The organism is Mesorhizobium sp. B2-2-3 (assembly GCF_006442405.1).
In the GTDB taxonomy this organism is placed as follows: Bacteria; Pseudomonadota; Alphaproteobacteria; order Rhizobiales; family Rhizobiaceae; genus Mesorhizobium.
The window spans coordinates 114483-227205 of record NZ_VFWC01000009.1 but is presented as its reverse complement, the minus strand read 5'-3'; the positions used below and the strand labels follow the sequence as shown (position 1 = coordinate 227205).

Annotated in this window: 111 protein-coding genes, 1 tRNA gene, 1 other RNA gene and 2 pseudogenes (1 of these 115 running past the window's edge); 66 read left to right on the top strand and 49 right to left on the bottom strand. The window is 63.9% G+C overall.

Annotated features, from left to right (window positions below):
* Positions 1–43: 43 nt before the first annotated feature.
* The 6 genes from FJ951_RS18650 (at position 44) to FJ951_RS18625 (ending at position 6833) form a co-directional block, all read left to right on the top strand.
* Positions 44–913 carry an outer membrane protein assembly factor BamD gene (locus tag FJ951_RS18650; protein ID WP_140495233.1) on the top strand — a complete coding sequence of 290 codons (870 nt, stop codon included), beginning with the start codon at positions 44–46 and terminating at the stop codon, positions 911–913.
* A gap of 13 nt (positions 914–926) precedes the next feature.
* Positions 927–2600: a DNA repair protein RecN gene (gene recN / locus FJ951_RS18645; RefSeq protein WP_140516585.1), complete on the top strand. Its 1674-nt coding sequence runs from the start codon at positions 927–929 to the stop codon at positions 2598–2600.
* A gap of 210 nt (positions 2601–2810) precedes the next feature.
* Positions 2811–5015, top strand: a complete 2205-nt coding sequence (ligA, locus tag FJ951_RS18640; protein ID WP_140516583.1) for an NAD-dependent DNA ligase LigA — start codon at positions 2811–2813, stop codon at positions 5013–5015.
* Positions 5015–5707, top strand: a complete 693-nt coding sequence (locus FJ951_RS18635) for a TIGR02453 family protein (RefSeq protein ID WP_140516712.1) — start codon at positions 5015–5017, stop codon at positions 5705–5707. The genes ligA and FJ951_RS18635 overlap by 1 nt, the downstream gene beginning before the upstream one ends.
* A 104-nt stretch (positions 5708–5811) precedes the next feature.
* Positions 5812–6540, top strand: coding sequence for an AzlC family ABC transporter permease (locus tag FJ951_RS18630; protein ID WP_140516581.1), 729 nt, complete (start codon positions 5812–5814; stop codon positions 6538–6540).
* Complete coding sequence (locus FJ951_RS18625) at positions 6537–6833, top strand: AzlD family protein (RefSeq protein ID WP_140516579.1); 297 nt, start codon at positions 6537–6539, stop codon at positions 6831–6833. Before FJ951_RS18630 ends, FJ951_RS18625 begins: the two co-directional genes overlap by 4 nt.
* Before the next feature lie 46 nt (positions 6834–6879).
* Here FJ951_RS18625 and FJ951_RS18620 read toward each other — a convergent pair whose 3' ends face one another.
* From FJ951_RS18620 to FJ951_RS18610, 3 genes are all read right to left on the bottom strand, one after another.
* Positions 6880–8724 (bottom strand): aminopeptidase P family protein, encoded by a 1845-nt coding sequence (locus FJ951_RS18620; RefSeq protein ID WP_140516577.1) that lies wholly within the window; start codon positions 8722–8724, stop codon positions 6880–6882.
* Between the two features lie 86 nt (positions 8725–8810).
* Complete coding sequence (locus FJ951_RS18615) at positions 8811–9683, bottom strand: 50S ribosomal protein L11 methyltransferase (RefSeq protein WP_140516575.1); 873 nt, start codon at positions 9681–9683, stop codon at positions 8811–8813.
* Positions 9684–9693: 10 nt separating this feature from the next.
* A complete protein-coding gene (locus FJ951_RS18610) occupies positions 9694–10272 on the bottom strand; it encodes an SCO family protein (RefSeq protein WP_140495247.1) in 579 nt (192 codons plus the stop codon).
* A 220-nt stretch (positions 10273–10492) separates the two neighbouring features.
* Between FJ951_RS18610 and FJ951_RS18605 the strand changes: the two genes are divergently transcribed.
* From FJ951_RS18605 to FJ951_RS18595, 3 genes are all read left to right on the top strand, one after another.
* Positions 10493–10996: a CreA family protein gene (locus FJ951_RS18605; protein ID WP_181169921.1), complete on the top strand. Its 504-nt coding sequence runs from the start codon at positions 10493–10495 to the stop codon at positions 10994–10996.
* A gap of 79 nt (positions 10997–11075) precedes the next feature.
* Entirely contained in the window at positions 11076–11717 is a 642-nt protein-coding gene (locus FJ951_RS18600) for a DapH/DapD/GlmU-related protein (RefSeq protein ID WP_140516571.1), read from the top strand.
* A 332-nt stretch (positions 11718–12049) separates the two neighbouring features.
* Positions 12050–12490 carry a low affinity iron permease family protein gene (locus FJ951_RS18595; RefSeq protein ID WP_181165307.1) on the top strand — a complete coding sequence of 147 codons (441 nt, stop codon included), beginning with the start codon at positions 12050–12052 and terminating at the stop codon, positions 12488–12490.
* A gap of 79 nt (positions 12491–12569) precedes the next feature.
* Here FJ951_RS18595 and FJ951_RS18590 read toward each other — a convergent pair whose 3' ends face one another.
* Positions 12570–13436 (bottom strand): SDR family NAD(P)-dependent oxidoreductase, encoded by an 867-nt coding sequence (locus tag FJ951_RS18590; protein WP_140516569.1) that lies wholly within the window; start codon positions 13434–13436, stop codon positions 12570–12572.
* 158 nt (positions 13437–13594) lie between these two features.
* Here FJ951_RS18590 and FJ951_RS18585 point away from each other — a divergent pair, with 158 nt between their 5' ends.
* The gene (locus tag FJ951_RS18585) at positions 13595–13876 is read left to right on the top strand and encodes a hypothetical protein (RefSeq protein ID WP_140495255.1); all 282 of its coding nucleotides are present in this window, start codon (positions 13595–13597) and stop codon (positions 13874–13876) included.
* Between the two features lie 4 nt (positions 13877–13880).
* Here FJ951_RS18585 and FJ951_RS18580 read toward each other — a convergent pair whose 3' ends face one another.
* Complete coding sequence (locus tag FJ951_RS18580; RefSeq protein WP_140495258.1) at positions 13881–14456, bottom strand: TMEM175 family protein; 576 nt, start codon at positions 14454–14456, stop codon at positions 13881–13883.
* A 237-nt stretch (positions 14457–14693) separates the two neighbouring features.
* Here FJ951_RS18580 and FJ951_RS18575 point away from each other — a divergent pair, with 237 nt between their 5' ends.
* Positions 14694–15098, top strand: a complete 405-nt coding sequence (locus FJ951_RS18575) for an SH3 domain-containing protein (RefSeq protein ID WP_140495260.1) — start codon at positions 14694–14696, stop codon at positions 15096–15098.
* Positions 15099–15294: 196 nt separating this feature from the next.
* Complete coding sequence (locus FJ951_RS18570) at positions 15295–16503, top strand: MFS transporter (protein ID WP_140516567.1); 1209 nt, start codon at positions 15295–15297, stop codon at positions 16501–16503.
* 12 nt (positions 16504–16515) lie between these two features.
* Here the strand turns inward: FJ951_RS18570 and FJ951_RS18565 are convergent, their stop codons facing one another.
* Together FJ951_RS18565 and FJ951_RS18560 are read right to left on the bottom strand one after the other, a co-directional pair.
* Positions 16516–17988, bottom strand: coding sequence for an MATE family efflux transporter (locus FJ951_RS18565; protein ID WP_140495264.1), 1473 nt, complete (start codon positions 17986–17988; stop codon positions 16516–16518).
* Positions 17989–18156: 168 nt separating this feature from the next.
* Positions 18157–19647, bottom strand: coding sequence for an esterase-like activity of phytase family protein (locus FJ951_RS18560; protein WP_140516565.1), 1491 nt, complete (start codon positions 19645–19647; stop codon positions 18157–18159).
* A 309-nt stretch (positions 19648–19956) separates the two neighbouring features.
* Between FJ951_RS18560 and FJ951_RS18555 the strand changes: the two genes are divergently transcribed.
* The 3 genes from FJ951_RS18555 (at position 19957) to FJ951_RS18545 (ending at position 24372) form a co-directional block, all read left to right on the top strand.
* Positions 19957–22368 (top strand): FAD-dependent oxidoreductase, encoded by a 2412-nt coding sequence (locus FJ951_RS18555; RefSeq protein ID WP_140516563.1) that lies wholly within the window; start codon positions 19957–19959, stop codon positions 22366–22368.
* Between the two features lie 12 nt (positions 22369–22380).
* Positions 22381–23934 (top strand): trimethylamine methyltransferase family protein, encoded by a 1554-nt coding sequence (locus FJ951_RS18550; protein WP_140516561.1) that lies wholly within the window; start codon positions 22381–22383, stop codon positions 23932–23934.
* Positions 23935–24057: 123 nt separating this feature from the next.
* A complete protein-coding gene (locus FJ951_RS18545; RefSeq protein WP_140495272.1) occupies positions 24058–24372 on the top strand; it encodes a hypothetical protein in 315 nt (104 codons plus the stop codon).
* A 186-nt stretch (positions 24373–24558) separates the two neighbouring features.
* Here FJ951_RS18545 and FJ951_RS18540 read toward each other — a convergent pair whose 3' ends face one another.
* Positions 24559–27243 carry a UvrD-helicase domain-containing protein gene (locus FJ951_RS18540; protein WP_140516559.1) on the bottom strand — a complete coding sequence of 895 codons (2685 nt, stop codon included), beginning with the start codon at positions 27241–27243 and terminating at the stop codon, positions 24559–24561.
* A gap of 181 nt (positions 27244–27424) precedes the next feature.
* On the opposite strand from FJ951_RS18540, the gene FJ951_RS18535 reads away from it, so the two are divergent.
* Positions 27425–29740: a glucose/quinate/shikimate family membrane-bound PQQ-dependent dehydrogenase gene (locus FJ951_RS18535; protein ID WP_140516557.1), complete on the top strand. Its 2316-nt coding sequence runs from the start codon at positions 27425–27427 to the stop codon at positions 29738–29740.
* Positions 29741–29769: 29 nt separating this feature from the next.
* On the opposite strand, the gene FJ951_RS18530 is transcribed toward FJ951_RS18535, so the two are convergent.
* Together FJ951_RS18530 and FJ951_RS28500 are read right to left on the bottom strand one after the other, a co-directional pair.
* Positions 29770–30204, bottom strand: coding sequence for a hypothetical protein (locus tag FJ951_RS18530; protein ID WP_140516555.1), 435 nt, complete (start codon positions 30202–30204; stop codon positions 29770–29772).
* Between the two features lie 9 nt (positions 30205–30213).
* Complete coding sequence (locus tag FJ951_RS28500; RefSeq protein ID WP_181165306.1) at positions 30214–30363, bottom strand: hypothetical protein; 150 nt, start codon at positions 30361–30363, stop codon at positions 30214–30216.
* Between the two features lie 243 nt (positions 30364–30606).
* Here FJ951_RS28500 and FJ951_RS18525 point away from each other — a divergent pair, with 243 nt between their 5' ends.
* On the top strand, positions 30607–31503 hold the full coding sequence (locus FJ951_RS18525; RefSeq protein ID WP_140516553.1) for a dienelactone hydrolase family protein: 897 nt from the start codon (positions 30607–30609) through the stop codon (positions 31501–31503).
* Between the two features lie 8 nt (positions 31504–31511).
* Here FJ951_RS18525 and FJ951_RS18520 read toward each other — a convergent pair whose 3' ends face one another.
* Entirely contained in the window at positions 31512–32414 is a 903-nt protein-coding gene (locus FJ951_RS18520) for a DMT family transporter (RefSeq protein WP_140516551.1), read from the bottom strand.
* An 89-nt stretch (positions 32415–32503) separates the two neighbouring features.
* On the opposite strand from FJ951_RS18520, the gene FJ951_RS18515 reads away from it, so the two are divergent.
* Positions 32504–32983, top strand: coding sequence for an Lrp/AsnC family transcriptional regulator (locus tag FJ951_RS18515; protein WP_140516549.1), 480 nt, complete (start codon positions 32504–32506; stop codon positions 32981–32983).
* Positions 32984–33034: 51 nt separating this feature from the next.
* Here FJ951_RS18515 and FJ951_RS18510 read toward each other — a convergent pair whose 3' ends face one another.
* Together FJ951_RS18510 and FJ951_RS18505 are read right to left on the bottom strand one after the other, a co-directional pair.
* Complete coding sequence (locus tag FJ951_RS18510) at positions 33035–33232, bottom strand: hypothetical protein (protein ID WP_140495286.1); 198 nt, start codon at positions 33230–33232, stop codon at positions 33035–33037.
* A 147-nt stretch (positions 33233–33379) separates the two neighbouring features.
* Positions 33380–33865 (bottom strand): thioesterase family protein, encoded by a 486-nt coding sequence (locus FJ951_RS18505; RefSeq protein ID WP_140516547.1) that lies wholly within the window; start codon positions 33863–33865, stop codon positions 33380–33382.
* Positions 33866–34080: 215 nt separating this feature from the next.
* Between FJ951_RS18505 and FJ951_RS18500 the strand changes: the two genes are divergently transcribed.
* Positions 34081–35508, top strand: a complete 1428-nt coding sequence (locus FJ951_RS18500; RefSeq protein ID WP_140516545.1) for an FAD-linked oxidase C-terminal domain-containing protein — start codon at positions 34081–34083, stop codon at positions 35506–35508.
* An 87-nt stretch (positions 35509–35595) separates the two neighbouring features.
* Complete coding sequence (locus tag FJ951_RS18495) at positions 35596–36117, top strand: hypothetical protein (protein ID WP_140516543.1); 522 nt, start codon at positions 35596–35598, stop codon at positions 36115–36117.
* 112 nt (positions 36118–36229) lie between these two features.
* On the opposite strand, the gene FJ951_RS18490 is transcribed toward FJ951_RS18495, so the two are convergent.
* Complete coding sequence (locus FJ951_RS18490; RefSeq protein WP_140516541.1) at positions 36230–37213, bottom strand: Dyp-type peroxidase; 984 nt, start codon at positions 37211–37213, stop codon at positions 36230–36232.
* A 224-nt stretch (positions 37214–37437) separates the two neighbouring features.
* Here FJ951_RS18490 and FJ951_RS18485 point away from each other — a divergent pair, with 224 nt between their 5' ends.
* Complete coding sequence (locus FJ951_RS18485) at positions 37438–41310, top strand: AsmA family protein (RefSeq protein ID WP_140516539.1); 3873 nt, start codon at positions 37438–37440, stop codon at positions 41308–41310.
* 77 nt (positions 41311–41387) lie between these two features.
* On the opposite strand, the gene FJ951_RS18480 is transcribed toward FJ951_RS18485, so the two are convergent.
* The 4 genes from FJ951_RS18480 to FJ951_RS18465 all read right to left on the bottom strand — a co-directional run bounded on the left by FJ951_RS18480 (position 41388) and on the right by FJ951_RS18465 (position 43712).
* Positions 41388–42275: a sigma-70 family RNA polymerase sigma factor gene (locus FJ951_RS18480; protein ID WP_140516537.1), complete on the bottom strand. Its 888-nt coding sequence runs from the start codon at positions 42273–42275 to the stop codon at positions 41388–41390.
* 133 nt (positions 42276–42408) lie between these two features.
* A complete protein-coding gene (locus tag FJ951_RS18475; protein WP_140495300.1) occupies positions 42409–42714 on the bottom strand; it encodes a hypothetical protein in 306 nt (101 codons plus the stop codon).
* A 267-nt stretch (positions 42715–42981) separates the two neighbouring features.
* Positions 42982–43227: a DUF982 domain-containing protein gene (locus FJ951_RS18470; RefSeq protein ID WP_140495302.1), complete on the bottom strand. Its 246-nt coding sequence runs from the start codon at positions 43225–43227 to the stop codon at positions 42982–42984.
* A 14-nt stretch (positions 43228–43241) separates the two neighbouring features.
* Positions 43242–43712: a MarR family winged helix-turn-helix transcriptional regulator gene (locus FJ951_RS18465; RefSeq protein ID WP_140516535.1), complete on the bottom strand. Its 471-nt coding sequence runs from the start codon at positions 43710–43712 to the stop codon at positions 43242–43244.
* Between the two features lie 148 nt (positions 43713–43860).
* Between FJ951_RS18465 and FJ951_RS18460 the strand changes: the two genes are divergently transcribed.
* Positions 43861–45654, top strand: a complete 1794-nt coding sequence (locus FJ951_RS18460; RefSeq protein WP_140516533.1) for a chloride channel protein — start codon at positions 43861–43863, stop codon at positions 45652–45654.
* A gap of 12 nt (positions 45655–45666) precedes the next feature.
* On the opposite strand, the gene FJ951_RS18455 is transcribed toward FJ951_RS18460, so the two are convergent.
* From FJ951_RS18455 to FJ951_RS18440, 4 genes are all read right to left on the bottom strand, one after another.
* Positions 45667–45888, bottom strand: coding sequence for a ribbon-helix-helix domain-containing protein (locus tag FJ951_RS18455; protein ID WP_140516531.1), 222 nt, complete (start codon positions 45886–45888; stop codon positions 45667–45669).
* 7 nt (positions 45889–45895) lie between these two features.
* Positions 45896–46093, bottom strand: coding sequence for a DUF4169 family protein (locus FJ951_RS18450; protein ID WP_140495310.1), 198 nt, complete (start codon positions 46091–46093; stop codon positions 45896–45898).
* 18 nt (positions 46094–46111) lie between these two features.
* On the bottom strand, positions 46112–46645 hold the full coding sequence (locus tag FJ951_RS18445; protein WP_140495312.1) for an SspB family protein: 534 nt from the start codon (positions 46643–46645) through the stop codon (positions 46112–46114).
* Between the two features lie 145 nt (positions 46646–46790).
* Positions 46791–47480: a TetR/AcrR family transcriptional regulator gene (locus FJ951_RS18440; protein ID WP_140516529.1), complete on the bottom strand. Its 690-nt coding sequence runs from the start codon at positions 47478–47480 to the stop codon at positions 46791–46793.
* A 186-nt stretch (positions 47481–47666) separates the two neighbouring features.
* Here FJ951_RS18440 and FJ951_RS18435 point away from each other — a divergent pair, with 186 nt between their 5' ends.
* Entirely contained in the window at positions 47667–48872 is a 1206-nt protein-coding gene (locus FJ951_RS18435; RefSeq protein WP_140516527.1) for a multidrug effflux MFS transporter, read from the top strand.
* Between the two features lie 64 nt (positions 48873–48936).
* Here the strand turns inward: FJ951_RS18435 and FJ951_RS18430 are convergent, their stop codons facing one another.
* Both FJ951_RS18430 and ssrA read right to left on the bottom strand, forming a co-directional pair.
* The gene (locus tag FJ951_RS18430) at positions 48937–49488 is read right to left on the bottom strand and encodes an AAA family ATPase (protein WP_140516525.1); all 552 of its coding nucleotides are present in this window, start codon (positions 49486–49488) and stop codon (positions 48937–48939) included.
* A gap of 115 nt (positions 49489–49603) precedes the next feature.
* Positions 49604–49964, bottom strand: a transfer-messenger RNA (tmRNA) gene (ssrA, locus tag FJ951_RS18425).
* Positions 49965–50131: 167 nt separating this feature from the next.
* Here ssrA and FJ951_RS18420 point away from each other — a divergent pair.
* The 6 genes from FJ951_RS18420 to FJ951_RS18395 all read left to right on the top strand — a co-directional run bounded on the left by FJ951_RS18420 (position 50132) and on the right by FJ951_RS18395 (position 55339).
* Positions 50132–50443, top strand: a complete 312-nt coding sequence (locus FJ951_RS18420) for a DUF2853 family protein (protein ID WP_140495320.1) — start codon at positions 50132–50134, stop codon at positions 50441–50443.
* Between the two features lie 303 nt (positions 50444–50746).
* The gene (locus FJ951_RS18415; RefSeq protein ID WP_140516710.1) at positions 50747–51541 is read left to right on the top strand and encodes a thymidylate synthase; all 795 of its coding nucleotides are present in this window, start codon (positions 50747–50749) and stop codon (positions 51539–51541) included.
* A gap of 731 nt (positions 51542–52272) precedes the next feature.
* The gene (gene modA / locus FJ951_RS18410; RefSeq protein ID WP_140516523.1) at positions 52273–53067 is read left to right on the top strand and encodes a molybdate ABC transporter substrate-binding protein; all 795 of its coding nucleotides are present in this window, start codon (positions 52273–52275) and stop codon (positions 53065–53067) included.
* 15 nt (positions 53068–53082) lie between these two features.
* The gene (gene modB, locus FJ951_RS18405; protein WP_140495324.1) at positions 53083–53787 is read left to right on the top strand and encodes a molybdate ABC transporter permease subunit; all 705 of its coding nucleotides are present in this window, start codon (positions 53083–53085) and stop codon (positions 53785–53787) included.
* Positions 53784–54896 carry a molybdenum ABC transporter ATP-binding protein gene (modC, locus tag FJ951_RS18400; RefSeq protein ID WP_140516521.1) on the top strand — a complete coding sequence of 371 codons (1113 nt, stop codon included), beginning with the start codon at positions 53784–53786 and terminating at the stop codon, positions 54894–54896. The genes modB and modC overlap by 4 nt, the downstream gene beginning before the upstream one ends.
* A 92-nt stretch (positions 54897–54988) precedes the next feature.
* Positions 54989–55339, top strand: coding sequence for a winged helix-turn-helix domain-containing protein (locus FJ951_RS18395; protein ID WP_140516519.1), 351 nt, complete (start codon positions 54989–54991; stop codon positions 55337–55339).
* 102 nt (positions 55340–55441) lie between these two features.
* Here FJ951_RS18395 and cobF read toward each other — a convergent pair whose 3' ends face one another.
* Positions 55442–56206 (bottom strand): precorrin-6A synthase (deacetylating), encoded by a 765-nt coding sequence (cobF, locus tag FJ951_RS18390; RefSeq protein ID WP_140516517.1) that lies wholly within the window; start codon positions 56204–56206, stop codon positions 55442–55444.
* A 124-nt stretch (positions 56207–56330) separates the two neighbouring features.
* Between cobF and FJ951_RS18385 the strand changes: the two genes are divergently transcribed.
* The 8 genes from FJ951_RS18385 to FJ951_RS18350 all read left to right on the top strand — a co-directional run bounded on the left by FJ951_RS18385 (position 56331) and on the right by FJ951_RS18350 (position 62697).
* Positions 56331–57341, top strand: a complete 1011-nt coding sequence (locus FJ951_RS18385) for a DUF4424 domain-containing protein (protein WP_140516515.1) — start codon at positions 56331–56333, stop codon at positions 57339–57341.
* Entirely contained in the window at positions 57341–57859 is a 519-nt protein-coding gene (locus FJ951_RS18380) for a dihydrofolate reductase (protein ID WP_140516513.1), read from the top strand. The genes FJ951_RS18385 and FJ951_RS18380 overlap by 1 nt, the downstream gene beginning before the upstream one ends.
* A 166-nt stretch (positions 57860–58025) precedes the next feature.
* Positions 58026–59147 carry an FtsH protease activity modulator HflK gene (gene hflK, locus FJ951_RS18375; protein ID WP_140516511.1) on the top strand — a complete coding sequence of 374 codons (1122 nt, stop codon included), beginning with the start codon at positions 58026–58028 and terminating at the stop codon, positions 59145–59147.
* Positions 59147–60115 (top strand): protease modulator HflC, encoded by a 969-nt coding sequence (locus FJ951_RS18370; RefSeq protein ID WP_140516509.1) that lies wholly within the window; start codon positions 59147–59149, stop codon positions 60113–60115. The genes hflK and FJ951_RS18370 overlap by 1 nt, the downstream gene beginning before the upstream one ends.
* A 6-nt stretch (positions 60116–60121) precedes the next feature.
* Positions 60122–60310, top strand: a complete 189-nt coding sequence (locus tag FJ951_RS18365; RefSeq protein ID WP_140516507.1) for a DUF2065 domain-containing protein — start codon at positions 60122–60124, stop codon at positions 60308–60310.
* Between the two features lie 134 nt (positions 60311–60444).
* Entirely contained in the window at positions 60445–61959 is a 1515-nt protein-coding gene (locus tag FJ951_RS18360) for a DegQ family serine endoprotease (protein ID WP_140495341.1), read from the top strand.
* 55 nt (positions 61960–62014) lie between these two features.
* Complete coding sequence (locus FJ951_RS18355; RefSeq protein WP_140495343.1) at positions 62015–62440, top strand: putative toxin-antitoxin system toxin component, PIN family; 426 nt, start codon at positions 62015–62017, stop codon at positions 62438–62440.
* Positions 62437–62697, top strand: a complete 261-nt coding sequence (locus FJ951_RS18350) for a toxin-antitoxin system HicB family antitoxin (protein ID WP_140495345.1) — start codon at positions 62437–62439, stop codon at positions 62695–62697. Before FJ951_RS18355 ends, FJ951_RS18350 begins: the two co-directional genes overlap by 4 nt.
* Here the strand turns inward: FJ951_RS18350 and FJ951_RS18345 are convergent, their stop codons facing one another.
* Together FJ951_RS18345 and serB are read right to left on the bottom strand one after the other, a co-directional pair.
* A complete protein-coding gene (locus tag FJ951_RS18345) occupies positions 62698–63261 on the bottom strand; it encodes a GNAT family N-acetyltransferase (RefSeq protein WP_140516505.1) in 564 nt (187 codons plus the stop codon).
* Complete coding sequence (gene serB / locus FJ951_RS18340; protein ID WP_140516503.1) at positions 63258–64145, bottom strand: phosphoserine phosphatase SerB; 888 nt, start codon at positions 64143–64145, stop codon at positions 63258–63260. Before serB ends, FJ951_RS18345 begins: the two co-directional genes overlap by 4 nt.
* Here serB and miaA point away from each other — a divergent pair.
* Entirely contained in the window at positions 64135–65100 is a 966-nt protein-coding gene (miaA, locus tag FJ951_RS18335) for a tRNA (adenosine(37)-N6)-dimethylallyltransferase MiaA (protein ID WP_140516708.1), read from the top strand. The genes serB and miaA overlap by 11 nt on opposite strands.
* Before the next feature lie 106 nt (positions 65101–65206).
* A complete protein-coding gene (locus tag FJ951_RS18330) occupies positions 65207–65998 on the top strand; it encodes a GGDEF domain-containing protein (protein WP_140516501.1) in 792 nt (263 codons plus the stop codon).
* Positions 65999–66215: 217 nt separating this feature from the next.
* Here FJ951_RS18330 and FJ951_RS18325 read toward each other — a convergent pair whose 3' ends face one another.
* Entirely contained in the window at positions 66216–68048 is a 1833-nt protein-coding gene (locus tag FJ951_RS18325; RefSeq protein WP_140516706.1) for an ATP-binding protein, read from the bottom strand.
* A 154-nt stretch (positions 68049–68202) separates the two neighbouring features.
* On the opposite strand from FJ951_RS18325, the gene FJ951_RS18320 reads away from it, so the two are divergent.
* Genes FJ951_RS18320 through FJ951_RS18310 form a run of 3 tightly spaced genes read left to right on the top strand, consistent with a single transcriptional unit; the run spans position 68203 to position 69650 of the window.
* Positions 68203–68766, top strand: a complete 564-nt coding sequence (locus tag FJ951_RS18320) for an XRE family transcriptional regulator (RefSeq protein ID WP_140516498.1) — start codon at positions 68203–68205, stop codon at positions 68764–68766.
* 4 nt (positions 68767–68770) lie between these two features.
* Entirely contained in the window at positions 68771–69079 is a 309-nt protein-coding gene (locus tag FJ951_RS18315; RefSeq protein WP_140516495.1) for a hypothetical protein, read from the top strand.
* A gap of 49 nt (positions 69080–69128) precedes the next feature.
* The gene (locus tag FJ951_RS18310) at positions 69129–69650 is read left to right on the top strand and encodes a GNAT family N-acetyltransferase (RefSeq protein ID WP_140495357.1); all 522 of its coding nucleotides are present in this window, start codon (positions 69129–69131) and stop codon (positions 69648–69650) included.
* 3 nt (positions 69651–69653) lie between these two features.
* On the opposite strand, the gene FJ951_RS18305 is transcribed toward FJ951_RS18310, so the two are convergent.
* Positions 69654–70541, bottom strand: coding sequence for a LysR family transcriptional regulator (locus FJ951_RS18305; RefSeq protein ID WP_140516492.1), 888 nt, complete (start codon positions 70539–70541; stop codon positions 69654–69656).
* A gap of 118 nt (positions 70542–70659) precedes the next feature.
* On the opposite strand from FJ951_RS18305, the gene FJ951_RS18300 reads away from it, so the two are divergent.
* Together FJ951_RS18300 and FJ951_RS18295 are read left to right on the top strand one after the other, a co-directional pair.
* The gene (locus FJ951_RS18300) at positions 70660–71811 is read left to right on the top strand and encodes a gamma-butyrobetaine dioxygenase (protein WP_140516490.1); all 1152 of its coding nucleotides are present in this window, start codon (positions 70660–70662) and stop codon (positions 71809–71811) included.
* On the top strand, positions 71808–72398 hold the full coding sequence (locus FJ951_RS18295; protein ID WP_140516488.1) for an HD domain-containing protein: 591 nt from the start codon (positions 71808–71810) through the stop codon (positions 72396–72398). The genes FJ951_RS18300 and FJ951_RS18295 overlap by 4 nt, the downstream gene beginning before the upstream one ends.
* 73 nt (positions 72399–72471) lie before the next feature.
* Here the strand turns inward: FJ951_RS18295 and FJ951_RS18290 are convergent, their stop codons facing one another.
* Positions 72472–74274, bottom strand: a complete 1803-nt coding sequence (locus FJ951_RS18290) for an NAD(P)/FAD-dependent oxidoreductase (protein WP_140495364.1) — start codon at positions 74272–74274, stop codon at positions 72472–72474.
* A 445-nt stretch (positions 74275–74719) separates the two neighbouring features.
* On the opposite strand from FJ951_RS18290, the gene FJ951_RS18285 reads away from it, so the two are divergent.
* From FJ951_RS18285 to FJ951_RS18245, 9 genes are all read left to right on the top strand, one after another.
* Positions 74720–76501, top strand: a complete 1782-nt coding sequence (locus FJ951_RS18285) for an acetolactate synthase 3 large subunit (protein WP_140516486.1) — start codon at positions 74720–74722, stop codon at positions 76499–76501.
* Positions 76502–76583: 82 nt separating this feature from the next.
* Positions 76584–77156, top strand: coding sequence for an acetolactate synthase small subunit (gene ilvN / locus FJ951_RS18280; protein ID WP_023676680.1), 573 nt, complete (start codon positions 76584–76586; stop codon positions 77154–77156).
* Between the two features lie 121 nt (positions 77157–77277).
* Complete coding sequence (locus FJ951_RS18275; RefSeq protein ID WP_140516483.1) at positions 77278–77874, top strand: LysE family translocator; 597 nt, start codon at positions 77278–77280, stop codon at positions 77872–77874.
* A gap of 215 nt (positions 77875–78089) precedes the next feature.
* Entirely contained in the window at positions 78090–79376 is a 1287-nt protein-coding gene (locus FJ951_RS18270; RefSeq protein ID WP_140516481.1) for an efflux RND transporter periplasmic adaptor subunit, read from the top strand.
* Entirely contained in the window at positions 79373–82534 is a 3162-nt protein-coding gene (locus tag FJ951_RS18265; RefSeq protein ID WP_140516478.1) for an efflux RND transporter permease subunit, read from the top strand. Before FJ951_RS18270 ends, FJ951_RS18265 begins: the two co-directional genes overlap by 4 nt.
* Positions 82535–82607: 73 nt before the next feature.
* Positions 82608–83231, top strand: coding sequence for a nitrile hydratase subunit alpha (gene nthA / locus FJ951_RS18260; protein ID WP_140516704.1), 624 nt, complete (start codon positions 82608–82610; stop codon positions 83229–83231).
* The gene (gene nthB, locus FJ951_RS18255; protein ID WP_140516476.1) at positions 83228–83887 is read left to right on the top strand and encodes a nitrile hydratase subunit beta; all 660 of its coding nucleotides are present in this window, start codon (positions 83228–83230) and stop codon (positions 83885–83887) included. Before nthA ends, nthB begins: the two co-directional genes overlap by 4 nt.
* A complete protein-coding gene (locus FJ951_RS18250; protein WP_181172091.1) occupies positions 83874–84236 on the top strand; it encodes a nitrile hydratase accessory protein in 363 nt (120 codons plus the stop codon). Before nthB ends, FJ951_RS18250 begins: the two co-directional genes overlap by 14 nt.
* 139 nt (positions 84237–84375) lie before the next feature.
* Positions 84376–85503 carry an ATP-dependent RecD-like DNA helicase gene (locus tag FJ951_RS18245; protein WP_140516474.1) on the top strand — a complete coding sequence of 376 codons (1128 nt, stop codon included), beginning with the start codon at positions 84376–84378 and terminating at the stop codon, positions 85501–85503.
* Here FJ951_RS18245 and FJ951_RS18240 read toward each other — a convergent pair.
* On the bottom strand, positions 85496–85897 hold the full coding sequence (locus tag FJ951_RS18240) for an STAS/SEC14 domain-containing protein (protein ID WP_140516471.1): 402 nt from the start codon (positions 85895–85897) through the stop codon (positions 85496–85498). The genes FJ951_RS18245 and FJ951_RS18240 overlap by 8 nt on opposite strands.
* Positions 85898–86009: 112 nt before the next feature.
* On the opposite strand from FJ951_RS18240, the gene FJ951_RS18235 reads away from it, so the two are divergent.
* The 3 genes from FJ951_RS18235 to FJ951_RS18225 all read left to right on the top strand — a co-directional run bounded on the left by FJ951_RS18235 (position 86010) and on the right by FJ951_RS18225 (position 89854).
* Complete coding sequence (locus FJ951_RS18235) at positions 86010–86750, top strand: pyridoxine 5'-phosphate synthase (protein WP_140516468.1); 741 nt, start codon at positions 86010–86012, stop codon at positions 86748–86750.
* A 103-nt stretch (positions 86751–86853) separates the two neighbouring features.
* Positions 86854–88773 (top strand): potassium transporter Kup, encoded by a 1920-nt coding sequence (locus FJ951_RS18230; RefSeq protein ID WP_140516466.1) that lies wholly within the window; start codon positions 86854–86856, stop codon positions 88771–88773.
* Between the two features lie 40 nt (positions 88774–88813).
* A complete protein-coding gene (locus tag FJ951_RS18225) occupies positions 88814–89854 on the top strand; it encodes an aldehyde reductase (protein WP_140516463.1) in 1041 nt (346 codons plus the stop codon).
* Between the two features lie 39 nt (positions 89855–89893).
* Here the strand turns inward: FJ951_RS18225 and FJ951_RS18220 are convergent, their stop codons facing one another.
* Positions 89894–90787 (bottom strand): SDR family oxidoreductase, encoded by an 894-nt coding sequence (locus tag FJ951_RS18220; protein WP_140516461.1) that lies wholly within the window; start codon positions 90785–90787, stop codon positions 89894–89896.
* A 134-nt stretch (positions 90788–90921) separates the two neighbouring features.
* On the opposite strand from FJ951_RS18220, the gene FJ951_RS18215 reads away from it, so the two are divergent.
* Positions 90922–91332, top strand: a complete 411-nt coding sequence (locus FJ951_RS18215; RefSeq protein ID WP_140495388.1) for a helix-turn-helix domain-containing protein — start codon at positions 90922–90924, stop codon at positions 91330–91332.
* Positions 91333–91411: 79 nt separating this feature from the next.
* Here FJ951_RS18215 and FJ951_RS18210 read toward each other — a convergent pair whose 3' ends face one another.
* Positions 91412–92149 carry a glutathione S-transferase family protein gene (locus FJ951_RS18210; RefSeq protein ID WP_140516458.1) on the bottom strand — a complete coding sequence of 246 codons (738 nt, stop codon included), beginning with the start codon at positions 92147–92149 and terminating at the stop codon, positions 91412–91414.
* A 100-nt stretch (positions 92150–92249) separates the two neighbouring features.
* On the opposite strand from FJ951_RS18210, the gene FJ951_RS18205 reads away from it, so the two are divergent.
* The 3 genes from FJ951_RS18205 to ilvC all read left to right on the top strand — a co-directional run bounded on the left by FJ951_RS18205 (position 92250) and on the right by ilvC (position 94557).
* Entirely contained in the window at positions 92250–92708 is a 459-nt protein-coding gene (locus tag FJ951_RS18205) for a MarR family winged helix-turn-helix transcriptional regulator (RefSeq protein ID WP_140516702.1), read from the top strand.
* A gap of 150 nt (positions 92709–92858) precedes the next feature.
* Positions 92859–93512: a TetR/AcrR family transcriptional regulator gene (locus FJ951_RS18200; RefSeq protein ID WP_140516455.1), complete on the top strand. Its 654-nt coding sequence runs from the start codon at positions 92859–92861 to the stop codon at positions 93510–93512.
* A gap of 25 nt (positions 93513–93537) precedes the next feature.
* Positions 93538–94557 carry a ketol-acid reductoisomerase gene (ilvC, locus tag FJ951_RS18195; protein ID WP_140495398.1) on the top strand — a complete coding sequence of 340 codons (1020 nt, stop codon included), beginning with the start codon at positions 93538–93540 and terminating at the stop codon, positions 94555–94557.
* Between the two features lie 69 nt (positions 94558–94626).
* Here ilvC and FJ951_RS18190 read toward each other — a convergent pair whose 3' ends face one another.
* Positions 94627–95196: a BA14K family protein gene (locus tag FJ951_RS18190; RefSeq protein WP_140516453.1), complete on the bottom strand. Its 570-nt coding sequence runs from the start codon at positions 95194–95196 to the stop codon at positions 94627–94629.
* Between the two features lie 188 nt (positions 95197–95384).
* Here FJ951_RS18190 and FJ951_RS18185 point away from each other — a divergent pair, with 188 nt between their 5' ends.
* The 3 genes and pseudogenes from FJ951_RS18185 to FJ951_RS18175 all read left to right on the top strand — a co-directional run.
* Positions 95385–96497: an endonuclease/exonuclease/phosphatase family protein gene (locus tag FJ951_RS18185; RefSeq protein ID WP_140516451.1), complete on the top strand. Its 1113-nt coding sequence runs from the start codon at positions 95385–95387 to the stop codon at positions 96495–96497.
* Positions 96498–96500: 3 nt separating this feature from the next.
* Positions 96501–97217 (top strand): hypothetical protein, encoded by a 717-nt coding sequence (locus FJ951_RS18180; RefSeq protein ID WP_140516449.1) that lies wholly within the window; start codon positions 96501–96503, stop codon positions 97215–97217.
* 85 nt (positions 97218–97302) lie between these two features.
* Positions 97303–97551, top strand: a pseudogene (locus tag FJ951_RS18175) (PIN domain-containing protein); the annotation flags it as partial.
* Positions 97552–97575: 24 nt separating this feature from the next.
* On the opposite strand, the gene FJ951_RS18170 reads toward FJ951_RS18175, so the two are convergent.
* Genes FJ951_RS18170 through FJ951_RS18160 form a run of 3 tightly spaced genes read right to left on the bottom strand, consistent with a single transcriptional unit; the run spans position 97576 to position 100800 of the window.
* On the bottom strand, positions 97576–98793 hold the full coding sequence (locus FJ951_RS18170) for an ABC transporter permease (RefSeq protein ID WP_140516447.1): 1218 nt from the start codon (positions 98791–98793) through the stop codon (positions 97576–97578).
* 2 nt (positions 98794–98795) lie between these two features.
* A complete protein-coding gene (locus FJ951_RS18165) occupies positions 98796–99503 on the bottom strand; it encodes an ABC transporter ATP-binding protein (protein ID WP_140516445.1) in 708 nt (235 codons plus the stop codon).
* A 4-nt stretch (positions 99504–99507) separates the two neighbouring features.
* The gene (locus FJ951_RS18160; RefSeq protein WP_140516443.1) at positions 99508–100800 is read right to left on the bottom strand and encodes an efflux RND transporter periplasmic adaptor subunit; all 1293 of its coding nucleotides are present in this window, start codon (positions 100798–100800) and stop codon (positions 99508–99510) included.
* 130 nt (positions 100801–100930) lie between these two features.
* On the opposite strand from FJ951_RS18160, the gene FJ951_RS18155 reads away from it, so the two are divergent.
* Together FJ951_RS18155 and FJ951_RS18150 are read left to right on the top strand one after the other, a co-directional pair.
* A complete protein-coding gene (locus tag FJ951_RS18155) occupies positions 100931–101863 on the top strand; it encodes a PhzF family phenazine biosynthesis protein (RefSeq protein WP_140495414.1) in 933 nt (310 codons plus the stop codon).
* A gap of 107 nt (positions 101864–101970) precedes the next feature.
* Positions 101971–102046: transfer RNA gene (locus tag FJ951_RS18150), tRNA-Lys, on the top strand.
* Positions 102047–102183: 137 nt separating this feature from the next.
* Here FJ951_RS18150 and FJ951_RS18145 read toward each other — a convergent pair.
* From FJ951_RS18145 to cbiE, 8 genes are read right to left on the bottom strand one after another with little or no spacing between them, the layout of a single operon-like run.
* Positions 102184–102447, bottom strand: a complete 264-nt coding sequence (locus tag FJ951_RS18145; RefSeq protein WP_140516441.1) for a hypothetical protein — start codon at positions 102445–102447, stop codon at positions 102184–102186.
* A gap of 39 nt (positions 102448–102486) precedes the next feature.
* Positions 102487–103497, bottom strand: coding sequence for a nicotinate-nucleotide--dimethylbenzimidazole phosphoribosyltransferase (gene cobT, locus FJ951_RS18140; RefSeq protein ID WP_140516439.1), 1011 nt, complete (start codon positions 103495–103497; stop codon positions 102487–102489).
* A 24-nt stretch (positions 103498–103521) separates the two neighbouring features.
* Positions 103522–104298, bottom strand: a complete 777-nt coding sequence (gene cobS, locus FJ951_RS18135; RefSeq protein WP_140516437.1) for an adenosylcobinamide-GDP ribazoletransferase — start codon at positions 104296–104298, stop codon at positions 103522–103524.
* A 3-nt stretch (positions 104299–104301) separates the two neighbouring features.
* A complete protein-coding gene (locus tag FJ951_RS18130) occupies positions 104302–105615 on the bottom strand; it encodes a cobyrinate a,c-diamide synthase (RefSeq protein ID WP_140516435.1) in 1314 nt (437 codons plus the stop codon).
* Positions 105612–106430 (bottom strand): uroporphyrinogen-III C-methyltransferase, encoded by an 819-nt coding sequence (gene cobA / locus FJ951_RS18125; protein WP_140516433.1) that lies wholly within the window; start codon positions 106428–106430, stop codon positions 105612–105614. Before cobA ends, FJ951_RS18130 begins: the two co-directional genes overlap by 4 nt.
* Entirely contained in the window at positions 106427–107191 is a 765-nt protein-coding gene (gene cobM / locus FJ951_RS18120; RefSeq protein ID WP_140516431.1) for a precorrin-4 C(11)-methyltransferase, read from the bottom strand. Before cobM ends, cobA begins: the two co-directional genes overlap by 4 nt.
* A complete protein-coding gene (locus FJ951_RS18115) occupies positions 107188–107574 on the bottom strand; it encodes a cobalamin biosynthesis protein (protein ID WP_140516429.1) in 387 nt (128 codons plus the stop codon). The genes cobM and FJ951_RS18115 overlap by 4 nt, the downstream gene beginning before the upstream one ends.
* A complete protein-coding gene (gene cbiE / locus FJ951_RS18110; RefSeq protein WP_140516427.1) occupies positions 107571–108806 on the bottom strand; it encodes a precorrin-6y C5,15-methyltransferase (decarboxylating) subunit CbiE in 1236 nt (411 codons plus the stop codon). The genes FJ951_RS18115 and cbiE overlap by 4 nt, the downstream gene beginning before the upstream one ends.
* Before the next feature lies 1 nt (position 108807).
* On the opposite strand from cbiE, the gene FJ951_RS18105 reads away from it, so the two are divergent.
* Positions 108808–109569, top strand: a complete 762-nt coding sequence (locus FJ951_RS18105; RefSeq protein ID WP_140516425.1) for a cobalt-precorrin-6A reductase — start codon at positions 108808–108810, stop codon at positions 109567–109569.
* Here FJ951_RS18105 and FJ951_RS18100 read toward each other — a convergent pair.
* The 4 genes and pseudogenes from FJ951_RS18100 to cobG all read right to left on the bottom strand — a co-directional run.
* Entirely contained in the window at positions 109533–110297 is a 765-nt protein-coding gene (locus tag FJ951_RS18100; RefSeq protein ID WP_140495567.1) for a precorrin-3B C(17)-methyltransferase, read from the bottom strand. The genes FJ951_RS18105 and FJ951_RS18100 overlap by 37 nt on opposite strands.
* Positions 110294–111064 carry a precorrin-2 C(20)-methyltransferase gene (locus tag FJ951_RS18095; RefSeq protein WP_140516423.1) on the bottom strand — a complete coding sequence of 257 codons (771 nt, stop codon included), beginning with the start codon at positions 111062–111064 and terminating at the stop codon, positions 110294–110296. The genes FJ951_RS18100 and FJ951_RS18095 overlap by 4 nt, the downstream gene beginning before the upstream one ends.
* Complete coding sequence (locus FJ951_RS18090) at positions 111061–111693, bottom strand: precorrin-8X methylmutase (RefSeq protein ID WP_140516421.1); 633 nt, start codon at positions 111691–111693, stop codon at positions 111061–111063. The genes FJ951_RS18095 and FJ951_RS18090 overlap by 4 nt, the downstream gene beginning before the upstream one ends.
* Positions 111617–112723 (bottom strand): annotated as a pseudogene (gene cobG / locus FJ951_RS18085) (precorrin-3B synthase); it runs 454 nt beyond the window's last position. Before cobG ends, FJ951_RS18090 begins: the two are co-directional and overlap by 77 nt.

The window sequence follows — 112723 nt, the reverse complement described above, 5'->3', positions numbered from 1 at the left end:
TGCAACAGGCACTGAAATAACGCCGAAAGGGCGCAATCCAATCATGTTCTTCAAGCGAGTCGGTCAATTGAAAGCGCCGCAGCGGTCCGTTTTCCTGGCGCTTTCGGTGGTTGTTCCATCGCTCTTCCTGTCTGCTTGCATGTCGTCGGAAAAAGATATCGACCTGTCGACCTATGTCGATCAGACCGAGCCGGCCGACGTTCTCTACAACCAAGGGCTCGCCAATCTGAATGCCGGACGCCTCGACGAGGCGAGCAAGAAGTTCGACGCGGTCGACCGCCAGCATCCTTATTCGGAGTGGGCCCGCAAATCGATGGTGATGGGCGCGTTCGCCGACTATCGCAAGGGCAGCTACGACGAAGCGATCTCGTCGGCCAAGCGTTATCTGACGCTGTATCCGTCAACGGATGACGCGGCTTATGCGCAGTACATCATCGGCCTTAGCTACTACCGCCAGATCAAGGACGTGACGCAGGATCAGAAGGAAGCGCGCCAGACCGTGCAGACCATGCAGGATCTCGTGACGCGCTGGCCTAATTCAGAATATGTCGATGACGCCAAGGAAAAGATCCGCTTCGCCAACGACCAACTCGCCGGCAAGGAGATGCAGATCGGCCGCTATTATCTCGAACGCCGCGAATACATCGCCGCGGTCAAGCGCTTTCGCAATGTGGTCGAGAATTATTCCAACACCCGGCATGTCGAGGAGGCGCTGGCGCGCCTGACCGAGAGCTATTATGCGATGGGCCTGACTTCGGAGGCGCAGACCGCTGCCGCCGTTCTCGGCACCAATTATCCCGACAGCCCATGGTACAAGGATTCCTACAAGCTCCTGCAGAGCAACGGGCTTGCGCCGCGCGAGAATGCCGGCTCGTGGATATCCAAGGCCGGGAAACTGATCACCGGCGCCTGATGCAGGCGTAACGATGCTTTCCAGGCTGTCGATCCGCGATATCGTCCTGATCGAGAAGCTGGATATCGACTTCCAGCCCGGTCTCTCGGTGCTGACGGGCGAGACCGGCGCCGGAAAATCCATCCTGCTCGACGCTCTGTCCTTGGCGCTTGGGGCTCGCGGTGACGCTTCCCTGGTGCGCCACGGCGCGGCACAGGGCCAGGTGATTGCCGTGTTCGACGTGCCGCGCAACCATCCGGTGCGCGCGTTGCTTGCCGAGAATGCCATCGAGGACGACGGCGACATCATCCTGCGCCGCTTGCAGACTGTGGACGGCCGCACCCGCGTCTTCGTCAACGATCAGCCGTCCAGCGTGACGCTGATGCGCGACGTCGGCCGCGCGCTGGTCGAGATCCACGGCCAGCATGACGAACGCGCCCTTGTCGATCCCGGCGCGCATCGCGACGTGCTCGACGCCTTCGGCGGCCATCTCGGCGCCGTCCGGTCGACGGCCGAGGCCTGGCGGCACTGGCGCGCCTGCGAGCAGGAGCTCTCGCGCCATCGTGCCAAGGTGGCGGCGGCGGCGCGCGAAGCGGACTACCTGCGCGCAGCGGTCACGGAGCTGACCAAGCTCGATCCGCAGCCGGGTGAGGAGACTGAGCTTGCCGACTTGCGCGCCCACATGATGCGGGCCGAGAAGATCGCCTCCGAAATCCACGACGCGCAGGACGTGCTTTCGGGTCCATCCTCGCCCTTGCCGCAACTGGCCAGCCTGCTCAGGCGGTTGCAGCGCAAGGCCGGCGAGGCCCCCGGGCTGCTCGACGAAGTGGTCAAGTCGCTGGATGAGGCGATGCTGTCGCTCGACGCGGCGCAGTCGGGTGTCGAGGCGGCTTTGCGCGCCACCGAATATGATCCACAGCGGCTGGAAAAGGCGGAAGAGCGGTTGTTTTCGCTGCGCGCGGCATCGCGCAAGCACAGCGTTGCCGTCGATGATTTGGCGCAATTGCGCGACACGATGGTTGCCGATCTTGCCGATCTCGATGCCGGCGAGGAGCGCCTTCATGGGCTGGAAAAGCAGGCGGCCGCAGCGCGCGAAGCCTATGATATCGCCGCCGCGCAGTTGTCCTCGCTTCGCCATGCCGCGGCGGTCGGGCTGACCAAGGCGGTGATGGCCGAACTGCCGGCGCTGAAGCTCGAACGCGCCGCCTTCATCGTCGAGATGAAGAGCGAGGCCGAGAGCCGCATGGAAGAGGGCATCGACCAGATCGAGTTCTGGGTGCGCACCAATCCCGGCACCCGGCCCGGGCCGATGATGAAGGTTGCTTCCGGCGGCGAGCTTTCGCGCTTCCTGCTGGCGCTGAAGGTGGCGCTGGCCGACCGGGGCTCGGCGCCAACGCTGGTCTTCGATGAAATCGACACAGGGGTGGGCGGCGCCGTCGCGGATGCCATCGGCCAGCGGCTGGCAAGATTGTCCAGGCGCGTGCAGGTGCTCTCGGTCACCCATGCGCCGCAGGTGGCGGCCCGCGCGGCGACGCACTTCCTGATCTCCAAATCCGGCAGCACCGACAAGGTCGCGACCGGCATCGCCGAAATGGACCGGGCGGCGCGCCAGGAAGAGATCGCGCGCATGCTGGCCGGCGCCACCATCACCGACGAAGCGCGCGCGGCCGCCGAGAGATTGCTGCGGGAGAATACGGCGGCTGCCTGAAAGCTCGGTTCCCGTGAAGGCGAGTCAGGATATGGCTGCATCCTGCTGTTCAGGAATGATTTTTTCGCAGGCCGGCTCCCTCCTGCCAAATCCTGATTTATAGTGGCGCCCAACCAAAGTGCGCCGCGCCTTGGTTATTGTTTTGCGCATGTCGTTGCCCCAAAATCGCACCATATTTGGGCGGCGTGCATTGGTCAGGGAAGCCGTGCGATGTCTGAAAGACCAGTCGATTCACTCAGTGAGAGCGAAGCCGAAGCGGAGCTGAAGCGCCTGGCGCAGGAGATCGCGGAGCACGACCGCCGCTACCATACCGAGGACGCGCCTGTTATCACCGACGCCGCCTATGATGCGCTGACCCGGCGCAACTTCGCCATCGAGCAGCGCTTTCCCGCCCTGGTGCGCGAGGATTCGCCATCGCGCAGGGTCGGTGCCGCGCCGGCGGAAGGCTTTGCCAAGGTGCGCCATGCCATGCCCATGCTCAGCCTCGCCAAGGCCTATACCGACGAGGACGTCGCCGATTTCATCGAACGCGGCCGGCGCTTCTTCGACCGCGACAAGGATCTCGACATCGCCTTCACGGCCGAACCGAAGATCGACGGCCTGTCGGCCTCGCTACGTTACGAGAACGGCGTGTTCGTGCAGGGCGCAACGCGCGGCGATGGCGCTGTCGGCGAAGACATCACCGCCAATCTGAGGACCATCGCCGATATTCCCGGCAGGCTGAAAGGCTCGGGCTGGCCCGAAATCATCGAGATACGCGGCGAGGTCTACATGACCTATGCCGAATTCGAGGCGCTGAAGCAGCGCTCAGCGGCCGCCGGCGGCCAGGACTATGTCAATCCGCGCAATACGGCGGCTGGGTCGCTGCGCCAGAAGGATTCATCGGTCACCGCCAGCCGGAACCTCAAATTCTTTGCCTATGCCTGGGGCTACACGACAGCCGACCCCGCTCCGACACAATACGATTCGGTGCAGAAATTCGCGGAATGGGGCTTCAAAGTCAGCCCGCTGATGGTGCGGGCGAGGTCGGTCGGCGAACTGATCGCGCATTATCACCGCATCGAGGAACAGCGTTCTTCCTTGGGCTACGACATCGACGGCGTCGTCTACAAGGTCGACCAGCTGGAGTTGCAGCGCCGGTGGGGCTTTGTCACCGGCGAACCGCGCTGGGCCATCGCGCACAAATTTCCGGCCGAACAAGCGATGACGACCGTGCAGAAGATCGACATCCAGGTCGGGCGCACCGGCACGCTGGCGCCGGTGGCGAGGCTTGCGCCAGTGACAGTCGGGGGCGTCGTGGTCGAGAACGTCACGCTGCACAACGAAGACTATATCAAGGGTTTCGACAGCAACGGCCAGCCGATCCGCGACGGCATCGACGTGCGCATCGGCGACACCGTGGTGATCCAGCGGGCAGGGGATGTCATCCCGCAGATCGTCAGTGTCGTCGTCGACAAGCGTCCGCCGGATGCCGTGCCTTACGAATTCCCACATACTTGCCCGATCTGCGGCTCGCCGGCGACGCGCGAAATCAACGAGAAGACCGGCAAGGAGGATTCCCGCAGGCGTTGCACGGGCGAACTGATCTGCCCCGCGCAAGCCGTGGAAGGGCTGCGCCACTTCGTGTCGCGCGGGGCCATGGATATCGAGGGACTAGGCGCGGAAAACATCGACCTGTTCTTCAATGCGGGCCTGGTCAAGACGGCCGCCGACATCTTCACGCTCAGGGATCGGCGTCCCGCCGTCACCAAGGCGCTGGCCGAGCGGCGCGAGGAGCAGGCGAGGCAGCGCGAGGCGGCGTCGGGCAAGACGCGCAAGAATGTGCGCAGCGTCGAGGACCGCAACTATGAAGGGTTGGACAAGCTCTTTGCGGCGATCGATTCGCGCCGCGAACCCGAGCTCGACCGCTTCATCTTTGCGCTTGGGATCCGCCATATCGGCGAAACGACGGCGGCCGTGCTTGCCCGGACGTTTTCGACAATCGAGGAACTGATCCGCGTCGGCAAGGAGACCGCGGCGGCTGACGATCCGCATAGTGTCTTCCCGTCAATCAACGGCATCGGCGATACGGTGATCAACGCGCTGGCCGATTTCTTCGGCAATGAGCGCAATGACGACGTGCTTGAGGCGTTGCTTAAACAGGTCAGGCCGAAGCCGTATGTCGTCACCGTCTCGGCCGACAGCGTGGTCGCGGGCAAGACCGTCGTGTTCACGGGCTCGCTGGAAAAGATGACGCGTTCCGAAGCCAAGGCGATGGCCGAACGGCTGGGCGCCAAGGTGGCGGGCTCGGTTTCGGCCAAGACCGATCTGGTGGTGGCGGGGCCCGGCGCGGGCTCGAAACTCAAGCTTGCCAGTGAACTCGGCATCGAGGTCATAGACGAGGACGCGTGGCTGCAGCGGATCGGCAAGGCATGATGTCAGGCGAATTCAAGGGGTTCGGCCAGAAGGCTATTCCGTTCCTGAAGGCGCTTGATTTCCACCAGAGCCGCGAGTGGTTCGTAGAGAATCGTGACCTGTTCGAACAGGAATTGCGCGATCCGCTGGGCGATCTGGTGGAGACGCTCACACGCCGTTTCGGCGAGGCCGGGCTCGGCCTCAAGGGCGACCGCAAGAAATCACTGTTCCGGATCAACCGGGACGTGCGCTTCGCCAAGGACAAGCGGCCTTACAACCGGCATCTGTCGGCGATCCTGTCGCCCGACGGCACCAAGATGGAGCAGGGCGTGTTCTATGTCCATGTCGGGCTGGAACGCTGCTTCGCCGACATTGCCTGGTGGCAGCCCGCCCCGGAACTGTTGCTCGCCATGCGCAAGGCCATCGCGGCAAGGCCCGACAGGTTCCGCGCCCTGGTGGCCGCCTTGAAGAAGAATGGTCTTGAGTTCGAGACGGAGGGCCGCATGAAGCGCACGCCGCGGGGCTTCGAGCATGTCGGTGATTCCGATCTGGCCGAGACCATCCGCAACCGTCATTTCTACGTCCAGCATGTCATCGATCCGGCGGGGATCCACACGGCGGCGCTGGTCGACGAGCTGGTCGATTTCACCATGTGCGCCAAGCCGCTGCTCGACTGGGGCAGGGCCATAGAGGGCAAGGTGGCGCAGGGCTAGGATTGGTCCTGGCAATCATTTCCGCTGATTGTTGGGCTCAACCGAATTCGTGTGACAAGGCGGACCACGCTACCTAGATCAGGCCATTCTCCTGGGAGTTATCCATGGTGTCGGACGCAATCTCCGGGCACGGCGCAAAGAGCGATTTCTGGCAAGGCGTGCGGCTTTCCATGCCCGTCGTTGTGGCGTCGGCGCCGTTCGCGGTGCTGTTCGGGGCGCTGGCCGTCGACAATGGCTTCTCGGTGTTCGAAGCCTTCCTGATGAGTGCGCTGATCTTCGGCGGCGCCAGCCAGATGGTCGGCATCGAGCTGTTCGGCCAGCATGTCGCGCCGTGGCTGATCGTGCTGTCGATCTTCGCCGTCAATTTTCGCCATGTGCTCTATTCCGCCGGTATCGGCCGGCGCATAGCGCACTGGCCCGTGGTCAGCCAAGCGCTCGGCTTCTTCATCCTCACCGATCCGCAATTCGCCGTCGCCGAGGCGAGGGCGCAGTCCGGCGAGACGGTCGGCTTCGCCTGGTATCTCGGGCTCGGCCTGCCAGTCTATGTATTCTGGGTGATCGAAAGCGCGCTCGGCGCGGTGTTCGGCAAGCTTATCCCCGACACGCATGCGCTGGGCATCGATTTCCTGCTGCCGATCTATTTCCTTGGCCTGGTGATGGGCTTCCGCAAGCGGCCGTTGTGGCTGCCGGTGGTCGTCGCCAGTGCTTGCGCCTCGATCGTCGCCTACAAGACGGTAGGTTCACCCTGGCACGTCTCGATCGGCGCCATCGCTGGCGTGCTGCTGGCCGTCATCCTGCCGCCCCACCACTCAGGCGTGAAGGCACGGCCATGAGCACGACGTTCTGGATCATCATCGCCGGCTCAATCGCCACATATCTTACGCGGATCGGCGGGCATCTGGTCATCTCGCGCTTCGACAACATCCATCCGCGCGTCGAGGCCGGCCTGAACGCGGTGCCGGCGGCGGTGCTGACGACATTGGTGGCGCCGGAACTGTTGAATGCCGGACCGGCGGAATGGGCGGCATTGGTTGTCACCGCTGTGGTTTCGCTGCGCGGCGGGCTGATGGCTATGTTTTTGGCTGGTGCGGCGATGCTGATCCTCGCGCGGCAGTTCGTGGGATAGAGTTCCGGGCGCGATCGTTCGAACGCTGGCGCCACCTTAGACGCACTCAAATCTTAGCGTCATGCGGTAAGGGCGCCGTTGCCTTTTCCAGCCAGGCCAGCGTCTCGCCGTCGAGCATCGGGCCGATCTCGACCAGCACGCGGGCGTGGTAGGTGTCGAGCCAATGCAGCTCGTCGCGGGTCAACAAATCCGAGCGCACCAGCCTGACATCGATCGGCGCCAGGGTCAGCGTCTCGAAACCGTGCATGGCGATGTCGCCGCCGTCGATCTGCTCGGCCGGCGTCACCAGGATGAGGTTCTCGATGCGGATGCCGTAAGAACCTTCCTTGTAATAGCCCGGCTCGTTGGACAGCATCATGCCTTCGAGCAGCTTTTCGGTGCCCGTGCGGGCGATGCGTTGCGGGCCTTCGTGCACGGCCAGATAAGAGCCGACGCCATGGCCGGTGCCGTGGGCGAAGTCGCAGCCGTGCTTCCACAGCGCCATGCGGGCGACGGCGTCGATTTCCGAGCCGCGCGTGCCGGCGGGGAAACGCAGCGTGGAAATGCCGATCATGCCTTTCAGCACGAGCGTGAAGCGTTCGCGCATTTCCTCGGTCGGCTGGCCGATCGGCACGGTGCGGGTGATGTCGGTGGTGCCGTCCTGATATTGGGCGCCGGAATCGAGCAGGAACAGCTCGCCGGCCTGGAGCTTGCGGCTGGTGGCGCGTGAGACGCGGTAGTGCATGATGGCGCCATTCGGGCCGGCGCCCGAAATGGTGTCGAAGGAGACGTCGCGCAGCGGCATTTGCGTTTCCTCGCCGGTCTGCCGGCGCGTCTCTTCCAGCCGGGTGACGACCGCGATCTCGTCGAGAGAGCCGGGCTTCTGGCGGTCGAGCCAGCACAAAAGCTTCGCCACCGCCGCGCCATCGCGCCGATGCGCGGCGCGCGAGCCGTTGATCTCGGCCTGGTTCTTGGTGGCGCGCGGGATGCGGGCCGGGTCGGGAGCGGCAATCACCTCGCCGCCATTGTCCTCGACCAGCATGCGCAGCCTGTCGGCGGCCAAAACGGGGTCTAGCGCGATTTTCGCGCCGCTCTTGGCCAGCGCCACGACCGCGGCCTCGAATTCACCGGGCTCATGGGGCTCGGCAAGCTGGGTGAGATACGCCGCAACCTGGCGCGAGAATTTTCGGCTGTCCATGAATAGCCGGTGCCGTCCGTCGGCGGCGAGGACAGCGAAGCCGAGCGCCAGCGGCGTGTGCGGTACGTCGCCGCCACGGATGTTGAAGGCCCAGGCGATCGAGGAGGGATCCGTCAGCACCGCATGGGTGGCGCCCTCCTTGCCGATCGCCGCCGCCAGCCGCGCCAGCTTGTCCTTGGCGAGCTCGCCGGCAAAACCGATGGGATGGAGTTCGACGGGAGCGACCGGTGCATCCGGCTGATCCTTCCAGACGATGTCGATCGGGTTCGTCTCGAGCGGCACCAGCACGGCGCCGGTCTTTTCGGCCGAGGCCTGCAGCGCCTTGACCTCGCCGATCGTGTGCAGCCATGGATCGAAGCCGACCCGCGCGCCCTTGCCAAGGTTGTCCTTGAGCCAATTTGCAGGCGGATTGTCGACCAGGCTCTCGATCGAGAAGATACTGAGATCAACCTCGCCGCGCACCTGCAGCGTGTAGCGTCCGTCGACGAAGATGAAGGCGCGGTCGCGCAGGATGATGGCAACGCCGGCGGAGCCGCTGAAGCCGGTCAGCCATTTTAGCCGCGCCGAGCGGTCGGCGACATATTCGCCCTGATGCTCGTCGGCGCGGGGAACGACAAATCCATCCAGGCCGTTTTCCGCCAGCCATTGGCGCAGCAGCGCCACGCGCGGTCTGCCGACGGCCGGATTGCCAGCGGAATCAAAGGTCTGGAACATGGTGACGTCTCCCTCGGATAGTGCCCGACCGTAGCGCATGGAGCTGGAAACCGGAATCGATTTCAGCAGGGCCAGACGGGGCTACGTCACCGTTTGAGATGGATCGTCACCCAGCCTTCGCGGTGCAGCGTTCTGACATGGCGAAAGCTCTGGCCGACATAGGCGGAGATCACCGCATCGCGCTGCCGGTCGAGGATGCCTGACAGCACCAGCGAGCCGCCGAGGCTGATGTGTCGCGCCATTTCCGGAGCAAGCCGCATCAGCGGCCGCGCCAATATGTTGGCGATGATCAGGTCGAAAGGCGCACGCCTGGCAAAGATCGGATGGTGGAATCCGGGTGCGGTCTCTGTTTCCACCAGCGCCTTGACGTGGTTGAGCCGCGCATTGGCGGCGGCAACGCTTACCGCCACCGGATCGATGTCGGTCGCCAGCACGGGAATATGGAAGAGCTTGGCCACAGCGATGGCCAGCACCGCGCTGCCGGTGCCGAGATCGAGCGCGTTGCGCGGCCGCTCGCGCCGCGTCACCTTTTCCAGCATTTCCAGGCATCCGGCGGTGGTGCCGTGGTGGCCGGTGCCGAAGGCCAGCCCCGCTTCGATCTCGATGGCAAGCTCGCCACTGTGGCGTTTGCGGCGATCATGCGCGCCATGCACGAAGAAACGGCCGGCACGCACCGGTTTCAGCCCTTCCAGCGAGCGCGCCACCCAGTCGATATCGGGCAAGGTCTCGCGCTCGACCGGCCTGGACAGGGCTAGCCCTGCCAGAATGTCCTTCACCCGCGCCTCGACCGCATCCACATCGCCGTCGGCATAGAGAGAGACTTCATGAATGTCCGCGTCCTCATCGACCTCCAGCACGGCTATCGGCAAGCCTTCGTCCTCAAAGGCGGCATCGAGGGCGGCGAAAATTCTGGTGGATTCGATCTTGCCGGCGGTGAAATGGAGCCGCGTCTGGGTCATGGATTTCGCATCAGCCCTTGGCCGCGAGGCGTTTGAGCTTTTCCACCGCGGTGTCGGCGCTTTCGCCATAGGCGATCGTGCCGGCGAAATCGCCCTTGCCGTTGAGCAGCAGCACCGAGGCGGTATGGTCCATCGTGTAGTCGCCGTCGCCGGTGTCGACTTTCTTCCAGTAGATGCCGAAGGACTTCGCCATGGCGTGGACCTTGTCCGGGTCGCCCGATATGCCGGTGATGCGGTCAGAGAAATTGCTGACATAGGCGTTCATGACCGCGGGGGTGTCGCGCTCCGGATCGACCGAGACGAAGTAGGCATGCAGGTTCTTGCCATCGTCACCAAGCGTCTTCAGCCAGCCGGACAGTTCGAACAGCGTGGTCGGGCAGACCTCTGGGCAGTGGGTGAAGCCGAAGAAGACCACGCTGGGGTGGCCCCGGAAGGCGGCTTCGGTGATCGGCGCGCCTTTCTGGTCGACCAGCGTAAAGGCGGCACCGAAAGGCTCGCCGCCATAGTGGCCGCGATACCAGTCGAAGGTCAGCCAGCCTATGCCGGCCGCCATCAGGACGAGAATGCCGACCAGTATTGAGCGCATCATCAGTAGGATTCCGTCTTGTAATTTCATCGGCATGCCGGCCATGGCCAGGCAGCCCTTGGTTCGGCGAACAGTCTTAGCGGTTCGACCGGGTACACGCAAAGGTGCCGCGTTGACGCAACCGGCCGTGACCTATCCCGGCGTTTTCATCGGGACCGGCGGCTTGCAATGCAATGTCCTTCGCCCCACCTGAGACCGGCAAACTTGAACCTCGGAGGCTATCTTGCAACGACTGATTGGGCGAAATCTGATCGGCGGCGCTCTGACCGCGTGCCTTGTCCTTGGCGCCGGTGCTGCAGTCGCCGATGAAGTCGGCAAGGTCGGCGTCGACTGGCTCGGCAACGACATCATCGTCGAAGCGATCAAGGATCCGAAGGTGGACGGCGTCACCTGCCACGTGTCCTATTTCGACCGCGGCATCATCGACCGCCTGCACAAGGGCAACTGGTTCGAGGATCCTTCCGATTCCTCGATTTCGTGCCGCCAGACCGGTCCGATCACCATCGGCGACATCGACATGAGCGAAGGCGGCGAGGAGGTGTTCAAGCAAGGCATCAGCCTGATCTGGAAGAAGCAGGTGGTGAACCGCATCTACGACAAGGCCAACGAGACGCTGATCTACCTCTCGCATTCGCGCCAGGTGCAGAACGGCTCGGCCAAAATGTCGGTCACCACCGTGCCACTCTACGGCCAGAACGTGGTGTGGACCAAGGGCAAGCCGAAATAGATGTTCTTTCGTGCAATTGACCTGACCGACAATTGCTCCCGGCTTGCGGGAGCTATTGCTCTGACGTAAAGCCGCCCGCATGGACCGTTCCGAAAATCTCGTGCTGAAAGATCCTGAGCCGCGTATCCATCCGACGGCGGAGCTGAAAGCATGCAAGCTCGGTCGCTACGCCTCGATCGGCGAGCGGGTGGTGCTGCGCGAAGTGAGCGTCGGCGATTTTTCCTATTTCGAGCGGCACGCCGAGGCGATCTACACGAACATCGGCAAATTCTGCTCGATTGCCGCCAACAGCCGCATCAATGCGCTGGATCATCCGATCGAGCGACTGACCCAGCACAAGGTCAGCTACCGGCCTAACGAATATTTCCGCTGGCTGGGCGTCGATGCCGTCTTCCGCGAACGGCGCCAGGCGAAGGCGGTGAGCATCGGCCATGACGTGTGGATCGGCCACGGGGCCGTGATCATGCCCGGCCTCACCATCGGCAATGGCGCCGTCGTCGGCGCCAATGCCGTCGTCACGCATGACGTGCCGCCCTATACGATCGTCGCCGGGGTGCCGGCCAAGCCGCTTCGGCCGCGCTTCGCAGCCGATGTCGCGGCGCGAATCGAGGCTCTCGCCTGGTGGGACTGGCCGGTCGAAAAGCTCGCCAGCGCCGTTCCCGACATGCAGGCCATGACCATCGAGACCTTCCTGGACCGCTGGGAAAATCACGCCGCGTGAGTGACGCCGGCGCGGCTGAAGAGCACGCGCATTTGCGCCAAAGGCGCGCTTCAGGGAACCACTGTGCGAGCGCTCCGGACTGAACCCCTTCCGCCATGCGGGGGTGGCGCAACGGAAGGGGCTGGAGGTAAACCGCTGTGAAGCGGAAGGAACAGGCTGTTTTGCCTGCACCGTTACTGTGACACCAAACCGATAAAGTGTGTTGTCCTTCCGATTCCCTTGATGCGTGCATTCGATTGCGGCGGTTGTATTTCTTTCCGATGGGAACCCGATATGGCCGCCGGTTGTTCCTTCCGGCGTACCGCACGGCGCGGCGCTGTTTGAGGGACCCCATGATCGAGAAGCTCTTCACCAAAATCGCCAACCGGGTAGCCCACCTTGCGGGGCTGTCGCCGACATTCGCACTCTGCTGCCTGATCGTCATCATCTGGGCAGTAAGCGGCCCACTCTTCGCCTTCTCGGACACTTGGCAACTGGTGATCAACACCGGGACGACGATCATCACCTTCCTGATGGTGTTTCTCATCCAAAACACCCAGAATCGAGACGGCGCGGCAATCCAGGCCAAACTGGACGAGTTGATCCGGGTCAGCGAAGCCAAGAACACCTTCATCGGTATCGAGCATCTGACCGAAGCCGAGGTCCAGGAGATCCGTGCCAAATGCGAGCGGGCAGCGAAGCGGCATGACGAGAAAATCGCGGCCGTAGCTGCCAAGAAAGCCGTGGCGTCAAAGAGCAAACCGAAAAAGCAGGTGGCTCGAAGCACCGGCTGAAACCGGTTAACCCCCAAGGGTTCCGTCGTTGCTCGAATGCGACCCGATCCGAACACCGGCTCTCATTTTTCGGACATGCTCATTGCTTCATGAATGCCGCGAAGGCATCCTTGTGGTCGGGGTGCCAGCGCGACAGAGCAGGGCGGTTTTCGATGATGTCGCCGATCGCCCAGGCCATGCGTTTCTCATCCAGCGGACGCGTCACCTCGTTGTCAGGGCACAGGATGTAGAAGTCGCGCTTTGTCAGGGATTCCAGCATGAAATCAATGACCTGTTCGCCGGTCCAGGCGCCGGCCGGCTTCTCGGTCGCACCCTCGGTCAGGCCGGTATAGGTGAAGCCCGGGATCAGCAGATGCGCCGACAGATGGGCACCCGGTTCGTTGCGCAGGGCATGCGCCAGTCCCTCGGTAAAGGTCTTCACGCCGGCCTTGGAGACGTTGTAGGCAAGGTTTCCAGGCGGCGTGGTGATGCCTTGCTTGGAGCCGGTGTTGACGATCAGACCCGGCTGGCGGGCTCCCAGCATGCGGGGCACGAAGGCTTCGACGCCATGCACGACACCCCAGAAATTGATGTCCAGCAGCTGCTTCCAAGCGTCGCGGTTCTCCCACGGCTTGCCCGGGTTGTTGCCGACACCAGCATTGTTCATCAGCAGCGACACATTGCCGAAGGCGCCAAAGGCTCTTTCGGCGAGACGATCCACGTCTTGTGCCTTCGAAACGTCGGCGGCGACGGCCAGCACGGCATCGTCGCCGGCGATCGCGGAAACAACACGGGCCGCATCCTCAAGACGCGGGCCGGCGATATCGGCGAGCACGATCTTCATGCCCATGAGAGCCAGCCGCTTCGCGGCCGCAAGACCAATGCCGCTGGCAGCACCGGTAATGACGGCGGCATTGCCCGAACCAAGCGCGGGCAAAGCGGTCTGGAGTTCTGCGTCGGTCAGCATGGGCGGCGGATTCCTTCTTGCGATGGCGCCGAACTTAGCGCCGGAGCGGGCTGGCGCAAGCCTCCACGCGCCTGGCTGCGCTTCAGCAGCCTGCTGGGCCGGGTTGACCGGTCCAGCCGAGACTGCGCATGGTGCCTCGCAAAAAGGAGATTTCCCGATTGACGGACTGGATCGAAATCCTGAAGCAGCAGACCACCATTGGCGATCAGATGAGCCGCGAAGTGCCGCAGATGCTGGCAAACCCCGAGATCAACGAAGCACAGGTGAAGACGCTGTTTTCCGCCTTGGAAAAACAGGCGGATTTCGTCGAGAAGCTGCGCATGGCGCTGGAAAAGTTCGGCCATGACTTTGCGGTCATCAAGGCGGCGGAACGGCTGGAAGAGCGCTACGCCGATCTTGCCGCGTCGGTGGCCGAGAAGCTGAAAGCGATGCGCGAATAGATCCCTATTTTTCGATCACGCGTGCGAAACGCCGGTCCGGCACAAGCCAGACCAGGGCAACCAGTACATAGATCGCGACGCCGATCCACTGGCTGATGAAGGTCAGCGGGATGGCGCAGAGATAGGCGACAAGCGAGATCTTGCCCTTGCGGTCGTTGCCGATCGCCCTGGCAAAGGCCGTATCGTTGCCGTGCAATCGGTGAAGCGTCACGACGAGAATGAAGTAGGCGATGGCGCACAGCGCAAGATCGGCGCCGTAGACGGCGACCGGCACCGGCGCGAAATGGTTTTCGCCCATGAAGGCCGTCGTCACCGGCATCAGCGACAGCCAGAACAGGAGATTGAGGTTCGCCCACAACACGCGGCCGTCGACCCGCTGCACGGTGTGGAACATATTGTGCAAATTGTTCCAGTAAAGGCCGACGTTGATGAAGGACAGCACGTAGCTGAAAAAGATCGGCCATAGCGGCAGCAAGGCCGAGAGATCCTCGCCGTGCGGCACCTTCAGTTCAAGCACCATGATGGTAATGATGATGGCCACGACGCCGTCGGTGAATGCCTCGACCCTGCCTTTGCCCATGATTTGCGCCCTATGTCCGGTGTCGATCGTTGAAGATGCTAAATCGTTAGCTGATGTTGTCAGGCCGATAAACGCCATCCGGGAAATTTCTCAACTATATCAGGGGAAACTCTCCCGCCAGGCCGGCTCGCGGCAATGGTTTGCTGTGGCAAATTGTTGACTTTTCTTGCCACAATCCTCCATCGAAGACAGGCTCGGCTGAACCACATACGGCCGAGCGATCGAATGGAGTGACGGATGAGATTTCGATTTCTGCTCTGCCTCGCGACCATTCTGGCCGCCATCCTCGGCACGTCGGCCGCCGCGTTCGCCTACAGCGCCCACACCACCACCAACCTCAACGTGCGCTCCGGGCCCGGGTCGGGATATGCCAAGGTGGGGACGCTGCCAGCCGGCTACAGGGTGAACGTCACCGGCTGCCAACCGGGTTGGTGCAGAATCCATGGCGGCGGCTTCAGCGGCTGGGCCAGTTCCGGCTATCTCTCGCGGGCCCATGTCGTTCGCCCGCCGGTGATCATCGTGCGCCCGCCGCATGGTCCGCCGCACTGGCAGCATCGGCCGCACCGTCCTCCGCACCATCGCCCACCGCACAAACCGCGTCCCGGGAAGTGCAAGATCGCACCAGGTTTCTCCTGCAAATAACGGATTGCAGCGGGGTCACACGACAGGATGTCGTGACGGATCGGAACCATCGGCTCCGACACGAGCCTGTTCAGCCAACGGGTTTCCCGGTCCAGACAACGTCCGTCATGCTGTCAGGAGCCCGCCGGCCGGCCGGAACGTCGGGAGTAAGGGCGCGTTAAGGTCGCGATCCCTGAACCGATGAAGAGGTTTGGCCATGGCCATTCGTGACTTGGCGCATACGCGCAACGAAGCAGGCGGCGAGGCTCTCGCAATTCCGGTGGTTGCCACAATGATCGCCGTTCTGTTTGCCGGCAGCACGGTGCTGACGCCGCTGTACATCATCTACAAGCAGCAATTCGGCTTTTCACAGATCACGCTGACGCTGGTCTACGCGGTCTATGTCGTCGGCAATCTCGGCGCCCTGCTGATGTTGGGCGGCGCGTCGGATGTCGTTGGGCGCCGGCCTGCCGCTCTCGCGGCCATGATCGTCGCCGTCGCCAGCGCGCTTGTCTTTCTGTTCGCCAACAATGTCGTTCTGCTCGATGTGGCGCGCGTCCTGAGCGGGCTTGGCATCGGTGTCGGCGCGGGGACCGGAACGGCATGGATCGCCGAGCTTCTCCCCGGCGCTGACAAGGCGCGCGCCAGCGTCATTGCCACCAGCACCAATTTCCTGGGCCTCGGTTTCGGCGCACTCGTCTCGGGACTGTTGGCGCAGTATGAACCGTGGCCCTTGCGCCTGGTCTTCATCGTTTATCTGGCGGCGCTTGTGATCGTCTCCATCCTGGTCTGGCGTACACGCGAAACGGTGGCGGAGCCTGGCGGCCTCGGGCAGATTTCCATGCGGCCGCACTTTGCCGTGCCGGATGAAATCCGCGCGCGCTTCGTCGCGCCGGCGGTGACCGGTTTCGGCGCCATGGCGCTGGTCGGCTTCTATGCGGCGGTGGCGCCAAGCATCCTGGCGCAGCAACTGCATGAGACGAACCATGCTGTCGCCGGTGCGCTGTTCTTCGAATTGGCGATCATCACCGCGCTCAGCATAGTTGCGCTGAAGCAAATGCAGAGCGGCAAGGCCATGCTGACCGCGCTGGCGTTGATGATTCCCAGCATCCTCATGGTGGTGGCGGCGCAGATGCTGGCGTCGATGGCGCTGATGATCGCCGCCACCGCCTGCTGCGGCGTGACGGCCGCACTCGGCTATCGTGGCAGCCTGGAGGTGGTGAACGAGATCGCACCGGAGGATCGCCGCGCCGAAGTGGTATCCAGCTTCTTCATCTGCTGCTTTATCGGCAATGCCTTGCCCGTCATCGGTATTGGCATCATCTCGACCTATGCCAGCCCCATCGCGGCCAGCCTGGCGTTCGCCGGCATGATCATCGTGTTTGCGCTGGTCGCGCTGGGCTTTGGGTTGAAAAACAGGCCTTGAGAGCGGCCAGCTTCAGCCGTTCGGCGTCTCTGGGGAAAAATGCGCGCGCTGGCGCGGCACGCCGAGCCCGGTGTCGGGCGGCTCGCCGGCGGCCGGCCGGTTCTCGATCATGTGCAGGGTGCGCCAGCCGCCGAGACGGTAGTAGGCCGCGGCCAGCAGCAGGGAGGTGATCGAGCCGGCCGGGAAACTCCACCACAGCGCTTCCTCGCCGATCACATCCCGCATGAAATAGGCAAAGCCGGTGCGCACGACCAGCACCGAGATCACCAGGATGACCAGCGGCGGCATCACGGCGCCCGTGGCGCGCACGGTGGCGAACAGCACGATGGTGACGCCGAACAGGATGAACGACCAGGACGCGACGTTGTTGATGTGAGCGGCGATGTCTATCGCCGCGCTGTCGCGGCTCAGGAACAGACTGAGGATCGAGCGGTCGAAGACCCATAGAAGTGCCACGAGAGCACCGGTCAGCACCAGGTTGAAGCCGACGCCTGACGCTGCGATGCGGCTGATGCGGTCCCAGCGGCCGGCGCCGACGTTCTGCGCCGCCATCGAGGACACGGCCGCGCCGATGGCGAGCGCGGGCATCTGGATGTAGGTCCATAACTGCGCGGCGATGCCGTAGGCGGCGGCCACCTGCGAACCGTAGGAATTGACGATGCCCATCACCGTCAGGGCCGCGGCCGAAATCACGATCATCTGCAAACCCATCGGAACGCCCTTGAAGACGACGACGCGCAGCAAGGCGGGGTCCGGCCGCAGCAGCGCCAGATTGGCGCCGGCCAGACGCAGCGGATGCTTACGGACATAGAGCACGATCAGGATGGCAATGACGCTCACCGTCTGGCCCACAAGCGTCGAGGTCGCCGAGCCGGCGATGCCGAGCTCTGGAAACGGCCCGATGCCGCGGATGAGCAGTGGGTTCAAGATGATGTCGAGCACGACGGCGAGCGCCATAAAAAAGAACGGCGTGCGCGAATCGCCGGCGCCGCGCAGCACCGTCATGACAAAGGACAGAAGGTTCATCATCGGCACGGCGACGAAGATGATGCGCAAATAGGAGCGCGCCAGCGGCAAGGCGTCGGGCGGTGTGCCGAGCGCGCCCAGAATGGCGTCCACCCAAATCCAGCCGCAGACGGCGAACAGCACCGAGACGAAGAAGAAGAAGGTGGCGCTGGTGCCGACGATGCGGCGCGCCTCGGGCAGGTCGCGGGCGCCGACCGATTGCGCCACCAGTATGGTGGCCGCCATGCCAATGCCGAACACGGTGCCGAGGATGAGGAACAGCACCAGATTGGCATTGGAGGTGGCGGTGAGCGCGGATTCGCCGAGGAAGCGGCCGACCCAGACGGCGTTTACAGAGCCGTTGAGCGATTGCAGCACGTTGGAGCCGAGCACCGGCAGGGCGAACAGCAGGAGCGTGCGCGGAATGGGGCCGCTGGTCAGGTCACCGGTGCGCCGGCGCGCGGGCATCTTTTCATCCATGGCGGGCAATCCGGCAAAGCTGGTTCTTTTGAGTCCGGCACGCAGGATACCGCAGGCCCGACCGGGATGCACCCTTGCGAAAGGAGCGACGGCGGGCAAGGCACGCCGTCGTGCATCCGATCAAGCTTGTCGGGCAGGAGGCGCCAGGCGGCGCCTCCTGCAAGATGCTTACTTCCTGGCGAGGCCGGGAAGCGTGACCTGAAAGACAAGGAACATGGTGTCGACATCGGCGCCGTCCTCGGCCTTGTAGGGCGCGCCGACCTGGAAACCGTCCTGGGCGAGGAAATCGTTGTCGTTGGCGACGAACAGGAAATAGTCGTCGGGCAGCTTCGGATCGAGCACGCTTGCCAGCGACATCGCTTCCCACTTCTCCGAGAGGTTGTCCTTGTCATTGGGCGCGCCATTGTGCAGGCCGAAGCGGGCAAGCTCGGCCTTGTCGTTGATGTCGATGAACGGCGTCAGCCTTGCCGGCGTCACCGACGGATCGAGCACGCCCTTGGGCGCCACCGGCTTGTCGGCGGCATCGAAGGGACCGCCGGCGATGTCGGTCGCGCCGGAAAGGTCGACAATGTCGATCTTGCGATACAGCGACTCCTCGCCCTTCAGGCCCTGGCCGTTGCCGCTGTCGCGCGCCAGCATCAGGAAAGCGGTATCCGACAGCGCCACGATCTCGCTTTGCGCAGCCACCTTGGTCTTGCCCTTGGCGTCCTTGAACACCGGCAGCGGCACGACATATTCATGTGCCAGCTTGAGATGGGCAAGATCGGAGGCGTCATAGATCAGCGCCCTGGTGTTCTGGCGCGTCGAGGCCGAATCGCCGCCGTCCTGCCGGGTCGCCGACTGCAAGACCGCGATTACGAACTTGCCGTCCGGCGTCATTGCCATGCCTTCGAGGCCCTGATTGTTCTGGCGGCCGGTTTCGGGATCCTTTGGGTCGGGTTCGGCAGCACCTGGGCCCGGATTGTCGGAAGCAAAATTGGCCGTGCCGTGGCGCATCGGCACGAGCGCGGCCGGAGGCTGGGTCGCCGACATCAGACGGCCGTCGGCGGAGAAGCGGTAGATGTCGGGACCGTATTCGTCGGAGACGAGCATGGTGCCGTCGGGCAGCCGCACGATCGCCTCGTTGTCGAGCGCGAGCTTGCCATTGTCGGCCTGCGGCAGGACAGGCATGTCGCCGGCGGCGGGACGCACGCCGTTCAGCGGGTCGAGACCGCTGGCGTCGGCGCCCTTGTCGTCGGTCAGGAGCATGGTGTCGGCGAGCGTCGCCTTGACGCCGGTCTGCTCCTGGCCGGCCGCGGGCGCGGCACCTGGCGCCACCGGGGCGAACTCGATGTTGATCGTGTTGAGGCGCGGCCGGTAGTCGGTGGTACCGACGACGTTATAACCGCGGTCGGGCAGCAGCCACAGCGAGCCTCTGTAGGTGCCGGCATCATGCGTCCAGCCCGCGGTGTCGATCGACATGCCGGAGCCGGAGCCGAAGGTCTCGCCGAACCTGTCGCGCTGGCCGGCCGGGATGCGGCCAACCCCCACCAGCCCCTTGTTGACGAAACTGGCGCCGCCGACGCTGGCCGAGCTGTCGGCGAAGGCGGGCAGCGAAACGGCCGAGGCCGCCAGCGCGGCGACCAGCAGCCGCAACGAGAATGAGCGTAGATGCGTCATGGATATCCCCTTGATGACAAAGCGCCGGGACGGCGGAATTCTGAGGTTGCCTGGCGGCGGCGAGGCTGCCGCCCTGGAGGGCCGCTTGTGCTCTCGGCAAGCGGTCTAAGGCGCGAACATGATGCTTGCATGACAGTTGGTGACGCATTCGCGTCGGCCCGCCGCGACGCTGCTGGGGAAGTGCGGCCGCGCCGGAAAATCGATCGTTCCAACACAGGTTCGACAGCGTCCAGGAGCTGTTCGCAGTACTAGACACTTATGTACAGTACGTATATGGTGCCGGTTTCGGACAGTCCGGGGAGGGAAGCCTTGAAGTCTCACTACCGCGCAGTCGTCATCGGGGGAGGAGTGGTGGGCGCTTCGGTGCTCTATCACCTGGCGCGGTTCGGCTGGTCGGATGTGGCGCTGATCGAGCGCGCCGAACTGACGGCGGGGTCGACTTGGCATGCGGCGGCGGGGTTCCACGCGCTCAATGCCGACCCCAATGTCGCCGCGCTGCAGGATTACACCATCAACCTTTACCGCGAGATCGAGGCCGAATCCGGCCAGGACGTCGGCCTGCACATGACCGGCGGCGTCAACATCGCCAGCGATCCGGCGCGCTGGGAGTGGCTGAAATCGGCCTGGGCGGTATTCCAGTCGGTCGGCATCGAGACCGCCCGGCTGGTGACGCCTGACGAGATCAAGGCGATCTGCCCGATCGTCGACGTCACCGGCGTGCTTGGCGGCCTCTACGATTCCAACGAGGGCCATCTCGACCCTTACGGCACGACGCATGCGTATGTCGGTGCCGCCAAGAAGCGCGGCGCCGACGTGATCCTGCGCAACCGCGTGGTCGAGCTGAAGGCGCGCGCCGACGGCCATTGGGACGTGGTCACAGAGCAACGCACCATCACCGCCGAGCATGTCGTGAATGCCGGCGGGTTGTGGGCCAAGCAACTCGGCCGCATGGCTGGGGTTGAACTGCCGGTGACGCCGATGGAGCACCATTATTTCGTCACCGAGGACATTCCGGAAGTCGCTGCCCTCGACAAGGAGATCGGCCTGGCCGTCGATCTCGACGGCTTTTCCTATCTGCGGCAGGAGCGCAAGGGCGTGCTGCTCGGCGTCTACGAGCAGAACCCGAAGCACTGGAACATGGACGGCGCGCCGTGGGATTACGGCATCGAGCTCATCCCCGAAGACATCGACCGCATCGGCCCGGAACTTGCCAAGGCGCATGAGCGCTTCCCTTGCCTGGCGACGGCAGGCATCCGCAAATGGGTCAACGGCGCCTTCACCTTCACCCCGGACGGCAATCCGATCGTCGGGCCGGTCCGCGGCCTGAAGAATTACTGGGTCGCCTGCGGCGTCATGGCCGGCTTCAGCCAGGGCGGCGGCGTCGGCAAGTCGCTGGCCGAGTGGATGATTTACGGCGAGCCGCAGGCCGACATTTTCGGCATGGACATCGCCCGCTACGGCGCCTTCGCCGCAAACCGGGAATATCTCAGGCAGACGACGCGACAGTTTTATTCTCGTCGTTTCGTCATGACCTTTCCCAACGAACGGCTGCCTGCGGGCCGGCCGCTGAAACGCCCCGGCGCCTATGACGGCATGAGTGCGGCGGGCTGCGAATGGACGGCCTCCTGGGGGCTGGAAATCCCCGCCTATTTCGCGCCGATGGGATTCCGCGAGGAGACGACGCTCAGGCGTTCCAACGCCTTCGACATCGTCGGTGACGAGGCGCTGCAAGTCCGGCGCGCCGCCGGCCTCATCGATATCTCGGCCTATGCGCGCTACGCGATCACGGGACCGGGCGCGGAGGCCTGGCTCGACAGGCTGCTGGCCTGCAGGCTGCCGAAGGCGGGACAGGCGAGGCTGGCGCCGATGCTCGGGCCGGACGGGCGGCTGAAGGGCGATCTCACCGTCTTCAACTGGGGCAATGGCGACTACTGGCTGATGGGCTCCTACTATCTGCGCGAATTCCACATGCGCTGGTTCGAAGCGCATATGGCTGAAGGCGTTTGCGTCACCGATATTTCAGATGCGATGTCGGGCTTTCTGGTCACCGGCCCCAATGCCAGAAAGATCGTCGAGCGCACGACGCACCAGGACATCTCCCCCAAAGCATTGCCATTCATGGCATGCGGCGAATTCGACATTGGCATGGTGCGGGCAAGGATGGCTCGCCTCTCCATCGCCGGCGAACTCGGCTTCGAGATCAACTGCCCGGCCACCATGCATGCCACATTGCGCGAAACGCTGCTTGCCGCCGGCGAGGATCTCGGCCTCGCCGAGATTGGCTATTACGCACTCAACGCGCTTCGGCTGGAAAAGAGCTTCGGCATCTGGTCGCGTGAATTCACGCAAGGCTACACGCCCGGCCAGACAGGGCTCGACCGCTTCATTGCTTTCGACAAGGGCGATTTCATTGGCCGCGAGGCGGCGCTGAAGGAACGCAAGGCCGGTGTTGCACGACGGATCGTGACGCTGGAAGTCGATGCCATCGACGCGGACGCCAGCGGCTTCGAGCCGGTCTGGCACGGCGCTCGGCGCGTCGGCTTCGTCACCTCCGGCGGCTTTGGCTACACGATCGGCAAGAGCGTCGCGCTAGCGTTGGTGGATGGCGATTTTGCCGAGGAAGGAACGGCGCTTTGCGTGCACATTGTCGGCACTGAGCGGCCGGCGCGTGTCATTCCGGCTTCGCCCTACGATCCCTTGGGCAAGGCGATGCGGCAATGAGGAGGTTTCCGGATGATCGATGACGCGGCACGCGAAGGCAGGCGCGAGCGCCGGCGAGGACGCATCGGCGACGCCGGCAGCGAGAGCAGCCGCCGGCCCAATTACCGCTCTCTGAAGAACCCATTCCTGCCGCAGCCAATCTTTTCGGACGACCACGTCGCCTCGATCCACGACACGGCGCTGCGCGTGCTGGAAGAGCTGGGCATCAAGGTTCTGCTGCCGCAGGCGCGCGACCTGCTCGCTCGCGCCGGCGCCCTGATCGACCCCGAAACCGACATGGTGCGGATCGGCCGCGACATGGTGGCGGCTGCACTGGCCTCGGCGCCAAAATCGATCCAGACCCATGCCGGTGACCGCTCCCGCGATCTGACGCTGGAACTCGGGTCGATGACCTTCCTGGCAGGGTGCGGCGCGCCGAACGTCACTGACCTCGAACGCGGCCGCCGACCAGGCACACTGGCGGCCTTCGAGGAGTTCATCAAGCTGGTGCAGCATTTCGACGTGCTGCACATGCTGGGACCTTGCGTCGAGCCGCAGGACATCGACAACCGTTTTCGCCACTACGCCGTCAACCGGGCGCAACTGACCCTGTCGGACAAGCTTCCTTTCATCTTCGCGCGCGGCACCCCGCAGGTCGACGATAGTTTCGACATGATCAGGTTGGCGCGCGGGCTGTCCGAGGACGAGTTCCGCTCGGGCGCCCATTGCTACACCGTCATCAACACCAATTCGCCGCGCCAGCTCGACATCCCGATGGCGCAAGGCATCATCGACTTCGCCAGGGCGGGCCAGGTCCTGATCATCACGCCCTTCTGCCTGGCGGGTGCGATGGCCCCGATCACGGTGGCCGGCGCGCTGACGCTGCAGCATGCCGAGGCGCTGGCCGGGTTGACGCTGGCGCAGATCGTGCGGCCGGGCGCTCCTGTCGTCTACGGCTCCTTCTCCTCCAATGTCGACATGAAATCGGGCGCGCCGGCCTTCGGCACGCCGGAGCATATCAAGGCGACGCTCGGAGCCGGCCAACTGGCGCGCTTCACCGGCCTGCCGTGGCGTTCGGGCGGCGGCAGCGCGGCCAACATCTCCGATGCGCAGGCGGCGCATGAGACGCAGTTTGCGCTGTGGGGCTCGGTGCTGGCAGGCGCCACCGTGTGCATCCATGCCGCCGGCTGGCTGGAGGGGGGGCTGAGCGTTTCCTTCGAAAAGCTGGTCACCGACATCGAGGCGTTGCAGACGGTGGCTGAACTGTGCGCCGCCACGCCCGGCGACGACGATGCCATCGGCTTCGAGGCGATCGCCGAAGTGCAGCCCGGCGGCCATTTCTTCTCGGCAGGTCACACCATGGCGCGCTACCGCACCGCCTTCTACGAGCCGCTGGTGGCCGACTGGTCGAATTTCGGCAACTGGACGCAGGCCGGTTCCAAGACCGCAACCGAACGCGCCACCGGTATCTGGAAGCGCATCCTCGCCGATTTCGAGCCGCCGGCGACGGCTATTGCCACATCAGCTGTGCTCGATGATTTCATCGCGCGCCGCACCGAACAGGGCGGGGCGGCGCCGGTATCGTGAGATAGCTTATTCCTCTCATCGTCCTGAATTGTGGGTGCGATCCGGAACCCGCTGCACCTCTCATGCATTCATGGGACGGCCGGTGCCTGCTCGCATTGCGAGCCATTGAGGGAGGACGACCACATGGGTTTCGACCAGTATCACGAACCGCCCGAAGAATTGTCGCAGGAGGTGCGAACCTTCGCCCGCATGATCACCTCGCTGATCGAGGAAGCGGAAGCGATCTCCTGGTACGAACAGCGCATGTCGGTGGAGAAGGACCCGCAGGCCCGCGCCATCATGAAGAACGCGCAAGGCGAGGAGTTCAAGCATTTCGGCATGGATCTCGAATTCCTGCTGCGTCAGAAGCAGGACTGGCGCGCGGAACTGAAGGAAATCCTGTTTACGACGGGAGATATCGTCAAGGCTGGCGAGGCGGGAGAGAAGAAGGTGGACTGAGCGGTCCGGCCCGGGTGACTACCGAAAGTTCCGTTCACTTCGGACGTCCACGCCATTGGAATTCATTCCAATCAATTTTGGCTGTGAAATCGCAAATATAATTAGGGTCAAAATCTACTTCGATTTTCACAAGAAAACCTCAGGATTTTTGACCAGCTCCTTACGCGAGTGAGTGTCCATTTTTTCTCACACAGCCGCGACAAACCCATCCAGCACGCGTTTCTGGCCGGCCTTGTCGAAGTCGATGGTCAGCTTGTTGCCTTCGATGGCCGCGATGTTGCCGTTGCCGAATTTCTGGTGGAAGACGCGGTCGCCGACGTTGAAGGGGGACGGCGTGTCGGCGACGGATTTGGCGACCAACTCGCCATCGATGGTGCGGCCCTTGATGCTCGTGCGGCCGGCGCCGTAGCCGCTGTCGGTCTCGCCATAGCCGATGCGCTCGATCTGGTGGCCGGAGCGCGAGCCCCAGTTGCGATCGGTCGCCTCGGTGCGGTTCTGCTGCGCCCGCTGCCAGCCCGGCGTGGCGTAGCTGTTGGCGAAGGCGCCGGATTTTTCGGCGCCGACATTGTCGAAGCGCGAGGCGCCATAGGGGTTCTGGCGGCCGCCCCGGCCGGAAGCGAACGAGCCGCCGCCATAGGAATTGCCGTAGCCGCCATAGGAGTTGCCGCTTTCGGCGACTTCGACATGGGTTTCAGGCAGTTCATCGAGGAAGCGGGAGGGAATCGTCGATTGCCACAGGCCGTGGATGCGGCGGTTGGAGACGAACCAGATGTGCAGGTTCTTCTTGGCACGGGTGACGCCGACATAGGCCAGCCGGCGCTCTTCCTCCAGGCCGGAACGGCCGCCTTCGTCCAGCGCGCGCTGGTGCGGGAACAGGCCTTCCTCCCAGCCCGGGAGAAAAACGGTCTCGAACTCGAGGCCTTTGGCCGAATGCAGCGTCATGATGTTGACGGCGTCGAGTTCGGCGTTCTGCTCGGCATCCATGACCAGAGCGACATGTTCGAGGAAGGAGCGCAGCGATTCATACTCCTCCATGGAGCGGATCAGCTCCTTGAGGTTTTCCAGCCGGCCGGGCGCCTCGACCGAACGGTCGTTCTTCCACATGTCGGTGTAGCCGCTCTCTTCCAGGATGGTCTCGGCGAGCTCAGTATGCGGCGTGGTTTCCAGCGCCTTCTGCCAGCGTTCGAAATTGGCGGCGACCTCGCGCAATGCGGCGCGCGGCTTGGGCTTCAATTCATCGCTCTCGGCGAGCTTGGCAGCGGCTTCCAGCATCGGTACACGCAGCGCGCGGGCCGTGTCGTGGATCTGACGGATGGTGGTTTCGCCGAGGCCGCGCTTGGGCACATTGACGATGCGCTCGAAGGCGAGATCATCGGCGCCTTGCGCGACGACGCGGAAGAAGGCAAGTGCGTCGCGGATCTCCATGCGCTCATAGAAGCGCGGGCCGCCGATGACGCGGTAGTTGAGACCGAGCGTGACGAAGCGGTCCTCGAACTCGCGCATCTGGAAGGACGCGCGCACCAGGATCGCCATGTCGTTGAGATTGTGCTTCTGGCGCTGATAAGCCTCGATCGTCTCGCCGACGGCGCGTGCTTCCTCCTCGGAATCCCAGGCGGCGTGGACGTTGACCTTGCCATCCTCGGGGTCGTCGCGATCGGTGAACAGCGTCTTGCCGAAGCGACCTTCATTGTGGGCGATGAGGTGCGAAGCGGCGCCGAGGATATGCGCGGTGGAACGATAATTGCGCTCCAGCCGGATGATGGTGGCGCCGGGAAAATCCTTGTCGAAGCGCAGGATGTTGTCGACCTCCGCGCCGCGCCAGCCATAGATCGACTGGTCGTCGTCGCCGACGCAGCAGATGTTTACTTTGTTTTCGCTCACGGGCTGTTCCGCGCCTGCCGGCGCGGGCCCGACCCCTCTTTTCTGCGCGCCTTCGGCGTCGCGGGAGGGGCCTCGCAAAGGCTCGGACGCCCGGTCGGGCTTGCGGCCTTCGGCCGAATGCAAATCCGTAGACGTCGCGCTACGTCCGCTATTTGGCCGCTGCGCCAGGAGCCGCAGCCACATGTATTGCGCGGTGTTGGTGTCCTGGTACTCGTCGACCAGGATGTATCTGAACCGCTTGTGATACTCCTTCAGCACGTCCGGATTGGCGCGGAAGATGCGGATAGGGTGGCAGAGCAGATCGCCGAAATCGCAGGCGTTCAGCGTCTGCAGGCGCTCCTGATAGGCCTTGTAGAGCTCGCGGCCCTTGCCGTTGGCGAAACTACGCGCATCGCCCTCGGCAATGTCGTCCGGGCCTTGCCCCTTGTTCTTCCAGCCGTCGATCATCTGCGCGAACTGCTTGGCCGGCCAGCGCTTGTCGTCGAGGCCCTCGGCCTGGATCAATTGCTTGATCAGCCGCACGACGTCGTCGGTGTCGAGAATGGTGAAGTCGGATTTCAGCCCGGCAAGCTCGGCGTGCCTGCGCAAGAGCTTGACGCCGATCGAGTGGAAGGTGCCGAGCCAGGGCATGCCCTCGACATTGCCTTCGCCGATCAGGATGCCTATGCGCTGCTTCATCTCGCGCGCGGCCTTGTTGGTGAAGGTCACGGCCAGGATCTGCGAGGGAAAGGCTTTTCCGGTCGCCAGGATGTGGGCGATGCGGGTGGTCAAGACGCGCGTCTTGCCGGTGCCGGCGCCGGCCAGCACCAGAACGGGACCTTCGGTGGTTTCCACCGCCAGCCGCTGCTCGGGGTTCAACCCCTTGAGATAGTCGGGCGCGTTGTTGTGGCCGCCGCGGGCAGCCATGGCGCGCGCGGCGATGCCCGACGGGGCGGTGGGCCGCGCATCGGGTTCATCGAAAAAGGGCATGTCTTCGGAAAAGCCGGACATCGCCCCGAATGTAGTGATTCGGTGGAGAAAGACCAGAACTGTCTACGTTTTGTTCCACTCCTGATTGTTTCCGGCCTGCTTGACAGGCAGGGCGGGTGAGGGAAAGCTGCGCAAAGGGCAAGGAGGGGATCCTGTTGCCCACGGCCGCCTCGAGGCGCGCAACAGTCGAAGGAGTATCATCTTGGCTGTCACCATCACCTCCCTCATTCTTCTCCTCATCGGCCTCGCGCTTGGCGCCGGCGGCATCTGGTTGGCTTCACTGGGAGGCAGCTGGTACTACATCATATCAGGCATCGCCTTCCTCATCGCCGCATGGCTGCTCTACCGGCGCAGATCCACCGCGCTCTGGCTCTACGCCGCGATCGTGCTGGGCACGCTTGCCTGGGCGGTCTGGGAAATCGGCTTCGACTGGTGGGAACTCGGGCCCCGCGGCGGCATCATCGTGCTCGTCGCGCTGTGGCTGCTGACGCCGTGGGCGAGGCGGGGCCTTATTGGTCCCGATGGCCGCGCGCCGCTCATTCTCGCCGTGTTGGCGTCGCTGGCGGTCGCCGGCTATTCAATGACGACCGATCCCAAGGATATTGCCGGCAATCTCGACATCGACAAGGTGACCCCGGCGGCCGATCTCGGCGGCGACATACCTGCCGGCGAATGGCACTTCTACGGCCGCACGCCCTATGGCCAGCGCTATTCGCCGCTCGACCAGATCACGCCGGAGAACGTCGCCAACCTGCAGCCGGCCTGGACTTATCGCACCGGCGATGTGAAAGGTCCCGACGACGTCGGTGAGACCACCTATCAGGTGACGCCGCTGAAGATCGCCGATACGCTCTACATCTGCACGCCGCACAATTTCGCCATCGCCATCGACGCCGCCACGGGCAAGGAGAAGTGGCGCTACGATCCCCAGGTCAAGCTCGACAAGGACCGCCAGCACCAGACCTGCCGCGGCGTCTCCTATTACGCCGATGCCAAGATCGGTGCCGGGCAGCCTTGCGCCGCGCGTGTCTACCTGCCGACTTCGGATGCGCGGCTGATCGCACTCGACGCCGCCAACGGTCAGGTCTGTCAGGCGTTTGCCGAAGGCGGTACGCTGAACCTTCTGACCGGCATGCCTTATCCCAAGTCCGGCTATTACTATTCGACATCGGCGCCGCTGATATCAGGCGACAAGATCGTCGTCGGCGGCGCGGTCAACGACAATTATTCCACGCAGGAGCCCTCCGGCGTCATCCGCGCCTTCGATGCCTCCACGGGCGCGCTGATCTGGAACTGGGATTCCGGCAATCCCGAGCAGACCACGCCGCTAGCGGCAGGCCAGACCTACACCGCCAATTCGCCCAACATGTGGTCGACGCCGAGTGCCGACGAAAAGCTCGGCCTGCTCTACATACCGCTCGGCAACCAGACGCCGGACCAGCTCGGCGCCGGCCGCAGCGCCAATGTCGAGAAATTCTCCTCCTCGATCACCGCGCTCGACCTCAATACGGGGCAATTGAAATGGGTGCGCCAGACCGTGCATCATGACCTTTGGGACATGGATGTGCCGGCGCAGCCGAGCCTTGTCGACATCACCAAGACCGACGGAACGGTCGTGCCGGCGCTGGTCGGGCCGACCAAGCAGGGCGACCTCTACGTGCTCGACCGGCGCACCGGCGAGCCGGTCATCCCGGTCAAGGAAGTGCCGGCGCCCGGCGGCGCCATCGAAGGCGACCACACATCGCCCACGCAGCCGGTGTCGGACCTTTCCTTCAATCCGCCGCCGCTGACCGATGCCGACATGTGGGGCATCACCATGTTCGACCAGCTGGCGTGCCGGATTGCGTTGCACAGGCTGCGCTATGAGGGCCGCTACACGCCGCCATCGCTGCAGGGCACGCTGGTCTATCCCGGCAATTTCGGCGTCTTCAACTGGGGCGGCGTGGCGGTCGATCCGGTCCGGCAGGTGCTGTTTGGCATGCCGACCTATCTCGCCTTCACCTCCAGGCTTGTGCCCCGCGCGGACGTGCCGCCGCCAGGCGACGCCAAGGGCAGCGAGCAGGGGCTGAACCGAAATGACGGCGCTCCTTATGCGGTGGTGATGGGACCGTTCCTGTCGCCGCTCGGCATTCCGTGCCAGGCGCCGCCATGGGGCTATGTCGCCGGCGCCGACCTCAGGACCGGACAGATCGTTTACAAGCACAGGAACGGCACGGTCTACGACATGACGCCGCTGCCTTTGCCGCTGAAGGTCGGCGTGCCCGGCATTGGCGGGCCGATGATCACCGCCGGCGGGGTGGCTTTCCTCGGCGCCGCGGTCGACGACTACCTGCGCGCCTACGACCTGACCTCAGGCAGGCAGCTCTGGCAGGCGCGCCTGCCAGCCGGCGGGCAATCGACGCCGATGACCTATACGGTGGCTGACGGGCGCCAGTTCGTGGTCATCGTCGCCGGCGGCCATGGCTCGGTCGGCACCAAGCCCGGCGATTACGTGATGGCGTATGCGCTGCCGAAGTAGGAACGGGTGCGGTCTCGCAGGATCGCGCCCTAACTGATTCCGAGATGGCTCTTCAGGCTGGGTACCGAGCCGAGCACTTCATTGGTGAGATCAGGCCCGGCGGCGGCTTCGGCCTGCTGGATCAGCGTGGCGCCGGCCTGCCTGATCTGCGCCATGTCGAGGCCGGAAGCCTTGAGCGCGGCGACGCCGTTGATCAGTGCGCCGGCCTTTTCGCCGAGAACACCGCCCAGCGCGCCTTGCAGCGACGACAGCAGGCCGCCACCGCCGGCCGCGCCGGCGGCCATGACGTCGTATTGGCGGGCGAGATCGTCGGCGCCGGGAATCTTGGCGAAGAAACCCGAAACCTTGGTGCCTTCCGCCTCGTGCTCCAGCACCGAGAAGATGGTGCCGACGACTTTCTCGGTCGTTGCCTGGTCGAGGCCCGCCTTTTGCGAGACGGTGTTGACGATATCCTGGACGTTCATGGTCTCACCTCAAATTTGGGATTTCGGGTCCGGGCGGCGGTCCCGGCCGATGCGAAGCTCGATCATCGACCGCCTGCCTGCGTCCACAAGCCGGAAGCGTAATGCCTGAGCGGCAGCCAGGGCAAGGACGAACGCGCTGGTGAGGATAGGCACGATCATCGGCGGGTGTCCTTCTGGTCGGGACGGGATGGGACGGGCATCGGTAGCACGCAGCTTCCCTTACCATTGTGGCAGTGCCGGCAGGATTTATCGGCGATGACCAAAAAGTGATGGGGCGGGCGCCGGCGTTGCCGGCTTCACTGGCTGCGGCCGATGCTTGCCGCTGCGCTCATCCAGGCTGGACCGGGCCGGCCGCGCCCCTATCTAGCTCCGGTGTTGAAGCCTGAAGCCGAGGAATGCGCCATGACCAAAGCAGCCGCCAGACCAGCAAAGCTTGGGATCACCCAGGCGATGATCGAGGCCTATGACGAATACACGCATCTGACACTCGATCGCCGCCGCTTCATGGAGCAACTGACCCGGCTTGCGGGATCCGGGGCGGCGGCCGCGGCGATCGCGCCGATGCTGGCTGCCAACTCTGCCCAAGCGGCCATCGTCGCCGAGAACGATCCCCGCGTGAAAGGCCAGGACATCACCTATCCCGGCGCCGGCGGCGAGATGAAGGGCTATCTGGTCAAGCCGGCGGACCAGGCGGGCAAGCTCGGCACCGTCATCGTCATCCACGAAAACAGGGGGCTCAACCCGCATATACGCGACGTCGCCCGGCGCGTGGCGCTGGAGGGCTTCGTGGCGCTCGCTCCGGATTTCCTGTCGCCGCTCGGCGAGACGCCCGCCGACGAGGACAAGGCGCGCGACATGTTCACCAAGCTGGATCCGGCGCAGACCGTCGCCAATGGCGTCGCGACGGTGGCTTTCCTCAAGGCCGACAAGGACGGCAACGGCAAGGTCGGTGTCGTCGGTTTCTGCTGGGGCGGCGGCACGGCCAACATGCTCGCCGTGAACGCGCCTGATCTGGCGGCAAGTGTCGCCTATTACGGCATGCAGCCGAAGGCCGCGGACGTTTCCAAGATAAAGGCGGCGCTGCTGCTGCACTATGCCGGATTGGACGAACGGACCAATGCCGGCATCGACGCCTTCAAGAAGGAACTCGATGCCGCGCATGTCGAATACACGGTCTATGTCTATGAAGGCGCCAATCACGCCTTCAACAATGACACTTCGGCAGCGCGCTATGACAAGAAGGCGGCTGATCTCGCCTGGGGCCGGACCGTCGCCTTCCTGAAGGAGAAACTGGCTTAGCGGAGGATCTACTGCGTGCTCGCAGGCCTATGCAAGGCGACGCCGGCCACCACCAGCGCAATACCGATGCAGTCGCTGATGCCGGGGATCTGGCGCAGCACGAGAATGCCGATCAGCGTCGCGGTGACTGGCAGCAGCGACAGCATCAGTGCGAAGCTCGACCGCGGCAGCCGCGCCATGGCGAGCTGGTCGCAGATATAGGGGATGACCGAGGAGCAGATGCCGACGCCGACGGCCGCCATCAGCAGCGGCGCGGAGAAAAAGGCGGGCAACGCGTCGGTGAAGCCGATCGGCAGCACGACCAGGAAGGCCATGGCCATGGCGGCGCCGAGCCCGGCAATGCCGCCGCCGGCGCCTGAAGCGGCGACGCGGTGGCCGAGCACGATGTAGCCCACAAAGAGCGCGCCGTTGAGGAAGGCCCAGAACAGACCGATGGGATCGCTGGACCATTTGACGTCGATCAGCAGCAAGGTGCCGGCAACGGCGACGGCAAGGGCAGTGAGATTGCGCGCGCTTCGGAGACCGACCAGCGCGACGCCGATGGTGCCGACGAATTCGATCGCGGCCACCAGCGAAATCGGCAGGCGGTCGAGCGCCAGATAGAAGGAGCAGTTCATCACTGCCAGACAGGCGCCGAAGGCGAGCAGCAGCAGCCGTGTCGACCGATTGGCCTGGGCGAAGGTTCGCCACGGACGCGTCAGCGGCGCGAAGATCAACGCGGCGGTGGCGATGCGCAGCCAGGCCATGCCAAGCACGCCGATCTGCGCAAACAAAAGCACGGCGAAGGCAGGGCCGAGATAGTGGAACACGGCGCTGACGCAGAACCAGACATGCGGCGGCAGCGATGTCGCCAGGCTGGTAAAGGCTGCACCGGCGGTGCGCGTGGTTTGGACTTGCGTCTGATCGTTCATCGGATCAGTATCGCAGGTATTTTTCCCATCTAATATGGGTGATGATCGTTCAATGACCTCGATCGCTTTCCAGATGCAAGGAATTTTTGATGAAACACCTTCGAAACCAAAATATCGATCTCGATGCGGTCGATCTGAAGATCCTGCGCCTGCTGGAAAAAGATGCGCGCGCCAGCACGGCCGAGCTGGCGCGCGCCGTCGGCCTGTCGGCGCCGAGCGTGTCCGAGCGCATCAAGCAGCTTCAGGAGAGCGGCGTCATCGAAGCCTATTGCGTGCGGATCAATCCGGCGGCGCTTGGTCTGAACCTGTCGGCATGGCTGCGCATCAGGCCGGTGCCGGGGCAGCTCGCCGTCGTGGCCGAGATCATCCGCGACCTACCCGAGATCACGCAATGCGACCGGGTAACCGGCGAGGACTGTTTCATCGCGCTCGCGCATGTCGGCTCAATGGCCGAACTCGAACGGGTGATCGACCGCATCATTCCCTACGCGATGACCAACACGGCGATCATCCAGTCATCGCCGGTGGTGGCGCGCTCGCCGCTGGCGGCGATCAGGCGACAGGGTTGAGGTCAAACCCCTGGAATGTCGTCAACGGAAGTGGCCGCTCTACCCGCAGCGTCAGGCGTGGCCGCGCTTCATGCGGGCCTGCTTAAGGATGACGCGCCAGCGGATCATGTCGAAGGGGATCGGCTCATTGTTGTTGGCGATGTGGAAGATCTCGTTGTTGACGTTCTTCAGCGAGCGCCAGAAATCATAGTCGGTAATGCGCGGATCGGCGGCGAGCCTGTCCACCTCGACTTTGATATCGGTTTTCATGCACGTCCCCCGAATCGGCTATGCCCCGCCGCCCGTGTCGCTACTTCGATGCGGATCGTTTTCGAACGGCCCGCTGAGTCGCGCAACGGTCCAATCGGCTTGTTCCCGTTAAAACCTCGGTAAGGTTAACGCGGGCCCCGAGCTGGTTCAAGCCGTCTTGCGTTTGATGCCGATCGAGCGGCCGGCGCGCTCGGGCATCGGCAAGGCTGAGTGAGCGGCGCGCATCGCTTCGATCTTGGCCAGCACGTCGGCGGGAAAGGGGGCTACCTTGGGCCCGGACATGTCGACATGCAGTGCAAGCTGCTCGGACGTCGCGGCGAGCCAGCCGTCGGCATGGCGGATTTCCTGGTAGAACCGCAGCCGCTTCTCGTCATGATCGATGAGCTGGAAGGAGACCGTGACCTTGTGGTCGAGATGCAGTTCCTGCACGTAGCAGACATGGACTTCGGCGGTGTAGATGGTGAGGCGACGGTTCTTGACATAGTCCAGCCCCATGCCCATCGCCTCGAAGGCTTCATCCGAACAGCGGTCGAACAGGACGTTGTAGTAGGCCATGTTGAGATGGCCGTTATAATCGATCCAGTCCTTCTCGATAGCCATTGGCTGAGAAACAAAAGGGGCGGGGATCGGCATGGCAACTTCCTTGTTCTGGTGCTGGACAGAGCGTGGTTGTAAGAGCGGTTCATCGTTTCACGGAAACGTCGGACCGCCTCTTTGATACAATTCCCCAGGGAAAGCGCTAGGCGCTTTCCCTGGGAAAACCGCTTCACACTTTTCCTGGAATTGCGTTAGGCATCATCCATAAATGCATGACAAGCATGGACACTGGTCCATTCGCGGAGGAATTCATGGCCCTGAGCGACCTCAATCCGGTCGAGCGCAACGAAGAAGGCATCGCCGCCGTGCTCGGCATCCTCAAGCAGCGGTTTGGCGAGCGCTTTCAGACCGGCCAGGCGGTTCGCTCCCAGCATGCGCATACGACAACCTACATCCCGACGCAGGCGCCGGACGGCGTCGTCTTCCCGGAAACGACCGCCGAGGTACAGGAGATCGTGCGCGCCTGCGCCGCGCACCGCGTGCCGGTGATCGCCTTCGGCGTCGGCTCCTCGCTCGAAGGCCACACCAACGCGCCGGGCGGCGGCATCTCGGTCGACACTTCCCGGATGAACCGGATCCTCTCGGTCAATCCGCAGGATCTCGACTGCACGGTCGAGCCCGGGGTGACTCGCGAGGATCTCAACCGGCATCTGCGCGACACCGGCCTGTTTTTTCCAATCGATCCCGGCGCCAATGCCTCGCTGGGCGGCATGGCGGCGACACGGGCCTCAGGCACTAACGCGGTGCGCTACGGTACGATGCGCGAGAACGTGCTGTCGCTGACGGCCGTCATGGCCGATGGCGAGGCGGTGACCACTGGCAAGCGGGCAAAAAAAAGCTCGGCCGGCTACGACCTGACACGGCTGCTGGTCGGCTCGGAAGGCACGCTCGGCATCATCACCTCGCTGACCTTGAGGCTGCAAGGGATTCCGCAGGCGATTTCCGGCGGTGTCTGCCCGTTTCCGAGCGTCGAAGCGGCCTGCAACGCCGTCATCGCGACGATCCAGATGGGCATTCCGGTGGCGCGCATCGAACTGGTCAACGCGCTGCAGATGCGGGCGATGAAAGCTTATTCCAAGCTCGACTATCCCGAAAGCCCGTGCCTGTTCGTCGAATTCCATGGCAGCGATGCCGGCGTTGCCGAGCAGGCCGAGACCTTCGGCATGATCGCCGAGGAGAATGGCGGCGGACCGTTCCTGTGGACCAGTGTCGCCGAGGAGCGCACCAAACTTTGGAAGGCCAGACATGACGCCTATTGGTCGTCGCTGACGCTGCGGCCAGGCGCCAAGGGCCTGTCGACCGACGTCTGCGTTCCGATCTCGCGTTTTGCCGAATGCGTCACCGAAACCGAGGCCGACATCGCCGAAATGGGGCTTGTCGCGCCGATCGTCGGCCATGCCGGCGACGGCAATTTCCACGTGCTGGTGCTGATGGACGTGGACGACCCGAAGGAAATCGCGCTGTCGGAGAAATTCGTGGCGCGGCTCAACATGCGGGCCATCGCCATGGAGGGCACCTGCACCGGCGAGCACGGCATCGGCCAGGGCAAGATCGGCTTCCTGCGCCATGAGCTCGGCCACGGCGTCGACATCATGCGCACGATCAAGCAGGCGCTCGATCCGCTCGATATCATGAACCCGGGCAAGATCCTGCCGGCTGCCGAGCAGGCACCGTCATAGGCTCGTCTTGACCCCACCTCCAATCGGGCCGAGACTCCGCGTGCTGAAGGCCCAGAAGATGGGCGACCCAAGCGGAGGAGTGGTGTCATGGCGATTTCACGCAAGGAAGAAGCGCGCGCGCTGAGTGCCGACGAACACGAGCTGGTGGAGAAATCGCACCATCCGGCGGTCCAGGACCTTTCTGACGCCGATCTGTCCGGCCTCGTCAAACGCCTGCGGGAGCGGCGCGACAAGGCGCAGACCGAGGCGCATCGACGCCGGCGCGAAATCCGGGGCAAGGGCACACCGAAAGGGGCTGTCGCTTCAAAGGCCGATGGCGGCTCTCAGTTGAAGCTTGCGGTGCTGGCGACGGCCATGCGGCGGTTGAATGGCGAGGCCGAACGGCGCCGCCAGTTGACGGCGCGCGTCTCATTGGTCGACAGCGCGCGCAAGGCGCTGGCCCTGAAGCAGAAAGCGCCGACGGATGGTCCAGCGTTCAACGCGCGCACTGCGCACAAGGGCATGCGAGCGGTGGCAAACCAGAGGACGCCGAATCTGGTTCGGCCGGCCGAGCTCGGCCGACAACGCAAAGCGGCCAAGGTGGCGCAGGCAAAGCGCGACGCGCGTTGAATTCGCACTGATGACGCCGATGATCGCGTGCTGATCTCCGCAGCACGCCGAAGCACGACAAACGCTTCTCCGCCGGCACGTGGTCGACAGGCCGCTTTGCTGTGTGCGTCGTTTACCGAGTGGCCAACTTCTCTGGCGCTGCTTCGGCAAGCACCTGCAGCATCGGCCGTGTCGGTGCGAAGAATGTCGTGCCGGTGTGAGGGGTGGAGAAATCAAGCAGCCGGTCGTAGGCGCCGGGCGGATCGCCGACATACATGCGCTGCAGCATCTTCTCGATCACCCAGAGATATCTCGAATAGCCGATGAAGTAGGTGCCGAATTCCCGTTGCCCCGGCCGGCCGAACGGCATGTTGTCGCGCAATATGTCATGTTCGGTGCCGTCGGCATCCTCGATGGTGGCGAGCGACTTGTGCGATTTGCGCGGCGCTTCGTCATCATCGATTTCGATGTTGTCGATCTTGGTTCGGCCGATGATCGCCTCCTGCACGGGCGTGGGGATTCGCGCCCACGCCTGGAGATCGTGCAGGTATTTTTGAACGACGACATAGCTGCCGCCGGCAAAATCGGGATCTTCGTCGCCAACGAGCGCCGAGGCGGGCAGATCGAGGCCGGTGGGGTTGGCTGTGCCGTCGACGAAACCGAGCAGGTCGCGGGCATCGAAATAACGGAAGCCCGAGACTTCGTCGACGACGGTCACGCCGGGACCAAGCCTGTCCAGCAGGATACGCTCGAACTCGAAGCACATGTCGGGCCGCTCGGAGCGGATATGGAAGAGAAGGTCGCCCGGCGTCGTGGGCGCGGCGTGAACCGCACCCTTGATCGGCGCGAACCGCTTCAACTCCGCCGGCCGCCGGCCGGGGTTGAGCCGGTTCCATAGATCGTGGCCGATGCCGGCGATGCAGGACAGGCGGCCGCCGAGGTCGCGGAACCCGACAGTCTTGACCAGGTCGTCAAGGTCGCCGAGTACGGAACAAACCTTTCCGAGAACCGCCTGTTCATCGGCTATGGTGACGACAAGGAAAATCGCTGATTGCGAAAGCGGCGCATCGACGCTCTGCGCATCGATCGGCACACGGTCCCAGTTCTTCCCCGACATCCCCAATTCTCCGCTTTTCCAGGATTGTTTCAGACGATCCCGGATCGGAAAACGCCGCGACCGGAACAGGGCGAGGACGCCCAAAGCAAGGTATCGCGATCAAGAGCGACCGCGCAACATCGAACGCCGTCCATGGTTGTCGCCGACGACGATCGAATTGCCTCTTTATCGACACGCGGATGCAGGTAGAGTGCGGCTGATTTCAACCAAACCGTTCGGAACTGATGCTCGCACGCCTGTTCGTGATCTTTGGTGGCCTGTTCGTGCTGGTGCTGTGCGCGGCGCTGGTGGGGCCGTATTTTGTCGACTGGTCCGGCTATCGGGCGCAGTTCGAGCGCGAAGCGAGCGCCATTCTCGGCCGCAAGGTGACCGTGCAGGGCGACGCCACGGCGCGCTTGTTGCCGTTTCCGTCGGTAACCTTCTCCAATGTCGCCGTTGCCGGCGGCCCCGCCGGCCAGCCGGCGATGACCGTCGAGACGTTTTCGATGGATGCGGAACTGGCGCCGTTCCTGCGTGGCGAGGTGCTGATTTTCGACATGCGGCTGGTGCGGCCGAAAGCGACGATCGACATCGCCGCCAATGGTACCGTCGACTGGGCGATGCGGCCGTCCTCGCCCTTCAACCTCAACCAGATCTCGATCGAGAAGCTGACGGTGACGGAAGGGCAGATCGAGCTGCGTCATGCCGCCGGCGGACGCAGCCACACCATGTCCGAGATCAATTCGACCATTTCGGCCAAATCGCTGGCGGGCCCGTGGCGCATGGATGGCACGTTGAGGTTCGACGGCCTGCGCACGACGGTTGCCGCCACTACCGGCAAGGCCGAAGCCAACGGCCAGATGCGGTTTCGGCTCAAGGCCGATCCCGACGCGTATCCGCTGGTCATCGAAACCGACGGCAATGCCGGCATCGTCAACGGCGCCGCCATCTACTCCGGACAGTTCAAGATTTCCGGCGCCGATAAGAACTCAGCCCAGTTGCGGGGCACCGATGGCGAGACGGTGAAGGTCGGCACCGGCAAGTCCAATCCCGGCTTTCGGGTTAACGGCAAGTTCGCGCTCGATCACCAGAAGCTCGGCATCGATGAATTCCGCTTCGAGACCGGACCCCTCGACAATCCCTATACCGCCGACGGCAAGGCCTCGATCGATCTCGGCCAGAAGCCGAGCTTCGCCATCGAGGCCAATGGCGCGCAGGTGCAGTTCGACGAGGCCGTGGGTGCGGCGGCAGGCGCCGGCCTGACACTGGATCAGCGCATTGCCGGACTGGAACAGGCCTTGCTCGACCTGCCTAAGCCGACCATTCCCGGAACGGTCGAGGTCAGGTTGCCGGCCGTGGTGGCCGGTGACACCACGGTTCGCGACGTTCATCTTTCCGCCGAGCCGGTCGATGGCGGCTGGTCGGTGAAATCGCTCGCCGCGACACTGCCCGGCCGCGCCACGCTGGAGGCCGACGGCCTGCTCAGCGTCGAGAACCATTTCGGCTTCACCGGTTCGCTGCTGCTGGCGGTGGCGCAGCCTTCCGGCTTCGCTGCCTGGTTGTCGAAGGACGTCGACGAGGCGATCCGGCGTCTGCCCGCCGCCGGCTTCCGGGCTAAAGTCGATCTCTCCGAAAAGCGCCAGGCCTTCAGCGATCTCGAACTGGTCCTGGGCAAAGCGACGTTTTCCGGCCGCATCGATTCCAGCCAGCCCGACGACGCCAGGCCCTCGGTGCTGATGCGGCTGGAAGGCGGCGATCTCGATGTCGACGGGCTAGCGGCCTTCGCTTCGATCTTCATCAGCGACAAGGGCGCCAACCGATTTGCCGATCGCGACCTCGATTTCCAGATCAAGGCGGGACCGGTCAGTGCCGGAGGCTTGACCGCCGACACGGTCGACACCGCGCTCAGGCTGCGCGACGGGCTGCTTGAGATCGACCGACTGTCGGTGGGCGGGCTGGCCGGCGCGTCGATCAGCGCCACAGGCCGGATCAAGGATTTTCCGGCGAGCCCGACCGGCAAGCTTGACGCCTCCGTGGTCGCCGTCGACCTGAAGCCGCTGATAGACGTGGCGGCGCAGCATTATGCCGACAATGCCGTGCTCAAGGGACTGGCAAGCCGCGCCGCTGCTTATCCCGACCTGTTCCAGGATTCGCGCGTCGATCTTGTGGTGAGTGCCGCCGACAATGGCGACGGCACAACAGGGCTTGCTGTGAGCGGGCAAGGCAAGGCCGGCGGATCGTCCTTTTCCGCCTCGCTGTCGGGGAAGGGAGCGGTCGACAAGTTTCTTGAAGCGCCTGTGGCGCTGACCTTCAATGCCAGGAACCCCGACGCCACAGCGCTGCTGGCACTTTACGGCTTGCCGGCGCTGCCGCTCGGCATGCTCGGCGAGGCAAGCACCGACATCCAGGCCAAGGGCACGCTGGGCGGCGGCCTTGCGACGAGCTTCAGCCTTGCCGGCAACGACTTCAACGCCGGTTTCGACGGCACCGTAGCCGACACGCCCCAAGGTCCGGTCGCGAAGGGCAAGGTCAGCCTCGATGCGGCCGACATCGAGCCCTGGCTGATGACATCGGGCATAGGCCTGCCGGGCATGGGGACAGGCACGTCGACGTCGCTCACCGCGCAGGCCGATTACGGCAACGGCCTACTGGTGCTCTCCGGCCTCAACGCCGCCATCAACGAAGCTGCGGTGTCGGGTGACGTGAACATCGACGTCAAGGAGGGGATTGACGGCAAGGATGGCGTGCCGCATCTGGCCGGCTCACTGGCGCTCGACGAACTTGATCTGGACCCGATGGCGGTGGCGCTGTTCGGCGATTCCGCGTTCACGGACAAGAGCGGAGACAATAAAGGCGGTGTGTGGCCGTCGGCCCCGTTCAGCCAGAAATCCAGCCTTCCATTCACGGCCGATCTCGACTTGACCACGGCTTCCCTTGCCGCAGGGCCATTCGCGACCGCCTATGACGCGGCCTTGTCGCTGAAGCTCGACCAGGAAGGCATCCGCGTGTCCGATCTCAAGGCGAAATTCCTTGGCGGTGCGCTGACCGGCCTGTTCGAATTGAAAAACAATGACGGCACTGGGCTTTTCACCGGCCAGATGAAGCTCGCGGACGCCGATCTGCCAGCCGTGCTGCCGGATGCCGGCATCGGCGGCAAGGGGGATGTCTCCGCGGCGTTTTCGACAAGCGGCAAATCGGTCGACGCGATGATCGCCGCTCTGTCGGGTTCGGGCACGGCGGCGCTGAAGGGCGTCACGGTCGCCGGCGTCAATCCCAATGCGTTCAGCACCTTCCTCGCCAAGGCCGACGCGATCGGCCGCGATATCGATGCAGCCAAGACCGCCGGCTTCGCGCCCGCTATCGCGGCAGATGGCAGTTTCGCGGCAAAGGATACCGACATCGCCTTCACCATTGCAGGTGGCACGCTGCGAGCGCCGCCGATCAGCCTCGAAAATCCTTCGGCGACCTTGTCCGCCGACATCACGGCGGACCTCAATGCCGATACGGTCTCCGCCAAGGGCGCGGTCACCTACCGGCCCGGCGACGAAGCGCTCGTCGGTTCCGAACCGGCGATGAATTTCAGCGTCGAGGGGCCGTTCGGCGCCGTCAAACGGCAGTTCGACAGCGAACCGCTGGCGCAGTTCCTGACGCAGCGCGCGCTGGAGAAGGAGCAGCAGCGGGTCGAGGCGATGCAGGCCGCGTTGCTGGAGAAGCAGCGGCTGCGGCGCGAAGTGCGCTACTACGCTGCGTTGCAGGACCAGCGCGACAAGGCGGCCGAGGAGCAGCGACAGCGGGAGGAGGCGGCGCGGCTGAAGGCCGAGGCCGACGCCAAGGCGAAAGCCGAGGCGGAAGCTCAGGCGCAGGCCGAAGCAGAGGCCAGGGCCAAGGCGGATGCCGAGGCAAAAGTCAAAGCCGAGGCGGATGCCAAGGCAAAGGCCGAGGAGGCGATGCGGACCTCCTCGCAGGAGAAGGCAAGGCTGGAAGCAGAGCGCAAGGGCGCCGAGCAGGCGCCGAACCCGGAACGGGCGCCGCCGCCGGTGGCCAACGACAATCCGCCTCCGGCCAAACCGCAGTTCAATCCGTCTACGATCGACAATTTGCTGAAGTCTTTGCAGTAGGGCAGTAGGGCAGTAGGGCAGTAGGGCAGTAGGGCAGTAGGGTAGTAGGGTAGTAGGCAGGGATTTCCCTCGATCGTTCAAAGAACGAGCAGTTCGGCGCTGTCGGCGACGTAGCGGGCGTGACGAAAATCGCGGATGGCGGCAAGCTTGCCCTCCTGCCAGACCAGCAGGATGAAATAGGCTGGTCGCGCAGCCGGGTCGTTGCCGTCGTGAACGAGGACTACCGGCCTGTCCTCGACGAATCCCGGCACGAAACGCCAATCGCGGAGGCGGGAATAGTTGTGGAAATAGGTAGCCACTTCCTTGGGTCCGGTAAACCGCGTCCTGGCCACCAGCTCCAGGCGAACTTCATCGGCGAGCATGTCGCGCACGGCGTCGAAATCACGGGCGTTGAAGCGATCGATATAGGCTTCGAGCAACAGGCGTTCGGAGACGCCTAGCCTGGGAACCGGCCGATCCTCGGGCTCGGCGGCGAGCTGGCGCAAGCGGCCGCGGCCACGATGCAGCGCCGCCTTGACGGCCGGGACGCTGGTGTCCAGCGCGGCGCTGATCTCTTGCAGCGAATAACCCAGAACGTCCATCATGATGACGCTGCTGCGCTGCGCGACGGGCAGGCGCATGAAGGTGTGCAGGCCGGCGGCAGCGGCCTGACGGTCGAAGGTGGCGTTGGCCGGGTCGACGATCATGTCCGGATCCTCATCGGAAAAGGCCTTTTCGCGGGCTCGCCGGCGCAGAAAATCGAGTGCCGTGTTGTGCGCGATGCGGAACAGCCAGCCCTCCGGATTTGCGATCTGGCCGGCGTTCGGCAAAGCCTCGAACGCCTTGGCCAGCGCTTCCTGCAACACGTCCTCGCCGTCGAAGACGGAACCCGTCATGCGCGCGCAATAGCGGTGCAGCTTTGGGCGCAAGTCCCCAAGCAGGCGTTCGATGAGCGCGCGGTGCCCGCCAGGAATGAGGATGTTCATACGCCCGCCGTTCTCCACATCGCTTGACCGCGCCTAGAGCAATTCCAAGAAAAGTGTGTGCGGTTTTCTGTCCAGAATTGCGTCAAAACAAAGAGTAGGGCGGTTCGCTGTTTCCATGAAACGGTGAACTGCTCTAGTGGTCCAGCATCCGGTAACTGCCCACTACCGTCATCGCCTCGCGATGCGGAGGCTCGATGCAGCGATCCCTGATGCCGTTCTGAAAAGTCGCGAATGCCGCTAGCCCCGGAAGGGTGCCGGCCTGCTCCTCGGTTGCCGCCTCGACCAGATGGAAGAAGGTACCGTCGCCGGACCGCCATGTCATGTAGCGAAACCCTTCGGGCGATTTATCCCGCAATTCCTGGAACACGGCCTTGACCAGCCGCTCGTTCTCGTCGACCAGCTCCGGTTTGGTCCTGTAACGTATCAAATGGTGTTTCATCTTGTCTGTTCCTTTGCCGGCCCTGCACCTTGCAGGTCGCTCATGTCCGAGACGAAGCGGCGGAGCCAAAGGATTCGGGGTTTCCGGAATTTTTTTATGCGGCCCCTTATGTCCCATCTTCCCGATGGTAGCCGGGCTTCGCAAAAGTTGAATGGACGACGGCGCGTTGCTGACGGCTGTCGCGATCTCATCGTGCGCTCACCGTCGATCGAGGACGGTATGTCGGGCCTGTGGTTGGGCCAACAACGCCCAGGACATGCGCGGCAGTTATTCGACCAGAATGCGCGCTTCCCTCGCGGCTTCGACAAAAGCATCCCTGGCGGTATCGGCCGATACGCCGCCGTTCATGGCCTGTCGGCACGCCCGCAGCGCAGCCTTATGCTTGATGCTTCCCGCATCGCGCCAGTGATTGGTAAGAAGGTCGAGAGCTTGTTCGGCATTGGACAGATTTCGAACGTCGCCAGTAACGCCTGTGGAAACCGGGACTGCCTTGGAAAACCAGATGTTGTACATGGCATAGCCTCCATTCAGCTAGGTTGCGAAACTTGTCTCTGGAGCGTGTCGCGGTCCTTTCGGGCGAGCACGCTCCTCAGCATGGGTTCGATGCGCGAAAGCTCGTCGAGATGCACGGCCGACAAGTCGGCGAGGCAGGCATCGGCCCGCTCGGTCAGTTGCAGCAGCACCTTGCGCTGGTCGTCCTTGTCCTGATCCCTGACGATCAGCCCGGCCTCGCACAGGCGGTTGACCAGTTCGACGGCGCTATGATGACGGATGCGCAAGCGTTCGGCGAGGTCGCCGATGGCTACCGGGCCTCCGCCCGGAAAACCCTTGATGGCGAGCAGTGCCTGATGCTGGCGCGATGTCAGACCGGCGTCTTCGGCCTGTAGCTGGCTGAATTCCAGGAAGCGGCGGATCAGATAGCGGAACTCCGACAGCCGCTGGTAGTCGGCCTGGCTGATGGCGGGGCGGGGTTTTTGCGGATGCGACATATCAGACATGTGTTGTCATTCCAGCCAAAGCTCAAACGATTTCGGGCCAAGTCCGCTTGAATATTTATATCGTATTACGATACATAGCCGCCGGCAAAGCCGTTTTGACGGTTTGCCGATCCTCCAACAGCGACACGCCACGGAAAGCAGGCAGGCAATGAAGACCGAACAGGGCAGTCCCGGACATCTGCGCGATTTCACCACCGACGCCAGGGTGTTGCTGATCGCTGGCATCGCGGTGGTGGTGGCGACGGCCGCGCTGTTTGCCGGCATCATCCTGCTGAAATTGATCCGGCTCGCCACCAACGTCGCCTATTTCGGTCAATTCACGCTCGCCGATCTGAGGCTGGAGGACACGCCGCTTGGCTATGCCGCCGTCGCCGTGCCGGTGATCGGCGCACTCATTATCGGCCTGATGGCGCGCTACGGCAGCGAGAAAATCCGTGGCCACGGCATTCCAGAAGCGATCGAAGCGATCCTGCTCGGGCGCTCGCGGCTGGACGCCAAGGTCGCAGTGCTGAAGCCGCTGTCGTCGGCGATCTCGATCGGCTCCGGTGGACCGTTCGGCGCCGAGGGCCCAATTATCATGACCGGCGGCGCCATCGGCTCGCTGATCGCGCAGATGCTGCCGGTCAGCGACAATGAGCGCAAGACGCTGCTGGTGGCGGGCGCCGCCGCGGGCATGACCACCGTGTTCGGAACGCCGATCGCCGCCATCATGCTGGCGGTGGAACTGCTTCTGTTCGAGTGGACGCCGCGCAGCTTCATTCCGGTGGCGGTGGCTGCCATCGTGGCGGAGGTCGAGCGCACCATGCTGCACATGCCGGGACCGATCTTTCCGTTTCAGGGCGGCATGGCGATTTCCTTTGCCGGTCTTGGCGGCTGGGTCCTGATCGGCGTTGCCGCCGGCCTCCTGTCTGCCTTGCTGACGCAGATGGTCTATGCCTGCGAGGACGGTTTCCAGAAGCTGCCGATCCACTGGATGTGGTGGCCGATGCTCGGCGGCCTCGTCGTCGGCATTGGCGGCCTGATCGAGCCGCAGGCGCTCGGCGTCGGCTACGACAACATATCCAGCATGCTGGACGGCCGTACGATCGCGACGGCGGCACTCCTGTTGTTGGTGGTGAAAGCCGTCATCTGGTCCGTGGCGTTGGGCTCGGGAACGTCGGGCGGCGTGCTGGCGCCACTGCTGATCATGGGCGGCGCGATGGGCGCGGTGCTCGCCGGCTTCCTGCCGGCGGCCGATCCCGGCTTCTGGGCGCTGCTGGCGATGGCGGCGACCATGGGTGGCACGATGCGCGCGCCGCTGACGGCGACCTTCTTCGCGGTCGAATTGACCGGCAACACGCATGTGCTGGTGCCGCTGATCGCGGCCTGCGCCGCCGCCCATGCGGTGACGGTGCTTTTGATGAAACGTTCCATCCTGACCGAGAAGATCGCCAGGCGAGGGCATCATCTGGTGCGCGAATACCGGGTCGATCCGTTCGCGCTGACCAGGGTGCATGAAGTGATGACCACGCAGGTCCAGAGCGTGCCGGCGACGATGACGCTGCATGGCGCAGCGGCATTCCTGACCGCGCCGGAGACGCGTCATCCGAGCTTCCCGGTCATTGACGGCAACAGGCAGGTGCTCGGCCTCATCGATCCACCGGCGATCCTGCGCTGGCGGCGTGCCGGCAAGCACCGGACGACGACGCTCGGCGAATTACTGGCCGGCAGCAAGGTGACGCTTGCCTATCCCGATGAATATCTGGAAGGCCTGTCGGACAAGCTCCTGATGGCCAACGTGTCGCATCTGCCGGTCGTGGCACGCGACGATGGAACGCTGGTCGGTTACGTCGGCTGGAAGGACCTGATGCGCGTCAGATCCAGGAAACAGGCGGAAGAGCGCGATCGCACGGCCCTGCTGGGGTTCGGCACCCGCCGCGGGAAACAGGAAGGCGCTGCCTGACGGCGTCCGGCATCAGGCGCGGCCGCGCTTCGCCCAGGCCAGTACATGGATCCGGAGCGCCGAGGACAGATTGGTGTCGCGCGGCCGGTTTTCGTCGACTTCCGCGACCAGCGCGGCAAGGGGCAGATTGCGCGCGACGGCGATGGCGACAAGGTCGTCAAAAAACGGCTTTTCGAGCGAATAGCTGGTGCGGTGGCCACGGATCGTCACCGAGCGTTTTTCGACCGGGCTCACCTGGAGCTCATTTGGGGTCCGGATCGGGCGACGGTTGACGCCGATGGCCCGCGACGAAGAACTCGGCCTTTTCGGCAACCAGGCGGTCGCGTTCCTTCTCTGCCCCGGAGCGGCCGTACAGGGCGCGGTTCTGGCTGGCAGTGCGTTCCTTCTCCAGCCTTGCCTTCTGCTTGCGAGCCTGGCGCAGATTGACGATGTCGGCCATGACGCGCGACCCGAAGGCTTATTTCTTGCGGAAGGCGTCGAGCGAGACGACTTCGGCGCCCTTGGCGGCATCGGCATCGGCCGCCTTCTTCTCGGGTTCGGCGGCCTTCTTCTCCGCCTTCGGCTTTTTCTCGGAGACGATGGCGAGCGGTTCGGACGCCGGCTGGGAAGCTGGTTCGTCATCTGACTGGCCTTCGGTCTTGACGTCGAATTCGAGTTCGAAGTTAACCGACGGATCGTAGAAGCCGCGCACCGCCGAGAACGGGATTTCGAGTTTTTCCGGCACGTCCGAGAAGGAGAGCCCGACCTCGAAACCGGTCTCGGTGACCTTCAGGTCCCAATACTGGAACTGGATGACGATGGTCATCTGCTCCGGATAGCGCTCGCGCAGCCGCGAAGACACGCGCACGCCCGGCGCGCCGGTCAGGAAGGTGATGAAGAAATGATGGTTGCCGGGGAGGCCGGTGCGCGCGACCTCGGCCAGGACCTTGCGCATGACGCCGCGCAACGCCTCCTGGGCCAGAATGTCATAGCGGATGTGGTCGTCGGCCATGTGGCGGTCGGGTTCCGTTGAATCGTCCGCATAGCTGTAATCAAGCTTGAGCGCGGCGTAAACCGCATATAGACCGCCGCCGCGAGGAAGCGAGGACGATTGCCGAGATTTGATCGCGGAAGCCGGCTTGCGTCACCCGCAAATGTCACGCATTGGCAAGCGCGGCGTGTTTCTTGACGCTGGTCGGGGAGGGGCGCTTGCCGAAAGCGCGCAGGAAGGTGCGCACGCCATTTGTCGCCGATTGCACGACCTCGTCCTCGGCCGGGGTGCCGCCGAGCATGAAGGTCGTCTGCAATTCAGCATTGACGAGGCCGAGGAACTGCCGCGCCGCGACGTCGGGGTCGTCGATCGCGAGGTAACCGCCATAGGCAAGGCGGGCGAAGCGGGCGGCGATTGCCGGCCAGGTCCGCCCCGGGCCCTGTTCGCGCCATTCGGCGAACAGTTCGGGGTAGCGCTCGCCTTCGGTCTGGATCAGCTTGCGCAGGAATTTTCCGTCGCGGTTGCAGATGCAGTTCTGGTTCAGGCGCACGGCAAAGCCGATCAGATCCGCTTCCAGATCTCTCGGCTGGTCCGGGAACGTGGCGATGGTGGCGAAGATGCCGGCATTGCAGCGCTCGGTGAGATCGCGGACTACGGCGATGAAGAGCTTTTCCTTGTCGCCATGGTGGTTGTAGACGGTCTGGCGCGAGACACCCGCCTCGGCGGCGATCAGGTCGATATTGGCGCCGGCAAAGCCCTCGCGGCAGAACACGGAAGCGGCTGCGTCGACCACCGAGATGCGCTTGGCCTCGTGGCTGCGTGGCGGGAAACTGTCAGGAGAAACATCCGGTCTCATGAAAATCTATATAGAGGTGATTGACGATTTAGACAAGACTGTCTAAATTTGTGGACACGCTATAAGGGGTTCACCTCTGGACAGGCGAACAATTCGCTCTCGGAGAGTCGGAATCCCACGGGATCGAACGTCCTGGGGTCAGACGTCGCCTTGCGGCGGCAACCAGATTCGAAAGAAGCCAACATCATGAGTCCCAAATTCCTCCGCATCGCGGTCGTGCTCGGCCTGTTGTCCGCCATCGGGCCCTTCGCCATCGATATGTATCTGCCCGCATTGCCCTCGATCGGCGCGGATCTCAACGCCGGCACCGCAGCCGTGCAGATGAGCCTTTTGATCTTCTTCCTGTCGATGGGCTTCGGCCAGATCGTCGTCGGGCCGATCTCCGATATGGTCGGACGCAAGCTGCCGCTCTATGGCGGTCTTGCGCTGTTCATGGTCGGCGGCGTCGGTTCGGCATTGGCGCCGACCATCGAATGGCTGATCGCCTTCCGTTTCCTGCAGGGCCTTGGCGCCAGCGCCGGCATGGCCATTCCGCGCGCGATCGTGCGCGACCTGCACACTGGCAACGAAGCCGCCAAGCTGATGTCGTTGCTGATGCTGGTGTTCTCGGTATCGCCGATCCTGGCGCCGCTGACCGGCAGCCAGATCATCGAGAGTTTCGGCTGGCGCGCCGTGTTCTGGACCGTCACGGCCGCAGCGGTGCTGGCAACCATCCTGCTCGCGACCTCGCTCAAGGAGACGCGGCCGGCTGAAGAACGCGCCGGTTCTTCCTTTGGCACCGCCCTTTCAGGCTACCGTTTCCTGATGGGGGACCGCAATTTCCTCGGCCTGGTGGCGATCGCGGGCTTCGGCATTGCGAGCTTCTTCGTCTATCTGTCGAGCTCGTCCTTCATCCTGATCGACCATTACGGCCTGTCGCCTTCGGTCTATAGCGTGTTCTTCTCGATCAATGCCGTCGCCTTCATCGGCATGTCGCAGCTCACCGGCCTGCTTTCCGAGCGTTTCGGGCTCAAGCGGGTGGTGTGGGTGGCGGTGACCGGCTACGCCACGACGATGGTGGCACTGTTCGCTGTCATGGCTTCCGGTGTGGACCGGCTGGATGTGATGGCGGCGCTGCTGTTCGTCGGCTATGGCTTTCTCGGCCTGGTCATTCCGACCACCTCGGTATTGGCCATGGAGGAGCATGGCGAGATCGCGGGCACGGCTTCGGCGCTGATGGGCACGCTGCACTTCGCCATCGGTGCGCTCGCCATGGGTGTCGCGGGCATCTTTTTCGACGGCACGCCGTTGCCGATGGTCGCCGGCATCACGCTCTGCGCGGTGATCTCCTTCACCCTGGCCAAGATCACGCTCGGCCGTTCGCGCGAGGCCGTCGAAGCGCCGGCGGAGTAGGCAATCGCCAATAAATTGAAAGAGGCCGGGAAATTGAAAGAGGCCGGGGCGATCCCGGCCTTTTTCATGCCAATCCCGTTTCGTCCAGCATGAAGCGCAGCCGTGTCTCGACAGGCGCCAGGGGCAGCCGTACCAGTTCATAACCGAGTTCGGCATAGACGCCGACCAGCGCGTGACAGGTACGCTCGGCTTCGTCGAGCGTTTGCTTGCGTTCTTCATCCTGCGTGAAGATTTCGGGCCAAGGCGGGGCAACGAAGACACGAGGGTTGTAGCGGCAACGCTTCGCTGCGATGCCGACGTGATCGGGCACCGGCAGACCGCTGAGGCGGAGATAGCCCAGCGTGTCGGGCACGCCACGATCGAGGAAGACCGGTCCTTCCTGTTCGATCGCGGCTTGGTACGAGCGCATCTCCCAGGACAGCATCAATTCGGCAAACAATGCGCGATCGCTCCACGGCAAAGCGGAGCCGCCAATGGCGGACTGGTCGCGAATGATGCCGCGTCCGGCCTCGACCGAGGTGGCGAACCCTGCACGGCGCAAGGCTTCGATCAGTGTGGTCTTGCCGGAGCCCGGACCGCCGGTCAGCACGAAGAATCGGTCGGAATTGTTTTGCATTTTTTACCCATGTCGAAGGAGGCACGCGGCTCCACTGCGTCGCCTCCCATGGGCCGAACGAAGTCTGGCCGGCGCGAGCGTGCCGTTGCGCGTGATGCCGATGAAAAAGGGGAGAAGTGGAGGTTTCTGTTGCCAGGTACCTCCGAACCCCGCCTAGAAGTGCGAACCCCTAGGGCTTGATTTGAAGCTATCGCACTGCATTAAGCAGCGAGACGTGCTTCCGCATAGTTGTCGTTGGCAACTATAAGTTTAGCCCGATGACGGTGGTACAATGCCGGGCAAAAGTACGATCTTTACACCTTCGTCGATCCTATTTCGCCCCCAGCAAAAGCCGCTCCGTCTTCCAGAGCGGTTTTTGGTGGAGGCGCCGGGTACCGCCCCCGGGTCCGAACGGCTTATTTCATCGCCAGTTTATCGCCATAGTCGGTCAAGCCGACGAAGCGAATATAGGGGTCCATCGCCAGAAATGAAAGACCGCAATGTGCTTTGTCCCTGTGTCAAAATGCGACGCGGCAGGGTTGACTTGGGAACGGTCTCAACCGAAGCTTTGCCGCGGTGAGGAGTTACCGACCGAGCGCACGAGTTGCGGAGCGCGCCACAGCCCTCATCGACCGGATCCGTGGCGCCGACGAGGGGAATTTTGATGGCCGACTATCTTGCAGACGTGAAGAAATACGACGCCGCGGCGAGTGCGGAAATTGTTGAGAAGATCGTCAAGCATCTGGGCATCGCGCTCAGGAACCGCGACTCCTCGCTGGTGTCCTGCACCGATCCCAAAGAACTCGAGCGCGTCCGGGAAAACTGGGTCGGCAAGAAGCTCGGCGTCGCCGATGCGGCGAAGGCAGATGCTGCGATCGAGAAGACCTGCAAGGCGATGGCCGCAGACAACACCAAGAATCGAGTGACTTTTTACTACCTCGTTGCCAAGGACCTGGGAAAGCTCGGTTCGCTCTGAGAATTCCGTGCTCGCGCGGCTGCTGAAGCGCGCCGCTGGTTTGTAACGGGCACGGCTTGTGCTGCCCCTCATCTGGCTGCCGCCATCTTCTCCCCGTATAGAGACGGGGAGAGGAATGCTGTCACCGATGGTTTCGCCAATTGCCGGGGTTGCAAGACGGACACCGAGGCTGCGGCCAGTTTGCTTGGATGTCGGCGCAGACGCCGAAACGGTGATGAGGCAAGCGTCGCCTGCGCCGTTTTGATGTGTTCGGCCGCCTGTCTAGCAGCTATAATGCTCGCACAATCGAATCGAGCCGAACCGATGCGCCAGTATCTCGACCTTCTGCAGCACGTGCTGGATCATGGCGCCGACCGCGGCGACCGCACGGGCACGGGCACGCGCTCCGTGTTCGGCTACCAGATGCGCTTCGATCTGGCGCGCGGCTTTCCCGCCACCACCACCAAGAAGCTGCACCTGAAATCGATCATTCACGAGCTTTTGTGGTTCCTGGCCGGCGAAACCAATATCAAATATCTGACCGACCATGGCGTTTCCATCTGGGACGAATGGGCTGACGAGAATGGCGACCTTGGTCCCGTCTACGGCAAGCAGTGGCGTTCCTGGCCGGACGGCCATGGCGGGTCGATCGATCAGATAAACAATCTTGTGAAAGAGATACGCCGCAATCCTCAATCGCGGCGGCTGATCGTTTCGGCCTGGAATCCGGCCGAGGTGGAGGCGATGGCGTTGCCGCCATGCCATTGCCTGTTCCAGTTCTACGTCTCGGAAGGCCGGCTTTCCTGCCAGCTTTACCAGCGTTCCGGCGACATCTTCCTCGGCGTTCCGTTCAACATCGCCTCCTACGCCCTGCTGACGCTGATGGTGGCGCAGGTGACCGGCCTGAAGCCCGGTGATTTCGTCCATACGCTTGGCGACGCACATCTTTATTCGAACCATTTCGAGCAGGCGCGCGAGCAGCTGCGGCGCACGCCAAGAACGCTGCCGACCATGTGGATCAACCCTGAAGTGAAGGATCTCTTCGCCTTCCGCTTCGAGGATTTCCGGCTGGAAAACTATGTCGCCGACGCGACGATCAAGGCGCCGATCGCGGTCTGAACCGCCGGCGCAACGTTGCCGACCTGATGTCTCGAGGCCGTGGCGATGGTGGTGCCTCGCCGGTACGTCGTTTTGATATCTTTTCGACAAGATCGGTCGACCTTACCCTCAGGCCAGGAGATTTCCGGGGGAGGCGTCCATGCGACTGTCAGCAGCGGTATTTGCGCTCGTCTTTGTCTTCGCTTTCAATGCCCACGCATTTGCCGAGTGCGGGTGTGAATGCATCAACAACAGCATGAAGCCGTTCTGCGACGATCCAGCTGCGAAGCTGCCAAACTGTCCCCGCGCGACTTGCAAGCCCGCTGACGCAGAGGGGAATGACCTTCCCGCAAGCGCCATATCAAGCGAGACGCGGTATGTCTGCAAAGTGCGGATGGTGAAGACGCCGGAAGGCTCGTTTCGACACACACTTATCTGCATTTAGACATTGTCTCGCCTCTCCCAACAGATCACGGCGGCGACAGCTATGTCGCCCAAAAGTGACCGCAGTTTTGGGGGAACGACGCGCTTTAGAAGATTTCAGCCTTGGTTCCGTCGAGGGCAACGGGCGCCGATTTTCTTGTGACGTCTTCGTCTGCCTTTCGCTGTATCCGTGCTGGTCTATCGCAGGTCGCGATGACGCCGCGCATTCAATGGCGACGCTGGGCAAAAAATCTTTCCTTGTTATATTCATCCGGATATATCGGATGGCAGGCTTCGAGCAGGCCGGATGCCAACTCAGGGAGAGCTTCATGACGCGCAACGGTTTTGCAGTGGCGGCGGTCGCCATTGGTGGCTTCGCGGCGGCGTGGACGGCAGCAGTGCCGGCGGCGCGCGCGCAAGACGAGGTCGTGGTGTTTGCGGCCGCCAGCCTCAAGGACGCGCTCGACGCGGTCAACAAGGCCTGCGCGGCTGATGTCGGCGAAGCGGCGACCATCTCCTACGCGGCGAGTTCGGCGCTCGCCAAGCAGATCGAAAGCGGCGCGCCGGCGGACGTCTTCATCTCGGCCGATCTCGACTGGATGAAGTATCTTTCCGACAGGAAGCTGACCAAGCCCGATACCGAAGTGAAGCTGCTCGGCAACCAGATCGTGCTGGTGGCGCCGAAGGATTCGGGCGTTGAAGCCAAGATCGAAAAGGGTTTTGATCTGGCCAGACTGGTCGGCGACGGCAAGCTCGCCATGGGCGACCTCAAGGCTGTGCCGGCTGGCAAATACGGCAAGGCCGCGCTTGAATCGCTCGGCGTCTGGTCCTCGGTCGAGGGCAAGGTGGCGCAGGCCGAGAATGTGCGTGCGGCGCTCAAGCTGGTCTCGACGGGCGAAGCGGCTCTCGGCATCGTCTATGCCACGGACGCGCATGCCGAAAAGGGCGTCAAGGTGGTTGGTGTTTTCCCCGAGGATTCACATCCGCCGATCATCTATCCGGTTGCCCAAACGGCTGATTCGAAGGACAAGGACACGCCTGCCTTCCTGAAGTGCCTGCGGACGGCAAAGGCATCGGATCTATTCAAGGAGCAGGGTTTCACGGTCCTTGCGCCTGTCAACTAGGATAGCCACCTGCGCATGAACTGGCTGCTGGACCTCACTCCCGACGAATGGAATGCGGTCCGGCTGTCCATCAAGGTGGCGACAGTGGCGATGATCGCCAGCCTGCCGCCGGGCATAGCGATAGCGCTGCTCCTGGCGCGCGGCCGATTCTGGGGCAAGACGCTGCTCAACGGGCTGGTGCATCTGCCGCTGATCCTGCCGCCCGTGGTGACCGGCTATCTCCTGCTTCTGACCTTCGGCAAGCGCGGGCCGGCCGGCGCATTCCTGGCCGAGCATTTCGGCATCGTCTTTTCCTTTCGCTGGACGGGTGCGGCTCTTGCCTGCGGCGTCATGGGTTTTCCGCTGATGGTGCGGGCGATCCGATTGTCGATCGAGGCCGTCGACCGCAAGATGGAGGCGGCGGCCGGAACGCTCGGCGCCAGCCCGCCATGGGTGTTCGGCACCATCACCTTGCCGCTGATCCTGCCCGGGCTGATCGCCGGTGCCATCCTCTCCTTCGCCAAGGCGATGGGCGAGTTCGGAGCGACGATCACCTTCGTCTCCAACATCCCGAACGAGACGCAGACGCTGCCGTCGGCAATCTACACGTTCACCCAGGTGCCGGGCGGCGATGCCGGCGCGCTTCGGCTGACGCTGATCTCGATCGTCATCTCGATGGCCGCCCTGGTGGCCTCGGAAGTGTTGGCGCGGCGCGTCGGCCGGCGGATGGACATCGAATGACGGTCCTTGTCGACATCCGCCATCGGCTCGGCGATTTCCCCCTCGACATCCGCTTCGAGAGCGCCGGGCGGCTGACGGCGCTGTTCGGGCCCTCCGGCTCGGGCAAGACGACGCTGATCAATATGATTGCCGGGCTGATCCGGCCCGACCAGGGACGCATCGAGGTCGATGGCCGTGTGCTGGTCGACACGGCCAAGGGCATTTTCGTGCCGAAGCACAGGCGCCGGATCGGCATGGTGTTCCAGGACGCGCGTCTGTTTCCGCATATGAGCGTGGCGAGCAATTTGCGCTATGGCCGCTGGTTCACGCCGGCGGCGGAGCGTTATGCCGAGATCGACGCCGTCGTCGAATTGCTCGGCATCGAGCCGCTGCTGGCGCGGCGGCCGGCAAAGCTCTCGGGCGGCGAGAGGCAGCGCGTCGCGATCGGCCGGGCGCTGCTCGCCAGCCCCCGGCTGTTGCTGATGGACGAGCCGCTGGCCTCGCTCGACGAGGCGCGCAAGGCTGAAATCCTGCCCTATGTCGAGCGCCTGCGCGACGAGACCAAGATCCCGATCGTCTATGTCAGCCATTCGGTCGCCGAGGTGGCACGGTTGGCGAGCGACGTGGTGATGCTGGCGCGAGGCAAGCTTGCCGCCAGCGGCCCGACCACGGCTGTCATGCAAAGGCTGGACCTTCTGCCGGCGGAGGAGCGCGGCGAGGGCGGCGCGGTGCTGGACACCAGCGTACTGCAGCATGACGAGGTTTTCGGCATGACGGTGCTTGGCTCGAACGCCGGCGAGATACGCGTGCCCAAGCTGGCGGCGACGGTGGGCGCACCGGTGCGCATACGCATCCGCGCGCGCGACGTCATGATCGCCACCGAACGGCCGTCTGGTCTCAGCGCGCTCAACATCCTGGCCGGCACGATCGTCGCGATCAGACCGGGCGAGGGGCCGACGGTCGAGATCGGTATCGACTGCAACGGCGCGACCGTGCTGGCACGGGTCACCGAACAGTCGCGGCAGGTTCTGAAGCTGCGGCTCGGCGGACAGGTCTTCGCCGTGATCAAGACGGTGAGTTTCGACCAGGCAAACACCGGGGGCGGGCTCCCCGCGGAGGCGGACGGCTGAGACGGCGAGCGGGTCTCTGCGCTATATCGATTTGGAATAGCGAGGCGGCCAGGGACGCTCTAACATGGCGGGCGTGATCGCGGAGGAAGACAATGCCGTCGCTGAGCTTGCGGATAAATCTCGACCCCGACGGGCGCATCGGGCCGGGCAAGATCGAATTGCTGGAGCAGATCGCCGCCTTCGGTTCGATCTCGGCCGCCGCGCGCGGCATGGAGATGTCCTACAAGCATGCGTGGGACCTGGTCGAGGACATGAACCGGGTGTTCGGCAAGCCGCTGGTGGCCGCGCAGACCGGCGGCCGCAAGGGCGGCGGCGCACAATTGACGGCGGTGGGCCTGGCCGTGGTCAGCCGTTTCCGCGCCATCGAACGCGCGGCGGCTTCGGCCGCCGCGACGCATATGGAGGCGTTGCAGGCGGAGATTGAGGAGGCAGTAGGGCAGTAGGGCAGTAGGGCAGTAGGGCAGACCAACTCGGGCGCGTCGAATTTTTGTGTGCTTTCTTGTGTTCCGGCTCCTGATGTCTCGTTCACTTACTGTCTTACTCCCCTACTCCCCTACCTTCCGCAGCACGTACGTATCCATGATCCAGCCCTTTTCCCCGCGGGCCTGCTCGCGGATTTTTTCGATTTCGGCGCCGACGTCGCCGAGGCGGCCGGAGACGATGATTTCGTCCGGCGTGCCGAGATAAGCGCCCCATTGGATGAAAAGATCCTGGTCGGCGAGCGTGTTGAAGGCGCATTTGCCGTCAAGCATGACGACGGCGCTGCCGGCATTTTGCGGCATGCCTTCTTCCGTCAACCGGCGGCCGGTGGTGATCAGGATGGAATCGCCGATGCGATTCAGCGCTGTCGCGTGGCTGGCGGCGAGCGCCTGAATGGCGGTGATGCCGGGAATAACCTCCAGTTCGAAGGCGACGTTGCCCCTGAGGCGCACGCGCTCCAGGATGCGCAGCGCGCTGTCGTAGAGCGAGGGGTCGCCCCAGATCAGGAAAGCGCCGCAACCATCCTCGGCGATCTCTTCGCGGATCAGGTCTTCATAGATGGCGGCGATTGCCTCGTGCCAGTCATCCACCGTCGAGCGATAGGAAGGCGCCGGTTCGGCCCGCACGGGCACGTCGAATTCCACGCGGCGTGAATTCGGGTTGGTGACGAAGCGGTCGCAGATGTGACGGCGCAGTTCGGCAAGATCGTTCTTCTTCGCACCCTTGTCGGGGATGAACAGCACGTCGGCCCGATTGAGGCCGTCTATGGCCTGCACGGTCATATGGTCGGGATTGCCGGCGCCGATGCCGATGACGAGAAGCTTGCGCATGAAGCGAACTCCTGCCCGATCGCAACCCTTTAGTCCAGACTGGCGTGGCGCGGATGCGGAAGGGCTTTGAAACGCCACGTTGAAACCGCTAGGGTCATCGCGACATTCTCGCCGAGGGGCTTTCATGTTGCGATATGTTCTGACGGCGGTGCTGGCCTTGTCGGCCGCACCCGCGTTCGCCAATGATTCCGTTGCCGAACTCGGCACCGGCGGCCTGGTGCTGTCGCGCAGCGATGCCGTGGCGATGCAGAGCGAGGACCTCTTCATCTCGCCGGAAAAGGTGACCGTGGATTACGTCTTCCACAACAACACCGATAAGGACGTCGACGCGATCGTCGCCTTCCCAATGCCCGACATCTCCGGCGATCCCGAGGAGATGCCGGCGATCCCCGAAAACCAGAGCGACAATTTCCTTGGCTTCGAGGTGACGATCGACGGCGTGGCGGCAAAGCCTGAGCTCGAGCAGAAGGCGTTCGCGCTCGGCATCGACATCGGTGCCGACCTGAAGGCGCAGAACGTGCCTTTCAACCCATTCGGCGAAGCGGCAAAGGCGGCGCTCGGGAAGCTGCCGCAAACGGTGGCGGACGACTGGGTCACCCGCGGCATCATCATCGAGGACACTGTCGATGACAGCGCTGGCGCGAAGCCCAATTATGCACCGTTCTGGCAATTGCGCTCGACCTATTGGTGGCGCTCGACCTTTCCGGCCAACAAGGACGTCCACGTTTCCCACCGCTACAAACCGAGCGTCGGCGGCACCTCGTCGGTCAGCTTCTTCTACGACGGCAAGTTCCAGGGACAGTACGCCGCCTACAAGTCCCGCTACTGCATGGACGACACGTTCGAGAGCGCAGTGCGCAAGGCTGCCAAGAACGACCCCGACGGCTATCCAAAATATTACGAGAGCCGCATCGCCTACATCCTGACCACCGGCGGCAACTGGGCGGCCGGCAGCATCGGCAAGTTCAAGCTGACCGTCGACAAGGGCAATCCCAAAGCCCTGGTCTCGTTCTGCGGCGACAATGTCAGGAAGGTCGGGCCGACGAGTTTCGAGATGACGGCTGAGGACTTCTATCCAGAGCGCGACATCGACATCCTTATCCTCGATCCATCCGACAATGGGAACGGCAACTGATGCACGTGGCAATCTATGTCGCCATCGCCGAGAACGGCGTTATCGGGCGGGACGGGGGGCTGCCCTGGCGGCTTTCCACCGATCTCAAGCGCTTCAAGGCAGACACGATAGGCAAACCTATCATCATGGGACGCAAGACCTATGAAGGCATCGGCCGGCCGCTGCCGGGCAGGCTGAACATCGTTGTCACCCGTGACAAGGCTTGGCGCGCCGACGGGGTGGAGGTGGCGCATACGCTCGAGAACGCGATCCAGCTGGCTGATGTGCGTGGGCGCTGCATGAGCGGGGTGAACGAGGTCTGCGTCATCGGCGGCGGCGAAATCTATGCGCAGGCGCTGCCGCTGGCCGACCGGCTGCACGTCACCCATGTGCTGGCCGCTGTCGACGGCGACGCGCATTTCCCGCCGATCGATCCGAAACGCTGGCGCGAAGTCAGTTCGCAGGAGATCCCAGCCGGCGAAAAGGACAGCCACGCGACGCGCTATACGGTTTACGAGCGACGCCGCGAGAGCCATTGAAAGAAAAAAGGCGTTTAAAGACGACAAAGGGTCGCGACCGGCCCAAAACCGATGATGCCAGCAGAGCATCGCGTTGAAAGCATGCCGTGGCGTCCCTATAGAAGAACAAGACTGGATTTGCGCCGTAATTCCGGCGCTTGAGGGAATTCCAAGCGAAAGGACATTCATGCCCTGGAACGACAAAGGTGGCGGTGGCGGCGGCCCATGGGGCGGCGGCGGCAACAATCAGGGACCCTGGGGGCAGGGACCGAAGGGGCCAAGCGGCCCGCAAGGCTCGCCTCCCGACCTCGAGGACATCATCCGCCGTGGCCAGGACAGGCTGCGGCGTGCGCTGCCCGGCGGTGGCGGCGCCAGTCCGGCCATATTCGGCCTGATCGGCGCGGCGCTGGTCGTGCTATGGGCGTTCCAGGCAGTCTACACCGTGCAGCCCGATGAGGTCGCGGTCGAGCTGCGCTTCGGCAAGCCGAAGGCCGAGCTGTCGCAGCCCGGCCTGCATTTCCACTGGTGGCCGCTCGAAACCGTCGAAACGGCCAAGATTTCCGAGCAGCTCGTCGACATTGGCGGTGGCGCGTCCAGCGGCAACACGTCGGGGCTGATGCTTTCGGGCGACCAGAACATCGTCAACGTGCAGTTCTCGGTCGCCTATCAGGTCTCCGATCCCCGCGCCTATCTGTTCGACGTCTCCGACCCGGATGGCATGCTGCGGCAGGTCGCCGAGAGCGCGATGCGCGAGGCCGTCGGCCGCAGGCCGGCGCAGGACATCTTCCGTGACGACCGCCAGGGCATAGCGGCTTCGGTGCGTGAGATCATCCAGACCACGCTCGACGGCTACAAGGCCGGGCTTCAGGTCAACGCCATCTCGATCGAGGACGCGGCGCCGCCGCGTGAGGTCGCCGACGCCTTCGACGAGGTGCAGCGCGCCGAGCAGGACGAGGATAAGTTCGTCGAGCAGGCCAACCAGTACTCCAACCAGAAGCTCGGCCAGGCACGCGGCGAGGCCGCACAGGTCCGCGAAGACGCGGCCGCCTACAAGAACCGGGTGGTGCAGGAGGCCGAAGGTGAGGCCCAGCGCTTCATCTCCGTCTATGACGAATATGCCAAGGCGCCCGACGTGACGCGCAAGCGGCTTTACCTGGAAACGATGGAGAAGGTGCTGAAGGACTCCGGCAAGGTGATCGTCGAGCAAGGCAACGGGCAGGGGGTCGTCCCCTATCTGCCGCTGCCGGCATTGCAGCAGAAAGCGCCGGCTCCGACCCCGCTTGGCGCGACGACGGGAGGTAACCAGTGATGGCCAACCGTCTCCCCGTCATCGTCGTCATCGCGGCGGTCATCCTGTTCCTGCTCTATTCGTCGGTCTTCGTGGTCAATGCGCGCCAGCAGGCGCTGGTGCTGAGGTTCGGCGAGATCGTCGACGTCAAGACCGAGCCCGGCATCTACTTCAAGGCGCCGTTCTCGTTCTTCGACGCCGACACCGTGCAGTTGATCGAGAATCGGGTGCTGCGCTTCGACCTCGACAACATCCGCGTCCAGGTCTCGGGCGGCAAGTTCTATGAGGTCGATGCCTTCATCGCCTACCGCATCTCGGATCCGCGTGTCTTCCGTGCCGCGGTATCCGGCCAGATCGAGCTCGCCGAAGCGCGGCTGAGGACGCGTCTCGACGCTGCCTTGCGCCGCGTCTACGGTCTGCGCGACTTCGAGGCCGCCCTTTCGGAGGAGCGCGCTGTGATGATGCGCGAAGTGCGCGATCAGCTACGGCCCGACGCCACCTCGCTCGGCCTGCAGATCGAGGATGTCCGCATCCGCCGCACCGACCTCACCGCCGAAGTCTCGCAGCAGACCTTCGATCGCATGAAGGCGGAACGTCTGGCTGAGGCCGAAAGGCTGAGGGCGCGCGGCAATGAGGCGGCGCAGCGCATCAAGGCCCGTGCCGACCGTGAGGTGGTCGAGATCATCGCGGAAGCGCAGAAGGAGTCCGAAATCCTGCGCGGCGAGGGCGAGGCGCAGCGCAGCGCCACCTTCGCGGAGGCCTATCAGCGCGATCCGGCGTTCTTCGACTTCTACCGGTCGATGAACGCCTATGGCACGGCGCTGGACAACACCGGCACGACAATGGTGCTGTCGCCGAATTCGGAGTTCTTCCGTTTCTTCCGCGACCCTGACGGCAAGGAGGCGCCGGCAAGGCCGGCGGCTCCGCAGCCGGCACCACCTGCCGCCCCGGCGACGGCACCCGCGGCTTCGCCCAGCACCGGCCAATAGCGGCCGGTGCAGGATTTCTTCGCGGCAATAGGCCTGGTCCTCGTCATTGAGGGCCTGGTCTATGGCGGCTTTCCCGGTTTCGCCAGGAAACTGGCGGGCGAGGTGCTGTCATTGCCGGAGAATGCATTGCGGATTGCCGGGCTGGTGGCGATTGGCGCCGGCGTCGGTATCGTCTGGCTGGTCCGCGGCGGCTAGGGGTGCAAAAACGCGGGATTTACACTCTGCCAATAGCCAAAGCCGCAAACGTGCCCTATTTCTTGCCATCATGGCGCGACACGGCGTTTCCGTCGAAGCGCTTTTCTCTTTCAGAAGTGCCGGGAGGCTTCTCGATGACATCCAACACCCTTTTGCGCGCGGCTCGACGCACGTTCGTCGCTGGCGCGGCAGCGCTTCTTCTGGGCACCGTGGCCGTTCCGGCCTTCGTGACGCCGACAATGGCCGCCGACGGGCCTGCTTCGGTGGCCGACCTGGCGCAAGGCCTGCTCGGCGCGGTGGTCAACATCTCGACGTCGCAGACGGTGAAGGGCACGGAAGGTCCGGGCGCGGTGCCGATGCCGCAGCTTCCCGAAGGCTCGCCGTTCCAGGATTTCTTCGACGATTTCTTCAAGAACCGCGGCGGTGACAAGGACAATGGCTCGCAGAAAGTGCAGTCGCTCGGCTCCGGTTTCGTCATCGACGCCGAGCAGGGCATCGTCGTCACCAACAACCATGTCATCGCCGATGCCGACGATATCGAGGTCAATTTCTCCGATGGAGTCACGCTGAAGGCGACGCTGGTCGGCACCGACACCAAGACCGATGTCGCGGTGCTCAAGGTCGATCCGAAGGGCCACAAGCTGACGGCGGTGAAGTTCGGCGATTCCACCAAGATGCGCGTCGGCGACTGGGTGATGGCGATCGGCAATCCGTTCGGCCTCGGCGGCACGGTCACGGTCGGCATCGTCTCGGCGCGTAACCGCGACATCAATTCAGGCCCCTATGACGATTTCATCCAGACCGATGCCGCGATCAACCGCGGCAATTCGGGCGGGCCGCTGTTCAACAGCGCCGGCGAGGTCATCGGCATCAACACGGCGATCATTTCGCCGTCCGGCGGCTCGATCGGCATCGGCTTCTCCATCCCCTCGCAGCTCGCATCGGGCGTTGTCGAGCAACTGCGCCAATATGGCGAAACGCGGCGCGGCTGGCTTGGCGTGCGCATCCAGCCGGTGACCGACGACATTGCCGAGAGCCTCGGCATGGCGACCGCCAAGGGTGCGCTGGTCGCCGGCGTCATCAAGGGTGGACCGGTCGACAACGGCACCATCCAGGCCGGCGACGTGATCATCAAGTTCGACGGCAAGGACATCCACGAAATGCGCGACCTGCCGCGTGTGGTCGCGGAGAGCCCGGTCGGCAAGGCGGTCGACGTGCTGATCGTGCGCAAGGGTGTCGAGCAAACGGTGAAGGTAACACTTGGCCGGCTCGAGGACAGCGAGAAGCTCGCCAGCGGCGAAAACGGCAACACCGACCAGGACAAAGGCGACAAGGCGCCGGCGGTTTCGACGGCCTCGGTGCTCGGCATGACCGTCGGCGAATTGAACGACGATACGCGCAAGAAGTTCAGCATCGCCGCCGATGTTTCGGGCGTCGTCATCACCGATGTCGCCAAGGATTCGGCCGCGGCTGAACGCGGCATCCAGCCGGGCGAGGTGATCACCGAAATTGCACAGGAATCGGTTGCCACGCCCAAGGATGTGATGGACCGGATCGGCGCGCTGAAGGAGCAGGGACGCAAGAACGCACTGTTGATGCTGGCGTCCAAGACCGGTGAGCTGAGGTTTGTGACGATCCGGATGGACTGAGGATCGCTAACGATGGTCATATTGTAACATCCCATGGGATGTACTATTTTGACTTGTGAGGCGGATCGTACTGGACACAAACGTTTTGACGGCAGGTTTGCGAAGCAGGAATGGCGCGTCTTTCGCCATCCTGCAGCTGATTGCGGATCGGCAAATTCGCCCATTAGTGACGACAGCGCTGTTTCTTGAATATGAAACCGTGCTGGCCAGACCCGAGCAGGTGGCGGCTCACGGGTTGTCCGCGCCGGATCTGGGCCGTTTGCTGGCCGGCTTTGCATTGCTGGCTGAGCCGGTCGAGCTGCACTTTCTCTGGCGGCCGCAATTGAACGATCCGAAGGATGAGATGGTGCTTGAAGCAGCGATCAACGGCCGGGCCGATGCGTTGGTGACTCACAATCGCCGGGACTTCCTAGCTGCGGCAGGCCGTTTTGATGTACTGCTTGTGAGCCCGGCCGAGTTCTTGGAAGGACTTCGTACATGAGCAAAGCGACTTATCCGCTGAAACTGCCACAGTCGGTTAAGGAAGCAGCCGCGCGCCTCGCGAAGGCCGATGGCGTGTCGCTCAATCAATGGATTGCGTCGGCTGTGGCGCAAAAGGTCGGGGCAATGGAAGCGGCAGCTGACTTCCTGCGTCGTCGTGCCGGCGACGCGTCACCGGGCGATTTCGCGAAAATGCTGGGGCGGGTCGCAGACAGATCGCCACAGTCCGGCGACGAATTTCCACCTGACAGGCATTGATCAGTGACGATTCTTCCGCCAATCCGCGCTCGTCAGCCTGTAGAACACATGCCTTTTCAGCTCCGGGTGGCTGTCGGGAATGCCGGGGTGGTCGAAGTTGGCCGAGGGATCGGCGGTCATGCCGAGGCGCTTCATGACGGCAGTGGAGCGGCGGTTGTTCTCGACCGCGAAGGAGACGATCTCGCCAAGGCCGAGTTTTTCGAAGCCGTAGGCCAGCCATGCCTCGGCAGCTTCCGTGACATAACCCTTGCCCCAGAATTCGGGCGCCAGCCGCCGGCCGACCTCAACGGTGCCGGCGGGAAGGAACGGCAGATGGTCGGTCCCGGTGATACCGACAAAGCCGATGCATTGACCTGATGCAGCGACCTCGGCGGCGGCAAAGCCATAGCCGTCCCGATCGATGATGGCCCGCAGTTCGTCCATCTTGGCGTCTGCTGCGGCGCGGCCGCGACGGAAGGGGAAGAACTCCATCACGCGTTCATCGGAATTGATGCGATGGAACAGCTCCCGGTCGCGATCCTCCCAGTTGCGCAGGATTAGGCGCTCGGTGCGCATTGGTTTCATTGGACGAACTCTTCCTGCCCGTAGCCTTGCAGATAGAGCAATGCGGTCAGGTCGCCATGGTCGATGCGAACCTTTGCCTGTGCAGCCACCATCGGTTTGGCATGCAGCGCAACACCGGTGCCGGCAAGGCGGATCATGTCGAGATCGTTGGCCCCGTCGCCGACAGCAATGGCATCGGCCGGGGTGAGGCCGAGACGCGCCGTGATCTCGATCAACGCCTCGGCCTTGGCGGCGCGGCCGAGGATCGGCTCGCCGACCAACCCGGCAAAGAGGCCATCCTGTTCGAGCAGGCGGTTGGCGCGGTTTTCATGGAAGCCGAGCATGGCGGCGATGCGTGAGGTGAAGACCTCGAAGCCGCCCGAGACTAGCGCGGTCCAGGCGCCGTTGGCCCGCATCGTCTGCACCAGCGCGCGACCGCCGGAGGCCAATGTCAACCGGTTGGCAACGATCAGATCGACCACGGCCGCATCGAGCCCCTTGAGCAACGCCACGCGCTCGCGCAGGGCGGGCTCGAAGGCGATCTCGCCATTCATCGATCGTGCGGTGATCGCCGCGACGTGCTCCTTGACGCCGATCTCGTCGGCCAGCTCGTCGATGCATTCCTGGTCGATCATGGTCGAATCCATGTCGGCGATGAGGATCTTCTTGCGGCGCGTTGCCGACTGCTGGACGATCACGTCGATCGGCTCGGCGGCCAGCGCTGCGCGCAGATTGGCGGCCGCCTCGTCGGCTTGTGCATTCGCTGGCAGTGCGAGATCGCAGGCAATGTCTTCGGCCATCCAGCGAACAGTGCTTGCGCCCACCGACCGTGAGGCCATATTCGCAAGCGATGGCGACAAGGCACGATCGGCGGGATGAGAAACAAGCGTGGCGATAAGCGGCATCGATAATTCCGGTGCGGATGCGGGCGAAGGCCGCGTGAAGAATGCGATCCTGATAGCCGGGCCGACCGCCAGCGGCAAGTCGGCGCTGGCGCTCGACCTGGCCGAACGTATAGGCGGCGTGATCGTCAACACCGATTCCATGCAAGCCTATTCGGTTCTCGACGTGTTGACTGCCCGGCCGGAGGCGGCGGACCTCGCTCGGGCACCGCATTATCTCTATGGGCATGTCCATCCCGGCACCGCCTACTCGACCGGGGCGTGGCTGCGCGACGTGACGAGGCTGATCGAAGACGGCGCGCTCTCGCGGCGACCGATCTTCGTCGGCGGCACCGGCCTTTACTTTCGCGCCTTGGCCGAGGGCATTTCGGAAATGCCCGACATTCCGCGGCAGGTACGCGACCGTTGGCGCTACGAGTTGAAGGAGCAAGGCGCCGTCAAACTGCATGGCATCCTGCTGCGCGAGGATTCCAGGGCAGCCATGCAGTTGAAGCCAACGGACAGCCAGCGCATCGTGCGGGCGCTCGAAGTGCTCGACGCATCCGGCCGCTCGATCCTGGACTGGCAGGCCGCGCGGGGCCGGCCGCTCATCGACAGACAGACGGCCCGCTTCTTCGTCATCGAGCCGGACCGGGCCGCGCTGGTCGGACGCATCGAAAGGCGTTTCGACCAGATGCTGGCCAAGGGCGCACTGGACGAAGTCAGGCAACTCGCATCGCTTCGTCTCGATCCGCAATTGCCGGCGATGAAGGCGATCGGCGTTCGCGAACTGCAAGCGGCGATGGCCGGACAATCGGGTTTTCCCGAGGCGATTGAGCGCGCCAAGATCGCAACCAGGCAATATGCCAAGCGGCAGACGACCTGGTTTCGGCACCAGCTAGGACCGGAATGGCAAAGATTGCATCCTGGTGACGATATCGAAACCACGATCCAAACGCTTGTTGCTAATGCAACCTAGAAAGCCTTTCCTTCACGGAAAGGTTCTCGTTGTGGTTGTCCAAATTAACCCTCCGTAAGGCCCGCCATGCCATAAGGTCGATGGGCATTTTTCCATCGGGGAGCAGATGCGTTTCCACAAGGCGGAATCGGCGTTTTTCGTCTTTATCTTCGTGATCCTGGCCGCCGGCCTGGTGACGCTGCATGCCTATGGACTGCTGCAATCCTTTGCCACCGAACTGCACACGGCCTCCGGCCTGGACAAGGTCATCTACCTCAACAAGCTGCTTTTCGCGACGGGCGTGCTGCTCGCGACCGCGCTGTTCTTCGGCATCTTCTTCATCTACCCGCTGATCCGCAGGCAGGCGACGGAGGAAGGCAAGCTGCGCGCCATGACCGTGTCACTGAGCGCCCGCTCCGAGACGTTCGAACATGCGGCGCTGACAGATAGCCTGACCGGCATGCAGAACCGGCGCTATTTCGACGACGCGCTGAAGGAATATCTCGACGAGTTCAAGCGCATCGAGAAACCCGTCGGGCTGATGATCCTCGACCTTGATCATTTCAAGCAGGTCAACGATACACATGGCCACGACGTTGGCGACGAGGTACTCAAGGCCGTCGCCAGCTGTCTCAAGGACATGACGCGCTACCATGACGTGGTGGCGCGATTGGGTGGCGAGGAATTCGCCGTGGTCACGCCCAACATGGAGGCGGAATTGTTGTCGAAATTCGCCGAGCGTATCCGCAAGGCGATCGCCAACATGTCGGTTCTTTCGGGCAATGTCCGGCTCAAGATCACCACCAGCGTCGGCCTTGCCGTCTGGGACCGCAAGGAGACGGCGGAAGAATTCTATCGCCGCGCCGACCGCCAGCTCTACGAGGCCAAGAGGCAAGGCCGCAACCGCGTCTGCGCCTGAAATCCCGAAGAAGAATTCATGAGGCCGGTTGCCTGACGCGGCTTTTTCGACTTCCGGTGCTCACGGACTGAATGTCCGCTCCGCTCCGGCTTCTCGAAAACCACGCCATTCAATCCGGCCTCATGAATTCCCTTTCGGGATTTGACCAAGCTGGTTCGATGAAGCCTTTGGAAGCTTGTGTGCGGCTTCCCGGCCGGTCGTCAGAGAGCTTGCAGGCTCAATCGTTCTGGGGGCGCATGCCGAAGGTGGCGGGCTTGAGGCCGTAGCGCATATCGAAATCATCATCCGATTGCACGCGTGCGGCCGGCGGCTTGCGGTAGTCGGGATCGCCAGCCTGGCGGCCAGAATCGACCACTTCGGCAAAGGCCATCGCCTGCTGCTGCGGCTTTGGAACGTTGCGAAGCCGTTCCACGATCGTCACCAAATCGACATCGTCGCCGGTTTTCGACGACATGGCTTGTTCGCGCTTCGCCGTGCCGGGGATCAGTTCAGCCGGCAGTCTCTCGAACTTCAGCCGCATCGTCGTGGCCACGCCTTCGCCGAAGGCGATGGCTTCGCGCTGGCCCATGGACGACAGGAAAGCAAGCGTGGAGGCGGACGAGTCGGCGATGGCCGAGCGGATGATCGCCTGGTCTTGCTCATTGGCGAGCCGCATGGCGAAAAAGGTCGAGCATTGCGACAGGATGGTCGGGTCGAGTTCGCCCGGGCGTTGGGTGACGACGCCGAGATAGCAGCCATACTTGCGGCCTTCCTTGGCAATGCGCGACAGCGCGTGCCTTGTCGGCGCGAAGCCGAGGCGCGCATCGGCCGGCATGTAGCGATGCGCTTCTTCGCACAGCAATAGGAGCTGCAGCTTGCCCTCGCTCCACAGCGCAAGGTCGAACGCCAGGCGCGCCAGCACCGAACAGACGGAATTGACCACTTCGGACGGCATGCCGGCCATTTCGAAACAGGTCACCGGGCGGCCGTTATGCGGCACGCGGAAGATGTTGCCGATGGTCTCGTGGATGGTGTCCTCGATCAGGCGCGAGTTGAACATGAAACGGTAGCGCGGATCGGCTGCCGCCGATTCGATGCGAGTCTTCAGCGATTTGAGCGTCGGGCGCTCGTTCTTGCTTTCAAGCATGCCCATACGCTCGTCAATCTGCTTGAGCAGATCGGCAATGCGGTAGGGCACTGGCGTATCGGCGGTTAGCGCATCGCTGCCGCGCCTGAGATAGGCACCGGAATTGGGGTTGCGATAGAGGTTTTTGGCGAGCGGAATGAGGTCGCGCAGCGCATCGATCTCGTCGGGCACGGTCTCGCGGCCGCGAAACAGAACCTCGGCGAATTCCTCGAGCCGGAACATCCAGAACGGAAGGTCGAGCGTCTTGGAATCGACCTTGACGCAATATTCGGGCAGCGACGCGGCGAATTCATTGTGCGGATCGAGGATCAGGATGCGCAGATCCGGCCGCGCCGCGATCGATTTGCGCAGCAGCAGCGAGACGGCGGTGGACTTGCCGACACCGGTGGTGCCGACAATGGCAAAGTGGCGCGCCAGCGTGTCGTCGATGGCGATGTTGGCGGCGATCGCCTCGTCCTGCGACAGCGAGCCGATGGTGATCGAATGACGCCCGGCCAGATCGTAGACGGCCTGCAGGTCACGGCTGCGGATGCGGTGCGCGATGGCGCCGATATGGGGATAGGTGGTGATGCCGCGGTCGAAGATCGGCTTGGAGCCGGGCTCGGCGCCGTCGCGCACTTCGCCGATCAGCTCGATGCTGACCTCGATGGCGTTCTGGCCCTCGCTGTTCCAGGCGCGATCCGACTTGCCGATCGCATAGACCAGGCCGACGGTGCGCGTGCTGCCGAGATTGACCGAGATCATCTTGCCGACCGTCCACAGGCCGGTCACCGCGCCGTCGACGTCGTCCGCAAAGGCGCTGATGGTGGCGCGCGCACCGTCGCATTGCACGACATTGCCCAGGATGCGCCTGTCGTTCTGTTCGGCGTTGCGGCGCTCCTGCGATGTCGGTTCTCCGACCGAGGCTTCGCGTTCGACATACATGGACAGGCCAATCCCCATTTTCCCTCACGTCGAGCCTACAGGAACTGGGTTAAGGTCGAGTGTGGCCGGATGGTGTAGGGAGGATTAAGAAGCTGGTGAAAATTGTCGCGACAAGGCTCTTTTCCAGCTGTCGGATTTTCGCTATAATAAACGAATGAATGATATAGCGAACGATATCTCCTCCACAATCGGCAGACGGATACACGCCGAGAGGACGATACGGGAATGGTCCCTGGCCGAACTCGCCGAGCGCTCCGGCGTCTCCAAAGCCATGCTGAGCACGATCGAGCGCGGCATGACCAGCCCGACGGCAGCGCTCCTGGTGCGGATCGCCGCCGCCTTCGGCATGACGCTGTCGACCCTTATCGCACGCGCGGAATTGCAGGGCGGCGGCTTGCTGCGGGCGAGCGACCAGCCCGTCTGGCGCGATCCCGACACCGGCTATGTCAGGCGGCATCTTTCGCCGGCCGGCGACATGCCGCTCGAACTGATCAGGGTTCATCTGCCGGCGGGCGCCAAGGTCAGCCTGCCCGCGGCATCCTACGCCTTCATCAAACAGCAGATATGGCTGATCTCCGGACGGCTGGAATTCACCGAGGGCGATCTGGTGCACAGGCTCGAGCCCGGCGACTGTCTGGCGCTCGGCGCGCCGTCGGACTGCACCTTCCATGCACTCGAGGCGGGCGCCGACTATCTCGTCGCGCTGGTCAGGGCCTGACATCATGCCGAGACGTCCAAAGCGCTCCCACAATGGGGGACCGCCGCTCGACGACTACAAGGGGCCGCCATGGGGCAAGGGCGATCCTTATATTTTCCTGGCCTGGCAGGCCGCGCATGCCAAGGCGTGGAAAGCACCGAGCCGCGACGTCATGCTGATGCGCGTGGACAAGGCGGAACGGCTGGGACTTACCTATGAGGAATACACGCTCGAACTCCTCGAACGCGGACGCCACCTTCAGGAAGAGGACACCGAACGCATCGCCGCGATCAAGGCGGCGCGCAAGGGAAAGCGATTCAGCGCTTTCGATTGACGCCAGTTCGACCGTATCGATCCTTCCATCTCAGCCAGGCAGAACGAGCATGCATTCCATCGAGATCAGAATGTTGACGCAGGACGCGCGGACACAGGCGTTGCTTGGCGATCTTCTGGTCGAAACGGTTGCCGCGGGCGGGTCGGTGAGCTTCATGCATCCGCTGGCGCCGGAAACCGCCCGCAGGTTCTGGGACACGTCGCTGACGGCGGCCGCAAGAGGTGAGCGGGTGGTGCTTGGCGCGTGGGAGGCAGACACGCTGGTCGGCACGGTCACGCTGCTGCTCGACTGTCCGCCCAACCAGCCGCACCGGGCCGAGATCGCCAAGCTGATGACGCGCCTCGATCGTCGAGGCAAAGGCGTGGCGACCCGCCTGATGCAAGCGGCCGAGGCCCTTGCGGTGGAGAGGGGCCGCACGCTTCTGGTTCTGGATACGGCGACCGAAGAGGGGGCGTCCGGGCTCTATGAGAGGCTGGGCTTCACGCTGACCGGGGAAATACCGGACTATGCATTGAAGCCCCATGGCGGGCTGACCGGCACGCTCATCTACTGGAAGCGCATCGGCCGGTGAACGTCATGTCGGAGATGGCTCGCCGAGGCGCGACAGCAGCCATTGGCGGAAATCCTGCTCGGCACCGGTCAGTCGCGCGATCGGTGCCTTGGTCAGAAAATGCCCCGATGTGCTCGGGAGCTCGAAATCGGAAAGCCTGGCCAGGGCCTTGCTTTCGAGTGCCGCGTCAATCAGCGGCCGCGAGCCCAGAAGCACGCCCGCGCCGGCTCGCGCAGCCTCCATCGCAGCCACGAAGCTGTCGAAGCGATGCGAGCGCCTGGGGTGACCGGCCAATCCCGCCGCGGCGAACCATTCCGCCCACATCTCGCGCGCACCGGCGACCAGGAGCAGCGGCAGGGATGTCCAGTCGGCATCACTGGCCAAGGCCGGGGCGGCCACCGGCACAAGCCGCTCGGCGGTCAGCCTGTCGGCCAGGCGTCCGGGAAAGGATCCGTTGCCGAAACGGATGTCCAGCGCTGAGCCCGGCAGGTCATAGTCGGTCGGGCGATGGATCGTCACCAGGTGGAGGTGGATGCGCGGCAGCGCCTTGGCAAGGTCGGGCAGCTTCGGAACGAGCACCAGCAAAGAGAAGGAGATCGGCGCCCGCAAGGTAACGGTCTCGACGGCGCGGGGCTCGAACAGTTCCGCCGTGCTGCTGCCGATGGTGGCGAAGGCTGATTGGATGTGGGGCAAGTAGGCGGCACCCTCCGGCAACAGTGCGACGCCCCGCGCCAGCCGTGAGAACAGACGCGTCTTCAGCCGCTCCTCGAGGAGCCGGACATGCTGACTGACGGCCGCCTGGGTCAGGCCGAGTTCGGCGGCCGCCGCCGTAAAATTCGAAAGCCGCGCCGCTGCCTCGAAGCTGCGCAGCCAGTCGAGTGGGGGCAAGGTGGGGATGGTTCTCGCAGGCATTACGATTTTGCAGCCATTGACCGAAAAATGATAATTTCAATTATACCTTTCGCTCGATCAACATGCAATCGAGGCCCCGCTGAGCGGACTGCGGGGCGCAATGGACAGGAACATCTCCATGTTGACCGATGCGCTGATAGGCGACGCAGGAAGAATGATCGAACTGGGCTGGAAGGACGGGACGCGCTGCCGGTTCCATGCCATGTGGCTTCGCGACAACGCACTCGACGACAAGACACGCAGCGCCGGCAACGGCCAGCGACTGATCACCATCCTCGATATTCCAGCCGAGACGCGGATCGGTGCCGCTTCGATCAAGGGCAATGCCGTGGAGATCAGATTCGTGCCCGAGAAGAAGACGGTCAGCTTTCCCGAGGCGTGGCTTCGAGCCAATGCCTATGATCGCGCCGAGGCCCGTCAGTCCGGATGGACGGCCGACGCGGTGCAGCGCTGGACCAAGGCGACGATGCAGAATTCGGTGCCGCGCGCCGGTTATCCTAAGGCAAGCCGCAGCCGCAGTGTGCTGCGGGAATGGCTCTTGGCGGTGAGGGCCTACGGTTTTGCAGTGATGGACGGACTGCCGGCCGAATCCGGCGCTCTGTGCAAGGTCTCCGACCTGTTCGGCTACATCAGGGAGACCAATTACGGGCGCTGGTTCGAAGTGCGCGCCGAGGTCAATCCGAACAATCTGGCCTACACCAATCTCGGCCTCCAGGCGCACACCGACAATCCTTATCGCGACCCGGTGCCGACGCTGCAGATCCTGTCCTGTATCGAGAACACGGTGGAGGGTGGTGAGTCCAGCGTGGTCGACGGGTTCGCCGTGGCGGCCGCCCTGCAGGCCGAGAACCCCGAAGGCTTCCGACTCCTGAGTTCGCATCCGGCGCGTTTCGGATATGCCGGATTGTCTGGCGTGCGGCTGCAGGCGAAGCGGCCTATGATCGAACTCGGGCCGGACGGCGAACTGATCTGCATCCGCTTCAACAACCGCTCGCTGGCGCCGACCGTCGACGTGCCTTTCGCCGAGATGGATGCCTACTACGCCGCCTATCGCCGCTTTGCGGAGTTGATCGAGGATCCGGCCTTCGAAGTAACGTTCAAGCTCGAGCCGGGGCAAGCCTTCATCGTCGACAACACCCGCGTCATGCATGCGCGCAAAGCGTTTTCGGGAACCGGGAAACGCTGGCTGCAGGGCTGCTATGCCGACAAGGACGGCCTGCTGTCGACGTTGGCGGCGATCGAGCACGGTTTCAAGGAGGCGGCGGAATGAACCCACATGATCTGAACGCCGGCAACATCGTCGAATTCATCGCCGATATCTTCGAGCGCCGGGGAGCCGAATCCTATCTCGGCGAGCCGGTGACCATGTCCGAGCATATGCTGCAGGGCGCCTGGCTCGCAGAGCAGGATGGTGCGCCGGAAGAACTGGTGGCAGCAGCCCTGCTGCACGATATCGGCCACTACACCAGCGAGTTCGGTACCTATTCGCCCGATGACGTCGAGGACAAGCACCATGACGAGGCCGGCGGCGAGGTGCTGGCGCCGTTCTTCCCGCCGGTCATCGTCGAATGCGTCAGGCTGCATGTCTCGGCCAAGCGCTATCTCTGCGCCACCGACCCGACCTATTTCGACAAGCTGTCGCCGGCTTCGGTTCATACGCTGTCGTTGCAGGGCGGGCCGATGAGCCCGGACGAGGTGGCCGGGTTCCGCAAGAACCCGTTTCACGAAGAGGCGGTGCGCGTCCGCATCTGGGACGAGGGCGGCAAGGTCGCCGACATGAGGACGCGCACGTTTCGCGACTATGTGCCGTTGCTAGAACGCGTGGTGGCGCGGTTCGCGGCCGACCAGGCGGCGTAGCCGATCGCACCGATCAGGAAAGGGAGGCGCGGTCCAAAACCGCGCCTCCCTCGGTTTTTCGCCACGATCTGGCTTATCCCTTGTGGTGAACCTGCTGCAGCCCATAGACGGGCGTCGCAATGCCTTCCTGCCTGGCCTTCAACTGCAGCGACAGGAACTGCGAATAATGGCGCGACTGGTGCAGGTTACCGCCATGGAACCAGAGCGCCTCCTGCTGCGTCGGCTTCCACATGTTGCGCTGCTCACCTTCCCATGGGCCGGGATCCTTGGTGGTGTTCGAGCCGAGTCCCCAGCATTTGCCGACCTTGTCGGCAACCTCCTTTGAGATCAGCTCCGCCGCCCAGCCATTCATCGAGCCGTATCCGGTGGCGTAGACGATGACGTCCGCCGGCAGTTCGGTGCCATCGCTGAGCAGGACGGAATGTTCTTTGATCTCGGCCACATCGACGCCGCTCTTGAGCTTGATGGCGCCATCGATGATCAGCTGCGAAGCGCCGATATCGATGTAGTAGCCGGAGCCACGCCTGAGATATTTCATGAACAGGCCGGAGCCGTCGTCGCCCCAGTCGAGCATGAACCCCGCCTTTTCCAGGCCCTTGTAGAACGCCGCGTCGCGCTCCTTCATCTTCTCATAAAGCGGAATCTGGAACTCGTGCAGGATCTTGTAGGGCAGGGAGGCGAAGATGAGGTCGGCCTTGGCGGTGGTCATACCGTTCTGCACCGCCTGCTCCGAGTAGAGCGCGCCAAGCCCGATATCCATCAGCGTGTCGGATCTGACGATGTGGGTGGTCGATCGCTGCACCATGGTGACGTCGACGCCGGCTTCCCACAGTGCTGCGCAAATATCGTGCGCGGAATTGTTCGAGCCGATGACGACAACCTTCTTGCCGGCATATTGGTCGGGGCCGGGGTGCTTGGAGGAGTGGTGCTGATCGCCCTTGAAATTCTCCATGCCCTTGAACTTCGGCAGATTGGGACGGCCGGACATGCCGGTGGCCAACACCAGCTGCTTCGGCTTCAGCGTGATGTCCTTGCCGTCGCGGTGGACGACAACTGTCCATTCCTTCTTCTCCTCGTCGTAGGAAGCGCTCTTGGCCTCGGTTGAGGACCAGTAATTCAGCTCCATCACCTTGGTGTACATTTCCAGCCAGTCGCCGATCTTGTCCTTGGGCGAGAAAACCGGCCAGTTCCGGGGAAAATCGATGTAGGGCAAATGGTCATACCAGACCGGGTCGTGCAGGCAGAGCGACTTGTAGCGCTTGCGCCAACTGTCGCCGGCACGTTCATTCTTCTCGATGATGATCGTCGGCACGCCGAGCTGGCGGAGCCGCGCGCCAAGCGCGATGCCGCCCTGGCCGCCGCCGATGATGACCGTATAGGGCTGCGTCTTGAAGCCAAGCTCGGCCGCTTCCTTTTCGCGCTCTTCCTTCCAGGTCGGGCGGTTCTTGCCGGAGCCGTGCTTGGCGCCCATCGGCCGGGCGAAGCCGGCCGGCTCTTCATGCCCTTTCAGCTCGACCATCGTGGTCAGCAGCGTCCAGATCTTGCCGTCCTTCAACCTGATATGGCCGAAGCCGCGCGCCACATCCGTCTCGAAGCTGATCCAGCCGTCGATCACCCCGTTCGCCTCGGTCGCGTCCTCGCCCCTGGCGATGGCGAAATGTGATGGCTTCGTCTTCGACAGCTGGCTTTCCAGCATGTCACGCACCTGATCGCGGCCTTCCATGGTCTTAATATTCCAGGTGAAGGTGACGAGGTCGCGCCAATAACAATCTTCCTGGAAGCATTCGACCGCCTTGTCGACGTCGCCGGCGGCAAGGGCCGCGCCAAATCGTTCGAGAAGGTCGGAAAGCTTCCTGTTCGGGGCCTTGTCGAGCATCAGTTTCCTCCGCGTTTTTGTTGATCGGCCTCGTTGCGAGCTGCCTTTGCCGAGCTTGGGGTCCGGCCTCGGGCAGTATCGCGGCAAACCATGGGCCGCGTCACGTCGCCAAATAGTTCGCTTTGTTTTCAAGGGTTTGACCAGCGACCCGACGTCGAGCCGGGTCTAAATGACGGCGTGCGCGTGCTTCGTGCCATGCACCGGGCAAGCCGGCATGAAAGCGGAATCGACCCCATTGACGAACGGCTGCTTTCACCCTTATGGTTCGCCACCATGAAAAAGGCACTCATTCTCGTAGGAAGGCGCGTGGGCAAGGCGGTGTAACCGCCGGGCGAAAACCTCCCATGCGCAACACACAGGCTCCCTCGGGGGCCTTTTTTATTGCCTTAAACACGACTAAACGACCAGCAAATCGCCAGATGGCGGACAGTACGGGACCAAACCGATGAGCAACGGACAGAGCGAGCGGCGCGAAATGACTGGCGCCGAAATGGTGGTGCAGGCGCTGAAGGACAATGGCGTCAAGCATGTCTTCGGTTATCCGGGCGGCGCGGTTCTCCCGATCTATGACGAGATATTCCAGCAGGACGACGTCGAGCACATCCTGGTGAGGCACGAGCAGGGCGCCGGCCACGCGGCCGAGGGCTATGCGCGCTCGACCGGCAGGGCAGGCGTCATGCTGGTGACATCGGGTCCGGGCGCGACCAACGCGGTGACGCCTTTGCAGGACGCGCTGATGGATTCGATCCCGCTGGTGTGCCTGACCGGGCAGGTGCCGACCTCGCTGATCGGTTCGGACGCTTTCCAGGAGTGCGACACGGTCGGCATCACGCGCCCCTGCACCAAGCACAATTGGCTGGTGAAGGACGTCAACGAACTTGCCGCAACCATCCATGAGGCCTTCCATGTCGCCACCACCGGCCGTCCCGGTCCTGTCGTGGTCGACATCCCGAAGGACGTGCAGTTCGCCAAGGGTTTTTACGTTTCTCCGCAAACCGCGCCACGCACCAGCTATCAGCCGAAGGTGCAGGGTGATCTGGAGAAGATCAAGGCGGCGGTCGAGCTTTTGGCCGGTGCCAGGAAACCGATCATCTACAGCGGCGGCGGCGTCATCAACTCCGGTCCGGAAGCGAGCCATCTGCTGCGCGAACTGGTCGACCTCACCGGTTTCCCGATCACCTCGACGCTGATGGGGCTCGGCGCCTATCCGGCATCTGGCAAGAACTGGCTCGGCATGCTCGGTATGCACGGCACCTACGAAGCCAACATGGCCATGCATGACTGCGACGTGATGGTCTGCATCGGTGCGCGCTTCGACGACCGCATCACCGGCCGGCTCAACGCGTTCTCGCCGAACTCGAAGAAGATCCATATCGACATCGATCCGTCCTCGATCAACAAGAACGTCCACACCGACGTGCCCATTATCGGCGATGTCGGCCGGGTTCTGGAGGATCTCGTGCGGCTGTGGCGGGCAACCGCCAAGGCCGACAAGAAGGCGCTCTATCCCTGGTGGGAGCAGATCGCCAAATGGCGCGCGCGCGATTCGCTCGCGTACAAGATGAACAACGACGTGATCATGCCGCAATATGCCATCCAGCGGCTCTATGCCCTGACCAAGGACATGGACACCTACATCACGACGGAGGTCGGCCAGCACCAGATGTGGGCGGCCCAGCACTACCATTTCGAGAAGCCGAACCGCTGGATGACGTCCGGGGGGCTCGGCACGATGGGTTACGGCCTGCCGGCGGCACTGGGCGTGCAGATCGCGCATCCGAACGCGCTGGTCGTCGATATCGCCGGCGACGCTTCGGTGCAGATGACGATGCAAGAGATGAGTGCCGCGGTGCAGTTCGACGCGCCGATCAAAATCTTCATTCTCAACAACCAGTATATGGGCATGGTGCGGCAATGGCAGCAGCTGCTGCACGGCAACCGGCTGTCGCATTCCTACACCGAAGCCATGCCTGATTTCGTCAAGCTGGCCGAAGCCTATGGCGGCCACGGTATTCGCTGCGACAAGCCGGACGAGCTGGACGATGCCATCAAGGAGATGATCTCGGTCAGAAAGCCGGTGCTGTTCGACTGCCGCGTGGCGACGCTCGCCAACTGCTTCCCGATGATCCCGTCGGGCAAGGCGCACAATGAGATGCTCTTGCCGGACGAGGCGACGGACGAAGCGGTGGCCAACGCCATCGACGCCAAGGGCAGGGAACTGGTTTAGCAGCGGACAGAGGCAGGGCTGTCGCGAGAAGCCGTGCGTAAACAGAGATTAGATCCAAGAGTTTGAAGTCGAGATTCACATCATGAACGCACAGCTACAACCGACCGGCTCCGCCTATTTCATCGCCAAGGAAACGGAAAAGCCCGAGAACCACACGCTTTCCGTGCTGGTCGACAACGAGCCGGGCGTGCTTGCCCGGGTCATCGGCCTGTTTTCCGGGCGCGGCTACAACATCGAGAGCCTGACAGTCTCGGAAACCGAGCATGAGAAACATCTGTCGCGCATCACCATCGTGACGCGCGGCACGCCGCATGTGCTGGAGCAGATCAAGCACCAGCTCGAGCGCATCGTGCCGGTCCACCGCGTCGTCGACCTCACCGTGCGCTCGCAGGAGTTCGGCCAGGAGCGGCCGCTGGAGCGGGAACTGGCGCTGGTCAAGGTCGCCGGCACCGGCGAGGCCCGCGTCGAGGCGCTGCGCCTGGCGGATGCCTTCCGCGCCAGCGTCATCGACGCCAACACCGAGCATTTCATCTTCGAGATCACCGGCAAGGGCTCCAAGCTCGACCAGTTCATCGCCATCATGAAGCCGCTCGGCCTGGTAGAGATCTGCCGCACCGGCGTGGCGGCGATGAACCGTGGCCCGCAGGGGATGTAGCACCGGTAAGTTTCTCCACAGCGTGACGACGGGATCGGCCACCGGCCGAGGGTGGCATTTGTGCGGTCGTTGGAAGAGACAATAATACTGGCTTAAATACTGGCTTATCTGGGAGGATATCATGTCGCTCGACGCATTCCTCGCCTTGCTTGTCTACGCCTTCGTGACCTCGATCACGCCCGGGCCTAACAATCTGATGCTGCTCGCCTCAGGTGTGAATTTCGGCCTGGTGAGGAGCGTGCCGCATATGTTCGGCATCAGCATCGGGTTTCTTGTCTTGCTGCTGGCGGTAGGCCTTGGTCTTGGCGCCGTGCTGACGGCGTTCCCGGCGCTGCACACCGCGCTCAAGATCGCCGGCGCCGCCTATCTGCTCTACCTTGCCTGGAAAATCGCCATGTCACGCTCGCTCAGCGGCAAAGGCGAGACGAAGGCGCGGCCGATGCGTTTCATCGAGGCGGCGGCGTTCCAGTGGGTCAATGCCAAGGCCTGGGTGATGGCGATCACCGCCATGGCCGTCTACTCCAATCCGGAGCATCCGTTCCTGTCGGTGGCGCTGATCTCGGTGGCCTTCACCATCGTCAACCTGCCGAGCGTTTCAGTGTGGGCGGGATTCGGCACGGCGCTGCGCGGTTTCCTGTCCGATCCAGTGCGGCTGAAGTGGTTCAACATCGCCATGGGCGTGTTGCTGGCCGCGACGCTTTGGCCGATGCTGCGGTGAGTTGTCCAGGTTCGCGATCCGCCTTTTGCACGCGATCATGGTGGCCAGCCCATCCATTGTGCAGTGCACATTAAATCTTCGTAATGCCGTGTTTTGGCCCTTTTCCGCCAAAGCCCTGTCCTATCTATTCAGCGAAATCGCGGCAGGGCGTCGTGATTTGAGCTAGAATACGACCACCTGGCTATGGCGTGTCGGACGGAGAGGGTCTTTTGTCGATGCGTGGAAAAGTCATTCTTTCATTGCTTGCGGTCGCCTGCGCAGGCGCGGCCTGGCTCTATCTGTCTCCCGACACGCTGAGCAGGGCCCGGCAGATCATCGGTGCAAAGCAGGTCGCGTCGGACAAGCCGACGCCGGATAGGCAGGATCCGCAGGCAGGGGCCAAGCAGGCGGCCGGCGGCACTGGCGCCCGTTCGGCCTCGATCATCTCGGCCACGGCAACGACGGCCGATTTCCCGGTCCGGCGCTACGCCATCGGCTTCGTCTCCTCTCCCGCCGTGGTCAGCATCAACGCGCGCGTGTCCAGCCAGATCGTGTCGATCGACGTCAAGGACGGGCAGATGGTGAAAACCGGCGATCTCCTGTTTTCGCTGGATGACCGTGCCTTGAAGGCGCAGCTCGCCAAGGATCAGGCGACGCTCGCCAAGGATCAGGCGCTGCTTGCCAGTTCGAATTCCGATCTTCAGCGCGCCAAGGATCTTGTCGCCAAGCAGGCCGGTACGCAGCAGACCTACGACCAGGCCGTTGCCGCGCAGAAGGCGGCGGCAGCGACTGTCGATGCCGACAAGGCGACAATCGATGCAGACAATGTCCAGCTTGGCTTTGCCACGATTACCGCGCCGATTTCCGGCAGGCTTGGCGCGGTCAACGTTGCCGTGGGCGATCTCGTGACCACCAGCAATGGCAGCAGCAGTACCTCGACCCCGCTCGTCACCATCACTCAGATGGATCCCCTGCAGGTGAACTTCAACCTGCCCGAAAGCAACCTTGCGCTGCTGCACAAGGCACTGGCAAAGCCGCAGCAAGGGGCAGTGACCCTGACCCAGGACGGCGACCCGACACCGATTGGCAAGGGCACGCTCGATTTCGTCGACTCCAGCGTCGATACCGCTTCCGGCACCATTGCAACGCGAGCCAGCATACCCAACGCCGATCTGTCGCTGTGGCCGGGCCAATATGTGAATGTCGTGCTCGACGCCGGCATCATGCCGCAGATGACGTCCGTCCCCACGGTCGCGGTGCAGCCCAGCCAGAAGGGACCGTTCGTCTATGTGGTCAAGCCTGACAACACAGTCGAAATGCGGCCGGTGCAAGTGGCGCTGACCGAAGGTCAGAACAGCGCCATCAGCGATGGCCTGAAAAGCGGCGAGAAGGTTGTTATCGAAGGCCAGACGCGACTGAGGAACGGGGCTGCCGTGCACGAAGGCAAGGCATCCGCCGGATCCGGCGACCAGGCAGCACCCAAGGTCGCGCAAGCCGACAAGGCCCGCGAGGCCGCCCAATGATCTCCGAGTTCTGCATTCGCAGGCCTGTCGCCACCCTCCTGATGTCGTTCGCCCTCGTTCTGGGCGGGCTGTTCGCCTACAAGTTCCTCCCGGTGGCCGCGCTGCCCAGTGCCGAATTCCCCGTCGTCAACGTCTCGGCTCAGCTGCCCGGAGCCTCGCCGGAGACGATGGCAACGTCGGTGGCGACGCCGCTGATCAAGCAATTCGCCACCATTGCCGGCATCGACTCGATCTCGACCACCAACTCGCTCGGCCAGACCTCGATTGCCATCCAGTTCGTGCTCAACCGCGACATCGATGCCGCGGCCGCGGACGTGCAGGCAGCGATCGCGCGCACGCAAAGATCGCTGCCGCCCCAGATGACCTCGCCGCCGAGCTACCGCAAGGTCAATCCGGCCGACGCGCCGATCCTTTTGATGTCGCTGGTCAGCGATACGGTTCCGCTGACCGATCTCGATGCTTTCGCCGAAAACGTCATCTCGCCGTCGCTGTCGACCATCGACGGCGTGGCGCAGGTCTCCATCTTCGGCCAGCAGAAATATGCAGTCCGCATTCAGATCGATCCGACCGCGCTTGCCGCGCGCGGCATTTCGATCGACCAGCTGCAGGCGGCGATCGCATCCGCCAACTCCAACACCCCGCTGGGCGTTCTGAAGAACAACAAACAGCAGTTGACGATCACGGCCAATACGCAGCTGACCGACGCCGCCGGATTCTCCAACCTCATCATCGCCACCAAGAACGGTCATCCGGTGCGGCTGGGCGAGGTGACGCGCGTCGTTGATTCGGTGCAGACCACGACGACTGCGAGCTGGTATGACGGCACGCGCGCGATCATCATGGCGGTGCAGCGCCAGCCCGACGCCAACACTGTCGACGTCGTCGACAAGGTCAAGGCGATGCTGCCGTCCTTCCAGGACCAGATGCCGGCCGCCGCCCAGATCAAGCTGCTCAACGATCGTTCGACCTCGATCCGCCAGGCCGTGGACGACGTGCAGTTCACGCTGCTGTTGACCATCGCACTGGTGGTCATGGTGATCTTCGTGTTCCTGCGCCGCGTTACGGCGACCATCATTCCGGCCGTGGCGGTGCCGATCTCGTTGATCGCCACGCTCGGCGCGATGTTCCTGTTCGGCTTTTCCATCGACAACATCTCGCTGATGGGCCTGACGCTCGCGGTCGGCCTCGTCGTCGACGATGCCATCGTGATGCTGGAAAACATCTTCCGCCATATGGAGGAGGATGGGTTGTCGGCGTTCGATGCTTCGCTGAAGGGCGCGCGCGATATCGGCTTCACCATCATCTCGATTTCGATCTCGCTCGTGGCCGTGTTCATCCCGGTGCTTCTGATGGGCGGCGTCATCGGGCGCATCTTCAACGAGTTCGCCGTCGTGGTGACGGTCGCCATCCTGGCGTCAATGTTCGTGTCGCTGACGCTGACGCCGATGCTGTGCTCGCGGCTGCTGTCGGTGACCAAGGCCGACCGCGAGGCGCATGGCGATGGCCACAGGCGCGATTTCATCACCCGCGGCTACGACCGGATCCTGAGCTTCTGTCTGCGGCACACTTTCCTGGTGTTCCTGGTCTTCATAGGCACCGCGGCGGCGTCGGTGTGGCTGATCGAGGTCTCGCCGAAGGGCTTTTTCCCGCAGGAGGATATCGGCCAGATATCGGTGACGACCATTGCGCGCCAGGACATCTCGTTCGACGCCATGGCAAAGCTGCAGGGGCAGGTGGCCAGCGTGTTCTCGCATTCGCCCTATGTCGACCATGTTGCGTGGTCGGCGGGCAGCGGCAACAATGCGCTCAACCAGGGGCAGCTTTTCGTCCAGCTCAAGGGCAAGGACCAGCGGCCCAATATCGAGAAGGTGCTTGCGGATCTGCGCAAGCAATTGGCCGGCGTCGCGGGCATCGAGACCTACATGCAGCCTGTGCAGAATCTGAGGCTGGGTTCGCGCTCGTCTGCCAGCGCCTACCAGCTCGTGGTTCAGGGCCTCGACACCGGCCAGACCGACGTCTGGGCGCAGAAACTGAATGATGCGATGGCGGCCGATCATGCGACTTTCACCGACGTTACCAGCGATTTGCAGAACAATGCGCTGCAGGCGACGCTGGTGGTGGATCGCGACAAGGCGGCCCAGCTCGGCATCGACACCGACACACTGCGCTCGGCGCTTTATGGCGGGTTCGGCACCGACCAGGTTTCGACGATCTTCGGCTCCGCCGACAGCTACGAAGTCATCACCGAGCTCGATCCCAAGATCGAGTGGTCGCCGGAGCGGATGCTGGCCATCCAGATGAGGACGGCGAGCGGCTCCCTGGTTCCGCTTGGCGCCTTCGCCCGGGTCGATCGCACGGCGGGCGCCTTGACGGTCAACCAGCTCGGCCAGCTTCCGGCCGTGACGATCTCCTATAATCTGCCGCAAGGCGTGGCGCTCGGCGACAGCGTGAGCCGCATCGACGCGCTCAAGGAGCAGATCGGCATGCCGGAGACGATCTCGACCAGCTTTGCCGGCACAGCCAAGACCTTCCAGGATTCGCTCGCCAACCAGGGCCTGCTGATCGGCGGCGCGATCCTGACCATCTATATCGTGCTTGGCATTCTCTATGAGAGCTTCATCCATCCGCTCACGATCCTCACAGGCTTGCCATCGGCTGTGCTGGGAGCGGTTGTCGCCTTGCGCTTCGCCGGCATGGACCTGTCCGTCATCGCGGTGATCGGCATCCTGATGCTGATCGGCATCGTCAAGAAGAACGGCATCATGATGGTCGACGTCGCGCTCGAATTGCGACGAGAAGGAATGTCGGCCACCGAGTCCATCCACAAGGCCTGCCTGATGCGGTTCCGGCCGATCATGATGACGACGCTGGCCGCCTTGATGGGCACGTTCCCGATCGCGCTCGGCACGGGCGCCAGCGCGGAGCTGCGCCAGCCGCTGGGCGTCGCCGTTGTCGGCGGTCTGCTCGCCTCGCAGGCGCTGACGCTGTTCGTCACACCGGTAATCTATGTCTACATGGAAAATTTCTCGGGCTGGCTGGTCGGGCTGATGCCGAAGCGCAAGCCCGAATTGCATCTGGTCGAAGCGGGGGATCAGCCTTCGCTGTTCGACGATGATGACGAAATCCGAGGCGAGCCGCAAAAGACGGCCGCGGAGTAGTGTATCCGCGTCGCGCCCACTGGCCCAAGTCGTCATGCTTGCGGCCGGCGGATCCCAGCCGTAGTTTATGACCATGTCCCACGATCATGACCACGACAACGAACTCGATCCGTTTGCCGCCCGCGTGCGCGCGCTGGAAACCATTCTCACCCGCAAGGGATTGATCGATCCGGCCGCGATCGATGTCATCGTCGATACCTACGAGACCAAGATCGGTCCGCGCAACGGCGCGAGGGTGGTGGCCAAGGCCTGGAGCGATCCCGCTTTTGCCGAGTGGCTGAAGCGCGATGCGACGGCGGCGATCGGATCGCTGGGTTACACCGGCCGCCAAGGCGAGCACATGCAGGCGGTGTTCAACACCGAAGAGACTCACAATCTCGTCGTCTGCACGCTGTGCTCCTGCTATCCGTGGTCGGTGCTCGGCCTGCCGCCGGTCTGGTACAAGGCGCCGCCCTATCGCTCGCGCGCGGTCATCGATCCGCGCGGCGTGCTTGAGGAATTCGGGCTGACGCTGCCGGCCTCAACAAAGATACGCGTCTGGGATTCGACGGCGGAGTTGCGCTATCTCGTCGTCCCGATGCGGCCTCAAGGAACCGAAGGCTGGAGCGAGGAGCGCTTGTCCGAATTGGTAAGCCGCGATGCCATGATCGGCACTGCGCTGGCCCAAAAACCGGAAAAAACGGGGGATCCGGCATGAACGGCCCGCAGGATGTCGGCGGACAGATGGGATTCGGGCCGGTGGCGCCGGAACGGGACGAGCCGTATTTCCATACCGACTGGGAGCGGCGGGCGCTCGGCGTGACGCTCACCGCCGGCGCCATGGGCGCCTGGAATATCGATGAGAGCCGGCATGCGCGGGAATCGCTGCATCCGGCCGACTACTATGCCTCCAGCTACTACCAGATATGGATCAAGGCGCTGGAAACCCTGCTCAAGCGCCATGATTTCGTCAGCGAGCGTGATCTCAAGGCAGGCGAGGCGATCGATCCGGCGGCGACGCCCAAAAGAGTGCTGAAGGCCCATGACGTTCCGGCAGTGCTTGCCAAGGGCGCTCCGTGTAACCGGCCGGTCGAAACGGCGCCGCGGTTCAGGGCCGGCGACCGCGTGCGGACCAGGAATTTCAATCCGATCGGCCACACCAGACTGCCGCGCTACGCGCGCGGCAAGCATGGGAGGATCGAAGCGGTGCGCGACGGCTTTGTGTTCCCCGACACCAACGCGCATGGGCAGGGCGAGAACCCGCAATGGGTCTATACGGTGGTTTTCGACGGAGCCGAGATCTGGGGCGACGGGGCCGATCCGACGCTGACCGTGTCCATCGATGCCTGGGAGAGCTATCTTGAACCGGCCTGAGGCGAACGGGCCTGCCGGTCTGCCCGCCGGCCTCGATGCGCCCGTCTTCGCCGAGCCCTGGCAGGCCGAAGCCTTCGCGATGACGGTGGCGCTGCACGACAAGGGCCTGTTTTCGTGGAGCGAGTGGGCGCAGGCACTGTCGGCCGAAGTGAAGAAACCCGGCGCCGCGGCTGACGGCCATGACTATTACGAACATTGGTTGGCGGCGCTGGAAGCGCTGCTGGCGTCGAAAGGATTGGCCGCCAAGCCCGATGTCGATGCGATGGCACGGGCCTGGGAGCGCGCCGCGCACGCCACGCCGCACGGCAAGCCGATCCTGCTGGAGAACGATCCGCACGCCGTCGGGTGATCGCGCGGACATGGCGCCCGTTCCCTTTACGTTCCCGTTCTCGCCTGATAGGCTGAAGCGCAGGGAGTTCGCCACCAGGCCGCGTCGATGGCGGTGGCGCTATCTTGTCTTTCTCTCGCGAATCCGGTCACACGATCAGATGGAATTTTCACCCCAACAGGACGAGGCGCTGCAGGCGGTCGCGCGCTGGCTCAAGGCCGGCAAGCCGCAATTGTTCCGGCTGTTCGGCTATGCCGGCACCGGCAAGACGACGCTGGCGCGCTATTTCGCCGAACATGTCGACGGCCAGGTGCAGTTCGCCGCCTTCACCGGCAAGGCGGCGCAGGTGCTGCGCTCCAAGGGCGCGGTCAATGCCCGCACCATCCATTCGCTGATCTACAGGCCCAAGGGGGAGGAATCGGTCGAAGACGAGGTGACTGGCAAGACGTCGATGTCGCCGACTTTTTCGCTCAACCGGCAGAGCCCGATCTCGCGTGCGAAACTGGTCATCATCGACGAATGCTCGATGGTCGACGAGCAGCTTGGCCGTGACCTCTTGAGCTTTGGCACGCCGATCCTGGTGCTGGGCGATCCCGGCCAGTTGCCGCCGATCTCGGGCGGTGGCTTCTTCACCGACCACGAGCCGGATTTCCTGCTCACCGAAATCCACCGGCAGGCGCGCGACAATCCGATCCTGCGGCTGGCGCTCGACGTGCGCGAGGGGCGCGAATTCATGCGCGGCGACTACGGCACGGCGCAGGTGATCGGCAAGGAAGACGTCAACCAGGACCTAGTGCTGAGGGCGGACCAGGTGCTGGTCGGCACCAACCGCACGCGCCGCCGCTACAACCAGCGCCTGCGCGAGCTCAAGGGGTTCAATGCCGACTATCCGCAGGCCGGCGACAAGCTGGTGTGCCTGCGCAACGACCCGGCCAAGGGCCTGCTCAACGGTTCGCTGTGGAAGGTGATGACCTCGTCGCGCGAGACGGTGAAACCTGGCATCAACCTCCTGGTGTCGCCCGAAGAGGATGATCCGGACCGCGGTGTCGCCAAGATCAAGCTGCTCAAGGCGGCGTTCGAGGATCCCGACGCCGATATCCCGTGGCAGCAGAAGAAGCGGTTCGATGATTTCGACTATGGCTATGCGCTGACCGTGCACAAGGCGCAGGGGTCGCAGTGGAACGAGATCGTGCTGTTCGACGAGAGCTGGGCGTTCAAGGAAACGCGCCAGCGCTGGCTTTACACCGCGATCACCCGGGCGGCCGAACGGTTGACGATCGTCAGGTAGCGGAGCCCAGTTGCCTGGCGTCGAGCCATTGCCAGGCATCGGCCTCGTCTTTGAAGTGCCTGAGTTCGACCGGCGGCGGGGTAGGGAGGAAGTCTCGCGCCTGCGCCGTCCAGTCCGGCTCGCCGATCGCGGCACAACGACCTATATGCTCTGCGGCCTGCACCGCGCCCTGTCGCAGCGTCTCGTCCGATATGTCGCTCCAGTCGACGCCGTCATGATCGATCACGCGCACCAGCACGTCGATTCGCGGGTGAAGCGCGTAAGCCGCTTCGAGCAGGCCGAACAGGTTTTCCGCGTCGGCCGCCGAGACATGGCCGACGATATCGATGGCGAAGAGATCCTCACGGTCCGTATCGATGCGCCGGATTGCCGGCACGGCTTCGAGGAAATTCAAGGGATCGTATCCTTTCACAAACGTCGTCCGATCTTCTGGAACACCGGAAACCCCCTATCTGTTCCCGTCAAAGGCGGTATAGATGCGCCGAAATCGAGCAGGATCCGAAGCCATGCCCGCAAAGCTTTCCGTCAATCTCAACGCCATCGCCATGCTGCGCAACCGGCGCGACCTGCCGTGGCCTGATGTGATCAGGCTTGGCCGCATCGCGCTTGCGGCGGGAGCACATGGGCTGACGGTGCATCCTCGCCCGGACGAGCGCCATACCCGCCGTTCAGACCTGCCTGAGATCAGGGCCTTGATCGACGATGAGTTCCCGCGGGCCGAATTCAACATCGAGGGCCATCCGACCGAGGATTTCCTGGCGCTTGTGGAAAAGCACCAGCCGGAACAGGTGACCCTGGTGCCTGACGATCCCTCCCAGGCAACCTCGGACCATGGCTGGAACTTCATCGCCGATGCAGCGTTCCTGACACCGATCGTGAGACGCCTGAAGAAGGGCGGTTTCCGGGTCTCGTTGTTCTCCGATGCGGATCCTGCCGGCATAAACGCCGCGCGCGATACCGGCGCCGACCGTATCGAGCTTTACACGGGACCTTATGGCAGTTGCCATGCCGATTCCGCCAAGGCGGCCAAGGAGCTGGAAAGACTGGGAAAAACCGCCGATGCGGCCTTTGTCGCGGGCCTTGAGGTCAATGCCGGGCACGATCTGACGGTGAGCAACCTGCCGGCCTTGGCGCGACGCGTTCCGGCATTGGCCGAAGTGTCGATCGGACATGGGTTGACAGCCGACGCGTTGGAGTATGGCATGGCCGGCACGGTGGGCCGCTTTCTCAGGGCTTGCGGGTGGTAATGGTGGCAGCCTCGCGTGCAAAGCATGGCAGCCATAACGCGACGGTACTTGATATTGCATCGCAGCAAGCGTAGAGCACCGCCCGCTTATCGGAGTGTCGTTCATGGCCCTTGCCAACACTGGTAGTGAGGCAGAAACCGTCGAACAATCGAGCCATCCTGAGATCGAGCAGCACAGCACCAAGGTGTTGATGCTCGGCGCGCTCGGCGTTGTTTACGGCGATATCGGCACCAGCCCGATCTACGCGTTCCGCGAGGCGCTGGTGGCGTCGTCGGGCGGCGAAGTGGCCGACCGTGGCGACATTCTTGGCGTTCTCTCGCTGATCATCTGGTCACTGACGATCATCGTCACCATCAAATACATCATGTTCGTGCTGCGCGCCAACAACCGCGGCGAAGGCGGCGTGCTATCGTTGATGGCATTGGCGCGCGGCAGTTTCCCGAAGCGCTCGGCGATCATCCTGGGCATCGGTATCGTCGGCGCCTCGCTGTTTTTCGGCGACGCCGTCATAACCCCGGCAATTTCGGTGCTCTCGGCGGTCGAGGGCATGAATGTCGTCACGCCGACCTTCCAGCCTTATGTCGTGCCGCTGACACTGGTCATCCTGGCGGTTCTGTTTTCGGCGCAGCGCTTCGGCACCGGCGGCGTGGCGCTGATCTTCGGCCCGATCACCGCGGTCTGGTTCCTGGCTATCGGCCTGTCCGGCCTCAACCATATCATCGCCGATCCGGAAATCCTGTGGGCGATCAGCCCGCACTATATTGTCGCCTTCCTGATCAATTCGCCCGATGTCGCCTTCGTCACCATCGGCGCCATCTTCCTTGCGGTCACCGGCGCCGAAGCGCTCTATGCCGATCTGGGCCATTTCGGCCGCAAGCCGATCGTGCTCGCCTGGCTGGCGATCGTGTTCCCTTGCCTGCTGCTCAACTATGCCGGCCAGGGCGCCTTCGTGCTGGCCAAGAACGGCGTGGTCGGACATCCCTTCTTCGAAATGAACGAAGGCTGGACGCTGATCCCGATGGTGGTGCTGGCGACCGCCGCGACGGTCATCGCCAGCCAGGCGGTGATTTCAGGCGCATTCTCGCTGACCAGGCAAGCGGTGCAGCTCAACATGCTGCCACGGCTGGAAATCCTGCACACGTCGGAAAAACAGTCCGGCCAGATCTACATGCCGCGCGTCAACCTGTTGCTGGCGCTGGTGGTGATGATGCTGGTGGTGGGCTTCGGCGAATCCAGCAGGCTGGCTTCGGCATACGGCATCTCGGTGACCGGCAACATGCTGGTGACCACGGTGCTGCTGTTTGTCGTCATGACCCGCATCTGGAAATGGCGGCTGTGGGTGGCTGTCGCGATGACGGCGTTGTTCGGTTTCATCGATGTCGGCTTCTTTGCTTCCAACATCGTCAAGGTGTTCGAAGGCGGCTGGGCCTCGCTGGCGGTGGCCTTCACCATCGTGCTGGCCATGTGGACCTGGGTGCGCGGCAGCCGTTATCTCTTCGACAAGACCCGCCGCAACGAGATCCCGCTCGATTTCCTGGCCGGCAATCTGTTGAAGAAGAAGCCGCAGCTGGTATCCGGCACCGCGGTGTTCCTGACCAGCGATCCGCTCAGCGCGCCGACCGCGCTGATGCACAGTCTGAAGCACTACAAGGTCCTGCACGAGCAGAATGTAATCCTCTCGGTGGTGACCGCGCCGCAGCCGGTGGTGCCCGACAGCGATCGGGTCAAGATGGAGACGGTCAACGAGCTGTTCATGCGGGTGACGCTGACCTTCGGCTATATGGAGCAGCCCAACATCCCGCGCGCGCTGGCGATCTGCCGCAAGCAAGGCTGGAAGTTCGACATCATGACGACGTCCTTCTTCCTGTCCCGGCGCTCGCTGAAAGCCTCGCCCAATTCCGGCATGCCGGTGTGGCAAGACCGGCTGTTCATCGGGCTGGCGCGCACGGCGGCCGACGCCACTGAATATTTCCAGATACCGACCGGCCGTGTGGTAGAGATCGGCACGCAGGTGGCGATCTGACGGTCTCGATCGCCTTGGGCTGACGCTTCGGGGGGCGGGCATGAGCGGCGAATTGGTGCTTGTCACCGGCGGATCTGGCTTTCTCGGCGCTCACTGTATCCTTGAACTGCTGAAGGCGGGCCACCGCGTGCGCACGACCGTGCGCTCGGCCAGGCGGCAAGCCGATGTCCTGGCCATGCTCAAGGCAGGTGGCGTCGAGCCGGGTGACAGGCTCTCCTTTGCAATCGCCGATCTCATGAGCGATGCCGGCTGGCCGCTAGCCGCTGCCGGCTGCGACTATGTCCTGCATGTCGCCTCGCCGTTCCCGCCCGGCGTGCCCAAGCATGAGGACGAGCTGATCGTTCCGGCCCGGGAAGGCGCGTTGCGGGTGCTGCGGGCGGCACGAGAAGCCGGCGTCAGACGCGTCGTGCTGACGTCCTCCTTCGCGGCTGTCGGCTACGGCAAGATGCCGCCCGACGGCCGTCCGTTCACCGAGGAGAGCTGGACCGATCCGATGGGAAGGGTCAGCGCCTATGTGAAGTCGAAGACGCTCGCCGAGCGCGCGGCCTGGGATTTTATTGCCGCCGAGGGGGGCGGGTTGGAGCTTGCTGCCGTCAACCCCGTCGGCATCTTCGGGCCTGTGCTTGGCTCCGACCATTCGACCTCCACCGAATTTGTCCAACGCATGATGAATGGCGCCATGCCGGGGCTGCCGCGCCTGTCCTTCGGCGTCGTCGATGCGCGCGACGTGGCGGACCTGCATGTCCGCGCCATGACCGATCCAGTTGCCAGTGGCGAGCGCTTCCTGGCGGTGGCCGGCGATTTCATGACCGTGCGGGAAATCGCGCAAACCTTGAGAAAGCGGCTCGGCAATGCGGCGAAGCGCGTTTCGACCAGAGAGCTTCCCGATTGGCTGGTGCGCATGGTGGGACTGTTCAATCCGGAAGTCGCGCAGCTCGTGCCTGAGCTGGGCAAGGTCAAGAATGCCACCGATGCCAAGGCGGTGCGCATGCTCGGCTGGAAGCCGCGTTCGCGCGAAGACGCGCTGGCTGCGACCGGAGAGAGCCTTATTCGGCACGGCCTGATCAAAACATCGAAGTAGGGGCGGAAAGTCGAGAACAGACTTCCCGCCGCGTGGATTTCAACCTGCCAGGGCAGCCTTGTTCGCCTCGAGGAATTGTCTCAACGTCCTTGGCGTCCTGCCGGAAAGCATCTCGATCGCGTCCGTCACCATGGCGATGCGGCCGGCACGCGTGTTGACGTCGAAGGAAACGATGACGCCGGCAAAATCCTCGGGAACGCCTGATGCCTTTACCCCTTCGGTCAGGACATCATCCGAAACCTGCACGACATCGAGCGGCTTGCCGGCGACTTCGCTGACGAGGGCGGCGATCTCTGCCGTCGTGTACGCTTGCGGGCCAGTCAGCGTGTAGGTTTTGCTGTCGGTCGTGCCAGAAGCGAGACCGGCGGCGATCGCCGCTGCCATGTCTTCGCGTGCGCCATGGGCGATGCGGCCTTCGCCGGCGGACGTGTACCAGTGCCCCGAGGCGATCGCGTGCGGCAGCGCCATGAACAGGTTCTCCTGGTACCAGCCGTTGCGGAAGATCGTGTAGGGGATGCCGCTCGCCTTGATTGCCTGCTCGGTGCTGTAGTGGTCACCGGCAAACAGGACCGGCGACACCGGTTCCGGGTTGGGCATCGAGGTGTAGAGCAGGTGCAAAACGCCGGCGTTTTTGGCCGCCGCGACTGCATTCTCGTGCTGCTTCAGGCGCTTGCCGCTTTTGAGATCGAGATCGCCGGTCGAAATGATCAGCGCCTTGTCGGCGCCCTTGAATGCGGTTTCCAGCGAAATGGCGTCGTTGAAGTCTGCGGCCCTGACAACGACGCCGCGCACCGCCAAATCTGCCAGGCTTTCGGGATTGCGCGTGGTGGCGATGATCTTTGCAGGCGGAGTTTTATGCGCGTCTAGGAGATAGCGGATGACGCCGCGGCCAAGCTGGCCGGAGGCGCCGGTGACGAGAAGGGTTTCGGTCATCGGAGATCCTGATTTGTGCCGAAGCGGCGGGTGCTCTAGTGGTCTCAGAAAGAGACCAGCACTAAAATAGGAATTGACCTGCCACCGTAAAGGAGGCAGTTTTTCGGGAGGTAGGCACATCCAGGGAACCAGCGATGGACGGCAAGGTCACCAATCTGAAATCGAAGCTGGAGACCTACAAAGCGATGAGCGGGGGCGGTAATTTTGCCGACTGTCCGGTTCGCAATGTCATCCAGGGCGTCAGCGGCAAATGGAGATCGCTGCTGGTGATGGCGCTGGCTGAAAGGCCGTATCGCTTCGGTGAGTTGCGGCGGCTGGTGCCCGACATTTCGCAGCGCATGCTGACCCAGACACTGCATGATTTGCAGCGCGACGGCTATGTGCATCGTGAAGTGTTCCCGACCAAACCACCGAGCGTTGAATACAGCCTGACCGATCTCGGGCGCTCGATGTTCGGCGCCTTTCATCAACTGATCCTATGGGCCGAACTCAACCATGATGCGGTGCGCGAAGCGCGTGCGGATTTTGATGCCGCCCAGGCATAAGCCGCAGGGTGGCGCCGCGACGCCGCGCATTCGCCGCAGTTCCTCGCCTCAATGGTGGCCGGCACGGTGGTCCATCCGTTCAGGCGAACTGGGCTGGCGGAAGCGCGCTGGCCGGATCGTTCTTGCGAATGACCGTCGAAAGATACGATCCCTTCGCCCGCAGGAAGGCATGCAGGCGCAGTGGATAGTCCTGCGCCACGGCATGCTTGACGGACGGGCGTCCACTCAATGCCTGGCGCCAGGCCTGGACGAGCGGTTTGCCGTCCAGAATGCCGAAATCGCCGATCCGGTCGAAGGTATCGATGTAGCGGAAGACAGGGCCGTAGACTGCGTCGACGAGCGAAAAGCGCCCGCCTTCGAACCATGGTCCAGTCCGGCCGGCTTCGCCCGCCAATTCGGTCTCCACACGATCGAACATTTCCGACAGCGTCCGAGACTCGGCAAGGAATCCTGCCTCGGTCGACGCCGAATAGAACCGGCCGACGGCGTTGAGGATGGCTGAGCCATACTCGATCCAGGCACGATGCCGGGCACGGGCATAGGGGTCGGCCGGGTGGAGGGGATTGGCCTCAGTTTCTTCGAGGAATTCGAGGATGACGGCGGATTCGAAGATCACCGTCTCATCGTTCCCCCGCTGCACGCGCAGCAGCGGCACCTTGCCGAGCGGCGAGACCGCCTTGAACCAGTCAGGCTTGTTGGCGAGGTCGATGTCGACGCGCTCGAACGGCACGCCTTTCTCGGTCAGCGAGATCGCCGCACGCTGGACATAGGGGCAAAGGGGATGGCTGACGAGAATGAGGGTGCTGGCATGCTTCATCGGATTTGCCTCTCAATATCGATGCATTCGCATCTATCTAGATGCAAATGCATTGGTCGTCAAGCTTGATGCAATTGCATCTATCTCTTATGATGCCGTCATGATCGAGACAGCCATGCCATCGCCGGAGGCCATCAAGACCTGGGCACGCCTGATGCGGGTATCACGCCAGCTGGTGGAACGTGCCGAAGACGCGTTGAAGGAAGGCGGCCTGCCGCCGCTTGCCTGGTATGACGTGCTGCACGAACTTGCTGAGGCGGGCGAGGGCGGCTTGCGGCCGTTCCAGCTGATCGAACGAACCCTGTTCGCGCAGTATAATATTTCGCGGCTGCTGGCCCGACTTGAAGCCGATGGGTTTGTCGAGAAGCTGCCGGTGGCTGATGACGGCCGCGGCCAAACCGTCCGCATCACGGCCAAGGGACGAGAGACGCGCCGCCGTATGTGGGCCGTCTATGGCAGGTCGATCGCGGAGCTGGTTGGCGACAAGCTCTCGCCGCAAGAACTGAACACGGTATCGGCCTTGCTCGGGCGGTTGCGCGATCCGCCAGCCGGCGACTGAACATACGCGTTGCGCGGCTGCGGGGACACGGGGAAGACATTTCGTCATTTTGGCCTTGCGCCGATCTTCGGATTGCGCAATATGCCGAACCGTAACGTACGGTACTGAGCTCGGGCGATCTACGGCTCTACCATCAAACGGGAACAGAGCGTGTTGCAGGCAAATGCCGATATCGACAACGGCGAAGCGCTGACGGAGCGTCAGAAGGCGGTCCTGGATGCAGCGCTCCGCCTGCTGGTCGAAGAGGGCGACAATCTGACCATGACCGCAGTGGCGCGGCGGGCGAGCTGCTCCAAGGAAACGCTCTACAAATGGTTCGGCGACCGCGACGGACTGCTGACGGCGACGGTGCAATGGCAGGCCTCGAAGGTGCGGGTGACGGCGGTCGACGGCAGGGGGCTCGACCTTGCGTCGTTGGCCGCGAGCCTGGAGCGATTTGCTTCCGACTGGCTGAAGGTCATTTCCAGCGACACTTCGATCGCACTCAACCGGGTGGCGGTCGGCCATGCCGGTTCGGGCAAGGATGATCTTGGCGCGGTGGTGCTGGAGAACGGGCGCTTTGCCCTCGCCAAGCGCCTGAAGCCGGTGCTGGAGGCCGGCCGCCAGGCCGGGCTGCTCGATTTCTCGGACGCCGAGACGGCGTTCCGTACGTTTTTCGGGCTGGTCGCCCGCGACGTGCAGATCCGTCTCTTGCTTGGCGACCGGCTGGAATTGACTGAGGCGGCGATCGGCGGTGATGCCGTCCGCGCGACGCAGCAGTTTCTCGCTCTTTTCGGAGCAAAAACCGGGCCGCAAGGCCTCTGATCTTCAAACGGGAAGGAAGACAAAAATGCGCGTCTATTACGATCGTGATGCCGATCTCAACCTGATCAAGGGCAAGAAGGTCGCCATCATCGGCTATGGCAGCCAGGGCCGGGCGCATGCGCTCAACCTCAAGGATTCCGGCGCCAAGGAGATCGCCATCGGCCTCAAGGCCGGATCGGCGACCGCCAAGAAGGTCGAGGCCGACGGGCTCAAGGTGATGAGCGTGGCCGACGCCGCCAAATGGGCCGACCTGATGATGATGGCGACGCCCGACGAATTGCAGGCCGACATCTACAAAAACGAGATCGCGCCGAACATCCGCGACGGCGCGGCAATCGCCTTCGCGCATGGCCTCAACGTGCATTTCGGCCTGATCGAGCCGAAGTCGACGGTCGACGTCGTCATGATCGCGCCGAAGGGGCCCGGCCATACGGTGCGCGGCGAATACCAGAAGGGCGGCGGCGTGCCGTGCCTGGTCGCCGTCAACCAGGATGCTTCGGGCAATGCGCTCGACCTCGCGCTCTCCTACGCCTGCGGCGTCGGCGGCGGCCGTTCGGGTATCATCGAGACCAATTTCCGCGAGGAATGCGAGACCGATCTGTTCGGCGAGCAGGTCGTGCTGTGCGGCGGCCTGGTGGAGCTGATCCGCGCCGGGTTCGAGACGCTGGTGGAAGCCGGCTATGCGCCCGAAATGGCCTATTTCGAGTGCCTGCACGAGGTCAAGCTGATTGTCGACCTGATCTATGAAGGCGGCATCGCCAACATGAATTACTCGATCTCGAACACCGCCGAATGGGGCGAATATGTCTCGGGGCCGCGCATCATCACCGCCGAGACAAAGGCCGAGATGAAGCGGGTGCTGAAGGATATCCAGACCGGCAAGTTCACCTCGGAGTGGATGCAGGAATACCGTGCCGGCCTGTCGCGTTTCAAGGGCATCCGCCGCAACAACGACAGCCATCAGATCGAGGAAGTCGGCGCCAAGCTGCGCGCGATGATGCCGTGGATCTCCAAGAACAAGCTGGTCGACAAGGCGAAGAACTGAGCGATCCACGCTCCAAAAGAAACGGCGCCGCGCGGCGCCGTTTTTTATTGCAGGATTGTGCGGCCTGGCTCAGCGATAGGGCGAGTAGCACTGCTGGCGTGGGCCGTTATAGGGCTGGAAGGTGTTGTCGTAAGCGCGATACGAGCGGTATCTGTTGTAGCACCACCGGACATGAGCGCTCGACAGCCGGCCGGCGCGATAGTAGCGGCGCGGCGGTGCATCGTAGTAATTGTAGTTGTTGTACATGCTGCCGAGGCCGAGCCCCAAGCCAAGCCCCAGGATCGCGGCTGCGGCGCTGTCATCATAGTAGCGGCCGCGATAATGGTGGCGGCGCCAACGCCAATCATCGCCGCCGTTCCAGTGACGACCGCTCCAGTGACGGCCGCCCCAATCGCCGCGGTTCCAATTGCCGTGGTTCCACCCGCCCGACCGGCGCCATCTCCAGTCGTTGTTGAAGCTCCGGTTGTTGCCGCCGGCCCAGCTGTCACGCACAGGCGTGACCGTCGGCGCCGCGGTGCTGGCTGGGATCGACAGCTCCGGCTGAAGGATTGGTCCGGCAGCGGATGGTGCCGTGATGCCGGAGAAGATACCGAGCGCTATCAGCCCGGATTTGACTGTGGAAGAAAAGAGCGCGTTCATTGCACTTCTCCAAGAGAACAGGCCCCACGCCGACCCTGGGATGGGCCCACTGTGGGTCTTTGCGTCTGAACGGCGGATGAACGGAAAGGTTCCCTCAACCATGGCGCGAGGCGCGCCAGGATCAATCGATTCCAGCTGGTGGTTGCCCGGCCTTGTTTTCTGCCGCGCTTGCGGGCAAAGGTCATGATATGTCGCTGCGTCTTGCAACCTTCAATGTCGAGAACCTGATGAACAGGTTCGATTTCTCCGGATACCGCAACCAGCTCAACGAGGACCGGACGCTGGCTCTCTTCGATATCCAGAGCGAGGCCGAGTACAAGATGCTGGAGCAGGCCCGCGCCATCGCGCAGTCGGACGACATGCGGCAGCTGACGGCGCTGGCCATAGCGGCCACGCGCGCGGATATCATCTGCATGCAGGAGGTCGACAATATCGAAGCCCTCAAGGCGTTCGAATATGGCTATCTTTTCAAGATGGTGGGGCAGGGCTACCGCCAGAAGTACACCGCTGCCGGCAATGATTCGCGCGGCATCGACGTCGCCGTGATGATGCGCAGCGAGACCGCGCAGGGCCAGCCCATCGAATTCGTGCGCATGACCAGCCACGCCTATGTGACCTATGAACAGTTCGGGCTGCACACGCCGGAGCTGGCGGCGCTCGGCAACCAGCCCAATGAACGTATCTTCCGGCGCGACTGCCTGGAAGTGGACATTACCGTTGGCGGTTCGCCGCTGACACTCTATCTCGTGCACTTCAAGTCGATGGGCTCGCCCCGCAACGGGCTCGACGGGCGTGAAGCGACGATGCCGGTCCGCATCGCGGAGGCGCAGGCGGTGCGCCGGATCATCGAGGAGCGCTTCGGGGCGGATCATGCAGCCAACAAGCGCTGGGCGATCTGCGGCGACATGAACGATTACCGCCAGCGCGTGAAGATCGCCGGCGACGAATTCGACGGCTATCGTTTCGAGGTGGTCGACGAGAACCTGTCCTGCATCAACGTGCTGACGGCTGGCGGTTTTTGCGAAAACGTGGTCGAGAGGCGGCCGGAAATGAACCGCTGGACCTTCTACCACACGCGTGGGCCGCAAGAGCGGCATTTGTGCCAGCTCGATTATATCCTGCTGTCCAAGGGACTGGCGGCTAAGAACGCCACCGCCGTCCCGGACATCATCCGCAACGGCCAGCCCTGGCGCACGATCTTCCCCGCCGGCCAGGAAGTGGAGCGCTTTCCGCGCGCCGGCTGGGACCGGCCCAAGGCATCGGACCATTGTCCGGTGGCGATCACGCTGGACATGGCCTGAGCCGTGAGCTTCGACCTGCCGCGCAACGTTATTTTGCCGGTCGACGCCGTCGATGTCCGGCTCGACCCTGGCCCGCATCCTTTTTCGCTGGATAATGCCGAGGCGATCGCCGCGAACTGGCAGCATGAGATCGCGGCCAACCCCGCGCTCTTCGACGGCCCCGTGGTGCTGCTCTCGCGACTGGCCTGGCGCGACAATCGCCTCGTCGGCCGGTGCCACGCGGTCAACTACTCCACGTTCATGCTTTGGCGTAAACGGCGCGAGAATTCCGGCGCCGAGCACGCCTATGCCCATGCCATGCTTGTGGCCGGCGACAATGCGCTGGTGGCGATTCGCATGGCCGCCCACACCGTTACTGCCGGCCGCGTCTATTTCGCCGCCGGTTCATTTGAACCGGCGGATTTTCGCGATGGCCTCGTCGATGTCGATTTCAATATGATCCGCGAGGTGCGGGAAGAAACCGGCCTCGACATTTCAGGCGCCGCACGCGGCCTGCATTACCATGCCCTGTCGACGGAAAGCGGCACGGTGATCTTCCGCCGATACCGGGTTCCCGAGCCCGCCGAGGAGATCGCGCGGCGCATCTCGGCCTTCGTCGCAACCGAGGCCGAACCGGAGATCGTCGGTCCGGTCATCATCCGCCACGCCGCCGACCTGCCGCACGGGCTGATGCCGCACATGAAGCCGCTGATCGAGTGGCATTTTGCGAACGCGGACTAAACCTTACCTTCCGTGCTGATCGCCAATGCCGGCATACGAAGGTCTGAGTGGCTGCCTGCAACCGCAAACATCGGGTGCGTGCGCGGACAATCGTCTCGATCAGGATGTGTTGCCACTGTTTGCAGGCCGCATTCTGCCTTTCGACCTCGACGCGTCGCGCGCCTATGCCGACCTCATGGTAAAGGCGAGAGCCTCAGGCAAGGCGATCGGCAATGCGGATGCCTACATCGCGGCCACGGCCGCAGCAAACGGTCTTACGGTCGCCACCCGCGACACCGGCCCATTCGCGGCCGCCGGATTGAATACGATCAATCCCTGGGAAACAGCGTCGTAGCCGCGCCTTTGCTTTCCAATCGCCTTATTCATGCCGCAGCGCGTCGATCGGGTCGAGCCTGGCGCCGCGCAGCGCCGGGAAGAAGCCGAAGACCATGCCGATCAGCGCGGAAAAGCCGACGGCGAGCAGGATGACTGCCGGGCTCGGCGCGAAGGGAATGGTCAGCGTCGCCGAGGCGAGGCCGGCCAGCGAGAGCCCGATCAGGATGCCGATGATGCCGCCGAGCAGCGACAGCACCGTCGCCTCGACCAGGAACTGGATGAGGATGTGCTTTTCATGCGCGCCGATGGCTAGCCTGATGCCGATCTCGCGGGTGCGCTCGGTGACCGACACCAGCATGATGTTCATGATGCCGATGCCGCCGACCAGCAGGCTGACGCCGGCGACCGCGCCCAGCATGCCGGTCATCGTGGTGGTGGCGCTGGCCATGGCATCGGCGATCTGGGTCATGTCGCGGATCGCGAAATCGCTTTCGCGGTCGGGCGTGAGGCGTCTGGCGTCGCGCAGAATATCCTCGACGCGCGGCTGCAGCTCGCTGGTCGGGGTGCGGTCGTCGGCGGCGACGTAGATGTTGTCGATGTTGCGGTTGCCCGCAATGCGCCGCTGATAGGCATGCAGCGGCATCAACACGACATTGTCCTGGTCCTGGCCGAAGCCGGTATAGCCCTTCGGCTCGAGCAGGCCGATGATCTTGCAGGAGGTGCGGTTGACGCGGATGATTTCGCCCTCCGGGTCGCCGGCACCGAAGAACTGCTGGCGCACCGTCTCGCCGATCAGGCATACGCCGGTGCCCGAGCGGGTCTCGGACTCGCTGAACGAACGGCCTGAGACCAGTTTCCAGTCGCGAGCATCGAGATAGGCACTGTCGGTGCCGGTGACGCCGGAGGTCAGGCTCTCGGTACCGAAGATGACGCGGACCTGCTTCTGCGAGGCCGGCGAAATGGCGCGTGCACCTGTCAGATAGGCAATGAGCGCGGCAAGATCCTTTTCGGTGAGCGGACGGACGACCTGGTCGAGCCCGCCCGGGCCGCCGGGACCGGCCGGGCGGCCGGAGCGCACAACCAGAAGATTGCTGCCGAGCTTGGCGATGTCGTCCTTGACCTTGGCGGTGGTGCCGGCGCCAATGGTGAGCATGGCGATGACCGCGGCGACGCCGATGACGATGCCGAGCAAGGTCAGGAACGAGCGCAGCATGTTGCGGCGGATCGAGCGCAAGGAGAGGCGGACGGTTTCCCAGAGCATTTTCAGGCCACCTCGACGGTCATGGTGTCGGAGGCGACATGGCCGTCGAGGAAGCGCACCGTGCGCTCGGCATATTCGGCGACGTCGGCCTCGTGGGTGACCATGGTGATGGTCAGGCCAAGCTCCTTGTTCAGTTGCGTCAGCAACTCCATGATCTCGTGCGTGCGGGCAGTGTCGAGATTGCCGGTCGGTTCGTCGGCGACGAGCAGCGTCGGCCTCGTGACGATGGCGCGCGCGATCGCCACGCGCTGTTGCTGGCCGCCGGAAAGCTCGGCCGGAGTGTGATGCTCGCGACCGACAAGGCCGACTTGCGCCAGCGCCTGCATGGCAAGATCGCGGCGCTCGCGGCTGGCCACGCCGCGATAGATCAGCGGCAGTTCGACATTTTCCGCCGCCGTGGTGCGCGCCAGCAGATTATAGCCCTGGAAGACGAAGCCGACATAGAGGTTGCGCAGCATGGCGCGGCGGTTGCGGTCGAGCCGGCCAGCATCGACGCCCATGAAGGAATAGGTGCCGGCGGTCGGCGTGTCGAGGCAGCCGATGATGTTCATCGCCGTCGATTTGCCGGAGCCGGACGGGCCCATGATGGCGACGAATTCGCCGCGCCGGATCGCCAGGTCGACGCCGGCCAGCGCGTGCACCTTGGCTTCGCCATGGCCGTAGCTCTTCCAGACCTTGTCGAAGGTGATGAGGGGGGCGCCCATCGCCACGAAGTCAGCTCCGCTGCTGCGAGGCCGTGATGACCTGCGCCCCCTCTGACAGGCCCGAGGTGATCTCGGTCAGCTCGCCGTCGGTCGAGCCGATCCTGACGTTGACCGGATGCGGACGGCCTTTCTCCAGCACGTAGAGCATGCGTGAGCCGTCGGTCGGCGGCGCTGCCGCCTGGCGCTGGCGATTGCCGCCGGGACGTCCCATGCGGCCGGTGAACAGGTCGCTCAGGCTCCAGCCGCGGGCGGCCTGCTGCGCAGGACGATAGCGGAAGGCGGAGGAGGGGACGGTCAGCACGTCCTTAGCCTGCCGGGTGACGACCGAAACAGTGGCGGTCATGCCGGGGCGCAGCAACAGCTCGTCGTTGTCGACCTCGAGCCGCGCATTGTAGGTGACGACGCCGTCGGTGGTGACCGAGGCGTAGGAGATGTCGCGGATCTCGGCGTCGAACGGCCGCTCCGGGAAGGCGTCCACGGTGAAGCGGGCATGCTGGCCCGGCTTCACCGCGCCGATATCGGCTTCGTCGACCGCCGCCACCAGTTCCATGTTCCTGAGATCGGCGGCGATGATGAACAGCACCGGCGCCTGCAAGGAGGAGGCGACCGTCTGGCCGGGGTCGACAGAGCGCGTCAGCACGATGCCGTCGATCGGCGCATAGATGGTGCTGTTGGCAAGGTCGGTCTGCTGCGATTTCAGGTCGGCGTTGGCGATGGCGAGATTGGCCTCGGCGCTATCGAGCGCTGCCTTCGAACGGTCGCGGGTCGCGGTCGCCGCTTCGAGCGACTGGTCGGTGGCCATGCCGCGCTTGGTGAGGGCGGCGGCGCGCACGAGCGCGCTTTCATTCTCGGCCAGCGTCACGGTGGCGTCCGCGACATTGGCGGCGGCCGCCTTGGCGGATGCCTCGGCGCGTTCGATCTGCACCTGCAGCTTGGCGGTGTCGAGCGCGGCCAGCACATCGCCCTTCTTGACCTGCTGGTTCTCGTTGACCGAGACTGAACGAATGATGCCCGAGAGCTGGCTGGAAATGTCGACCTGGGTGAGGGGCTGCAAGGTGCCGGTCGCCGAAACCTCGACAGTGAGGTCGGCCTTGGCGGCGGGCGCCGTCGTATAGTCGATCTTGACCGGCGAGCCGGCATACCACTGGTAGCCGGCAAAAGCCGCGACAAGGACGATCAGCGCCAGCAGCGCATAGAGCCAGCCGCGGCGGCGATTCTTGCGCCGCCCCGTCTGGTCGAGCCCGAGCGCGGTCTCGATGGCGGAATCCGATTCCGTCTTTGGCAGATTGACAATCTGGTCCACGCCGGACCCCCTGAAGCGCAATATGTCCCTATGAGTGCACAGATCAGTGCTAATGGTTCGAATATCAAATTAAATTTCGCTCATGTTGGGATTGAGGCAGAAATTCGGATCAAAGCGGAAGGTTTCCTCCATGAGACGCGATTACTTGCTTTACGATGTGTTTACGACCGATCGGCTGGCCGGCAACCCGCTGGCGGTGGTGTTGGACAGCGGCGGACTGGACACGGCTGCGATGCAGGCTATCGCGCGCGAGTTCAACCTGTCGGAATCGGTGTTCGTGCTGCCGCCGGATAATCCCAAGCACCGCGCCCGTATCCGCATCTTCACGCCCGATTATGAAATGCCTTTCGCCGGCCACCCGACCGTGGGCTCGGCGATCGCGCTGGCCGAACTGGCCGATATCGCGCTCGCTGAAATGGCCGACAATGACGGCGCTGCGAGCATTTTCGTGCTGGAGGAAAACATCGGCCCGGTGCGCTGTGCCGTCAGCAAGCACGATGGCGCCACCTTCGCCGAATTCGACCTGGCGAAGCTGCCGGAGCCGCTGAAGCTCGAAGCCGACCCGGTGGCGATCGGCGCCGCCCTTGGCCTGGCGCCGCACGAGATCGGTTTCGAGAATCACCGCGTCGCGTTCTGGTCAGCCGGCGTGCCCTATGTGACCATACCGGTGGCCAATCTGGAGGCGGCCGGCCGGATCCGGCTCGACAACCAGGCCTGGTCGGAACTGGCGCCCCGCAAGAGCGAATGGGCCTTTGCCAGTCCCTATGTCTATTGCCGAGAGACGGTGAACCACGAGAGCGCCTTCCATGTGCGCATGATCGTGCCCGGCACGCCTTCCTACGAGGACCCGGCGACCGGCTCGGCGGCGGCGGCTTTCGCCGGCGCCGTCATGCATTTCGACGCTCCGACGGATGGCGTTTCGCAGCTGTGGATCGAACAGGGGCTGGAGATGGGGCGGCCCTCGCGTATCCGCCTAGAACTAAGTGTACAGGGCGGAAAACTGGTCTCGGCGCGCATCGGTGGCAACGCGGTCAAGGTGGCGGAAGGCAAGCTGTTCGTCTGACCATCTGCGTCACTTCGGCGATTTGTCGGGAAATGATTCCGGCAGGGCTGGACAGGACCGGCATCGGCGGCTATATGCCCGCCAACGCCGGTTTTTGCCGGCCGAGTGGGTGCGTAGCTCAGTTGGTAGAGCAGCTGACTCTTAATCAGCGGGTCCACAGTTCAATCCTGTGCGCACCCACCAAATTCTTCAAAGACTTGGTGGAAAGACCCTGAATAGGCCGGTTCAATTGCCGCGCTCGTTCATCAGTGTTTGGCTGCCTTCGCAACCCGGCCGCCGTTGGCCAGGTGAGACGCGGGACTTTGCAGCTTGGTCAAAGACTACGATTGGCCGCGCCGAAAAACGCGGCTCAGAAACCTGCCGAACCGAAAAGCCATGCCGTTGTCCGCGCTCCGACCGTCGTCGGCATCAATGGCGGCCTTTCCGCCTGAGAAATCGCTGATGAGCCACCAGAAGAAAACCAGAAAAACAACGAGAATTGCGGTGTCGATCGGGCCGTAAGTTGAATATCCACTGTGCCGAAGCACACCAGCAAGCAGCACGGCGATAGTCATAGCAGCGGCAGCCGGGTGAAGCTTTTTCATCCACCAGATCTATTCGAGAATCGCTACAACCGGAAGATGTTACTTCTCCGACACGCCGGCCTCGGCAAAGCTCGCCATCCTCGCATGGCACTCCAGCGCCGAGCGGACGATGTTGACGGCGAGGCAAGCGCCGGAGCCTTCGCCGAGCCGCATGCCGAGGTCGAGCAGCGGCGGCAGGTCGAGCGCTTCGAGCAGGCCGCGGTGACCCGATTCAGCCGAGACGTGGGCGGCGATCGTATGAGCAAGGCCTGTGGAGTGCAGCTTTGCCAAAGGTGCTGCGGCTGCGGTGCAGACGAAGCCGTCAAGTAGCACCGGTATGCCCATGTGACGGGCGGCAAGCGTGGCGCCGAAGATGGCGGCGAGTTCGCGGCCGCCGAGCGCCATGGCAATCCCCAGTGGATCGGCAAGAACAGCGGCATGGCGCTCCAGGCCCGATTCGATGGCGACCACCTTGCGCTCGAGGCCGGCATCGTCGACGCCGGTGCCGCGTCCGGTCCATTTTTCGGCACCGCCGCCGAACAGCGCCGCCGAGATCGCGGCGGCCGGCGTGGTGTTGCCGATACCCATCTCGCCGAAGCAGACGAGATCGAGATCATCAGTCACCGCATCGTAGCCGGCCGAGACGGCGGCAAGAAATGCCTTGTCGTCCATCGCCGGCGTTTGCGTGAAATCGCCGGTCGGATGGTCAAGATCGAGCGGAATGACATCGAGTTCGGCGCCTGCGATGCGGGCGAGCTGGTTGATGGCCGCACCGCCGCCGGCGAAATTCGCCACCATCTGCACCGTGACTTCCGAAGGATAGGCCGACACGCCTTGGGCGGTAACGCCGTGGTTGCCGGCGAAGACGAAAACTTTCACCCGCTCGAGCCTAGGCATGTCGCGGCCCTGCCAGCGCGCCAGCCACGCGGCGATGGACTCAAGCCGGCCGAGGCTGCCCTGCGGCTTGGTCAACGTGTCCTGGCGGCGAGCGACCGCGCTCGCGGCGGCGTCATCGCCATCAGGCAGGTCGAGGCAAGCAGCGCGCAGTTCATCTAGGGATTTGAAAGCCATGGAAGGAAATTCTCCGAAACAGAGTCAGGAAAGGGCTACGGAAGCGACGAGCAGCACCGCGATTTCGCTCACCTGTTGCATAGCGCCGATCGTGTCGCCGGTCTGGCCACCGATCTGGTTGAGGCAAAGCGCGTGGAAGGCGGCAAACAGCAGTCCGAGCAGGATAAGCGCCGCGATGGCGCCGCCAAGCCCGAGCAGGAGGAGCGGGATGGCGCCGAGCACGGCGCCGGCGAGGGCAATTTCCCGCGAGACGGTGCCGGCGCCGGCCGAGAGGCCATCGTCGCGCGCCGGGGGCAAGAGATGCATGAAGGTGCCGAATACGCCGCGCGAGGCCGCATGGGCGGCCAGGAGCGCGAAGAGAGCTTGTGTGGGATCGACGAATTCCGACAGCGCGCTCCAGCGGATGAGCAGCGACAGCGCCAGCGCCATGGCGCCGTAGGCGCCGATTCGGCTGTCGCGCATGATCTCCAGCTTTCGACCGCGCGTGTTGCCGCCGCCAAAACCGTCGGCGACATCGGACAGCCCGTCCTCGTGCAGGCAGCCGGTGGTGACCGCGGTTGCAACCAGGGCAAGGGCTGCCGCCGACCCGATGGCAAGGCCAAACCGTTCCGCCGTGGCAAAGACGATGGCGCCGATCAGGCCGACGACGAGGCCGGCGACCGGGGCGGCCCAGATCGCGGCGGCAAGGCTGCGGCCGCGAAAGTCGATGACGGGCAAGGGCAGCCTGGTGAAGAAGACCAGGCAGAGGGCAACATCGCTGGGGATTTGCCGGGGCGAAAGGGTGACCTTCGGGAACTTCATGCCTCAGCCCCTTGCGATGGCATGGAAGAAGGTGCCGCTGACTTGGCCGCGCCGGTAGCCCGAGGCGCCGATCGGATTGCCTTGCCCGTCGGCGAGGTCGGCCAGGGGCTCGTCATCGCCGGCCGCCGTCATCTGCGCATAATGGAATTCGTGCCCGCGGATCAGCGCGCCCCGCGGGCCGAGCGGACAGTCGGCGCGCAGCCGCGCTTCGCGATAGCCGAGGTTCATCTTGCGCTTGGCGAAGCTGGTTGAATGGCTGAGCAGGCCGAGCATTTTGTGCGTTTCGCCAGATGCATCTTCCAGAGCTTCGCCAAGCACCATGAAGCCACCGCACTCACCATGGATGGGCTTCGTCCCGGCGAACCTTGCCGTTCCTTTCCGAAAATTCGCAGCGGCGGCGAGACGGCCGGCGTGAAGCTCGGGATAGCCGCCAGGCAGCCAGCAGACGTCGCAGCTGTCGTCAGGCGCCTCGTCCGCGAGCGGCGAGAACGGAACGATCTCCGCGCCGGCCTTGCGCCAGTAGGCCGCGACGTGCGGATAGAGAAAGGTGAAGGCGGCATCCTCGGCAAGTGCGATGCGCTGGCCGGGCGGCTGCAGCGCATCGTCGAAGCTGCCGGGCTCCGGGGCGAGAGGTGTTGCCAGCGCCATGACGGCGTCGAGGTCGAGCGACTTTTCCGCCATGTCGGCCAACCGGTCGAGATGCGCCATCAGGTCATCATATTCACCGGCCTGGACGAGGCCGAGATGGCGCTCGGGCAAGTTGAGCGTGGGATCGCGCAGGATGGCGCCGACGACCGGCAGGCCGATCGCCTCGATGGCGTCGCCGGACAGCCGGCGGTGGCGCTCGCTGCCCAGCCGGTTGAGCACGATGCCCGCCATGCGAACCTCCGGATCATAGGTGGCGAACCCCTTGGCGACGGCCGCCGCCGTGGTCGACTGGCCGGAAACGTCCAGCACCAGCAGCACCGGCAGGCCGTAGAGCCGCGCGAGATCGGCCGCCGAACCGCTGCGGCCCGGCGCGGCCGGAATGCCGTCGAACAGGCCCATGGCGCTTTCGAGGATGACAAAATCGGCGTCGTCGGCGGCATTTACGGCCAGTGCGTTGAGCAGCGACGGCGACATCGCCCAGCTGTCAAGATTGACGCCGGACAGGCCGGTGGCGGCGGTGTGGAAGCCGGGATCGATGTAATCGGGGCCGGACTTGGCGCCGCGTACTTTCAGGCCGCGCCGGGTGAGTGCGCGTAAAATACCGATGGTGACGCTGGTCTTGCCCGAGCCGGAGCGCGGCGCGCCGATGATGATCGCGCGGGCGCTCACGACGCACCCGCCAGCGCCGCGCGCATGGCGACGATGCCGCCGACCACGATCAGCGCCGGCGCGGACAGGCCGGCGGCGGCGGCTTCCTCGGCGATGGTGGCCAGCGTGGCGACGACGATGCGTTCCTGCGGCGTCGTCGCGGCGACGATCACCGCCGCCGGAGTCGATGGCGCCAACCCGCCGTCGAGCAATGCGGCCGATATCACAGGCAAATTGGCCATGCCCATGTAGACAACCACTGGCTGGCCGGTGCGCGCGATCGCGGCCCAGTCGAGATCGTCATCGGTGCCGGCGGCATGCCCGGTCGCCAGGATCACCGCCTTGTTGATGCCGCGCATGGTGGCGGGGATGCCGGTGGCGGCCAGCGCGCTGAGGCCCGAGGTGAGGCCGGGCAGGACGCGGAACGGGATGTTTTCCCGCGCCAGGGCCAGCGCCTCTTCGCCGCCACGGCCGAAAATATAGGGATCGCCGCCCTTCAGCCTGACGACGCGGCGGCCCTGGCGCGCCAGCCGGACCAGAAGGGCGGTTATGTCGTCCTGTTTCATCGAGGGTTTTCCGCCGCGCTTGCCGGCGAAGAAAAGCTCGGCGTTTTCGGCAACCGCGACGACGTCCGAGGAGACCAGCGCGTCATAGACCAGCGCATCCGCGTCACTCAGTGCCGCCAGCACTTCCAGCGTCAGGCAACCGGGATCACCGGGGCCGGCGCCGGCGAGCCATACATGGCCAGGCTCAAGCGTCCGCGGCTTGAAGTTCAGCCGGGCAAGCGCCTGTTGGAGCGCGGCGTTCTCGCCCTTAATCTTGGTGCTGTCGCTCACAATCCGTCCCGTCCGCGAAAACGCCTTTGGTAGTGGGCGTCGTACAATGAACTCTCGCCAAAGCCTTCCGCTGCCAGAGAGCGGCCGACGAAAATGATGGCCGTACGCTCCATCGGGTCGGCGGCCAGTTGCGCCTCGATGGTTTCCAGCGTGCCGGTCAGTACGCGCTCGTCCGGCCAGGAGGCACGGAAGACGACCGCCACCGGGCAATCGCGGCCATAGAGCGGCGTCAGCTCGGCGACGATGCGATCGACGGCGTGGATGGCAAGATGAATGGCAAGCGTGGCGCCGGTGCGGCCGAAGCCGGCCAGCGTTTCGCCAGGCGGCATTTTTGAAGCGCGGCCGGAGACGCGGGTCAGCACGAGGCTCTGGGCGACTTCGGGAATGGTCAGCTCGCGCCGCAGAGCAGCCGCCGCGGCAGCGAAAGAGGGAACGCCCGGCGTCAGCGTGTAGGGAATGCCGTGCCTTTCCAGCCGGCGGATCTGTTCGGCAACCGCGCTCCATACCGACAGGTCACCGGAATGCAGCCGCGCGACATCATGGCCGGCCTTGTGGGCGGCCAGATATTCGGCCTCGATCTCCTCGAGCGACATCGGCGCGGTGTCGATCAGCTTCGTTCCCGGGGCGCAATGCTGCAGCAATACGGGCGCCACGATCGAGCCGGCATGGAGGCAGACCGGGCAGCTTGCCAGCAGCCGCGCGCCGCGCAGGGTAATGAGGTCGGCGGCGCCCGGACCGGCGCCGATGAAATGCACGGTCATGCCGCGTCTCCGCTGATGGCGATGGCGCAGGTGACCGGGCCGAGCACGATGCGTGGTCCCAGCAGCCTGGCGCCTTCGCCGGCGACGGCCAGCGCCGATGCTTCGGAAACCGACGGTGTGCCGGCCAGATCCTGCGAGAGGCTGGAGTTGCTGAGCGCCTTCGTCGACGCTGCTTTAAGCGCTGCCTCATCGACAACGATGACGGGAAGGTTGAGTGTGCGACCTGCGGCAGCGATCGCCTGTTCATCTTTCTTGAGCATGGCGGTGGCGAGCGACGAGAGCGCCGTCATCGCCAGCCCGTGCGCTTCGAGCGCGGTTTCTATCGCGGCAAGCACGTCCTCGACGCTTACACCCTTTCGGCTGCCGATGCCCGCGACCATCATGGCTTGATCCAACTCCATTGGGTAACCGGCATCGCCGGCCGCCAGGCCTGCATCGAACCGACAGGTGCGGCGCGGGATATGGCGATGCGGGTGAGATCGCCCCCGAGTTCGGTATGACGGGCAAGAAGCAGCGTCTCCATTTCCAGCGTCACCGCATTGGCGACAAGGCGGCCGCCGGTGCGCAGCGCCTTGATGGCGGCGGCCAGCACGCCGGCGTCGCTGCCGCCGCCGCCAATGAAAATCGCGTCTGGCGTCTCGAGCCTTGCAAGCGCCTTGGGTGCGCTGCCTTCGACCACGATGAGGCCGGGAACGCCACAGGCAGCAGCGTTGTGGCCGATGCGGGCGGCGCGGATCGGGTCGGCTTCGATGGCAACAGCGCGCATCGAACGGTGGGTGAGCATCCATTCGATGCCGATGGAACCGGAGCCGGCGCCAATATCCCACAGCAGTTCGCCGCGCCTCGGCGCCAGCGCCGACAGCGTGATGGCGCGGATCTCATGCTTGGTGATCTGGCCGTCATGGTCGAACAGATGATCGGCGAGGCCTGATGTCAAAGGCAGGATACGCGCATCCGGACCAGATTGAATTTCGAGCGCCAGCACATTGAGCGGATTGATGGTTTCGAGGTTGAAGGTATCGGCCCGGGCCGTGCGCAGGTTCTCGTTCGGCCCGCCCAATGCCTCCAGGATCGTCAACCGCGAGGCGCCGAAATCAAGCTCGGTGAGCAGGCGGGCGATTGCCGCCGGTGCATCGCCGTCGGATGTCAGCGCCAAGATACGCGCGTTGGGCTGCAACAATGGCCGGATCAGGTCGATGGGGCGGCCATGCAGCGAGACGGTTTCGATGTCCTGCAGCGCCCAGCCAAGGCGAGCGGCCGCCAGCGAAATGGCCGAGGGCGCGGGAATGACATGCATCTCCCGCGGCATGACCTTCCGGGCGAGGGTGACGCCGACGCCGTGGAAAAAGGGATCGCCGGAAGCAAGGACGCAGACGCGCTTGCCGGCGAGCGACAGCACGTCGTGCATCTCGGCATCGAAGGGAACCGGCCATGGGCGCGGATCGCCCTTGGCGAATGATGAGACGAGCGCCAGATGCCGCTTGCCGCCAAAGATGATTTCAGCGTCGGCGATCCGCTGCTTGGCCTCGTCGCCGAGACCGGCTACACCGTCCTCGCCTATGCCGACGATGGTGAGCCATTTTTGGTTGGCGCCGCGTAGACTCTTAGCAGGCATGATGACCTACCGCATTCTGATCCTCGGCGGAACCACCGAAGCCCGGCAACTGGCTGGAAAACTGGCAGCCGGTCGCTCGGTGATGCTGTCGCTGGCGGGCCGCACCGAAAGCCCGGTGACGCAGGGCCTGCCGGTACGCAGTGGAGGGTTTGGTGGCGCCGATGGTCTGGCCGCCTATCTCAAGGAGACAAGCATCGAGCTGCTGATCGACGCCACGCATCCCTACGCGGCGCGAATTTCCGCCAATGCGGCGCAGGCCGCGCGCATGGCCGGGGTGCCGATCGTCGCTCTGCGCCGTCCCGGCTGGGAGCCTGTCGAGGGCGATCGCTGGACGCAGGTCGATACGACAGGCGATGCCGTGCAGGCGCTTGGACCGGCGCCGCGCCGTGTATTCCTGGCTCTCGGCCGGCAGGAGGTCGCGGCTTTCGAAGCCGCGCCCCAGCACCACTATCTCATCCGCAGCGTCGATCCGGTCGAGCCGAAGCTGGCAGTGCCCGATGCCACCTATCTCCTGGCGCGCGGGCCGTTTCGCGAGGCGGAGGAACGCACGCTGCTCCAGCGGCACGGTATCGACATCGTTGTATCCAAGGACAGCGGCGGCGCGGCGACTTATGGCAAGATCGCCGCGGCGCGGGCGCTTGGCCTCGACGTCGTCATGGTGCGCAGGCCTGTGCTGCCGGAGATCCCTTCGGCTGCGACCGTCGATCAGCTTGCCGACATGGTCGATCATCTTGTCGAGCCTGCCGCAGAGCGCGGCGTGTAGACCAGCGCCGGCCTGTTACCGCGCCTGATGATCCGGGTTTCCGGCGAACCGATGATGATGCAGGTTGCCATGTCCGCCTTGTCGGCATCGGCATCCGCCAGCAGGAACACCTCGATGCGCTCATCGGGCCGGCCTGCGGCACGGCCGAATATAACGGGCGTGGTGCCCGGCAGAATGGCCTTCAGACATTCGAAGGCGCGGCCAAGCTGCCAGGGGCGCGCCTTGCTGATGGGATTGTAAAGCGCGATGACGAAGCCGGCGCCGGCGGCCGCCAGCAGGCGCAGTTCGACCAAGTCCCATGGCTTCAGATTGTCGGACAGCGAGATGGCGCAGAAATCATGGCCGAGCGGTGCCCCGATGCGGGCAGCGACAGCGAGCATGGCGGTGACGCCAGGCACGATTGCGAGGTCGATGGCGCGCCATTCGGAGGGGCCGGCTTCGATCGCCTCGCAGACGGCCGCCGCCATGGCGAAGACGCCTGGATCGCCCCCGGAGACGACGGCGACATTGTGACCTTCGGCCGCCTTCGCCAGCGCCTCGTTGGAGCGGGCAAGCTCTTCGCGATTGTCGGAGGCGATGCGGGTCTGGTCCGGGCGCAATTCCAGCCGGTCGAGATAGGGCTTGTAGCCGTAGAAGAAGCTTGCCTCGGCGACGGCGTGGCTCGCCTGCGGCGTCACCTGATCGGCGTTGCCAGGTCCGAGCCCGATGACAGTGAGGCGGCCGCTCATGCGCCACCCGCCGACGCGACAGGGCGTCCGGACCAGCCGGCGACGAGCACAATGGCGAAATAGGGCGCCTTGTCGTCCGGCTTGTCGGTGAGCCGCATCGAGACGCTGCCCGGCATGGTGCCGCGCTCGACATAGATGGCGCGTGTCAGCTTGCCGGTGGCCTCCAGCGCCCGCCGGATTTTGGGCAGGTTGCGGCCGACCTTCATGATGACGGCGGCATCGGTGTCGGCGAGGCGCCGGGTCAGTTCGAACTCGCTCATCGTGCCCGGCAGCACGGTCAGCACGTCGTCGCCCTGAACGATCGGCAGGCCGGTCGCCGACCAGCAGCCCGACATGGCGGTAACGCCGGGAATGACCTCGGTCGGAAAACGATGGGCGAGGCGCACATGCAGATGCATGTAGGAGCCATAGAAGAGCGGATCGCCTTCCGACAGCACGGCGACCATCCTACCGGCATCCAGATGACCGGCAACGGTCTCGGCGGACTCCTCGTAGAAGGCCGATATCTGCGCGCGGTAATCGTCGTGATCCTTGTCGATCTCCGTGGTCACGGGATAGAGCAACGGCAGCTCCAGCATGTCGGGCCGGAAGCGCGTCTCGACGATGGCGCGCGCATTGCTGTTGTTGCCGCGCTTGGCGAAATACGCCACCACATCGGCCTCGGCCAGCGCACGCGCGGCCTTCAGCGTCAACAGTTCCGGGTCGCCGGGACCGGTACCGACGCCGACCAGGCGGCCCCTCGAGCCGGTTTTGGGGAGCGCGTTCACAGGCCGGGCCTCGCGAGAGAATTGAGGGCTGCCGCGGTCATGGCGCTGCCGCCAAGCCTGCCGCGCACGATTGCATAGGGTACGCCGTAGGAATTCTGCGCCAGCGCGTCCTTCGATTCGGCGGCACCGACGAAGCCCACCGGCATGCCGATGATGGCGGCCGGTTTCGGCGCACCGTCGCGCAGCTTCTCCAGAAGATAGAAGAGTGCGGTCGGCGCATTGCCGATGGCCACCACCGAACCGGCGATGCGCTCGCCCCACAGGTCGATCGCGGCGGCAGAACGTGTGTTGCCGATCGTCCTGGCGATTTCATGCGTGCGCGGGTCGCGCAAGGTGCAGATCACCTCGTTGCCGGCAGGCAGGCGGGCGCGGGTGACGCCGTGCGAGACCATTTCGGCGTCGCAGAAGATCGGCGCGCCGGCGGCAAGCGCGGCCCGTGCGGCGGCAACGAAATCGCTGGAGAAGACAAAATCCTTGGCGGCTTCCACTTGGCCGCAGGCGTGGATCATGCGGACCGCGACATCGGCCTCTGCTTCGGAAAAGCGCGCGAGATCAGCCTCGGCGCGGATGATGGCAAAGGAGCGTTCGTAGATCGCCGTGCCGTCGTGGATGTAGTCGTAGGCGACCATTGTCATTCCTGTCGATAAGCCTCTGCGATGCCGGCCGGCCCCAGCCTTGTCAGGCAGGCGGCGGCGGTCTCGCCCTGATAGCGTGCGCTGCGGATTACCGCCGCGACGCGGACGATGCCGCGCGCGGCGTCATAGCCCGGCCTGTAACCGGCAGGAAGGGCCTTTGCCGTCGCGTTCACGACAAGTCCGGCTCCATTTTCGCCGCCGACCACGGTCAGCGCCGCTGGGCCGGGATGCGCGCAGCCCTTGGCGCAGCCCGAAACATGCAAGGTGAAGTCGAGACTATCGGCGTTTTCGGTGGCAATCGCCTCGGCGATGTCGCGCGTGGCGATGCGACCCGAGGCGCAAGCCGGCGCGCCGGGACAAGCAGCGATGCGCGTGCGCGGGTCGGTGGGGGAGGTGACGAAGCCGAGGGTGGCGGCTGTTTGCTGGAGGGAAGGATTGGCGGCTGGTGGCTGGCCGAGGAAGAGCAGGGCGCGGCCCGGGGCGAGGCGGATTTCTGACGTGCCGAGAGTGACGGCGCTTTGAGCGAGGGCGATGAGCCTTTCGGTGGGCATGCTGCCGTAGGGGAGACCGATGCCGAGGGCGCGGCCAGTGTTCAAGTCGAAAACGCCAATCGGCGAGCGAGGGTGCTCTACGGCGCCCCCCTCTGTCCTGCCGGACATCTCCCCCACAAGGGGGGAGATTGGCGGTTCGGGCGCCGGCTCTCCTTCTGCATCCCAGGAAATTGGCAAAGGCGAGCGTGAATGAGCAATCTCCCCCCTTGTGGGGGAGATGTCCGGCAGGACAGAGGGGGGCGCCGTAGAATGCCAACTTGCGAGAGACGCTATTTGCCTCTCCGATAAATCCCGTGTGTGCGCTTCGCGGCCTTTTTCAGCCACCATCCTAAGCGCTGCGACGGCTATGTCTCTAGCGGCATGCGCGTTGACCTTTGCCAACACTTTCGCATTCCGCCCGTCACCGGCAACCGACACCCGCCAGCGGATTCCCGCCTCGGTGCTCACCGCCTTCAGCCGCATGTCGGCCGTCA

Coding starts and splice junctions, on each gene's coding strand:
- FJ951_RS18650 (WP_140495233.1), top strand. CDS start 44: ATGTTCTTCAAGCGAGTCGGTCAATTGAAAGCGCCGCAGCGGTCCGTT.
- recN (WP_140516585.1), top strand. CDS start 927: ATGCTTTCCAGGCTGTCGATCCGCGATATCGTCCTGATCGAGAAGCTG.
- ligA (WP_140516583.1), top strand. CDS start 2,811: ATGTCTGAAAGACCAGTCGATTCACTCAGTGAGAGCGAAGCCGAAGCG.
- FJ951_RS18635 (WP_140516712.1), top strand. CDS start 5,015: ATGTCAGGCGAATTCAAGGGGTTCGGCCAGAAGGCTATTCCGTTCCTG.
- FJ951_RS18630 (WP_140516581.1), top strand. CDS start 5,812: ATGGTGTCGGACGCAATCTCCGGGCACGGCGCAAAGAGCGATTTCTGG.
- FJ951_RS18625 (WP_140516579.1), top strand. CDS start 6,537: ATGAGCACGACGTTCTGGATCATCATCGCCGGCTCAATCGCCACATAT.
- FJ951_RS18620 (WP_140516577.1), bottom strand. CDS start 8,724: ATGTTCCAGACCTTTGATTCCGCTGGCAATCCGGCCGTCGGCAGACCG.
- FJ951_RS18615 (WP_140516575.1), bottom strand. CDS start 9,683: ATGACCCAGACGCGGCTCCATTTCACCGCCGGCAAGATCGAATCCACC.
- FJ951_RS18610 (WP_140495247.1), bottom strand. CDS start 10,272: ATGATGCGCTCAATACTGGTCGGCATTCTCGTCCTGATGGCGGCCGGC.
- FJ951_RS18600 (WP_140516571.1), top strand. CDS start 11,076: ATGGACCGTTCCGAAAATCTCGTGCTGAAAGATCCTGAGCCGCGTATC.
- FJ951_RS18595 (WP_181165307.1), top strand. CDS start 12,050: ATGATCGAGAAGCTCTTCACCAAAATCGCCAACCGGGTAGCCCACCTT.
- FJ951_RS18590 (WP_140516569.1), bottom strand. CDS start 13,436: ATGCTGACCGACGCAGAACTCCAGACCGCTTTGCCCGCGCTTGGTTCG.
- FJ951_RS18580 (WP_140495258.1), bottom strand. CDS start 14,456: ATGGGCAAAGGCAGGGTCGAGGCATTCACCGACGGCGTCGTGGCCATC.
- FJ951_RS18575 (WP_140495260.1), top strand. CDS start 14,694: ATGAGATTTCGATTTCTGCTCTGCCTCGCGACCATTCTGGCCGCCATC.
- FJ951_RS18570 (WP_140516567.1), top strand. CDS start 15,295: ATGGCCATTCGTGACTTGGCGCATACGCGCAACGAAGCAGGCGGCGAG.
- FJ951_RS18565 (WP_140495264.1), bottom strand. CDS start 17,988: ATGGATGAAAAGATGCCCGCGCGCCGGCGCACCGGTGACCTGACCAGC.
- FJ951_RS18560 (WP_140516565.1), bottom strand. CDS start 19,647: ATGACGCATCTACGCTCATTCTCGTTGCGGCTGCTGGTCGCCGCGCTG.
- FJ951_RS18550 (WP_140516561.1), top strand. CDS start 22,381: ATGATCGATGACGCGGCACGCGAAGGCAGGCGCGAGCGCCGGCGAGGA.
- FJ951_RS18545 (WP_140495272.1), top strand. CDS start 24,058: ATGGGTTTCGACCAGTATCACGAACCGCCCGAAGAATTGTCGCAGGAG.
- FJ951_RS18540 (WP_140516559.1), bottom strand. CDS start 27,243: ATGTCCGGCTTTTCCGAAGACATGCCCTTTTTCGATGAACCCGATGCG.
- FJ951_RS18530 (WP_140516555.1), bottom strand. CDS start 30,204: ATGAACGTCCAGGATATCGTCAACACCGTCTCGCAAAAGGCGGGCCTC.
- FJ951_RS28500 (WP_181165306.1), bottom strand. CDS start 30,363: ATGATCGTGCCTATCCTCACCAGCGCGTTCGTCCTTGCCCTGGCTGCC.
- FJ951_RS18525 (WP_140516553.1), top strand. CDS start 30,607: ATGACCAAAGCAGCCGCCAGACCAGCAAAGCTTGGGATCACCCAGGCG.
- FJ951_RS18520 (WP_140516551.1), bottom strand. CDS start 32,414: ATGAACGATCAGACGCAAGTCCAAACCACGCGCACCGCCGGTGCAGCC.
- FJ951_RS18515 (WP_140516549.1), top strand. CDS start 32,504: ATGAAACACCTTCGAAACCAAAATATCGATCTCGATGCGGTCGATCTG.
- FJ951_RS18510 (WP_140495286.1), bottom strand. CDS start 33,232: ATGAAAACCGATATCAAAGTCGAGGTGGACAGGCTCGCCGCCGATCCG.
- FJ951_RS18505 (WP_140516547.1), bottom strand. CDS start 33,865: ATGCCGATCCCCGCCCCTTTTGTTTCTCAGCCAATGGCTATCGAGAAG.
- FJ951_RS18500 (WP_140516545.1), top strand. CDS start 34,081: ATGGCCCTGAGCGACCTCAATCCGGTCGAGCGCAACGAAGAAGGCATC.
- FJ951_RS18495 (WP_140516543.1), top strand. CDS start 35,596: ATGGCGATTTCACGCAAGGAAGAAGCGCGCGCGCTGAGTGCCGACGAA.
- FJ951_RS18490 (WP_140516541.1), bottom strand. CDS start 37,213: ATGTCGGGGAAGAACTGGGACCGTGTGCCGATCGATGCGCAGAGCGTC.
- FJ951_RS18485 (WP_140516539.1), top strand. CDS start 37,438: ATGCTCGCACGCCTGTTCGTGATCTTTGGTGGCCTGTTCGTGCTGGTG.
- FJ951_RS18480 (WP_140516537.1), bottom strand. CDS start 42,275: ATGAACATCCTCATTCCTGGCGGGCACCGCGCGCTCATCGAACGCCTG.
- FJ951_RS18475 (WP_140495300.1), bottom strand. CDS start 42,714: ATGAAACACCATTTGATACGTTACAGGACCAAACCGGAGCTGGTCGAC.
- FJ951_RS18470 (WP_140495302.1), bottom strand. CDS start 43,227: ATGTACAACATCTGGTTTTCCAAGGCAGTCCCGGTTTCCACAGGCGTT.
- FJ951_RS18465 (WP_140516535.1), bottom strand. CDS start 43,712: ATGTCTGATATGTCGCATCCGCAAAAACCCCGCCCCGCCATCAGCCAG.
- FJ951_RS18460 (WP_140516533.1), top strand. CDS start 43,861: ATGAAGACCGAACAGGGCAGTCCCGGACATCTGCGCGATTTCACCACC.
- FJ951_RS18450 (WP_140495310.1), bottom strand. CDS start 46,093: ATGGCCGACATCGTCAATCTGCGCCAGGCTCGCAAGCAGAAGGCAAGG.
- FJ951_RS18445 (WP_140495312.1), bottom strand. CDS start 46,645: ATGGCCGACGACCACATCCGCTATGACATTCTGGCCCAGGAGGCGTTG.
- FJ951_RS18440 (WP_140516529.1), bottom strand. CDS start 47,480: ATGAGACCGGATGTTTCTCCTGACAGTTTCCCGCCACGCAGCCACGAG.
- FJ951_RS18435 (WP_140516527.1), top strand. CDS start 47,667: ATGAGTCCCAAATTCCTCCGCATCGCGGTCGTGCTCGGCCTGTTGTCC.
- FJ951_RS18430 (WP_140516525.1), bottom strand. CDS start 49,488: ATGCAAAACAATTCCGACCGATTCTTCGTGCTGACCGGCGGTCCGGGC.
- FJ951_RS18420 (WP_140495320.1), top strand. CDS start 50,132: ATGGCCGACTATCTTGCAGACGTGAAGAAATACGACGCCGCGGCGAGT.
- FJ951_RS18415 (WP_140516710.1), top strand. CDS start 50,747: ATGCGCCAGTATCTCGACCTTCTGCAGCACGTGCTGGATCATGGCGCC.
- modA (WP_140516523.1), top strand. CDS start 52,273: ATGACGCGCAACGGTTTTGCAGTGGCGGCGGTCGCCATTGGTGGCTTC.
- modB (WP_140495324.1), top strand. CDS start 53,083: ATGAACTGGCTGCTGGACCTCACTCCCGACGAATGGAATGCGGTCCGG.
- modC (WP_140516521.1), top strand. CDS start 53,784: ATGACGGTCCTTGTCGACATCCGCCATCGGCTCGGCGATTTCCCCCTC.
- FJ951_RS18395 (WP_140516519.1), top strand. CDS start 54,989: ATGCCGTCGCTGAGCTTGCGGATAAATCTCGACCCCGACGGGCGCATC.
- cobF (WP_140516517.1), bottom strand. CDS start 56,206: ATGCGCAAGCTTCTCGTCATCGGCATCGGCGCCGGCAATCCCGACCAT.
- FJ951_RS18385 (WP_140516515.1), top strand. CDS start 56,331: ATGTTGCGATATGTTCTGACGGCGGTGCTGGCCTTGTCGGCCGCACCC.
- FJ951_RS18380 (WP_140516513.1), top strand. CDS start 57,341: ATGCACGTGGCAATCTATGTCGCCATCGCCGAGAACGGCGTTATCGGG.
- hflK (WP_140516511.1), top strand. CDS start 58,026: ATGCCCTGGAACGACAAAGGTGGCGGTGGCGGCGGCCCATGGGGCGGC.
- FJ951_RS18370 (WP_140516509.1), top strand. CDS start 59,147: ATGGCCAACCGTCTCCCCGTCATCGTCGTCATCGCGGCGGTCATCCTG.
- FJ951_RS18360 (WP_140495341.1), top strand. CDS start 60,445: ATGACATCCAACACCCTTTTGCGCGCGGCTCGACGCACGTTCGTCGCT.
- FJ951_RS18350 (WP_140495345.1), top strand. CDS start 62,437: ATGAGCAAAGCGACTTATCCGCTGAAACTGCCACAGTCGGTTAAGGAA.
- FJ951_RS18345 (WP_140516505.1), bottom strand. CDS start 63,261: ATGAAACCAATGCGCACCGAGCGCCTAATCCTGCGCAACTGGGAGGAT.
- serB (WP_140516503.1), bottom strand. CDS start 64,145: ATGCCGCTTATCGCCACGCTTGTTTCTCATCCCGCCGATCGTGCCTTG.
- FJ951_RS18330 (WP_140516501.1), top strand. CDS start 65,207: ATGCGTTTCCACAAGGCGGAATCGGCGTTTTTCGTCTTTATCTTCGTG.
- FJ951_RS18325 (WP_140516706.1), bottom strand. CDS start 68,048: ATGTATGTCGAACGCGAAGCCTCGGTCGGAGAACCGACATCGCAGGAG.
- FJ951_RS18320 (WP_140516498.1), top strand. CDS start 68,203: ATGAATGATATAGCGAACGATATCTCCTCCACAATCGGCAGACGGATA.
- FJ951_RS18315 (WP_140516495.1), top strand. CDS start 68,771: ATGCCGAGACGTCCAAAGCGCTCCCACAATGGGGGACCGCCGCTCGAC.
- FJ951_RS18310 (WP_140495357.1), top strand. CDS start 69,129: ATGCATTCCATCGAGATCAGAATGTTGACGCAGGACGCGCGGACACAG.
- FJ951_RS18305 (WP_140516492.1), bottom strand. CDS start 70,541: ATGCCTGCGAGAACCATCCCCACCTTGCCCCCACTCGACTGGCTGCGC.
- FJ951_RS18300 (WP_140516490.1), top strand. CDS start 70,660: ATGTTGACCGATGCGCTGATAGGCGACGCAGGAAGAATGATCGAACTG.
- FJ951_RS18295 (WP_140516488.1), top strand. CDS start 71,808: ATGAACCCACATGATCTGAACGCCGGCAACATCGTCGAATTCATCGCC.
- FJ951_RS18290 (WP_140495364.1), bottom strand. CDS start 74,274: ATGCTCGACAAGGCCCCGAACAGGAAGCTTTCCGACCTTCTCGAACGA.
- FJ951_RS18285 (WP_140516486.1), top strand. CDS start 74,720: ATGAGCAACGGACAGAGCGAGCGGCGCGAAATGACTGGCGCCGAAATG.
- ilvN (WP_023676680.1), top strand. CDS start 76,584: ATGAACGCACAGCTACAACCGACCGGCTCCGCCTATTTCATCGCCAAG.
- FJ951_RS18275 (WP_140516483.1), top strand. CDS start 77,278: ATGTCGCTCGACGCATTCCTCGCCTTGCTTGTCTACGCCTTCGTGACC.
- FJ951_RS18270 (WP_140516481.1), top strand. CDS start 78,090: ATGCGTGGAAAAGTCATTCTTTCATTGCTTGCGGTCGCCTGCGCAGGC.
- FJ951_RS18265 (WP_140516478.1), top strand. CDS start 79,373: ATGATCTCCGAGTTCTGCATTCGCAGGCCTGTCGCCACCCTCCTGATG.
- nthA (WP_140516704.1), top strand. CDS start 82,608: ATGTCCCACGATCATGACCACGACAACGAACTCGATCCGTTTGCCGCC.
- nthB (WP_140516476.1), top strand. CDS start 83,228: ATGAACGGCCCGCAGGATGTCGGCGGACAGATGGGATTCGGGCCGGTG.
- FJ951_RS18245 (WP_140516474.1), top strand. CDS start 84,376: ATGGAATTTTCACCCCAACAGGACGAGGCGCTGCAGGCGGTCGCGCGC.
- FJ951_RS18235 (WP_140516468.1), top strand. CDS start 86,010: ATGCCCGCAAAGCTTTCCGTCAATCTCAACGCCATCGCCATGCTGCGC.
- FJ951_RS18230 (WP_140516466.1), top strand. CDS start 86,854: ATGGCCCTTGCCAACACTGGTAGTGAGGCAGAAACCGTCGAACAATCG.
- FJ951_RS18225 (WP_140516463.1), top strand. CDS start 88,814: ATGAGCGGCGAATTGGTGCTTGTCACCGGCGGATCTGGCTTTCTCGGC.
- FJ951_RS18220 (WP_140516461.1), bottom strand. CDS start 90,787: ATGACCGAAACCCTTCTCGTCACCGGCGCCTCCGGCCAGCTTGGCCGC.
- FJ951_RS18215 (WP_140495388.1), top strand. CDS start 90,922: ATGGACGGCAAGGTCACCAATCTGAAATCGAAGCTGGAGACCTACAAA.
- FJ951_RS18210 (WP_140516458.1), bottom strand. CDS start 92,149: ATGAAGCATGCCAGCACCCTCATTCTCGTCAGCCATCCCCTTTGCCCC.
- FJ951_RS18205 (WP_140516702.1), top strand. CDS start 92,250: ATGATCGAGACAGCCATGCCATCGCCGGAGGCCATCAAGACCTGGGCA.
- ilvC (WP_140495398.1), top strand. CDS start 93,538: ATGCGCGTCTATTACGATCGTGATGCCGATCTCAACCTGATCAAGGGC.
- FJ951_RS18190 (WP_140516453.1), bottom strand. CDS start 95,196: ATGAACGCGCTCTTTTCTTCCACAGTCAAATCCGGGCTGATAGCGCTC.
- FJ951_RS18185 (WP_140516451.1), top strand. CDS start 95,385: ATGTCGCTGCGTCTTGCAACCTTCAATGTCGAGAACCTGATGAACAGG.
- FJ951_RS18170 (WP_140516447.1), bottom strand. CDS start 98,793: ATGCTCTGGGAAACCGTCCGCCTCTCCTTGCGCTCGATCCGCCGCAAC.
- FJ951_RS18155 (WP_140495414.1), top strand. CDS start 100,931: ATGAGACGCGATTACTTGCTTTACGATGTGTTTACGACCGATCGGCTG.
- FJ951_RS18145 (WP_140516441.1), bottom strand. CDS start 102,447: ATGAAAAAGCTTCACCCGGCTGCCGCTGCTATGACTATCGCCGTGCTG.
- cobT (WP_140516439.1), bottom strand. CDS start 103,497: ATGGCTTTCAAATCCCTAGATGAACTGCGCGCTGCTTGCCTCGACCTG.
- cobS (WP_140516437.1), bottom strand. CDS start 104,298: ATGAAGTTCCCGAAGGTCACCCTTTCGCCCCGGCAAATCCCCAGCGAT.
- cobM (WP_140516431.1), bottom strand. CDS start 107,191: ATGACCGTGCATTTCATCGGCGCCGGTCCGGGCGCCGCCGACCTCATT.
- FJ951_RS18115 (WP_140516429.1), bottom strand. CDS start 107,574: ATGATGGTCGCGGGCATCGGCAGCCGAAAGGGTGTAAGCGTCGAGGAC.
- cbiE (WP_140516427.1), bottom strand. CDS start 108,806: ATGCCTGCTAAGAGTCTACGCGGCGCCAACCAAAAATGGCTCACCATC.
- FJ951_RS18105 (WP_140516425.1), top strand. CDS start 108,808: ATGACCTACCGCATTCTGATCCTCGGCGGAACCACCGAAGCCCGGCAA.
- FJ951_RS18100 (WP_140495567.1), bottom strand. CDS start 110,297: ATGAGCGGCCGCCTCACTGTCATCGGGCTCGGACCTGGCAACGCCGAT.
- FJ951_RS18090 (WP_140516421.1), bottom strand. CDS start 111,693: ATGGTCGCCTACGACTACATCCACGACGGCACGGCGATCTACGAACGC.